Raw genomic sequence first — 108,526 nt, 5'->3', positions numbered from 1 at the left:
CCTGAACTTGTCGGCAAGCTGTGGAAGGGCAAATATCGGGGGCAGCGCCAGCATTGGTTCCTCGCCCGGTTCGAAGGAAGCGATGCCGACATCGACCTGAATGCGCACAAGCCAGCCGAGTTCTGCGACTGGAAATGGGTCGAGGCGGCATTGCTGCCGGACCTCATCGTGCCTTTCAAGAAGCGTGTCTATCGTGCTGTTCTGGAAGAGTTCAAGACGCTGATCTGAGGCTTACGTCGTCCCGGACTTGATCCGGGACCGGTGGCCGTGAACCACCGATCTTGCTGCGCGAGCAACACGCTCACACCTAAAGACGGCCACCGGTCCCGGATCAAGTCCGGGACGACGGCGGCGGCAAACCCGCTCAGGCTGAGCCTGTCGAAGCCCCCGCGCAGATAGCGCCGCGCTTCAGTTTTCCGAAACCGCCGTCTTTGGCGTGACCGCATCGGCAGTGACCATGCGCGGCGTCGGCCCCTTGGCGATCGCGCCCGCCAGCGACTGCGCTTCCGCACAGTCCTTGCCGCACAGCGTCTGGAGCCGCGCGAGATTGCGGTTGGCCTTCTCGGTCGCGCCCTTTTCGGCCAGCGCCATCCCTTCGCCCGCCAGCGCCGTGACGTTGCGCGGATCGCTGGTCAGCGCGACACGGTAGTAATGCAAAGCCTTGCCCTGCATGCCTTGACGGCGCGTGGCGTCGGCCAGCGAGAGCAGCACGGTCACGCTGCCAGGCTCGACCGTCAGCGCCGATTCATAGGCGTCGATCGCCCCGTCAATGTTGCCCGCCGCAGCGGCGGCGCGGCCCTCGCTCAGCAGCATGGTGGCGCGCGGATCGAGTTGCTCGGGCGGTTGCGACAGAAGGACGCTGGAGGACGTGGCGGCTAGCAGGGAAAGGGCAACGGCAACGGGCGTATAACGCATCAGCAGGTCCTTGGCCGAGGTTTTCGTCCTCATCATGACGTGACGCTATCACAGCCTGACGAAGCGCGCGACGAAAAACCCGTCGGTTCCATCGCGCGAGGGAGAGAGACGCAGGCCGGCGCCGCGCGGGGTTCCGGCGGGCAAAACAGGCAGTTCGGCGCGCCAGTCGGGATGGCGGGTCAAGAAACCTTCGGCCTGATCCGCGCCTTCCGCGTCGAGCAGCGAGCAGGTCACGAAGACCAGCCGCCCGCCCGGCTTCACCAGCGTCGCCGCGATGTCGAGCAGGCGTGACTGAATCGCCACGTAGCGTTCAAGCTGCTTGTCGGTCAGGCGCCAGCGCGCTTCCGGGTTGCGGCGCCAGGTGCCGGCACCCGAGCACGGCGCATCGACGAGCACCGCATCGGCCGCGCCGACGAAAGGCTCAAGCGCCTGCATCTCGCGGTTGGCGTCGAGGAGCAAAGTCTCGATCCCGGTCGCCCCGGCCCGCTCGGCGCGGGGCGGCAGGCGTTGCAGGCGCGCGCGGTCGGCGTCGCAGGCGATCAGCCGCCCGGCGTTCTCCATCGCTGCGGCGAGCGCGAGGGTCTTGCCCCCTGCCCCGGCGCACAAGTCGATCACCGTCTCGCCCGGCCGCGCGGCCACGACCTCGCAGGTGAGTTGCGAGCCCGCATCCTGCACCTCAATCGTGCCTTCGAGGTAAGCGGGCGACTGCTCGATCTTCGTCTCGGGCGGGTAGCGCCAGCCGTGCGCGGCGACGGTCTTCTCCCCGCCTTCGGGGAGGTCGAGACTGCCGGACTTAAGCGTGTTGACGCGGATGTCGAGCGGCGCGCGGTCCAGCAGGGCTTCAGGATGTTCGACGCCGCTGTCGGCGAGGCGCTGCATCAGCCATGCCGGAGCGACACCGGCCTCGGCCTTGGGCTCGGCGGCATCGATCGGTGCAGGTGCGTGGCGCGATCCGTCGAACAGAGCCGCAATTTGCGGGTCGATATCCGCGACACGCAGCATGGCGGTGCGGCCGGTCGCGGGGATTTCCCCGCAGGCGCGGATGGCGCGGTAGGCGAGTTCACGAACCGCGCGGCGGTCCCCGCTCCCTGCCCAGCGGCGGGCGCGGAACCACTCGGAAATCAGGCGATCGGCAGGCGCGCCGTTGGACCGCGCGGCCTCGATGACGAGATCGAGCACCTCAATGGCTGCCTGAATGCGGGCTGCGGGGGTCAATTCACCCCTCCCGCCTGCAGGAGAAGCCGAGGGTGGGCGCATGAGAACGCGAGGTCGGCGTCAGTGCCCACCCCGCTGCGACTAAGGGCCTGCGGCCCAAGTCTCGCTACCCCTCCCGCTTGCGGGAGGGGGTTAGCTGCCTCAGCGCGTCGGATAGTTCGGTGCCTCGCGGGTGATCGTCACGTCGTGGACGTGGCTCTCGCGCAGGCCCGCATTGGTGATGCGGATGAACTTGGAGTTCTTGCGCAGGTCCTCGATCGTCGCCGAGCCGGTGTAGCCCATCGCCGCCTTGATGCCGCCCACCAGCTGGTGGATGACGTCCTTGGCGGCGCCCTTGAACGCGACCTGGCCTTCGATGCCCTCGGGCACCAGCTTCATCTGGTCCTTGATGTCGCCCTGGAAGTAGCGGTCCGCCGAGCCGCGGCCCATCGCGCCGACCGAGCCCATGCCGCGGTACGACTTGTAGGCGCGGCCCTGGTACAGGAACGTCTCGCCCGGCGCTTCCTCGGTGCCTGCGAGCATCGAGCCGACCATGATCGTCGAGGCACCGGCGGCCAGCGCCTTGGCGGCGTCACCCGAAGTGCGCAGGCCGCCGTCGGCGATGACCGGCACGCCCGCCTTCTCGGCTTCCTCGGCGGCTTCCATCACAGCGGTGAGCTGCGGCACGCCGACACCCGCGACGATGCGCGTGGTGCAGATCGAGCCCGGACCGATGCCCACCTTCACGCAGTCCGCGCCCGCGTCGATCAGCGCCTTGGCGGCTTCGGCGGTGGCGATGTTGCCGGCGATGACCTGCGCCGAATTCGACAGCTTCTTCACCCGCTCGACCGCCAGAGCAACGTCGCGGTTGTGGCCATGCGCGGTGTCGATGACGACAACGTCGCACTCGGCCGCCAGCAGCGCCTCGGTGCGGGCGAAGCCCTTGTCGCCCACGGTGGTGGCGGCGGCGACGCGCAGGCGGCCTGCTTCGTCCTTGGTCGCCTCGGGGAAAAGGACGGCCTTCTCGATGTCCTTGACGGTGATGAGGCCGACGCAGTGGAAGCCCTCATCGACGACCAGCAGCTTCTCGATGCGGCGGGCGTGCAGCAGGCGGCGCGCCTCGTCCTGATCGACGCCGACCTTCACGGTTGCGAGGTTCTCATGCGTCATCAGTTCGCGCACCGGCTGCGCGGCGTTGGCGGCAAAACGCACGTCGCGGTTGGTGAGGATGCCGACGAGCTTGCCCGACGCCTCGACCACCGGGATGCCGCTGATGCGATTCGCGGTCATCAGCGCCTGCGCCTCGCCCAGCGTGGCATCGGGGCCGATGGTGATGGGATTGACGACCATGCCGCTCTCGAAGCGCTTGACCTGGCGGACGGCGGCAACCTGCTCCTCGATCGACAGGTTACGGTGCAGCACGCCGATCCCGCCCATCTGCGCCATGACGATCGCCATCTGCGCCTCGGTCACGGTGTCCATGGCGGAGGAGATTACAGGGATGTTCAGCCCGATGGTGCGGGTCAGCATGGAGCGGGTATCGGCCTGGGTGGGGACGATGTCGGACTTGGCGGGACGCAGGAGTACGTCGTCGAAAGTGAGTCCGAGCTGGATATCCATGTGCGCCACCAATGCCTTCGAGGGGAGAATCGTGGCGGCCCATGTAATCAAAGGGGGCGGTTTGGGCTAGGGGGCGAATCCCATGTTTTTCGCGTTTCTGGTGTGACAGGTCCGGCTATTTCGCCGAGACCGGCGCCTTTGCCACCATGGGCGTGACCGGCACCTTGCGCGTATCGGCGAACCAGCGGCCCAGCGCAGTCAGCATCTTCACGTCGTCGCTGGCCCCGCCAAGCTCGATCGGGTGGGACAGATCGTCGCTCGGCCGGTGATAGTCGCCGTCGAAGAAGGCACGCATCCGCTCGATGTCGCCATAGGACGTCGTCACCATGACGGCGGGAATGTCGTGCTGCAGCAAGGCCCAGCCATCCTGCCGTTTCACGTATTCATTGGCGTCGTTGTTCTCGCGCAGCTTGAAGCCTTCCGCCTTGGCGACCTTGGCGATGTCCTTGTCGAGCCCGGTCATGCCCCGTCCGACGATGGCGAAGGGCGTCTTGCGCGGCGCGATCGCGATCGAATCAATGTTGAAGGCCGCGACGATCCGCTCCAGCGGCAGCGGCGGGCTCTCGGCAAAGGCGTGCGCGCCCAGCAGCCCGAGTTCCTCCGCCGTGGTGGCGAGGAAATAGACGTCGCGGTCCATCTGCGGGCTGCGCGACAGACGGCGCGCCACTTCGGTCAACGCTGCGACGCCGCTGGCGTTGTCTACTGCTCCGTTGCAGATGACGTCCTCGGCGGGAGGCTCGCCGCATTCTCCGAAATGGTCCCAATGAGCCACGAACAGCACCGCGCCCGCCTGCTTGCTGCGCCCCGGCAGCTTGCCGATCAGGTTATGCGTTCGGATCGTCGTCTCGTCCGTCGCGGCTTCCAGCGAGGCGGTGACGTCCAGCACGATGGGCGCGAAATCGTCCTTGCTTGCCGCCTGCTCCAGATCATCGAAAGTATGAGCGGTGCCCTTGAGCAGGGTTTCCATCGTCGCGCGGCCGATGAACGCCTCAAGATCGCCGCCCAGCGCCTCGTCCGAGAGCGCGTAGCCCGAACGCCGACGCCGGGCCGCGACCTCGTCCAGCGTGCGCTCGCCGTCGAGCACGGTCAGCACGGCCGAGGCGCCCAGAGCCAACAGCTCATTCTGGCGCGCACTGTCGGGGGTATTGCCGTCGAGCACCACGGCGATGCGGCCTGCCAGTTCGTTGCGGGTGAAGTCCTGGCTGCGCGCGCGGCCGACGAACAGCAGCGGCGCATTGCGCACCAGCGAACGCTTGCCAGAGGTGAAGACCAGTACGTCGCTAGGCGCAATGGTGGCGCGGAAGCCCTTGCGCAGGAAGCGGGCGGAACCGCTCGACGGTTCGTGAGCGACGACAGTAACCGGCGCAAACCACTCATTGCCCGGATCATTGGTGCCCGAAACGAGGCCGATGTCGAACCACTGCTTGGCGAGGTAGCGCAGCGTCTTCGCCTCGCCATCGGTACCGGGTTCACGGCCGTCGAAGTCGTCGCTGGCGAGCATCTGGATATGCGCGCGCAGCCGGTCCTCGATCTCGCGGTCGGCGCGGCTGACGCTGGCGGCAACGACGCCGATGGGAACTCCTACGGCGAAAAGCGCGAAGAACGCTGCCGTCCTCCACGCACTTTTCCCTGCTGCACGTCCCACTGCCCGGATGCCCGACTTCATTTCACCGCACCTATACGACACATTTTCGAGCACGGTTGTAAAATTTCCTCCAATCGCGTGCAGTTGCAACATTTCCAGCTTCATCCGGCGATAATGACGCAGCCGCGCAACACTCGGGAGACTTGCGGAACACCCCCGAGTTCTGCGAATTGATCTGCACGCGAGACGCTGCCCGGCAACGGCGAAAAGAGGATACGGCACCCATGCGGCTGGACGATTTCGACCCCGACAACATCAAGGTCACCGAAGGCGGCAGCCGCGGCGGCGGCTTCTCCCTCGGCGGCGGCAAGCTGGGCTGCGGCGGCCTGATCATCGTGCTGATCGGCGCCCTAGTCTTCGGCGTGGACCCGGGACAAATGCTCGGCACGCTGGAGAACGTGCAGCAGCAGACGCCGACCACCACGCAGCAACCGGCGGGCGGCTCGCGCAGCGCGACCGAAATCTGCACGCAGAACGCCTACTCGCGCGAATCGTGCAATGCGCTGTCCTCGCTCGATAAGACCTGGCAGCCGTTGTTCCAGAAGGCCAACGTACCCTTCGAGCAGCCGATGCTGCACTTCTACACCGGCGGCACCCGCAGCGGCTGCGGCGCGGCGAGCAGCGCGATGGGGCCGTTCTACTGCCCCGCCGATCAGGGCATCTATATCGACGTCAGCTTCTACGACCAGATGGACAAGCAACTCGGCGCCCGGGGCGACTTCGCGCGCTATTATGTGATGGCGCATGAGTACGGGCACCATGTCCAGCACCTCACCGGCCTCGACCAGCAGGTGCGCAAGGCGCAGCAGCAGAACCCCCGGCAGGAGAACGCCCTGCAGGTGAAGATGGAACTGCAGGCAGACTGCTACGCGGGCGTATGGGCCGCCAGGAACCGCGACCGCATCGAGCCCGGCGACATGGAGGAAGGCCTGACCGCCGCCAGCGCGATCGGCGACGACACGCTGATGAAGAACGCCGGACAGGCGGTGACGCCGGAGAGTTTCACCCACGGCTCCAGCGCCGAGCGCATGCGCTGGCTCAAGCGCGGCCTCGAAACCGGGAACGAGGACGCGTGTGACACGTTCTCTTCAACAGGATGACATCACAGGCGTGAGCGGACCCGGTGGCGGATCGGCGACCGCGCGCCGGGGACAGGAGAACAGGGACATGAGCCGCAAGTGGCTGGGTGCGATCGTCGTTGCGAGTTTGAGTGCGGGCATTGTGGCCTCGCCAGCGACGGCACGGCAGGAAGACAAGCCGATAACCTCGCGCGATCCCGATGCGATGGACGTGGCTAAGACCCCCGTGAACGACCTCAACGTAGGGCGTGATGGCGAAATCCCCCCGCTCCTCGTCAAGGCCACCGCGCAGCCCTACACGTTGAGCGGCTTGACCAAGTGCCGTCAGATCGCCGGGGCGATCCAGCAGCTCGACGAAGTTCTCGGCCCCGACATCGACCTTCCCGCCGAGGAGCGTGACCGGATCAGCGCCGGGCGCGTGGGCAAGTGGGTGGTCGCCTCGTTCATCCCCTTCCGTGGCCTGATCCGCGAGGTCTCGGGCGCCAACGCGCAGGACCGCAAGGTCAATGCGGCGATCCAGGCGGGCCTGACCCGCCGCGGCTTCCTCAAGGGCGTCGGCTCGGCCAAGGGCTGCCGCTATCCCGCCTCCCCTGCCCCGGCCAGCGTGGTCCAGGCGCGCATGGACGAACTGAAGGCGATGGAGCAGGAAAAGGACGCGAAGAAGAAGGCGAAATCCGAGGCCAAGGCCGACGCGAAGTCCGATCGCGACCTTGCCTTCAAGACCGAACCCGACGCCCGCCAGCCAGTCCCCAAGAACTGACGGCCGCGTGATGCTTCGGGCACTTTGCACGGTCAGTGCACTCGCGTTGATGTTGTCGGCCTGCGGCGGGGGGCCATCCGCGCCAGCGACCAGCGAAGCGCCTTCGTCAGCACCTGTCGCCAGCTTGAACGCCGAGTCTACCGAGGCGCCACCGCACAGCATGCCCGCTTCCGCTGCCGCCGAAGCCGGGCCGATTGCCTGCTCGTCCGAAATCGGCGAAGCGGCGGCGCGCAAGCTCGTCGCGCAGTGTATCGCTGTTTCTCACGCGACGCGCCCGCCATGCAACGCCGCCAACTCCTGCGCGATGATCCGTAGCGAAGTGGCGCGCGGCTGTGCCATTCTCGGTGAAGAGTGGGCTAAGACACCGGAATGCGGCGGTATCGATCCCATCGGCAAGGAGGCTGCCGCCGACATGGTCGATCGCTACTACGCCGCGATCAACGCGCGCGACTATGCCTCTGCATGGACGCTGTGGGGGCCGGATGGCGGCCCTAGCGGCCAGACCTTGCAAGCGTTCAGCGACGGTTACGCCCACACCCGCCGCGTCCACGTCGATATCGGCAAGGTGTCGGACGTCGAGGGCGGCGCCGGGTCGATCTACGTGACCGTTCCGGTGACGGTCGATGCCGAACTCGATAACGGCCGCCGTCAGCGATTTACCGGCACCTATGCGCTACGCCAGATCAATCGCGGCATGGGCATCTCGCAAGGCTGGCACATCACCTCGGCGAAGCTGCGGACGCTCTGAACACTCGTCATTGCGAGCGAAGCGAAGCAATCCAGGGTGGCGTAGTAATGCCCTGGATTGCTTCGCTTCGCTCGCAATGACGAGGTGAGATTGAGCAAGCCGAAGTTAGCTAGCCCATATCAATTCGCATTCGCCTCGCGATGGGCGTCGGCGATCTCTCCGTCGAAGTCGGCGAGGATTTCCGAGCGGACCTTCGCATCCAGCGCACGGTCTGCCGCGATCGAGGCCCGGGCGCTGCGCAGGGCATTCACTGCCGCAAATTTCGCGGCCTTGGGCTCGCCGGTGCAGATGACCACCGATGCACTAGACCCGTTGCCTTCGCGGCTCGCCTCGCGGCGGCGGCTGTCGGCGGGGCAATTCTCGTCGAGCACCATGGTCCGGGCAGAAACGCGCGAGCCGTCCTTCTGCACGATGCGAATGGTATGCCGCTTGCCATCGGCCGAGACCGATTCCTCCACCTTGGGCGCGCGCGTCAAGGCTTCTGCGGCCATGCGCTGTGCTTCCGTCGAACGGCGCTGCGCATTGGCCACGCTGCGCTGGGCATCCGCCGCGCTGCGCAAGCGGTCGTGCATCTGGCGAACATCGTCGGCCGTCATCGTCTTGCGCATCGTGACCCGGGCGTTCGGCATCGGACGAGGCGCCGGTGCGGCGAGAGCGGAGGGGGCGGCAGGGGGAGCCGGAGGTGCGGGAGGAACCGGCGGCACCGGCGCCGCGATGCCTTCCGCCATATCGACATCCGGCATTTCCGGCGGCTCGGGCGCCTCGGGGGGCTCCGGCAGGTCGCCCTCGGCCAGCGCCTCGGGAGCTTCAGGCGGCACAGGCGGCTGCGGGGCGTACGGCATCGCCGAATGATGCGCCTGCGGGGGGGCTTCCGGCACGGGGACCGGATCGGCCTCCGCCTCGTCCATCGCGGCATAGCTGACCGTCGCGGTAGCAGGCACCGCGACGATGGCCAGCGCGAAGAGGCTGCGGGCGAGCAGCCGCCGTGTCGGGCTGACATCGGCAGCCGCCAGTGCCTTGAGGCGCTGGATGATCGGCTTCTCGCCCGAAAGCGGCCCGGCCATCGGCGCGGCCAGACCAAGCCGTGTTCCGCCCGCCATCGAGGCGATCAGGCGGCCATAGCGCGCCCGCTCGGCTCGAGTGCGGCCCGCCATGACGCGCGCGTCACAGAACGCCTCCTGATCGGCCCTCACCGCGCGCCAACCGGCCCAGCCGATCGGATTGAACCAGTGCAGCGCGAACAGCGGCTGCATCACGATCAGCGCCAGCAGGTCGCTGCCCGCGTGGTGCTCCATCTCGTGCGCGATGGCGAAGTCGGAAGTCTCGGAGTCCGCGTCCGCCAGAAAGCCCTGCGGCAGCGCGACGACCTTGTCGAACACCCCGAAGGCAAGCGGCGCGGTGATCGCGGATGTCTCGACAATGCGTACGGTATCGGAATGCGCGACGACGCGCGCACCGTCGAGCAGGTCACGCCGCATCCAGCGATAGGTGATGGTGCGCCAGGCGATGAACAGCACCGCACCGCCGAGCCAGACGGCCAGCCCCAGCGTCATCCACGGCATTTGTGCCAGCAGCCCCGGATCGACCGAGGTGGAGGTAACCACTTCGGCGGCGGGCAGTGCGGCAATGCCTTCAGTGACTGCGGGAACCATGACCGCCTCGACCGGTATGGCGGACTGCACCCCGGCGGCCGACGCGGTGATCGGCTCAACTCCGAAATGCAGGTTGGACAGCAAGCCGTGCTCCATGAAGCGGGGCAGCGCCAGTGGAGGCAGCACCAACCGTATCATCGGCAGCGCCCAGAGCGCATAAGCCGCGCCCGGGCCGAACCAGCGCGCCACGGGGCGGCGGACGAGCAGCACCAGCGCCATCAGCACGCCGGTCGCCAGAAGCGTATCGGTAAGCCACTCGGTCATGACTTCAGCTCCTTCAGCAGGGCTTCGATCTCGGCAATGTCGTCGTCGCTGAGTTGTTCGCTCTGCGCCAGGTGCGCGAAAAGCGGCGCCGCGCGGCCGCCGAACAGGCGGTCCACGAGGCGGCGGCTTTCCGCACCGACATAGACTGTACGCGCGATGCGAGGGGAGTAAAGGAAGCGCTTGCCGTCAGGCTCGGTCTCGACCGCCTGCTTGGCGACGAGGCGCGACAGCAGCGTCTTGACCGTGGCGAGGCTCCAGCCGCGCGGACCGCAGACTTCCTCGCAGACTTCCTGGGCAGTGAGTGGAGAGCGCTGCCACAGCGCCTCCATCACCGCATGCTCGGCTTCGGAAATGCGGTCGGGCTGTTCAGGGGACTCGGACACCCATCTCTCCATCGTCTACACACGTAATCGACTACGTCTGTAAACATGAACGGTGGGTGAATGTCAACTCAGCTGCGCTTGAGCAGCAGGGCCAGCTGGATCAGGAAAACCGCACGCACCGTAAGGCTGATCGCGACGATGATGGCGAGGAAAGCAAGGCCCGTCGCCGGGCTGGCAAACAGCAGGACCAGCCCCAGCACCACGTCGAGCACGCCGAGTAGCAGGCGCCAGCCCTTGTCGTGGCGGGCCTTGAGCGCGAAGGCGATCTGGAACACGCCGGAGACGACCAGCCATAGCCCGATGGCGATGACCAGCGACAGCGCGCCCGCAACCGGGTCTGCCACAGCGAAGATGCCCGCCAGCAGCGCGAGGACGCCGAGCAGGATCTCCGTCCACCGTGCGCGGCTCGACAGCGAGGTCCAGCCCGCCGCGATCGCCGCCACGCCCGCAACGATGAGGATCACACCAAGGATCAGCCCGGTCGCCACGCCCGCCACCAGCGGATTGAGTAGTACGATCAGCGCAGCAAGGATCAGCAGCACGCCGTAGCCCATCACCCAGCCCCAGGTACTACCGGGCGCGCGCTCCATCTCGCGCACGAGCGGGTCGCGGTGCACATTGGGCTCAAACAAGGGATCGACGTCGGTGCGTTGCATGGGGGTTCCTTTCACCCGCTGCAATGCACGGCAGGGCGAAGGGTTGCGCGCCGACGCGCCCACCCCGCTGCGACTAGGGCCTGCGGCCCAAGTCTCGCTCCCCTCCCGCAAGCGGGAGGGGCATTCTCGCACTTTCTCCCCTCCCACTTGCGGGAGGGACTGGGGGTGAAACGAAAAAGGGCGGCGCAGCCTTGCCGCTGCGCCGCCCTCCTCTCGTTTTCAGCCTCAGCCGATATCAGTACACGCGGGCCTTGGGCTTGATGTACTCGACGTCGTCGGTCAGCGTGAATTCGTGCACCGGGCGATAGTCGATGCGAACGTCGCCGCCCTTGCCGCCCCAGCCGTCGAACCAGGTCGCGGTGTGCTTCATCCAGTTCACGTCGTCGCGGTTCGGGAAGTCCTCGTGCGCATGCGCGCCGCGGCTTTCCTTGCGGTTCTGCGCGCCGTGCAGGGTGACGGTCGCCTGCGAGATCAGGTTATCGAGTTCCAGCGTCTCCACCAGGTCCGAGTTCCAGATCAGGCCGCGGTCGGTGACCTTGATGTCGTTCATCTTCTGATAGGTCGCGGCGAGCTTTTCCTTGCCCTCGACCATCAGTTCGTCGGTGCGGAACACCGCCGCGTGAAGCGACATGGTGCGCTGCATCTCGGTGCGGATTTCCGCCGTCGAGGACGAGCCGTTGGCATTGCGGAAGTGGTCGAGGCGGGTGAGCGCCAGATCGGCCGAATCCTTGGGCAGTTCTGCCTGCGTGCCGTTCGGCGTCAGGTTTTCCTTCAGGTACAGGCCGGTCGCGCGGCCGAACACCACGAGGTCGATCAGCGAGTTCGAGCCCAGGCGGTTGGCGCCGTGGACCGAAACGCAGGCCGCCTCGCCCACCGCGAACAGGCCCGGAACCACGGTTTCGGGATCGCCGTCGGGGCCGATGGTCATCACGCGGCCGTTATAGTCGCACGGGATGCCGCCCATGTTGTAGTGCACGGTCGGGACGACCGGCAACGGCTGGCGGGTAAGGTCGACGCCCGCGAAGATCTTGCCGCTCTCGGTGATGCCCGGCAGACGCTCGCCCAGCACCTTGGGATCGATGTGATCGAGGTGCAGGTAGATGTGGTCCTTGTGCGGCCCAACGCCGCGGCCTTCACGGATTTCCATCGCCATCGAGCGCGAGACGACGTCACGGCTGGCGAGATCCTTGGCCGAGGGAGCGTAGCGCTCCATGAAGCGCTCGCCCTCGGAGTTGGTCAGGTAGCCGCCCTCGCCGCGTGCGCCCTCGGTGATGAGAACGCCGGCGCCGTAGATGCCGGTCGGGTGGAACTGCACGAACTCCATGTCCTGCAGGGGCAGGCCCGCGCGCAGCACCATGCCGCCGCCGTCGCCGGTGCAGGTATGGGCCGAAGTCGCGGTGAAGTACGAACGGCCGTAGCCGCCGGTCGCGAGCACGACGGCCTGCGAGCGGAAGCGGTGGATCGTGCCGTCATCCATGCACAGCGCGATCACGCCGACGCACTTGCCGCCGTCCATGATGAGGTCGATCGCGAAGTATTCGATGAAGAAGTCCGCGTCGTACTTCAGAGACTGCTGGTACAGCGCGTGGAGCATGGCGTGGCCGGTACGGTCCGCTGCGGCGCAGGTGCGCTGCACCGGCGGGCCTTCGCCCATGTTCTGCATGTGGCCGCCGAACGGACGCTGGTAGATCGTGCCGTCCGCGTTGCGGCTGAAGGGCACGCCTGCGTGCTCCAGCTCGTACACGGCTGCGGGAGCTTCGCGCACCATGTATTCGATGGCGTCCTGGTCGCCCAGCCAGTCCGACCCCTTGACGGTGTCGTACATGTGCCAGGTCCAGTGGTCCGGCGTGTTGTTCTTGAGCGACGCGGCAATGCCGCCCTGCGCCGCAACGGTGTGGCTTCGTGTGGGGAACACCTTGGTGATGCACGCGGTCTTCAGCCCGGCTTCGGCCGAGCCCATCGTGGCGCGCAGGCCCGAGCCGCCGGCGCCGACGACGACGGTGTCGTAGGTGTGGTCGATGATCTTGTAGGCAGGCGCGGACATCAGGCGTGTGCTCCCAGCGCGATACGGACGATGCAGAACACGCCGAACGCGATCCCGCCGCAAGCGGCAAGGTTCAGCGCGGCGATGGCGGCGAACTTGTTGGCGTGGTCGTGCAGGTAGTCCTCGACCAGCACCTGCAGGCCGAGGCGTGCGTGCCAGAAAGTCGTGACGACCAGCAGGATCATCATCACGGCCGGGACCGGACGTGCGATCCACTCGACGATGGTGCCGTAGGAATAGTCCGGCAGCAGCACCAGCGAGACGATCAGGAACAGCACCGAGATCAGGTTGCCGATCGCGGTGAAGCGCTGCAGCAGCCAGTGGTGGACGCCGCCCTTTGCCGAGCCGAGGCCGCGCACGCGGCCGATGGAGGTTCCGTTACCCATTGTTCGTTACCCTCAGCGAAGCAGCAGGAGCGCCCAGAAGGCGGCGGTGAGAACGACACCCAGGACCGGGCACAGGATCGACCACAGGCGGTTCGCCTGCAGTTCGAAGCCGGCCCCGACGTCGAGGAAGAAGTGGCGAATGCCGCTCGCCATGTGGCTGAAGAAGGCCCACGAGATGCCCACGAGCACCAGATAGCCGATCGGCGTCGTCATCGCCCACGCGAAGGTCGCATAGGAGGCGGGGCCTCCGGCGAGCGCGCCCAGCCACCACAGCAGCACAGCGAGGCCGGCGAATGCCATGCCATCGCCGGTGACGCGGTGGAGGATCGACACGAACATGTGCGGGCCCCACTTCCAGATCTGGAGGTGCGGCGAGAGCGGACGGTTCTTGGTCCCGGCGTTTGCCATGGCGCTTACGAATCCCCTTGCCTGCGGCAGTGTCATGAACTGCCCTATTGCATGCCCCCTTAGACAAATCGCCGCATGGTGCAAGTTCTGCGGCGCAACATCTGCGTGGTGGACTGGTCTATCTGACAGGTGAGCCGTAAAGCATCGCGCATGAGTCGCACCTCCCTGGCTATCGCGCTGGCTGCCCTGACGGCAGCTTCTCCTTTCAACGTCCACGCCGCAGGGCGGGGGGCGATGACGCCAGCGACGCTCGCCAAGGCTTGCGAGGGTAAGGACGAGTGGGCCGATCCCGCTCCCCCTGCGCGCATTTTCGCGAACACCTGGTACGTGGGGACCTGCGGCATTTCCGCGATCCTGGTGACGGGCGACAAGGGACATGTGCTGGTGGACGCGGGCGTGACCAAGGCCGCCCCGCTGGTGCTGGCGAACATCCGGCGCGCCGGGTTCAACCCGAAGGACGTGCGCTGGATTGTTGCCAGTCACGAGCACTTCGACCATGTCGGCGCGCTTGCCGCACTGCAGCAAGCGACGGGTGCAAAAGTTGCAGCCCTTCCCGCGCAGAAAGCGGCTCTCGCCAGCGGCAAGCCGAGCGCCGACGACCCGCAATTCGCCGGTCTCGACCCTATGGCCCCGGTCCGCGTCGATCGCGTGTTGAAGGACGGGGATACCCTAGCCGTAGGCAATCTGCTGCTGACCGCACATGCAACGCCGGTGCACGCTCCGGGCTCGACAAGTTGGACGTGGACCTCCTGCGCGCCCAAGCTGGGCTGCCGCAGGATCGCCTACGCGGACAGCTCCTCGACGATCTCGTCTGACGGCTACCGCTTCACCGATCACCCGCAGCGCATTGCGGCGATCCGAAAGGGCCTGCCGGTGATGGCCGCCCTGCCCTGCGACATCCTGCTCACCCCGCATCCCGGCCAGAGCGAGATGATGGAACGCTTCGCCGGAAATACGCCGCTAGCCGACAACGACGCCTGCCGCGCTTATGCGAAGGCCGCCGAGGGGCGGCTCGCCCAGCGTCTCGCCAAGGAAAATGCTAAGTGAGCTGGAAAGTCACCGTCTTTGCCGCCCGCCCTATCATCGAGGCTGCCCTTGTCGCGCACGAGGACGCATGGGACTGGGATCACGAGATCGTCCTTTCCGGCCGCGAGGTCGCCGAAGACCAGCCGGAGGACTGGGTTCTGGAAGCCTGGCTCGACCGCAAGCCTACCAGGGCGGACAAAACCGCGATCACTGTCCTTTTCGCTGAGACGAAACCCAAGCTGATCGTCGAGGAACTGCCGGAAACCGACTGGCTCGTCGCCAGCCAGGAAGGGCTTGAGCCGATCCGCGCCGGACGCTTCCACGTTCATACGCCCGATCACCCGGCAGTGGACGAGCCCGGCGTCTTCGACTTCGCGATCCCCGCCAGCCAGGCCTTCGGCACCGGCCATCACGCCACGACCGCCGGGTGCCTGGCGATGCTGACGCACATGAAGGCGCAGGGGCTCGTCGTACGCAACTGCGCCGACATCGGCACCGGCACCGGCCTGCTTGCTTTCGCCGCACTCTCGCTCTGGCCGCGCACGCTGGCGATCGCGAGCGACATCGATGCCGTCTGCGTCAACGTGGTCCAAGACAATGCCGAGGCCAACGGCGTGACGATGGGGGGCCGGCGCGGCGAACTGGTGATGACAGTGGCCGACGGCATGACCCATCCGGTGCTGGAGGCCCGCGGGCCTTATGACCTGATCCTCGCCAACATCCTCGCCGGGCCGCTGGTCCACCTCGCCCCCGATTTCGGCAAGGCGCTCGTCCCGGGCGGGCATCTGCTGCTGGCGGGCCTGCTGGAGACGCAGGAAGCCGCCGTGCGCGCTGCGTGCCGCAAGGCAGGCCTGCGCCTCGCCGCGCGCATGGTCAATGGCGACTGGTCGATCCTGTGGATGCGCAAGCGGGGGCGTTAACACACGCCTGCCCCTGAAATCTCACACCGGAAGCAGTTCCAGCCCCTGAACCACGCGACTGCGCCGCAGCATCGCGGCCTGTGCGTCGCGTGAGATCGGCCGGTCGAAGGCGAAACCGACGCGGTCCTTGACCACCCAGCGCACGGTGCCGCGCACCGGCGGATAATCATCCACCACGAAGCTGAAGCACTGGCCTGCAGCGACGCCCGCCCGCTCGATAACGAACTGGCAGCCGTCCGAAGTCACGTGCCGCGCCACGGCGGAAGCATGCGTCGACAGCTTGCGGCGGCTCTGCACGTTTACCTCTCTTGAGCAATGGATCTGGTCAGGAGGTAAAGGTAATTAACACTGGTAAACGGCCGGTAAAGATTTGGCTTCTGTATCGATTGCATTTTTATGAATTTTTCCCCGAGAATATGTAAAACATCGTAAACATCAATTAACCAACCGCGATTGCCTCAAGTTAAGGTTTAATACGCAGAATAGACATCGACAGGGGGTTGGCAGACAGCTTTTACGAGGCCAACCATGGAAGACGTTAAGAACGACCGTCCGACGGTCATCACCGGTCCGCTCGGCGAACCGATGAGCATCGACAGCCTGCCACCGCCCAAGACTTCGCGCTGGGTGGTACGCAGGAAGGCTGAAGTGGTAGCTGCGGTCAACGGCGGACTGCTGACGATCGCGGAAGCCTGCGAACGCTACGACCTTACGCTCGAAGAGCTTGCCTCCTGGCAGCGCTCTATCGAACGCGAGGGGATGGCCGGCCTGCGCGCAACGCGCGTCCAGCATTACCGCCAGGTGCACGAGCGCCGCGGACGTTACAGCTGATTCTATCGCGCTGCGGTATCCCCCTGCACGCCGCGCGTAGCTGAAGCGCATACCGGCCGGCCTTGAGGCCAGCCTCCCAGCCCTCCCGCTCGCGGGAGGGCTTTGCTTTTGCCTTATCCTGCAGCGCGAACGATTTCGGCCCATTCCTCTTCGCTGAGCACCCGGATCCCCAACTCGGCCGCCTTCTTCAATTTCGAGCCCGCCCCCGGTCCTGCGACCAGAATGTCCGTCTTTGGCGATACCGATCCCGCAGCCTTGGCGCCCAGCCGCTCGGCCTGCGCTTTGGCCTCGTCGCGGCTCATCGTCTCCAGCTTGCCGGTGAACACCACGGTCTTGCCCGAGACTTCGCTTTCCTTCGTCTCGACAACGTAGGGCGGCGGCGACACCTCGTTCAACAGGTCGTCCCATACAGTACGGTTGTGCTCTTCGTGGAAGAAGTCGCCCAGCGCCTCGACCACCACCGGGCCGACGCCGTCGATGGAGATCAATTCGGCATAGGCGTCGCTTGCTGCCTTCACTTCGTCCTCGCCCTGCTTGACCTGCGCCTGCTCGGCGAGAGCGCGCAGTTCGGGAAGCGTCGTGAAGCGCTTGAGGAGATCGCGCGCGGTCACGGCCCCGACGTGGCGGATGCCGAGGCCGAACAGGAGCCGGGCGGCGTCGGGGCTGCGCTTGCTTTCCACAGCCGCCAACAGGTTGTCCACAGACTTGTCCTTCCACCCTTCGAGGGCCAGGATCTCCTCGCGGCGCCTGCGGAGACGGAAGATGTCGGCCGGGCTTTCGAGCCAGCCCTGCGCGAAAAATTCGTCGATGGTCTTTTCGCCCAACCCCTCGATGTCGAGTGCGGCGCGGCTGACGAAGTGCTTCAGGCGCTCGGTCCGCTGCGCCGGGCAAATCAGCCCGCCGGTGCAGCGCACGTCGACTTCACCCTCGGCCGCGACCGCCTCGGACTGGCACTGCGGGCAATGATCCGGGAACACGTAAGCGGCGCGCTCCTCCTCGCGAGAGAGGTTGTCCACCACCTGCGGGATGACGTCGCCCGCGCGCTGGAGCACCACCCGGTCACCGGGACGCACGCCGAGGCGGGCAATTTCGTCGCGGTTGTGGAGCGTCACGTTGGTGACCGTCACGCCGCCCACCAGCACCGGCTTGAGGCGTCCCACCGGCGTCAGCTTGCCGGTGCGCCCGACCTGGATATCGATCGATTCGAGCGTGGTCTCCGCTCGCTCCGCGGGGAACTTGTGCGCCATGCCCCAGCGCGGCGCCTTGGCGACGAAGCCCAGCCGCTGCTGCCAGTCGAGCCGGTCCACCTTGTAGACCACCCCGTCGATCTCGAACGGCAGCGCGGCGCGGCCATCACGAATGGCGCGGTAGGCGGCCAGCATCTCTTCGAGCGAGTGACACTGGCGGAATTGCGGCGAGACCGGCAGGCCCCAGCTTTCGATACGACGGATGACTTCATGCTGGCTCGCGCCGGGCACATGGCTGGCTGCACCCCAGCCGTGCGCCCAGAAGCGCAAGGGGCGCTTGGCGGTTACGCTCGCATCCTTCTGGCGCAGCGAGCCGGCAGCCGCATTACGCGGGTTGGCGAACTGGCGGACCTTGCTGTCGTCGAACGCCTCGCCCTTGCTTTCGGCGAGCGCGCGCGCCTCGTCCATCAACTGGGTGTTAAGGGCGAGGAACGCCCCCTTTTCCATGTAGACTTCGCCGCGCACCTCGAAGACCTCGGGAATGTCCTCGCCTTCGAGTTCCTGCACGACGTCGGCAATATGCGCGACGTTGGCGGTAACGTCCTCGCCCACCTGCCCGTCCCCGCGCGTAGCGGCGCGCACCAATTTGCCGTGCTCGTAGCGCAGCGAGCAGGAGAGGCCGTCGATCTTGTCCTCCGCCGTCATCACCAGTGGTTCCTCGGCGGCAAGTGACAGGAACCGCCGCACGCGCGTCAGGAACTCCCCGACTTCCTCGTCGGTGAAGGCATTGTCGAGGCTCATCATGCGAACCTCGTGCGTCACTTTGCCGAGCGGTGAGGCAGCGACTTCGTGACCGACCTTGTTACTGGGCGAATCGGGTCTCGTAAGATGCGGGAACGCTGCTTCCAGCTCCGCATTACGCCGCACCAGCGCGTCGTAATCGGCGTCGGTGATCTCCGGCGCATCCTCGGCGTGGTAGAGGCGGTTGGCGCGGTTGATCTGGCGCGCAAGCCGCATGAGTTCGTTGGCGGCTTCGGCTTCGTTCGGGGAATCGGCAGTCATGATTTGCGCTATGCAACGTTGCGCGGGCCGGGACCAGTCTGCTGCTTACACCCGCACCAGCAACCTGTCCGCCTGCGCGCGCGCCTCGTCGGTCACTTGCGCGCCAGAGAGCATGCGGGCGATCTCTTCCTTGCGCTCGGCGTCAGTCAGCGGTGTTACCGAGGTGCGCGTGACGGTGCCCTGGCTGGACTTGGCGATCATGTAGTGCCGGTCACCGCGCGCCGCGACTTGCGGGGAGTGAGTCACCGCCAACAGCTGGCCGCTGGAGGCGAGGCGCGACAGGCGTTCGCCGATAGCATCGGCTACTGCGCCGCCGACGCCGCGGTCGATCTCGTCGAAGATCACCGTCGCCGCACCGCCCTCTTCGGCCAGCGCCACCTTCAGCGCGAGGATGAAGCGCGACAATTCGCCGCCGCTGGCGATCTTGCCGAGCGGCGCGAAGTCCGAGCCGGGGTTGGTGCTGATGAGGAATTCCACCGCATCCATGCCCGAAGCGCCCCAGCGCTCCTCGGGAAGACGCACCACCGACGTCTGGAACCTCGCGGCATCCAGCTTGAGCGGCGCCAGCTCCGTCGCCACGGCTGCGTCGAGCTTTTTCGCCGCCGCACGCCGCAAATCGTGGAGCGCGCCCGCCTTCTCGCGATAGGCCAGCGCGGCCTTCTGCGCCGCTTTTTCCAGTTCGACGATATGCTCGTTACCGCCTTCGATGTCGTCGAGCGCGGCGCGCATCTCGGTCATCTTCGCGGGCAGGTCATCGACCTGGCAGCCTTGCTTGCGGGCGACGGCGCGCAAGTCGAACAACCGGGTCTCGATGCGGTCGAGTTCGGCCGGGTCGAAGGCCAGCGCTTCGGCCGCCTTGTCGAGCTTGTCCTCGGCCTCGCTCGCCTCGATCACGGCGCGATCGAGCGCGGCCAGCGCTTCTTCCAGCAGTTCGTGCTCTCCGGCGATACGGTCGAGGCGGCGCGAGGCGGTGCGCAATTGCGCCAGCGCCGAATCAGAGCCGGTCCACAAGTGCTGCAGGGCCGAGAGATCGTCGGCCAGCTTTTCGCCCTTCTGCATCTGCGCGCGGGCACCGGCGAGTTCGTCCTCCTCCCCCTCGACAGGGGCGAGCGTGGTCAGTTCGGCGAGATGCGCGAGCAGCAGGTCCTGATCCTCGGCGGCGCGGGCGACGCGTTCGCGTGCAAGTTCCAATGCATCCTGCGCGCCGCGCCAGTCCTTCCACGCCGCCTCGACCCCCGCGACCTCACCGCCCGCGAAACGGTCGAGCAGCGCGCGGTGGCCGCGCGCGTTGACCAGACCACGATCGTCATGCTGGCCGTGAATCTCGACCAGCGCGGGCGCGATCTCGCGAAGCAGGGCGACACCGACGCTCTGGTCGTTGAGGAAAGCCTTCGAGCCGCCGTCGGCCTTGAGCTGGCGCTTTAGGATGAGCGGCTCGCCGGGCTCGATCTCCAGCCCGGCGTCGTCGATCGTCGCCAGCACGGAAGCAGGAATCGCCGAGACATCGAAGCTGGCGGTGACGCTGGCCCGATCCTCTCCCCCGCGCACAAGTCCACTATCCGCCCGATTGCCGAGCACGAGGCCCAGCGCATCAAGCAGGATGGATTTGCCCGCACCGGTCTCACCAGTGAGGACGCCGAGGCCACGGGCGAAATCGAGGTCGAGCGCCTCGATCAGCACGATGTTGCGAATGGAAAGCCGGCTAAGCATGTTCGCGAAGCGTTCTAGCCGATGCGTGACCGCCCGTCACCCCGCTTCGCGCGAAGCAAAGGCGATTACCAGCCCGTACTGCCGTTCAAGTAATGGGCGACGAGCGCGGCCCAGCCCGCGAGGAATATGGCCACGATGGCGGCAAGCTCGGGTCGCCATGTCCGCTTCTGGGCGGATTCGACGCGGATGTCGGGCTCGAACGGGAAATCGTGCTTCATGTTCATTGCTCTTGCGACCTGTCCCAGCCTGTCGGCAGTCTCCGGCTTTTGTCCGGATTCCCTTTATGTAGGCTCACCTTAATTGGTAAAAACCACCATAAGGACGATTTCCATCAAAGAGAAATTACTTAAGGTTCACAGTGCAAACGATTTAAGCGATTTTTCAGATCAGCCCGTCGGAAAAAGTTCCCGGCTTGCCGCAATAAATTTACCCCCGCAGCGCGGATGACGCTGCGGGGGCACAAGCTTCAGGCGGGTTTCAGAAGGCGGACTTGATGGTGAAGCCCCAGGTCCGCGGGTCACCCGGAAGGCCGGCGATCAGGCCGGTATTGCCGGGGCCGACCATCAGCTGCTCGAAATAGTTCTCGTCGAAGGCGTTGCGCACCCAGCCGTAGACGTCGAACCCGCTTTCAGTGCGGAAACCAGCGCGGAAGTTGTGCAGGCTGTAACCGTCGATCCACGTGTAGGCCGAGGGCGACGGATTCGACGAGAAGTTCGAACGCACCGAACCGTCATAGCCGAAGTAAACCTCACCCTCCTTGCCGAGCAGCTTGGCCGGGGCGTTGACCTCGGCACCGAACGAGAACGAGAACTTCGAGACGCCCGGCAGGCGCTGGCCAGAGATGTCGCAGTTTTCGGGGCTGATGCCGCCCGGTGTACCTGCGGGACTGACCGTCGTGGTCGATGTGACGGTGGTGCCGCCGGAAAGCTCCGGCGGGCACGGCGCGTCGGTGAACTTGCGATAGGTCGCGTCGGTGTAGGCGCCGTTGACATAGGCGTTGAACCGTTCGCTCGGACGGACTGAGAAGTCCGCCTCGACACCCTGCGAACGAACCGCGCCTGCGTTGGCGAGATAGCCGCGCAGCACGCCGTACTGGCCGTTGTTCACGTTGGCCTGGTAGTTGGTGATGTCGGTGCGGAAGATCGAGAGGTTGAGGGTGGCCTTGCGGTCCCAGAACTGAGTCTTGATGCCTGCTTCGTAATGGTGGACCGATTCCGGCTTGACCGTCGCGGTCGCCAGGATCGGGTTGTTGCTGCCGTCCACCGGAACGCCGTTCTGGTTGATGCCGCCCGACTTGAACGACTTCGCATAGGTCGCATAGAGCAGCACGTCCTGCGCCACCTTGTAGCTGGCGGTGAAGTCGTAGCTGAAGTTCCAGTCGCTGAACGTCGGCGAGATTTCCTGCGGTGTATAGATCGCCAGCTGCGCGCTCTGCCGCGCGGTGTAGCTGGGCAGGCCGAGCAGAAGTTCGTTGCCCTGCCCGTCGAACACGCGGCGCTGGTAGTAGCCTTCCTTCTTGTCGTAGTTGAGGCGCACGCCGGGCTGCAGGGTCAGTTCGGGCGTGATGTGCCAGCTCAACTGGCCATAGAGTGCGGCGCTGGTGTTCTTCAGGTACTGCGTGTTGTAGGCGACTAGGCCGTCAAGCACCGTCGGATCGCAGGCGAGTTGGTTCGCCGCGCTCGTACCGCAGCCCGAGGAGCCCGGCGGGACGGCGGCGACGCTGCCCGGATTGATGCTCCAGCGGCTCGCGGCCGCGCCTTGCGCCTCGGTGCCCTGCGTGTCGATGCGCTGGTAGAAACCGAAGGCGCCGACGACGAAGTCGATCTTGTCGCTGCTGTAGTTGTAGCGCAGTTCCTGCGTGTACTGGTCCTGCTGCGACGGGTTCTGCGACAACGCGACGATCGGCAGCCCGGTAAAGTCGCGGTCGTTCGAGGGATCCCAGTCCCAGAAGCGCCAGGCAGTGATCGAGGTCAGCGTGCCCTCGCCCAGTTCCCACTTCACGCGCAGCGAAGCGCCGCCGATCTTGTTCTTGGCGCGCAGGTCGGTGTCGAGATCGGTCAGACGGTCGAACGCATTCAGGCTCGGCGGCGCATAGCCCTGAGCAGCGGCGAGAGCCGCGAACTGGCGATTGATGGCTCGCTGGGTGGCGCCGGTGCGGACGTAGACCGAGCCGCAGCAGTTGGCGTCCTGGTTGCTGAAGTCGCCCGCGAGGGTCACGTCGATGGTATCGGTCGGCTTCCACAGCAGCTGGCCGCGCAGACCCAGATTGTCCTGGCTCTGGATGTGCTCGCCAGTGGTGACGTTGTAGATCGTGCCCTTGCGACTGGTCGAGGAGACGGCGATGCGCGCCGCGAGATTATCGGTCAGCGGGCCGGAGATCGCGGCCTTGGCCTGCTTGAAGTTGTAGTTGCCGATCGAGACCTCGGCCTTGCCCTCGAAGTCGAAGGTCGGCTGGTTGGTCGTGATGTTGATCGCGCCTGCCGTGGTGTTCTTGCCGTAGAGCGTACCCTGCGGCCCGCGCAGCACTTCGACCTGTGCCACGTCGAGGAAGTCGAACGTCGCGGAGGCCACGCGCGAGTTGTAGACGTCGTCGACGTAGATGCCGACGCCCTGCTCGATGCCGTCGTTGGTCAGGCCGAACGGAACGCCCAGACCACGGATGTTGACGGCGGTGTTGCGCGGGTTTGACGAGTAATACTGAAGCGTCGGCGTCAGCTGCTGCAGGCGGCCGACGTTGAAGGAACCGGTCGAATCGATGTGCTCCCCTCCAACGACCGAAATCGCGAGCGGCACTTCCTGGCTCGATTCCTGGCGGCGGCGTGCAGTGACGACGATGTCGGCGCCGCGGTCACGCGCACCGGTACCGACCGAAGTTGGATTGTCCTGCTCGTCGGCGGCGGACGCGGTGGCTGCGGCAGCAGGCGCGGCTTCTTCGGCATGTGCCGCAGAGAAGCCGATCGTCGCCGAAGCGAGTACGGTGGTTGCCAGTAATGTCCGGCGGACGAACGAAGTCATTATTCAAATCCTCTGTCAGGGAATTGAATGCAACCGGCGATCCGGTGTGCACCTGGTCGGCCTTCCCCCTTCAGGGCCGGCAGGTATGGCTCGAGGGTCTGCGCGCGGCACTTCGCTGTCGAATGCGCCGCTTGCGGGTTCGGCCGGAAGGGATCATGGAATGCCTGCGGTCGCACCGCGTGGCCCTCATATGACTTTTCCTCCAGGCCGTTTCGCCTCTTGTTGAGCTTTTCTAATCTCAACTTATTTAGTGGACAATAGACTTCAGCTATCAGGCGCTAAAGTGAAACTGCTCGGCGGCAAAGCGAGGGATCGCCGCGGCGTGGCCCACGAGAAAAAGCGGCCGCGCTGGGAAGCGCGGCCGCTCGAGGACAAATGTAAAGCATGATTGGCCCATGTACGGGGCTGTACTCCTCTCCCGAGCAAGCCCGGAAGAGGGCCGGAATATCAGGCCGCGACGTTCTTCGGTGCGCTCTTTTCCATCAGCTTGTAGGCACGGGCGTACCAGTCGCTGTTCGGGTAGTTGTGCTCCAGAACGGCTGCTGCCTTCTGCGCTTCTTCGGGGATACCCATCGAAAGGTAGCCCTCGACAAGGCGGTACAGTGCCTCGGGCGTGTGGCTGGTGGTCTGGAAGTTATCGACCACATTGCGGAAGCGCAGCGTCGCCGCCAGCCACTTGCCGCTACGCTCATAGGAGCGGCCGATGGTCATTTCCTTGCCCGCGAGGTGATCGTTGACGAGGTCGATCTTGAGCTGGGCGTCACGCGCATAAGTCGTGCCGGGATAACGGCGCATCACGTCGGTCAGCGCCTGCTTGGCCTGCTGCGTGGTCTTCTGGTCGCGGGTCACGTCGCTGATCTGTTCATAATAGCAGATCGAGATCAGGTAGTAGGCGTAAGGCGCGTCCTTGTTGCCCGGGTGAATCGACAGGAAGCGCTGCGCCGACTGGACAGCCTTGTTGTAGTCACGCGCTGCATAGTAGCTGAACGCGCTCATCAGCTGCGCGCGGCGCGCCCAGGGCGAATAGGGATGCTGGCGCTCGACCTCGTCGAACAGCGCGGCGGCCTGCTTGGTGCGGCCGGTTTCCAGCCGTTCCTGCGCGGCGGCATAGAGCGTATCGACGTCGCGCGCGACGTAGGCGGTATCGCGATTCTTCGCCCGTCCCCCGCAACCGGCAGTGAGAACGATCGCCCCGGTAGCGGCGGCGAGGATGGCGGTCTTGAGCGACGAGCGTGCGAACATGGACGGGTCTATAACCAGCGCTTCGCTGAACGCCAAGTGAAGTTGCGCAAGAGTGGACAGCGCAATTGTCGCAAGCCGCTACAACCTCTAGGCTTCCCGCATGGCAGGCAGCAGCGATCTCTATTCCCCGATGATGTCCGACGCCCTGGTGATCCTGGGCGCGGCAGGCATCGTCATCCCGGTGTTCAACCGGTTCCGCATCACGCCCGTCATCGGCTTCATCCTCGTCGGCCTGCTGGTCGGTCCGTTCGGGCTCGGCCGCCATGTGTTCGACCATCGCTGGCTGCATTACATCACCATCACCGACCCGGACGGGCTGGATATCTTCGCTGAATTCGGCATCATCCTGCTGCTGTTCTCGATCGGTCTGGAGCTGTCCTTCGCCCGCCTGTGGGAGATGCGGCGCATGGTCTTCGGGCTGGGCTCGCTCGAACTGATCGTCATCGCCGCTTCGCTGACCTTCATCCTCGCGGCGATCGGCCAGAGCTTTTCCGGCGCCATGGCGCTGGGCCTCGCCCTCGCGCTGTCGTCCACTGCACTGGTGCTCAAGATCACCGAGACGACCACGCCGGTCGGCAAGGCCGCACTGGCGATGCTGCTGTTCGAGGACATCGCGCTCGTCCCCATCATCTTCCTGCTCGGCGCGCTCGGCCCGCACACCGGGGACGGTGTCAGCGACCTGCTCAACACCCTGTTGTGGGGCACCGTGGTGGTCGGCGGCCTGCTGATCTTCGGCCGCTACCTGCTGCCGCCGCTGTTCGCGCAGGCCGCCCGCACCAAGAGCCCCGAACTGTTCCTCGCCGCGAGTTTGCTCGTGGTGATCGTCGCCTCGCTGGCGACCGCCGCCGCCGGGCTTTCCCCCATCGTCGGCGCCCTCGTCGCCGGGCTGTTGATCGCCGAGACCGAGTACCATTCCGAGGTCGAGCAGATCACCGAACCGTTCAAGGGCCTCGCCCTCGGCGTCTTCCTGATCACCATCGGCATGAGCATCGACCTCTACGTCGTCTGGGAAAACCTCGCCTCGATCCTGATCGCAACAGTAGTGGTCATCGTGCTCAAATCGGTAGTGACCGGCGTGATGCTGCGGGTGATGGGCGCCCGGCGCGGCACTGCGACCGAAGCGGGCATCCTCATGTCGAGCCCTTCGGAGACCACGCTGATCGTGCTGACCGCGGCCAGCACCGCCCAGTTGATCCAGCCCGGCACGGCGCAGTTCTGGCAGATCGTCACCGCGCTCGGCCTGACGGTGACACCGCTCCTGGCAATGGCCGGTAAGGTCATGGGCAAGCGCGTGGACGGAGCCGAGACGCCGCACCGCCCCGCCGACGACGCCACCCGCCCGCGCACGCTGATCGTCGGATTCGGCCGCGTCGGCCACCTCGTCGCCGACATGCTGACCCGGCACGGGCGGCCCTATCTCGCGATCGACAGCGACGCCGACCTCGTGACCCACGGCCGGCGCCTCGGCTACACCGTCGCCTTCGGTAACGCGGGTCGCGGCGACGCCTTGGTGCGGCTCGGCGCGGCGGAGGCGGCGGCGGTGATCCTCACCATGGACGAGCCTGTCACCGCCCAGCGCATCGTGCGCAAACTACGCCAGCAGTTCCCCGACCTGCCGATTCTCGCCCGCGCCCGCGACGCCGACCATGCCGCCCAGCTCTACCGCGCCGGAGCCAGCTATGCCGTGCCCGAAACACTGGAAAGTTCGCTGCAGCTTTCCGAGGCCGCGCTCGTCGAAACCGGCGTCGCGATGGGACCGATCATCGCCTCGATCCACGAAAAGCGCGACGAATTCCGCGAGATGATCATGGAACGCGGCGGCCTTTCGGAGAAGCCCTCGCTGAAATCCGGCCAGCTGCGTGAGGCGGAAAGAGCTTAGGGAACAACCACGTCCGCACCGCCCTTGACCCGGTCGAGGGCGATCAGCGTGCGGAAGCTAGCCACCCATTCGTGGTCGGAAAACAGCCGCCGCGTCAACACTTCATAGGCGCTCATGTCCGTAGTGACGATCACCAGAACGAAGCTGGTGCCGCCGGTCGTGTAGTAGCATTGCTGCACTTCGGACGTCTCGCGGAACAGCGCCTTGGCGCGATCGATACTGGCGGTGCGCTCGTCGCGCAGGAACACCTCGACGATCGCGGTGACCGTCAGCGAGAGTGCCGCCGGATCGACCAGCGCGACGTTGGCGGCGATCGTGCCCGACTGCTCCATCGCCGCGATTCGCCGCTGCACCGCCGCCGCCGAGAGGTTCACCGCTTCCCCGATCGCGCGCTGCGGCGTCTTGTTGTCACGCTGCAGGATTCGCAGGATTTCACGGTCGAAGGCGTCGAGCGGGGCGGTCTTCTTGGGCATATGCGAGTTTTTGTTGCGTTTCGTGGCCAAATCAAGAGCGCACAACCCGCTGTCCAAGTGATATTTGCTCACGGCACATAACGGCACTCAGCGGCACATAAAGCTACCACACGATGACCACAGGCACGGCAATCCCCACTGACAACCGCCTGACCGGCGTGCTCTGCGGCATCGGCGCGGGGGCCTTGTGGGGCCTCGTGTTCCTAGCGCCCGAACTGGCAAGCAGCTTCTCCCCCCTCCAGCTGAGCATCGGCCGCTACTTGTGCTACGGAGCCGCGTCGGCATTGCTGATCGCGCCGCGCCGCCGCCAGGTCCTCGCCGCGCTGACCCGCCGCGAGTGGTGGAGCCTTGCCTGGCTCGCCCTGCTCGGCAACACCGCCTACTTCGTGTTCCTCGCCAGCGCCGTGCAATCGGGCGGGGTCGCGATGACCTCGCTGGTGATCGGCTTCCTGCCCGTAGCGGTGACCATCGTGGGCAGCCGCGACCATGGTGCCGTACCGCTGCGCCGCCTCGCGCCCTCGCTGCTGCTCTGCGCCGGAGGAGCGGTCTGCATCGGCTGGCAGTCGCTGGCCTCGCCCGCCTCCGGATCGACGACCGCGCAACTGACCGGCCTCGCCTGCGCCATCGGCGCCCTCGCCTCGTGGACCACGTTCGCGATCGGCAATGCCCGCTGCCTCGTGCGCACCAAAGTCTCGGTCCATGAGTGGAACCTGCTGACCGGCCTCGTCACCGGAGCGCAGGCCCTGGTCCTCCTCCCCGTCTCGCTCGTGCTGGAGGACTGGCGCCGCCCGGCCCCCGAATGGCTGACTTTCGCGGCCGTCTGCGTCGCCGTCGCGCTCCTAGCCTCGATTCTCGGCAATGCGCTTTGGAACCGGATGAGCCGCCTGCTGCCACTCACACTCGTCGGCCAGATGATCCTGTTCGAAACGCTGTTCGCGCTGATCTACGGCTTCGCATGGGAAGGTCGCCTGCCGAAGCCGATGGAACTGGCCGCCTTCGCGCTGGTAGTGGCGAGCGTGGTTACCTGCCTTTCGGCGCATCGCCGCCCCTGATTCGTCATTGCGAGCACAGCGAAGCAATCCAGGGCAGCATTACACCGCTCTTGATTGCTTCGCTGCGCTCGCAATGACGTTTGGTGGAAAAACCCCACCTCAAGGACCTATCCCCTCGGCTCGAACACCGACCATCCCGTGCGGTGGACAAGCTGTTCCAGCGCCAGTTGTCCGAGGTGCGAGTTGCCCGCTTCGTTCAGCCCCGGCGACCACACCGCAATGCTGGCGATCCCCGGAGCCACCGACAAGATGCCACCCCCGACCCCCGACTTGCCCGGCAGGCCGATGCGATAGGCGAAGTCGCCCGAATTGTCGTAGTGCCCGCAGGACATCATCAGCGCATTGATGCGCCGCGCCCGCCGGGCAGTGACCACCCGGTGCCCCTCCACACGCCCGTCCCCCATCAGGAAGCGTCCCGCCATTGCCAGCTGCCGACAGCTCATCGCCAGCGCGCAGAAGTGGAAATAGGTGCCCAGCACCAGTTCCACGTCGCCATGGATGTTCCCGAAGGCGCGCATGTAATTGGCCAGCGCCATGTTGCGAAAGCCGGTCTCCTGCTCGGCGCGGGCGACCGTCTCGTCTATGTGGATCGTATCGTCGTCGCCCGCCAGTTCGCGCACGAAACGCAGCATCTGCCCGATCGCCTCGCGCGGCTGCAACCGGCCAAGGAGCACATCGCACACCACGATAGCCCCGGCGTTGATGAAGGGATTGCGCGGGATCCCGTGCTCGGTTTCCAGCTGCACGATGGAGTTGAACGCCGACCCCGAAGGCTCACGCCCCACCCGGTTCCACAACTGGTCCCCCACCGCGCCCAGCGCCAGCGTCAGCGCGAAGACCTTGGAGATCGACTGGATCGAGAACGCCTCGTCCGCATCGCCTGCGGCGTGAACCGTGCCGTCGGCCATGACCACGGCGATGCCGAACTTGTCGGCCGGAACCGACGCGAGCGGCGGAATATAGGAGGCGACGGTGCCGCGCTCGGCAATGCCGCGCATTTCCTCGGCGATATCGGCGACGATTTCAGCAAGGTCGGACGCCATTACAACTCCCGTCGTCCCGGACTTGATCCGGGACCGCTGGCCGTGAACGACCCACCTCGCACCGCGCGCGGCCGCCTCTCACCTAAAGACAGCCACCGGTCCCGGATCAAGTCCGGGACGACGCCTCATTCGCAGCCAGCGGTTACCTCGCCAGCGCCGCCTTCACCGCCGCGATGGCGTCCGCCGCCTTGTCACCGTCGGGCCCGCCGCCCTGCGCCATGTCGGCGCGGCCGCCGCCGCCCTTGCCGCCGAGCGCCTCGACGCCCTTGCGCACGAGTTCCACGGCGCTGACGGTGCCGGTGAGGTCTTCGGTCACGGCAGCGGCGATGCTCGCCTTGCCCTCGTTCACCGCGACGATCGCCGCCACGCCCGAACCCAGGCGCTGCTTGGCCTGATCGAGCAGCCCGCGCAATTCCTTGGGATCGAGACCTTCGAGCACCTGCCCGGAGAACTTCACGCCGCCTACGTCCTCGTCAGCCGCCTCGGCCTTCGCGCCGCCACCGCCGAGGGCAAGCGCCTTCTTCGCCTCGGCCAGTTCGCGCTCCAGCTTGCGGCGTTCGTCGAGCAGCGCGGCGACGCGGGCTTCCACGTCCTCCGGCGTCGTGCGCAGCAGGCTGGCGGCGTTCTTCAGCGCATCCTCGCGGCCGACCAGCCACTGGCGCGCGCCCTCGCCGGTCATCGCCTCGATACGGCGCACACCCGAGGACACCGCGCTTTCCGACACGATGCGGAACACACCGATGTCGCCGGTGGCGCGCACGTGGGTGCCGCCGCAAAGCTCGACCGAATACGTCCGGTCGCCGGAATGGCGGCCCATCGAGAGTACGCGGACTTCGTCGCCGTACTTCTCGCCGAACAGCGCCATGGCGCCCGCCTCGATGGCATCGTCCGGCGTCATCAGGCGGGTGAGCACCTGCTCGTTGGCGCGGACTTCGGCATTCACCTCGGCCTCAATCGCGGCGATGTCCTCTTCGGTCAGCGCCTTGGGGTGCGAGAAGTCGAAGCGCAGACGGTCCGCGGCAACCAGCGAGCCCTTCTGCGTGACGTGATCGCCCAGACGGCCGCGCAGCGCCGCATGCAGCAGGTGTGTGGCCGAGTGGTTAGCGCGCACGGCATCGCGGCGCTCGACATCGACCGCCATGGCGACGGCATCGCCCACCTTGATCGGGCCCGCTTCGACCGTGCCGCTCATCGCGTGCAGGCGGCCGAGCGGCTTGGCGGTGTCGGTCACGGTGATCTTGAGGCCGTTCGCGCCGGAGATCGAGCCGCGATCGCCTTCCTGACCACCCGATTCGCCGTAGAACGGGGTCTGGTTGGTGAGCACGACGACCGCGTCGCCCGCGCTCGCCGACTGAACTTCCTTGCCGTCCTTCACCAGCGCCACGACCTGGCCTTCGCCGGTAGTCGAGGTGTAGCCGGTGAATTCGCTGGCGCCTTCGCGCTCGGCGATGTCGAACCACACTTCGCTGTCAGCAGCCTGGCCCGAACCCTTCCACGCGGCGCGCGCGGCGGCCTTCTGCTGCGCCATGGCGGCGTCGAAGCCCGCCTTGTCGACCGCGATGCCGCGCGAACGCAGGGCGTCTTCGGTCAGGTCATAGGGGAAGCCGAAAGTGTCGTAGAGCTTGAACGCGGTTTCGCCCGGAAGTTCGCCGCCCTCGCCCATGCCTGCGGTCGCCTCGTCGAGCAGCTTGATGCCGTTCGACAGGGTGCGGCGGAACTGTACTTCCTCGCGCTCCAGCGTCTCTTCGATCAGCGGCTGAGCCCGGCCGAGTTCGGGATAGGCCTGCCCCATCTCGGCGACCAGCGCAGGCACCAGACGGTGCATCAGCGGATCGCGCGCGCCCAGCAGGTGCGCATGGCGCATAGCGCGGCGCATGATGCGGCGCAGGACGTAGCCGCGGCCCTCGTTCGAAGGCAGCACGCCATCGGCCAGCAGGAAGCTGGTCGAGCGCAGGTGATCGGCGATCACGCGGTGGCTGGCGCGGCTGTCACCCTCGGCGGCAACGCCGGTCAGGCTTTCCGACGCGGCGATCAGCGCCTTGAAGGTGTCGATGTCGTAGTTGTCGTGCACGCCCTGCATGACGGCGGAGATACGCTCCAGCCCCATGCCGGTGTCGATCGAGGGCTTGGGCAGGTTGCCGACGATCTCGCCCGCAGACTGCTCGAACTGCATGAACACGAGATTCCAGATCTCGATGAAGCGGTCGCCGTCCTCTTCCGGCGATCCCGGAGGGCCGCCCCAGATGTGGTCGCCATGGTCGAAGAAGATTTCCGAGCACGGACCGCACGGGCCTTCGTCGCCCATCGCCCAGAAGTTGTCTTTCGTCGGGATGCGGATGATCTTCTGCTCGGGCAGACCGGCGATCTTCTTCCACAAGTCGAACGCCTCGTCGTCCGTGTGATAGACGGTGACCAGCAGCTTCTCGACCGGCAGGCCCCACTCCTTCGTCAGCAGCGTCCACGCATGGGTGATCGCCTGCTCCTTGAAGTAATCGCCGAACGAGAAATTGCCGAGCATCTCGAAGAACGTGTGGTGCCGCGCGGTGTAGCCGACGTTGTCGAGATCGTTGTGCTTGCCGCCCGCGCGCACGCACTTCTGCGACGAAGTGGCGCGCGGCGTGGCGCGGGTTTCGAGGCCGGTGAACACGTTCTTGAACGGCACCATGCCCGCATTGACGAACATCAGCGTCGGATCGTTGTAGGGAACGAGCGGCGCGGACTGCACGGCCTCATGACCATTGCTGGCGAAGTAGTCGAGGAAGGACCGGCGGATGTCGTTCGTAGTCTGCATGATTTGCGCCGATAATGGACACCGCGCGCGGCGGCAAGCGGGAGTCTGCGGTCAGACTGGTCGGGAATTGCGATGATACGCCGGTTTTTGCACCATAGTGGCGGGCGGGTTACGGAAGAAGAGAAGACAAAGCAGGGGAGCATAGCCTCCCTGCCCCCCGTTACCTGTCGTCGCCGCGCGTGCGGCAGTCTTGGGTACGCATTGCCTTCGTGGATCACGGTGCCGCGGGCTATTTCGACATGGAAGACAGCTTCGCCGCGGAAAGCGCATGACTGTGAACGATTCTCTGCGTGAGCACTGCAAGCGCTTCAGTCGTATATTCAGAGGATGTCCAAGATCGAACAATCCCTCGCCCTGCCCTTGCGGCGCCTGACCAATCCCATCCAACTGAGCATCGGCGCCGCCGTGACAGTAGCCGGTACCATCCTGGCCTTGGCTCACATCTGATTTCTTCCATCGTCCGTCATTGCGAGCGCAGCGAAGCAATCCAGGGCAGCACTACGCCGCCCTGGATTGCTTCGCTGCGCTCGCAATGACGAGGACTTTGCCCGACAGCCCAATGCCGCTGCAAGGCACAAGGCCGACAGTCCCGGGAGCGCGAGGGTGTTAACCCTCGCATTCATACTTCAATCTCTTCCCGAAACAAAAAACCCCGACATTCCTGCCGGGGTTCCTTGTCGGATCAGGCGTCGTCCTCGGAAGGTCCGACCATCATTTCCTCCGCCAGACCGTCGGTCTTGGTGCGGATCGCCTTCTCGAGACGATCGCAGACTTCGGGGTTGGTCTTGAGGTAAGTCTTGGCGTTTTCACGCCCCTGCCCGATGCGGATCGAATCGTAGCTGAACCATGCGCCCGACTTCTCGACGAGGCCGGCCTTGACGCCGAGGTCGAGGATTTCGCCGATCTTGGAGACGCCTTCGCCGTACATGATGTCGAATTCGACCTGCTTGAACGGCGGGGCGACCTTGTTCTTGACGATCTTGACGCGGGTGGCGTTGCCGACGACTTCGTCGCGGTCCTTGATCGCGCCGGTGCGGCGGATGTCGAGGCGGACCGAGGCGTAGAACTTAAGCGCGTTGCCGCCCGTGGTCGTTTCCGGGTTGCCGTACATCACGCCGATCTTCATGCGCAGCTGGTTGATGAAGATCACCATGCAGCGCGAGCGGCTGATCGAACCGGTCAGCTTGCGCAGCGACTGGCTCATCAGGCGGGCCTGCAGACCGACGTGGCTGTCGCCCATCTCGCCTTCGATTTCGGCGCGGGGGACGAGGGCGGCGACCGAGTCGACCACCAGCACGTCGATCGCGTTCGAGCGCACCAGCGTGTCGACGATTTCCAGCGCCTGCTCACCGGTGTCGGGCTGCGAGACGATCAGTTCGTCGATGTTGACGCCCAGCTTCTTGGCATAGACCGGGTCGAGCGCGTGTTCGGCGTCGATGAAGGCCGCGGTGCCGCCGGTCTTCTGCGCTTCGGCGATGCAGTGCAGCGCGAGCGTGGTCTTGCCCGAGCTTTCCGGACCGTAGATCTCGATCACGCGGCCGCGCGGCAGGCCGCCGACGCCGAGTGCGATATCCAGGCCCAGCGAGCCGGTGGAGATCGCTTCGACCTGCATGGTCTCCTTCGAGCCCAGCTTCATCGCGGAGCCCTTGCCGAACGCCTTGTCGATCTGTGCGAGCGCGGCTTCGAGCGCCTTCTGACGGTCCATGGAGTCCTTTTCCTTGCCTTCCTGGATCAGCTTGAGCTGAGCGGCCATATTACTTACCTCCTGCTACCTAGCTGACCGGAAAGGTCAACGTCACGAAGCGACCTGTACTCGCTTCGTTCCACTAGAACAAGACAGGAACTTCGGCAGATTTCCGTTTTTTAACGCGGGAATCAGCCCTTGGCGGTCTGCGCCAGAACTTCCCCGACTTTTTCGGAGAGCTGCTGGACCGAGAACGGCTTGGGCATGAACCAGGCGTTGGGGATGCCGATCTGCTTGCGCAGCTGCTCCTCCGCATAGCCCGACATGAACAGCACCGGCAGGTCGGGCGCGAAGCGGCGAATCTCGCGCGCCATGGCCGGACCGTCGAGCGTGGGCATGACGACGTCGGAGACGACGAGGTCGAACTGGCCGCCCTCCTCCACCAGTTCGAGGCCCTCTTCGCCGTCGCGCGCGCAGGTGACCTGGTAGCCCTGCCGGGTGAGCGCGCGTTCGGCGACGATGCGCACCGGGTCTTCGTCCTCGACCAGCAGGATCGAGCCGCCGCCCGCCCACTGCGTCGGCGGCGGCGTGGGGGCGACGATCGCCTTTTCAGGCAGGCTGCCGGGGGTCGCATGGTGGACCGGGAGATAGACGGTGAAGCGCGTGCCGCCGCCTTTGCCATTTTGGCCCACGTCGGTCTCGGCGAAGATGAAGCCGCCCGACTGCTTGACGATGCCGTAGACCGTCGAGAGGCCGAGGCCGGTGCCCTTGCCCTGCTCCTTGGTGGTGAAGAACGGCTCGAAGATCTTGCCGAGGATTTCGGGCGGGATGCCGCCGCCGGTATCCTCGACGATGAGCGCGGTGTACTCGCCCGCCGGGATGATCTCGGACCGCATCGCGCGCACGTCGGTGGTGGTGATGCGGCGGGTCGCGAGCGTCAGCTTGCCCGCACCGTCGCCGCGCGATTGCATGGCGTCGCGGGCGTTGACGCACAAGTTGACGATGACCTGCTCGAGCTGCGTCGGGTCGGCGCGGACGGGGCCGAGATCGCGGTCGTGAGTGACGGCAAGCTGGATTTTCTCGCCGATCAGGCGGCGCAGCATCTGCGAGACGTCGGCGACGACGTCGGGCACCTGGATTACCTCGGGCCGCAGGGTCTGCTGGCGCGAGAAGGCGAGCAACTGGCGGGTCAGCGAGGCGGCGCGGTTGGAGTTGGCGCGGATCTGCTGGATGTCGTCATAGTCCGAATCGCCCGGCGTATGGCGCATCAGCATGAGGTCGCAGGTGCCGAGAATGGCGGTGAGCACGTTGTTGAAATCGTGCGCAACGCCGCCCGCAAGCTGGCCCACCGCCTGCATCTTGGTGGCCTGTGCGACCTGACGCTTGAGGCGCATTTCCTCAGAGGTATCGGTAAGCCCGAGCAACACGGCGGCATCGCCAAGGCCGCGCACGCCCGCGAGGCTGAGCGAGACGGGATCATCCGGCTGACTGGTCAGACGGATTGCGAGGTCTCCCGCCGCCGCCGGGCCTTGCGCGAAGCGACGGATCGCTTCGGACAGCGCGCGCTTGTCATCCTTGACGACGAGGTCGGTCGGGTAGGTCGGCGGCTCCTGCCCTTCGTGGCCGGCCGCGCGCATGAAGGCGGGGTTGGCGAAGAGGAGGCGTCCGTCGCGGTCGGCCATGGCGAGGCCGAGCGGGAGCTGACTGAGCAGCGCCTCCAGATGCGGCGCGGATCCGGTGCCGCCGCCTCCGGTGCCGATGCCTTGCGAGGCCTCGACCACGAGCATCAGCGACGGGGTCGTGTTGGGATCGGCCTCGTCGGTACGGTCGGGGTCGGTGACGGGGACGTGATAAAGCACCAGCGCGCCGCCGCGCCCGCCATCGCGCGCCCAGCCGATCCGCTCGCCCTCCTCCTGGCCGAGCAGCGCGACGAAGTCGGCGCCGGTCATGTCGGCATGGGCATCACCGGTGGCGCGCAGGGCGAAACCGGCGCTCGCGGCGCGGATGGTGCCGTCGGGATCGACCAGCGCGGCGGCGATGCCTGCCTTGGAAAGGCCGCGTCCCAGCTTGCCATCAAGCTGCGCGACGAGTTCGCCGACCGGGTCGCTGGAGCCGATGGCGCCGATGCGCCAGACGAGGAAGTCGTCGCCCCGGCCGGTGCGGCGCACGTCTGCGCGCCAGTGGACGCCGTCCTCGTTGGCAATCTCGGCCGTGCCGTGACCGTCGCGCCAGGCGCGACGAGTGGCTTCGGCGAGGCGTTCGAGCGAGATCGGCAGAACCGGCAGGCTGGGCGGCGCGGCAGCGGGGCCGAACCAGTTCTCGAAACAGGAATTGGCGCAAGTCAGGCGCCCGGCACGGTCGGTGACGGCGATCGCCATGTCGGCGCGCTCGATCCCGGCGACGGTGACGGACCAGTCGGGCTGGGCGAACTCGACCTCGGCGGCCGGCGCGCGGCGGCGGGCAAGCGCCCATGCGCCTGCACCGAACACGAGGATCGCGGCAAGGAACGTCGCCATCAGCAGCACGTCGCCCGAGACGATCCAGATCAGCACGGCGCTCAGAAGCAGGGCTCCGACGACGACGAGGACGTCAGTGCGCAGTCCGGAGCGCTGTATGCCAGAGTTCATGCAGAGACTTCATTCATGCGGGGGTTTCCGTGGGGGTTTCGATGCGATCCCGTTTCGGCCGCAGGCGGCGAGCGCGGTGCTTGTGGCCGATCCACCAGCGCCAGAACCACAAGGTCAGGAAATAGCTGACGAAAGCGGCGATGACCGACTGGATGAACAGGCCGATCACCACGGCGGGCGCGGTATCGGAAAGCAGCCAGTGCCACCACTGCTGGAAACCCGCGCCTTCGCGCACCATCGCGTTCACCGTGGCGATGTCGGCGTGATAGCCGAAGCTGTTGCCGATCGAGACCGCGAGCGGGAGGATGATCAGCAGCGTCGTGAACGGATTGGAGATGAAGGTCACCGCCGCCGCGAGCGGGATGTTGCCGCGAAACGGCACGCACATCAGCGCCGCGCCGACGATCTGTACGCCCGGAATCAGCGCGAAGATGCCGATGAACATGCCCACCGCCATGCCGCGCGGGACCGAGCGGCGGGTGAAGCGGAACAGTTCCTGCCGCCTTGCGAAAGGCGCGGTGAAGCGATTCCCCTCAAGCTGGGCGTGAGTGGGCATCTGCCGGTGCAGCCACACGGACATGCGGTGGAGGATTGCGCTCATCCCGGCTCAGCCGTGATCGCGCATGATGCGGGCCTGGTCGCGCTTCCAGTCGCGGTCCTTGATCGTCTGGCGCTTGTCGGCGGCGTTCTTGCCCTTGGCGAGCGCCAGTTCGACTTTCGCGCGGCCCCGGCTGTTGAAGTAGATCGACAGCGGCACGAGCGTCATGCCCTTGCGCTCCACCGCGCCCTGCAGACGGGAGATTTCCCGCTCGTGCAGCAGCAGCTTGCGGGGGCGCTTGGGCGTATGGTTGAACCGGTTGCCGTGGCTGAATTCAGGCACGTTGGCGTTGACCAGCCAGCATTCGCCGCCGCGAATCTCGGCGAAGGATTCAGCGATCGAACCCTCGCCGAAACGGAGCGACTTCACTTCGGTGCCGGTGAGCGCGATGCCGGCCTCGAACTTGTCCTCGATATAATAGTCGAACCGTGCCTTGCGGTTTTCCGCAACGGTCTTGAACTTGTCGAATACGGAGTTTTGAGGGCGTGCCATGATCAGCCGCATGTAGGGACAAGACGGCGAAAAGAAAACGCCCCTTTGATCCGGTTCAGCGCGAGAAATCCTCCACGCGCCACGAAGCGGCCGAACCGGATGGACAGCCGCGCCCGCGAATGAACGGCGGTGTTAACGGATTGTCATCGCCTTCCGGATCAACCTTGCGTTGCAAACGCCCGGAATTGCGGGAATATCGCGTACAAATTCGGGGGAATTTCTCATATGCGCACAGTCCTGCGGGCGGCCGTTCCGACCGCCCTTCTCTTCCTGCAAGTGCTGCCGGCAGCTTCGGCGGCGACGGTCGAACCGCCACCGCTCGATGCCTATGGAGAACTGCCCCGCGTGGAGGATGCCGCCCTCTCGCCTGACGGCGGTTCCATCGCCAGCGTCGCCCAGTCCCAGGGCGAACGCCGGATCTTGGTTGTCACCCGGGACGGCAAGGTTCGCTTCAACGCCGCCAGCGGCACCAACAAGATACGGCGGATCGACTGGGCCGATGCCGACACCGTGCTCCTCACCAACAGCGCCACCGTGCCGCTGTTCGGCTTCACCGCCGACAAGGTGGAGATGAACGGCACCGTGCTGATCCCGCTCAAGGCGGGCAACGAGACCGGGCTGGTCTTCGGCAAGAACCGCGCGATCGTGAATGCCACGCGCGGCCGCTATGGCCTGCGCACCATCGGCGGGCGCACGGTAGGTTTCTTCGGCGGCATCGCACTCGACACCACCACCCGTGGCGAGCCGAGTTGGAAGCACGGGCGCACGACGCTCTACGCCGTCGACATCGCCACCAACAAACCGCGCGTGGTCGCTCCTCCAGCCTCGGAAAACCATTATCGCGACTGGCTCGTCGATGCCTTGGGCACGGTCTCGGTCACGCTCGACATCGCGGAGGAAAGCGGCCTGTGGACGATCGACACGCTGCGCGGAAAGGAACTGGTGCGCGGCGTCGACCCGACCGGCGACGTCAGCCTTGTCGCCTTCGGGCGCGGCGGGGCGAGCGTGATCTACCAGATCGAGGACAAGGACGGCGTCCAGCGCTGGTTCGAAGTGCCGCTCGCCGGGGGAACACCTCAGGAGTATCTGCCCGGCATCGCCATCGATCGCCTTTTCGTGGACCGCACCACCGGCATCCTCATCGGCTACCGCACGATGGAGGAAGTGCCGCGCACGGTCATGGACGATCCTGTGCAGCAGCACGCCATCACCCGCATCTTCAAAGCCTTCGCGGGCAGGCAGGTTGACCTGATCGACTGGACGCCGGGCTTCTCCAAGGTCCTGCTGCGCACCAGCGGCAACCAGGACAGCGGCACCTGGTATCTCGTCGACGTCGCGCAGCGCCGGGCCGATCCGGTCGGCGACGAAAGGCCAAGCATCGCTCCCGAGCAGGTCGGACCGATCTCGGCCATCGACTACAAGGCGCAGGACGGGCTGGAGATGGACGGCATCCTCACGCTGCCACCGGGACGCGAGGCCAAGGGCCTGCCGCTCGTCGTGCTGCCCCACGGCGGCCCGGCCGCCTACGACAAGCCTGCGTTCGACTGGTGGGCGCAGGCTTTCGCCTCGCGCGGGTATGCCGTGTTCCAGCCCAACTTCCGGGGCTCGACCGGACGCGGAGACGCCTTTCGCCATGCCGGTGACGGCGAGTGGGGCCGCAAGATGCAGACCGATATTTCAGACGGCCTCGCCGAACTGGCCGGGCGCGGCATCGTCGATCCGAAGCGGGCCTGCATCGTCGGCGCGAGCTACGGCGGCTATGCCGCACTGGCCGGGGTGACGATCCAGCAGGGGCTCTACAAGTGCGCGGTCTCGGTGGCGGGCGTCGCCGACATCAAGCTGATGTACGACACCGATCTTCGCGAAAGCGGGGGATCCAAGATGCTGGGCCGTTCACTGGTCGAGCAACTCGGCGACCGCAAGGGCTTCGACGCCGCATCGCCGCGCCGCTTCGCCGCACGGGCCGATGCGCCTGTGCTGCTGATCCACGGCAAGGACGATACGGTCGTCCCCTATCGCCAGAGCCTGGTCATGGCCGATGCGCTGAAGGATGCCGGTAAGCCCTACGAACTGGTCACGCTGGCAGGCGAGGACCACTGGCTCTCGCGCGAGGAAACCCGCAAGCAGATGCTGGCAGCGGCGATGCGCTTCGTGCAGCAGCATAATCCCGCGGAGTAAGCCGGAAAGGCGCGGCGCCCCGGACTTGTGCCGGGGCGCCGCGGAAGCCTTACACCAGTCCGGCGTGGACCAGCGCTTCGTCCACCGACTTCATCGCCGCTTCGCCGCACGTTACCAGCGGCAGGCGCAGTTCGTTCTCGATCCAGTCGTGGACTTGCGCCAGCGCGTACTTGCACGGCCCCGGCGAGCTGTCCTCGAACATGGCGTAGTGCAGCGGGTAGAGGCGGTCGTTCAACTCGCGCGCCTTCTCGAGGTCGTTGGCGGCGCAGGCGGCCTGGAATTCGGCGCACAAGGCAGGCGCGACGTTGGCGGTCACCGAAATGCAGCCGACGCCGCCCGCCGCATTGAACGGCAGGGCCAGTTCGTCATCGCCGCAAAGCTGCACGAAGTCCTTGCCGATGCCCATGCGGTGGTCGGTCACGCGGCTGAGGTCGCCGCTGGCGTCCTTGATGGCGATGAAGCGGCCGGGGAAGCGGCGGGCGAGTTCGCAGACGGTCTCGGGCAACAGGTCGGTGACGGTGCGGCCGGGCACGTTGTAAAGCACGATCGGCAGATCGTTGTTCTCGGCAAGATAGCTGAAGTGCGCCAGCAGGCCCGCCTGGCTCGGGCGGTTGTAGTAAGGCGCGACCAGCAGCGCGGCGGCCGCGCCGCACTTCTTCGAGAAGTTCATGTGCAGCAGCGCGTTCATCGTGTCGTTGCTGCCGCAGCCGGCGATGATCGGCACGCGGCCCGCCGCCTGCTCGATGCAGACTTCGATGACGCGGTGGTGTTCGGCGTTGGACAGCGTCGAGTTCTCACCCGTGGTGCCGCAGGGGACGAGCGCCGAGGAGCCCGATTCGATCTGCCAGTCGACGAGGCGGCGGAAAGCCTGTTCGTCGAACGCCCCGTCGCGAAACGGTGTGACAAGCGCGGGAATCGAGCCGGAGAACATGGACTTTACCTCTTAGCGATGCTCAATGATCGCTCAGCCGGGGAACAACCCCGCTTGCCGAACGTCACGTTCAGCGCCTGATAAGGAGCCTCTTGAGAAAATGTCCAGCATGTTGCGCGCCCCCCACCTGCTGCTGAGCATTTCTTTCACCGTTTTTGCCGTTCCCGCACTCGCCCAGTCAACGTCGCCCTACGGGACGCCGGACGGCCGCGAATGGGATGCGGCAAGGGCGCAGTCGATGCAGACGCACGACATGAACGTCCACCAGTCGATCGACCAGTGGAAGCTGCTGAGCGCCAACGACCGCATGGGCTTCGCCGCCTATACCTCGTTCCTGCTGACCTATCCGGGCTATCCGCAGCAGGACAAGATCAGGGGCTATGCCGAAAAGGCGCTGCTGACCGAATCGCCCTCGGCCCAGGCGGTGATCGGCTACTTCGACCGCTTCGCCCCGATCGGCAGCCGCGCGGCGGGCCGCTATGCCGTGGCGCTATCGACGATGCGCCGCGCGGATGCCGCGACCAATGCCGTCGCCGCCTGGCGCATGGGGGCGCTGATCGATTCGGACGAGGCCGCCCTCCTCGGGCTTTATCGAGGCCAGTTCACCGCCGCCGATCACGACGCGCGCATGGATGCGCTGCTGTGGCAGGGCGAAACCGCGCAGGCCGAGCGGCAGATTTCCTTCGTCTCCGCCGCGCGCCGCTCCGAGTTCATGGAGCGACTGACGCTGCTGCAAGGCTCGGCCCCGGGCACGCTGGGGATGAGCCTGCCCTCCGGCATCGCGTCCGACCCCGGCTATATCTACAACCGCGCGGTACAGGCGCGCCGTTCGGGCAACAGCGCGGGTGCGGTGAGCCTGCTCGCCAATCGCCCGCCGCTGTCGCGCCCGGTAGCCCAGCCCGAGCAGTGGGTGCGCGAACTGCTCACCGCCGCGAAAGCCGCCGACGCATCGAGCGCGGTGCGCATCGCCGCCTCGATCGACGACGCCTTCGCCCCCGGCACGGACGTCAGCCGCCAGTCCTTCCGCGTGCGCGACGACTACACCACGCTGATGTGGCTGGGCGGCACCAAGGCACTGTGGAGCCTCTCCAGCCCCCGTCAGGCCGCACCGCTGTTCTACCGCTACGGCGCCGCCGCGCAGACGCCGGGCACGCGCTCCAAGGGCTTCTACTGGGCTGGCCGCGCCGCCGCGATGGGCGGCGACACGGCGGGCGCCAACCGCTACTTCGAGATGGCGGCGCAGTATCCGCAGTACTTCTACGGCCAGCTTTCGCTCGAACGGCTGAGCCGCCCGATCCCCAACCTCGACACCCGGCCGAGCGCGGTGCCGAGCATGGCCCAGCGCACCTCGTTCGCCTCGCTGCCGATCACGCGGGCGGTGCGCGACGTCGCCCGCGACGCCGACTGGCGCACCGGCGTGCAGTTCTACCGCGAGATATCCAACCAGGCGCAGACCGCCGAGGATTACGTGCTCGTCGCCGATCTGGCGCGTGAGATCGGCCGCCGCGACCTCGCCGTCATCATGGGCCAGAGCGCGCATGCGGGCGGGTTCGACCAGTTCGGCAAGATTTCGTTCCCGCTGGTGCCCACCCCGCAGGGCACCGACTGGACGATGGTCCACGCCCTCGCCCGGCAGGAGAGCCAGTTCGCCCAGAACGCGCTCAGCCACGCGGGCGCACGCGGGTTGATGCAGCTGATGCCCGGCACCGCGCGCGAGCAGGCGGGCAAGATGGGCCTCGCCTATGACGAAGGCGCGCTGATCAGCGATCCCAGCTACAACATCCTGCTGGGCGACGCCTACTTCCGCCGCGTGAAGGACTACTTCGGCGGCGCCCTGCCGCTGGCCATTGCCGCCTACAACGCCGGTCCCGGCAACGTGAACAAGTGGCTGCGCGCCAACGGCGATCCGCGCACCGGCTCCGTCGAGTGGCTCGACTGGCTGGAGCAGATCCCGATCTACGAGACCAAGAACTACGTCCAGCGCGTGCTGGAGAACGCCGTGGTCTACGAGACGATGTATCCGGAGAAGTCGGACTACAACGGCGCCAACAAGCTCTCGCGGCTAATGCCGGGCAAGCGCGCGCCGGGCTGATCGCCGCGCCCGCCCGGTGATGTACCTCGAACATCTGCTGCTGGCGCTGGCGGTGCAGGTCCTCGTCGCCCGCCTGACCGGCAACTGGTGGACCGGCGCGGCGCTCGCAAGCGCCTATTTCATCGGGCGCGAGGCGGCGCAGGCAGAGTATCGCTGGATCGAGCAGTTCGGCCACGGCCTGCGCACGAACATGCCGTGGTGGGGGCCGTTCGATTTGCGCGTCTGGCCCAAGCTGGACCAGTGGATCGACTGGATCGGCCCGCTCGTCGGCACCTGCGCGCTGGCATGGTTGATGACGCGCAAACGCCGCTTCTAATCGGGCGCCGCTCGCCCTATCAGCGGCGACATGAAACCCGCCGGTCCTCCCATCTCTCCCACTGGCATGGCCGCCTTGCGCGCCCGCTACGACCACCTGCTCGGCAAGGAGCGCCCCGAGATCGTGGAGATCGTATCGTGGGCGGCGGGCAACGGCGACCGCTCCGAGAACGGCGACTATCTCTACGGCCGCAAGCGTATGCGCGAGATCGACCGCGAACTGGCCTTCCTCGCCCGCCGCATGAAGGCGCTGCGCGTCGTCGATCCCGCCGACCAGACCGAGCGCGGCAAGGTGTTCTTCGGCGCCACCGTCGAACTCGCCGACGAGGACGACGAGCGCCTGACCATCACCATCGTCGGCGACGACGAACAGGACGCCTCCACCGGCCGCATCGGCTGGAGCGCCCCGATCGCCCGCGCCCTGCGCGGCGCAGGCGTGGGCGACTTGCGCATCGTGCGCCTCCCGTCCGGCGAGAAGGAGTGGGAGATCATGGCGGTAAGCTACCCATGATGGAGTTGAGCGTCGAAGCGATCGGCTTCCTCATCGCCATCGCCTTTCTTGCGGGCGGGGTCGACGCGCTGGCGGGCGGCGGCGGGCTGCTGACGATCCCGGCGCTGATGGCAGCGGGCATACCGCCCGTCTCTGCGCTGGCGACCAACAAGCTGCAGAGCACCATCGGCACGTCCTCCGCCTTCCTGACCTTCCACCGCGCCGGGCATGTCGACCTCAAGGCCTTCGCCTTTCCGGCGCTCGGCGCCTTCGTCGGCTCGGTAGCGGGCGGAACTGCGGTGCAGTTCGTCGATCCCAAGTTCCTCGCCGCCTTCGTGCCGGTGCTGCTGATCGCGATGGGGCTCTACTTCCTGCTCGCCCCGCCGATGAGCGAGGTCGATCGCCACGCCCGCGTCGGCCGCTTAGGGCTGACGCTAATCACCACCGGCATCGGTTTCTACGACGGCTTCTTCGGCCCCGGCACCGGCTCGTTCCTGACGACGGCGCTGGTGGCGCTGGGCGGGCTTGGCCTCGTGCGCGCGATCGCCAATACCAAGTTCCTGAACCTGTCCACCAACGTCGCCGGGCTGCTGGCGATGATCGCGGGCGGCAAGGTACTGTGGCTGCTGGGGGCGGGCATGGCGGCGGCGAACGTCGCGGGCAACCAGGTCGGTGCGCGCCTCGCGATCCGCTACGGCGGCAAGGGCGTCCGGCCTCTGCTCGTCGTCATGTCCTTCGCGCTGACGGTGAAGCTGCTCTCCGACCCGAAGAACCCGCTGTGGAGCCTGTTCTGAAAGGCATGGCCCGCTCGAAACTCTTGATCGCGCTGGCGGCGCCACTGCTCGCCGTCGGCTGCGATGGCGCACCGGCAGGCACGCCTTCCGACACAGCGGCGGCTGACGTACGGCAACTCGGTGCGCCCATCGTCCAGACGGGGTTCGTCACCGACGCTGCAGGGGTGTTGGACGACGCCGCAGAGCAACGCCTCACCGCCCGCCTGCACGCTCTTGAGCAGGTCACGCATCATCAGATGGTGATCGTCACCACGCCGTCGTTGGGCGGCGAGGATATTCTCTTCTACACTGTCGATCTCGCCCGGCGCTGGGGCATCGGCCGCAAGGGACACAATGACGGCGTAGTCGTGCTGGTTGCACCGAACGAACGCAAGGTACGCATATCCGTAGGCTACGGCCTTGAAAGCACCCTGACGGACCCGCGCTGCAAGGAAATCATCGAGCAGGATATGTTGCCCACCTTCAAGCAAGGCGACTTTGCCGGTGGACTCGAACGGGGCGTGGACAGCCTTGTAGCCCTGCTGCGCTGAGCATGTCGCATGACCCCATTTCATGCGATGAGGCGCGAGTGACATTTCTCCGCATCCTGTCTGCAACGGCAGCCATTACCTGCCTGGCCCTCGCCCCCTCGGCACAGGCCCGTGAAAGCCTCGGCCTCTACGGGACCTGGGGCGCCTTTCGCGATCCGCTCGTCCCGCGCTGCTACGCCATCGCCAAGGCCGAGCCGAGCGCGAAGCGGCGGGACTACGAGCCTTATGCGGCGATCGGCACGTGGCCGAGGCGCGGAGCGCGGGGGCAGGTGCATTTCCGGCTGTCGCGCAAGCTCGCGCAGAATGCGGTGATCACCCTTCGCGTGGGTGACCGGCGCCTGCAACTGACCGGCGGTGGCGGCGACGCATGGCCGCGCAGCGATGCCGACAACGCCGCGATCACCGCCGCCATGCGCTCGGCCCGCTCGATGACCATCGGTTCGCGCGACAACCGGGGGCTGCCTTTCGGCGATACGTATGTCCTGCCAGGGGCCGCTTCCGCCATGGATGCCGCGCTGATCGGCTGCGCCCGACTCAGATAGAAGAAGGGCGGAGCCACGGCCCCGCCCTTCCCTCGCCATGAGGCCGTGAAGCCTTAGAAGCGCACGCCCACGCCCGCCATGACCTGATGACGGTCGAGGTCGAGGCCGAAGCGCTGGCTGTCGGGGATTTCGTTCGTGTAGTCGATCTCGCCCTTGCTGTAGTTCGAATAGCGGTACTCGAGCTTGGCGAAGACGTTGTTCGTCACCGCCTGCTCGACGCCCGCGCCGATGCGCCAGCCGTCGGCATCGATGTCGCGGTTGGTCTCGACCGTGCCGAAGGTGCTGCGCACGTCGAACTTGGCGTTGGTGTAGCCGCCCTTGGCGTAGATCATCGTCTTCGGGCTGATGACGTAGCCGACACGGGCACCGACGTAGAGATCGCGGTTGGTCTTGACGTTGCCGATGCCGAAGCCCTCGAAGTCGCCGTCATCGAACTTGGTCTTGGCGGTCGACCAGGTCACTTCCGCTTCCGGACCAAACACCAGGTTGCCCGAGCGGAAGTCGTAGCCCGCACCGACGCCGTAAGTGAAGCCGTCGATCGACTGGTCGTTGTCCGCGTTGGCGTCGTCGTCGATGCTGCTGCCCGCCTTGGTGATGTCGTAGCCGCCAAGCGCCTCGACGTGGAACTGCGAGAACGGATCGACCGGGGCGACGTCCTGCGCGAAGGCCGGGGCGGCCGAAGCCATCGCGGTTCCTGCGGCGAGGCAAACAAGGATCTTCTTCATAAACGGTACTCCAAAAAACCAACCCGTGAGGCGGGGTATTCCCGCTTGCCCATCGAGGTTCCATCGAGCGGATCGTTCCGCCTTGGACTGGTCAAAAGCGCACCGGCCCTCCCGAGTTTCCTGAACCTAACACAACGAAAACGTTGATGTTTTTTGGTCACACTCCGTCGATGGGCCGGGCCGGAGACGCGATGTGTGACGGGAACCCTACGAAGCGCCCGCCGTTCGCGCGGGCACGCATCTTCCGTTTGCAGGGCAAATGCACTATATGCCCGCCGATCATGTCAGAGCAGCACATCTCCACCGCAGCGGTCTCGACCGCCGCCGGCCTCACGCCGATCCCGGGCAACGTCGACCCGATGACCGTGGCGCGTCCCTCCCTGGTGGACGGCGTGACCCCGCGCGAAGACGGGCGCATCGACCTCATCGGCCTGCCCAAGAAGCGCATCGCCGAATTGTTCGAAGGCGCCGGGCTGGACGTGAAGGCCGCCAAGCTGCGCGCCAAGCAGGTCTACCACTGGCTCTACCACCGCGGCGTGACCGAGTTCGAGGCGATGACCGACATCGCCAAGACCATGCGCCCCTGGCTGGCCGAACGCTTCGTCATCGGCCGCCCGGAGATCGTCGAGGCGCAGCACTCCAGCGACGGCACCCGCAAGTGGCTGCTGCGCACGGCGGACGCGCACGACTTCGAGATGGTGTTCATCCCCGACGCCGATCGCGGGACGCTCTGTGTCTCCTCGCAGGTCGGCTGCACGCTCAACTGCCGCTTCTGCCACACCGGCACCATGCGCCTCGTGCGCAACCTGACCGTGGGCGAGATCGTCGGCCAGGTCATGCTGGCGCGCGATTCGCTCGGTGAATGGCCCAAGAACGCCGAAGACAGCCGCCGCCTCGCCGCATTGATGGACGACATCGGTGACGATGATGACGAGGAAGGCGGCTACCACCCCAGCGGCCGCCTGCTGACCAACATCGTGATGATGGGCATGGGCGAGCCGCTCTACAACTTCGACAACGTGCGCGATGCGCTCAAGCTGGTGATGGACGGTGACGGCCTCGCCCTGTCGAAGCGCCGCATCACCCTCTCCACCTCGGGCGTGATCCCGCAGATGGAACGCTGCGGTGAGGAGATCGGCGTGAACCTTGCCGTCTCGCTTCACGCGGTGACCAAGGAAGTGCGCGACGAGATCGTGCCGGTGAACAAGAAGTACGGCATCGAGCAGCTGCTGCAGGCCTGCGCCGACTATCCGCGCGCCAGCAACGCGCGGCGCATCACCTTCGAATACGTGATGCTCAAGGACAAGAACGACAGCGACGACGACGCGCGCGAACTGGTCCGCCTGCTCAAGCACTACAAGCTGCCCGCCAAGGTGAACCTGATCCCGTTCAACCCCTGGCCCGGCGCCCCTTACGAATGCTCGACGCCCGAGCGCATCCGTTCGTTCTCGGAGATCGTGTTCCAGGGCGGCATTTCCGCTCCGATCCGCACGCCGCGCGGGCGCGACATCGATGCGGCTTGCGGCCAGCTCAAGACGGCGGCGGAAAAGAAGAGCCGCGCCGAGATCGACCGCCTGCTGGCGGAGAAGGAAGCGGCGCTGCTGGGCTGAACGGTCGTGCCCCGCGTGCCGGGGCTTCGACAGGCTCAGCCTGAGCGGAAATCATAACCATTCGTCATTGCGAGCGTAGCGAAGCAATCCAGCGCAGTCTTGAGCCGCCCTGGATTGCTTCGCTACGCTCGCAATGACGAATGGTACTTACCCAAACCCCGCTCGTCCTGAGCTTGTCGAAGGACTGTGCGCGAGGTTGCGGCCGCCCCCTTACCCGGTCAACGCCGCGACCAGTTCCTTGACCTTCTTCTGCCGCCATTGCGGCGTCGGCGCTACCAGCCAGTAGCCCCGGCGGCTCGGCGTCGGCTCGCCCACTTCGGCATCGCGCCCGGCAACGCCCGCCGCCAGCAGTGCTGGAATCCGGGCGCGCCCGACACCCGCCAGCGCGGCGGCGATCGCCTGCCCGGCATCGCTCACCAGAACCGGCGGCTTGGCTTCCTCGCCTTCGCCATCGGGCTCCGGATCTCCGGGCCAGCCGATCCAGTCGCCCGAGCCGACCTCGACCCATTCGGCCGCCCCCAGCGCCACGCCTTCGAGGTCGCCCGGCCCATCCGTCCAGCGCACCGCAAGGTCGAGGTTCGCCTCGGTGAAATCCGTCATCTCGCCATCGACCAGCACGTATCGCACTTGCGGATTCGCAGCGCGAAATGCGGCAAGGCGCGGCGCCAACCAGGCGGCGAAGAACTCGCGCGGGCAGGCGATGGTGTAGACGTGGCTCGACTGCCCCGCCTGCATCGCCTGCACGGCGTCCTCGAAATGGAGGAACCCGCTGCGCAGAGCGGCAAGGCCGGCGCCCGCCTCTTCGGTCAATTCGAGCCCCTTGCTGGTGCGGCGGAACAGCACCACGCCGAGCAGATCCTCGAGCGCGCGGATCTGCTGGCCGACGGCGGCGGGCGTCACCGCCAGTTCGTCGGCGGCGCGGGTGAACGAGAGATGGCGTGCCGCTGCGTCGAAGACGCGCAGGGCGTTGAGGGGCAGGTGCGTACGCTTCATGACGCTTCCCTAAGCGCCACGGTCGCGCGGGGCAATATCAGCCTGCGGTCGCGGGCGCAGCAAGCGGGAAGAAGGGGATGCTGGCGCGGAATTCGGTGCCGTCATCGCGGCGGAAGGTGTAATACCCCTCCATCGAACCCTGCGGCGTCGAAAGCGGGCATCCCGACACGTAGTCGTGACTGCGGCCCGGTTCGAGCAACGGCTGTTCGCCGACGACGCCCTCACCCTCGACCACATCGACTTTGCCGTTGGCATCGGTGATGCGCCAGTGACGGGTCATCAGTTGCAGCGTGTGGTCGGTCTCGTTCTCGATCCGGATGTGATACACCCAGAACCATTTACCCGCCTCGATACGCGATTGCTCGGGCAGGAAATTGACGGCCACACGCACGGTGAGGCCGTCGGTGATCGCGGAGTGCTGGAACAGTTCCTTCATGACACGGGCAACCTAACCACGATTCTTTCAGGCTACAACCGTGTAGAAGTGAGCAGGTTCCGGCAATCTGCTCCGCTATCGGACTTTGGCTCCCCGAGTAGGATTCGAACCTACGGCCATTCGATTAACAGTCGAATGCTCTACCGCTGAGCTATCGGGGAACGGCCTGCCAGCGTCGGGGGCTGGCAGGCTAAACTGGCAGTCGCTCTTCAACGCGACCGCGTCGGCGCTACTTTAAAGACCCACGGCCTTCAAAGCCTGATCCATGTCTTCCTTGAGGTCTTCGATGTCCTCGAGGCCGACATTGATGCGCAGCATGCCTTCGCCGATACCCATCGCCTCGCGGCCTTCCGGCCCCATGTTGTGGTGCGTGGTCGAGGCCGGGTGGCACATCAGCGAACGCGAGTCGCCGATGTTGTTCGAGATGTCGATGAGCTTGAGCGCATCGAGCAACCCGTGTGCCTGTTCGCGGCCGCCGTCGAGCACGAAGGAGAAGATCGGCCCGCAGGCGTCCATCTGCTTCATCGCCAGCGCCTGCGCCGGGTGGCTGTCGAGCCAGGGGTGCAGGATCGTGGGCACGCGATCTTCCATGAACTTGCCGAGAGCCAGCGCGTTCTCGCTCTGCTTCTTGGCGCGCAGGTCCAGCGTCTCGAGGCCCTTGAGCACGACCCAGGCGTTGAAGGGCGAGAGGTTCGGCCCGGTGTTGCGCTGGAACGGCAGCAGCACGTCGTTGATGAACTGTTCCGATCCGCAGACGGCGCCAGCAAGAACACGGCCCTGCCCGTCCATCAGCTTGGTCGCGGAGTAGGCGACGACATCGATGCCGAACTCCAGCGGCCGCTGCAGCGCCGGCGAGCAGAAGGCGTTGTCGACGACCGTAGTGATGCCATGGGCCTTAGCAATCTCAGCGATCGCGGCGAGGTCGGCGACGCCCATGGTCGGGTTCGCCGGGGTCTCGAAGAAAAAGACCTTGGTGTTGGGGCGGATCGCCGCTTCCCACTGCGCGGTGTCACCGGCGTCCACCAGCGTCACGTCCACGCCGAAGCGCGGCAGCAGGTGGTCACCCAGCCAGCGGCACGAACCGAAGGCGGCGCGCGCGCTCACCATGTGGTCGCCCGCCGAAAGCTGGCACAGCAGCGCGGCGGTCATCGCCGCCATGCCGGTGGCCTGGGTGCGGCACGCCTCGGCGCCTTCGAGGAGAGCAATGCGCTCCTCCAGCATCGCCACCGTCGGGTTCTGCAGGCGCGAGTAGGTCATGCCTTCCTCGTCGCCCTGGAAGCGGGCGGCGACCGTGGCGGCATCGTCGTAGCTGTAACCCGAAGTCAGGAACAGCGCTTCGCTGGTCTCGCCCATTTCCGAACGCCAGGTGCCTCCGCGGATGGCGCGGGTTGCGGGGCGCCAGTTCTGGGTCTGGCTGCGGTCCTGTCCGGTGGTGCGTTTCATGGCGCAAGCCTCTAAGGGCGCGCGCGAGTCTGTGCAAGCGCGCTTGCCCAAACCCGTGCCCCTCTTTATCCGCGCATCCGATGCCACTCTCCCGTCAAAATCGCGATCCGCTCGGCTGGTGCCTTCTCATCGTCGCGGCGTTCCAGGCGCTGGTGCTGTGGCGGCTGACGATCCCCTCGCGCTACTACTTCGACGAGGTTCACTACGTCCCCGCCGCGCTCAAGCTGCTGGAGCTGATCCCCGCCAACCGCGAACATCCGCTGTTCGCCAAGGAAGTGATCGCCGGCTTCATCCACCTGCTGGGCGACAAGCCGCTGGCGTGGCGCCTCGGCCCGGCACTATTCGGCGGACTCGGCCTGTTCGCCTTTGCGCGGCTGGTCTGGCACGTGACGCAGCTGCGCCGCGCGGCGGTGCTGGCGACGGCGCTGCTGGCCACCAACTTCATGTGGTTCGTGCAAAGCCGCATCGCCATGCTCGACATGATCGCCGCAGGCATGTGCATGGTGGGCCTGTGGCAGTTCGCCGCCGCCTGGCGGGCGAAGCGCACCGGCATCGCGCGCCTGCACCTGATCCTGAGCGGCCTGGCCCTCGGCCTGTCGCTGGGCGCGAAGTGGAGCGGTGCTCCGGCACTGGCGATGCCCGGCCTTGCCTTCCTGGCCATGCGCATCGCGGATACCGGGCCGGTCTTCATCGGCAAGCGCGGGGCCGGGCCGATCAAGGGCGTGAGCCTGCTCGAAGCCGCGCTGTGGCTCGGCCTGTTTCCGATCGCGGTCTACTGGGCGACGTTCATCCCGGCGATGTTCTACCCGCACCATACCCTCTCGCCCTGGGGCTTCGTCCAACAGCACGAACTGATGGTACGCCTGCAGGATAGCGTGAAGAAGCCGCACCCCTACAAGACGTACTGGTATCAGTGGATCGTCGACTGGCGGGGCATCTGGTATCTGTTCCAGAACGTCGACGGCGCGCACCGCGGCGTGGTGATGATCGGCAATCCGATGGCGATGATCGCGGGCCTCCTCGCGTTCTTCTGGAGTGTGTGGGCCGCCCTCTTCCGCGGCCGCCGGGACGTGCTGTTCTTCGCGGTGCTCTATTTCGTGTGCGTGGGCATGTGGGCGGTGAACGGCAAGCCGGTGCAGTTCTACTACCACTACCTGCTGCCGGGCGCGTTCCTGATGGCGCTGCTGGCGCTCGGCCTCGACGCCTTGTGGGACCGGCGCGACCGTTGGCGGCTGGTGGCGCGGTGGGTCTTCGGCCTGTCGCTGGCGCTGTTCGTGGTGTTCTACCCGATCATCTCGGGCTGGCCGCTGCCGTTCAAGGACGCCTACAACGTGTGGATGTGGCTGCCTAGCTGGCGGTAAGCCGCGTGCGCAGCCGCAGGAACCCTGCCGCCGCCACCGCGCCGATCCCCGCGAGCGCCATGTCCTTTTGCGGGTCCCACGGATCGCCCTGCTGCCCGTTGTAGGCGAGCGCGTCGGGCCCGGCCATGAACACGGTCAACAGCCACTCGAAGATTTCATAGATCGCGCTGCCCGCCAGCACGAACTCGACCGCGATGTAAGTCGCCAGCGAAAGCGAGAGCTTGCGGTGCCGTGCCAGCCAGGCCGAGATGGGATGGACCCAGCAGGCCCCGAAGCTGAAATGGACGAGCCGATCCCACGAATTGCGCTGCAGTCCCAGTGTCACAGTGGGCGACGGCAGACCGACGGCCCTCGCCCAATCCTCATAGGGAACGAAGGAATAGATGTAGCGACCGCCCAGCGTGTGCAGCCACAGGAACAGGCAGGCGCAGGCTACCGCGCTCGTCGGCATCGGCCAGCGCCGCAGCGCCAGCCACAACCCCGCGACGATCACCAGCGTCGGCAGGTTCTGCAGCGGCGCGAGGCTCGGGTACGGCGAATCAATGAGGCTGACGAGCGCCCATAGCGCCGTCAGCCCCAGCAGAACCGCTTGCGTGCGGTTCGGGATCAGTACTTGCCCCAGACGAACTTCGACGAGAGCGCGAAGTTGAACACCGAGGCCAGCAGCACGCCGGTGATCACCGCCAGCACATCGTGGATGCCGATGGTCTTGAGCACGGCGGCCGAACCGATGTTCGTGAGCAGGCCCAGCGAGCAGGTCAGCGCGAACTGTGCCCAGCCGCGCATCAGCGGTGCGAAGCCGCGCAGGCGCTTGTCCGAATAGGTCAGTTCGTTGTTGAGCACGAAGTTGAACGTCATCGCCACCAGCGCGGCGATCGTGTTCGCAATGTTGAAGGTCGTGCTCTCGGACCAGTTGCCGTAGACGAAACGCTCGCCGAAGACGACGTGGAGCATCGTCCACAGCACCGCCAGCTGCACCACCACGCCCATGGCGCCCACGGTGCCGAACAGCGCGAAACGGGTCGGGATGATCCGGCCCAGCCATTTGTCGTAAAGGCCCACGAGGAATTCGAACACGACGGTCTGGTCCAGCTTGCTTTCGCCTTCTGCTCGCGCGGCGAAGTTGAGGGGGAATTCCTTGACGCGCAGCGGGGTGTCCACCGTGGCCAGGATGTCGAGCAGGATCTTGAAGCCGACGCCCGACAAGCGGTGCGCGTCGGCGCGCAGGGTCTGGGTGCGCAGCATGAAGAAGCCGCTCATCGGGTCGGTCAGCTCCACTCCGGTCACCTTGTTGGCGATGCGGTTGGCGAAGCCCGATGCCTTGACGCGGTCGGGGCGGCCCCATGCCTCGGTGCTGGCGCCCTCGGCGAAGCGCGAGGCATAGGCGAGGTCGTACTCGCCCGAGGCGACGGCCTTGAGCATGCCCGGCAGCAGCGCGGGATCGTGCTGGTGGTCGGCGTCCATCACCGCGACGACAGGGGCGGCGGTCGAGCACATCCCCTCGATGGCGGCGCTGGCAAGGCCGCGGCGGCCGATGCGCTGGATGCAGCGCACGCGCGGATCGGACAGCGACAGGCGGCGCGCCTCGTCCGAGGTGCCGTCGGGGCTGTTATCGTCGACGTAGATGGCTTCCCACGCGATTCCGGCGAGCGCCTTGTCGAGTCGCTCGATCATCGTCGCGATGTTCTTGCGCTCGTTGTAGGTCGGCAGGACCACCGCCAGTTCCAGCGGCTTCGCCTGCGGCGAAACTGCGCGAACGGCGGCTTCGGAAGCCTGCGCGAGATCGGTCGTGGAAATGTTCATGCGCCCTGTTTTTAGGTTGTAAACGTCAAGAAACGATTATTGCGTAGCGGCGCAACCTTTACAGGCGCGCAAGCACCGCGTCACCGATTTCCTTCGTGCCGGCCGAGCCGCCGAGGTCGCCGCCCTTGATACCGTCCGCGAGCGCGGCCGCAACGGCGGCTTCGATGCGGGCCGCTTCAGCTTCGAGACCGAAGGAGTGGCGCAGCAGCATGGCGGCGGAAAGGATCGTCGCCATTGGATTAGCCAGGCCCTTGCCCGCGATGTCCGGGGCCGAACCGTGGATCGGCTCGTAGAGGCCGAAGGTGCCTTCCGCGAGACTGGCCGATGCGAGCAGGCCGATCGAGCCGACGCACATGCTGGCCTGATCGCTCAGGATGTCGCCGAACAGGTTGCCGGTGACGATCACATCGAAGGCGCCGGGGTTCTTCACCAGCTGCATCGCCGCGTTGTCGACATACATGTGAGTCAGTTCGACATCCGGGTACTCGGCCGAAACCTCGATCACCACGTCGCGCCACAGCTGAGAGGTTTCCAGCACGTTGGCCTTGTCCACCGAGCACAGCTTCTTCGAGCGACCCTGCGCGGCCTTGAAACCGGCGTGGGCGATGCGTCGCACTTCGTCCTCGGCGTAGGACATCATGTCCCAGCCCTGACGGCGGCCGTCTTCCAGCGTGCGGGTGCCCTTCTCGCCGAAATACACGTCGCCGTTGAGTTCGCGCACGATCAGCAGGTCGATCTTGCCGGCAACTTCCGGGCGCAGGGTGGAGAGGTCCTCGAGGCCCTTGAACACCGTCGCGGGACGCAGGTTGGCGAAGAGGCCCAGTTCCTTGCGCAGGCCCAGCACCGCCTGCTCGGGGCGCAGCGCGCGCTCCAGGTGGTCGAGCGAAAAGTCGCCCACTGCGCCGAACAGGATCGCGTCGGAAGACCGCGCGATCTCCAGCGTCGCGGCGGGCAGCGGGTGGCCGTGCTTGCGATAAGCCGCGCCGCCGACGTCGCCCTCGACCAGCTCAAGACCGTCGATCTGCAGCGCTTCGAGCACGCGGACTGCCTCGGCAGTCACTTCGGGACCGATCCCGTCTCCGGCAAATACAGCGATGCGCATAGTCGTTTCCTCAAGCCTCGATCCGAGCCAGCCGCTCGCGCAGCAGGACGCGCGCCGCCATAACGTCTCTTCTGCGATCGGCAAGCGGGTAGCGGGCCAATTCTCGACCAATGGCGTCGAAGGTGGCCAGCAGCGCGGGCCAATCGTGCTCCGGCGGGCGCGCAATTCGCGCGCCGTAGCCCAGTTCGCGCAATGTCAGCACTTCGTAGCGCAGGAGCCCCAGCGCCCAGCCGCGCGCGGACGGCGCGACGCAGATCGCCTCCAGCACGCCCGACAGCGCCTCGTAGAGAGCGGGAAACGGCTGCCGCTCGGGCAGGACCGAGGCCGCGAGTGCGGTGACCCAGCCGATCGCGGCGGCGGGCAACGGCTCCGTGATCCAGGGCGCGCGGCTCTGGAGCAGTTCAAGGCGGGCGAAGGGAAGCTGGGTGTCGGACTTCGAGCGGACGTCCGCCTCGACGGTGTTGCCGGGAATCAGGACCGGCCGCAGTTCGCGCCCCCTTCCCCCGGCGATGAAGGCCGCGACGAGGCCGTGGTCGGCGGTCAGCAGGCGCGCAATGACGGCGTTCTCGCCGTGCGGCAGGGCGGCGCAGACAAGGGCGGGGGCGCGAAAGTGCATCGCGCCCTTGTCTGCCGGTTCAGTACGTCAGTTGCAAATTTCCTCGACCTCGGCGCGCGCGTTCTCGGCCTGCTTGTCCTTGGTGATGAGGGGGTTTTCCACACGCCCCATCGTCCAGTTGCGGCCGAGGCGGACAGTCTGGTTGGGCGCGCACCAGATCTCGCCCGAACCGTCGAGAGCGGTGACCCAGATCAGATTGTGCTCCTGCCCGTAGTCGATCATGCCGATGGCATAGCCATCGCCCTTGCCGACGACGTGAAGCGGAATGGTAGGATTGAGCTGCGTGAACATCGCGTGCCTTTCATGGGCTATCGCGATGTTCAACCCTGCGTGCGCGAGAAACGTTCCCGGCGCACATAACGCAAGCTGATCAGTTGGCGCCCAGCTTGGCCTCGAGCGCGTCGAGCCGCGCCTTGAGCGATTCCGTCTCTGCACGCGCGGTGGCGGCGAGTTCCTTGACCGCGTCGAATTCCTCGCGGCTGACGAAGTCCATGTCACCCATGAACTCCTTTACGCGCTCACGCGCGGAATCGCGCGCCTCGCGGCCCATGCCCGCAAGAGTGCCGGCGGCGCTGTTCAACATCTTGGCGAAGTCGGCGACGAAGGGGTTTTCGCTTTGCATGGGCCCTAAATGGAGCGCGCGAAGGCAAGGCGCAAGGGGTATCAGATGTCGAACCGCTCCACCGCGCTCGAACGCTGTACGCCGTCCATGCCCGGGTTGGCCTGCAGGAACGCGAAGTTGAGATAAGTCGCGAAGACCAGCCACAATACGTAAGGCAGCAGCAGCGCCGACGCGACAGTGCGCACGCGGGCGAAGAGTATCGTCGTCACCACCGCCGCCAACAGGATCGCCGCGATCAGCACCAGCGCCGCGCTCATCCGGTGCATGCCGAAGAACACCGGCGACCACGCCAGGTTCAGCACGAACTGCACCGCGAAGGCCAGCACCGCGATCCCGCGCCCACGCGCGCCGCGCGCCGCGAGCACCATCGCCAGCGCCACTCCCATCATCACGTAGAGCACCGACCACACGATCGCGAAAGTCACCGGCGGCGGATAGACGGCGGGCTTCACCAATGCGTCGAACCATGAATTGCCCGGCCCGCTTCCCGCCATTTGTCCGGAGAGGAACCCCAGCAGCAGCACGACGGGAACGCATACCAGCAGCCAGCGCATCAGGCTGGCGCGCAACTGGCCGGGGGAAGCTAACAGGTTCATGCGCGCAAAAGGTCCCGAATCAGGAATTTACCCAAGAATGGCGCGGTTTGTGGTACGCGGCGGGCCGCTGCGCAATCGTTAGCGAACAGTCAGTGACCCCGGTGTGCCGAAACGAGAAACTCCACGTTTCCTTCAGGACCCTTGATCGGGCTTTCGACGATGCCCTGGATTTCCCAGCCGTCGCCCTCCAGCCATTCGCGCACTTCCTCACACACGCGGGCGTGGAGAGCCGGGTCGCGGACCACGCCGCCCTTGCCCACTTCGCCGCGCCCGACCTCGAACTGCGGCTTGATCAGCGCGACCACCCGGCAGCGCGGCGCGGCGAGGCGCAGCGGCACTTCGAGCACTTTGGCGAGGCCGATGAAGCTGGCGTCGCACACCACCCAGTCGCACGGCGCGTCGATTTGCTCCGGGGTAAGGATGCGGGCGCTGGTCTGCTCAAGCACGGTCACGCGCGGATCGGTGCGCAGTTTCCACGCGAGCTGGTTGGTGCCCGAATCGACCGCGAACACCCGCTTCGCGCCATTGGTCAGCAAAACGTCGGTAAAGCCGCCGGTCGAACTGCCGATGTCCATGGCGACCGCGCCCTTCGGATCGAGCCCGAAATGTTCGATCGCGTGGGCCAGCTTGATCCCCCCGCGCGAGACCCAGGGATGGTCGCGGCCGCGCACCTCGATGGCTGCGTCGTCCTTCACCGACTGGCCCGGCTTGGCGATCTTGGTCTCGCCCGAGAACACGAGGCCCGCCAGCACCAGCGCCTGCGCGCGGGTACGGCTCTCCGCCAGCCCGCGATCGACGAGCAGCTGGTCGACCCGCACTTTGGCAGGTTTCTTGTCAGGGGAACGGGGGCGAGGCGTGTCGGTCATGGGATGGTATGCACTTGAGATGGGCGGCGCCTCATTCCATACCACGGGCATGAAGGCAAATCCGCGCAGCCGCGCCACCCCTCTTTCCGCCCTGCTTCTTACCGGTCTCGCTGCAACGGCGGCTTTGTCGGGATGCGTACCGCCGCCGCCGAGCACGCCCGCCCCGCGCCCCGGCGCCACGCATGCACCGCAGCCCCGCCCGACGACTCCGACCGCCCCGCCGCCCTCGCCAATGGCCGCCGACTGGCGCGATGCACCGCAGACGCCGGGCAGCTGGAGCTACGCGGGCAACGGCAGCGCCTCGGGCGCGACGTTCGGGAACGGCCAGTTCATCGTCCAGTGCGACACCGCGCGCACCGTCACCCTCCTGCGCGCCGCAGCGCCCCGGGCAGGAGCGGTGGGCATGTCGATCACCAGTTCCACCGGCGCACGCGCGCTGACCGGCACCGCCACGCCGCGCGGCGTGGTCGTCACCCTGCCCGCCCGCGATTCGGCGCTCGACGCCATGGCATTCAGTCGCGGCCGCTTCGCCGTATCAGTGACCGGGGAGCCCACGCTCTACCTGCCGAGCTGGACCGAAATCTCGCGTGTGATCGAGGATTGCCGCTGAGGGAGCGCCTTAACGACGGGGCTTCGACAAGCTCAGCCTGAGCGGGATTGAAAGATCACTTTTGAATCCCGCTCAGGCTGAGCCTGTCGAACGGAGCCAAGCCGCGCGCAACATCAAAAAGGGTGATTTTAGGCCGCACTCCAGAGCCCCCAAAAGCAGCGATTTCAAATCACCGCGCGGCTGGGGATAACTGGCCGGAAGCGAAGATCATGACCTGAAAAAATTAGTTTTCAAGACTTGTTGTGCGCTGCGGAATATACCAGATTTCACTCAAGACAACGGCCTTCGGGATACGCGCCCGGGAGCAGCCGAAGTCCCAGCCGTGAAAGCGGCGCACTATGGCTAAACAGCGCGAAAGGAGGTGATCCGATGTCTCATGGTTCAGCAGAGAGGTCGGCAATTCCCGTCGCGAGGCATTATCGCTGATAAACAAGCGATAAAGGCTTCGCTGGCGGCACTTCCCGGCCGCTGACCATGCGAAGGGCCGTACCGGCAAGCCGGTGCGGCCCTTCTCATTTGTGCGCCCCACCACCGCCGACTGCGTCGGCGGTTCCCCTCCCCATCGCTTCGCGACAGGGAGGATGGGCTTGATCCTCCCTGTCGCGAAGCGATGGGGAGGTGGCAGCGGCGAAGTCGCTGACGGAGGGGTATTCTTCGATGATTTGCCTCTCCGGACCATCGTGCTAAGACTGAATGTCTGAGTAGCAATATTGCTTACGGGTTGCATTCTGCGAAATTTTCGTTCAACGGCGCAATTCTGTTGCAGACTTGAGGATACGTTCGATGGCGACTCTCGCCGATGCCGGCCTGACTTTCACCACCCTTGCCCACCCCGCCCCCGCCAGCGCCGAGACGCGCGCAGCCGTGCTGGCGAACCCTGGCTTCGGCACCAATTTCACCGACCATATGGTGACGATCGAGTGGACTGAAGGTCAGGGCTGGCATGACGCGGTAATCGGCCCTCGCCAGCCGATCCCGCTCGATCCGGCGGCGGCGGTGCTGCACTATGCGCAGGAAATCTTCGAGGGCCTCAAGGCCTACAAGCAGGCCGACGGCGCCATCGCGCTGTTCCGCCCCGAAGCCAACGCCGCGCGCTTCAACCAGTCGGCCGAGCGTCTCGCCATGCCCGCGCTGCCGGAAAGCGTGTTCGTCGAAGCCATCGAGAAGCTGGTGCAGATCGACCGCGCCTGGATTCCCGAGGGCGAAGGCGCGTCGCTCTACCTGCGCCCGTTCATGATCGCCACCGAGGCGTTCCTCGGCGTGCGCCCGGCCAAGCAGTACAAGTTCATCGTCATCGCCAGCCCGGCGGGCAACTACTTCAAGTCGGGCGCGCCTGCCGTCTCGATCTGGGTTTCGGACTATACCCGCGCCGCCCCCGGCGGCACCGGCGCAGCCAAGTGCGGCGGCAACTACGCCGCCAGCCTCGTCCCCCAAGCCGAAGCGATCGCGCGCGGCCATGACCAGGTCGTCTTCCTCGACGCCGCCGAGCACAAGTGGATCGAGGAACTGGGCGGCATGAACCTGTACTTCGCGTTCGACGACGGCACCCTGCTGACTCCTGAACTGACCGGCACCATCCTGCCCGGCATCACCCGTGACAGCCTGCTGCAACTCGCCCGTGAAGAGGGCCTGACGGTGACGGAAGGCCGCTACAGCCTCGACCAGTGGCGCGCGGATGCCGCTTCGGGCAAGCTGATCGAGACGTTCGCCTGCGGCACCGCTGCGGTCGTCACCTCGGTCGGCAAGGTCTCGGGCCGCGATGGAGATTTCACCATCGGCACCGGCGGCCCCGGCCAGCTGACCGGCAAGCTGAAGAACCGCCTCGTGTCGATCCAGCGCGGCGAAGCGCCGGACACTCACGGCTGGATCCGCAAGATCGGCTGAAGCAGGGGATTCGGGGGAGGCTCAGTACTCCCCCTCCTCCACCGTATTGAACTGCGGATGGATGCGTTTCCATTCGTACATCCAGTCCATCCCCTCGCGCGCCCTGACCATGTCGTCTTCGCGCGGAGCAAGCGCCGCCGCCGCCTCCCGTGCGACATCGGGCAGGACGGAGCTGTCCCAGCCCTGCTGCTCAATTTCGTCCGCCAGAACCTCGGTCCCGGCACGGCGCAGCATCACCGGCAGCCGGTGCAGCAAGGCTGCGACCACCCACGGAATCATCGGCCCGTTGACGTCCGGGTCGTAGCCCCACAGCACGTTGTGCCCCTCTGCATTGAGGATGTAGTGATAGTGCAGCACCCGCCCGAAAACATCGAAGCGCAGGTATTCTTCGGTGCGAGCGGCGTTGAAGACGTGGATGCTCGGCCCCCGGACCATGCGCTGCGGCGAATCCCCCAGCGCCCGTGCCTCCACCGCGATCGAGACCGGCCCGGCGTCGAACCATCGGGCATTGCGCTCGATCATCGGGATGAGCATGAACTTGTGATGCTGCCCCCGGATCGTCTCGACGGTGCGGTTACCTGCCGGCCGCATGGCAACGGTGGTGTTCATGGCGCGGTCTCCCCTCGTCTCTTTATCCGATAGGCGGATTGCACGCGCGAAGCTCCCCGCTGTCAACCGTACCGGCTTGATCGAACGTCCGGACGGAGCGCCTTTATTGCCATGTCCCGGCCTTGTCGGCGCCCCCTCGCGAACCTACCTGTGCGCCGTATTCCATCTCCCAAGGAGCGTTCCAGCATGGCCGATCTCACCTACACCCCGCCCAAGGTCTGGACCTGGGACCAGCCTAACGGCGGCGAGTTCGCCGGCATCAACCGCCCGACCGCCGGTGCCCGCTTCGAACGCGAACTGCCGCGCGGGGAGCATCCCTTCCAGCTCCATTCGCTCGGCACCCCGAACGGACAGAAGGTGACGATCATGCTCGAGGAGCTGCTCGCCGCCGGATATGCCGCAGAATACGATGCGTGGCTGATCTCGATCTCGGACAGCGACCAGTTCTCCTCGGGTTTCGTGTCGATCAACCCGAACTCCAAGATCCCCGCCCTGCTCGACCTGTCCGGCCCAGAGCCGGTACGCGTGTTCGAATCCGGTTCGATCCTGTTCCACCTTGCCGAGAAGTTCGGCGCCTTCATGCCCACCTCCGGCCCCGGCCGCACCGAATGCATGAACTGGCTGATGTGGCAGATGGGTAGCGCGCCGATGCTGGGCGGCGGCTTCGGCCACTTCTATGCTTATGCGCCGGAAAAGTACCAGTACCCGATCGACCGCTACGCGATGGAGGCCAAGCGCATCCTCGACGTCGCCGACAAGCGCCTCGGCGAAACCCGCTATCTGGCGGGTGACGAGTACACCATCGCCGACATTGCCGCCTACGGCTGGTTCGGCGGCTTTGTGCGCGGCGACGCCTATGGCGACGCGGCGACGTTCCTCGACGTCCCGAGCTACGAGAACCTCACGCGCTGGGGCGAGGAACTGGGCGCGCGCGGGCCGGTGCGCCGTGGCCGCATCGTTAACCGCAAGGGCGAAGGCTTCGTGCCCGAGCGCCACAGCGCCGCCGACATCGACGCGGTGCTGAACGCCTGAAAATGATGTGCCCGGCGCTGCGGAAAATCTCTTCCCAGCGCCGGGACAACACGCTAAGCGCCCCTCTCCCGATCGGCGGCGCCATGCACGGCCGATCCGCTGGGGCGTCGCCAAGTGGTAAGGCACCGGTTTTTGGTACCGGCATTCGCAGGTTCGAATCCTGCCGCCCCAGCCAGCATTTTTTGCTGAGTCGCACCCTGTCAATGCGACGGAGGCGTTTCGCTTTCAGCACCTGTTTCAGCACTTATTCCCGCCTTCCTGTCGTCGCTCGATGAGCGCGATCAGATCTTGGCACGCGTGATATTTGGCTGAGTGGATCGTGCTGATCACCTGCATTGATTCGCTCTTTTCTATGTTCTCCGGCGTGAAGCCCTTCCCACTCAGGACCGGGTCCAGCAGGATGTTGTCGGTGCACGTCTGGAAATTGACGTCGCCATACTCGCGGATGAGTTCAATCACGTCAGCGATGGACATGCTCACGACTTTTCCTCCCCGAGAGCACGGCGGGCGATGAGGTCGGCAACTCGACCCGACAGAGTCCGCAACTCCCTGTTGTGGATGGCCGCAGTCAAACCGGAAATGATGCGGCGATACGTTAGGCCGGACCCGCCACCGAGGTCGGCGTTTGAGCCTATTACTAGCTCCCTTGCCTCACGCCACGCCCGGTCTTCGACCTCTTGAAGTCGCGCGATTTCCGCATCTTTCCGCTTCTCTCGCTCTGCTATTGCGAGGATGCTGGGGACAGGGAACGGACACCACGAAGGCGGCTGATTGCCGGCAGACCAGTACGCGGTAAGGTTGCGCTTCTCGCCAGCGTTGCACCATGCGCTTGTGTCGCTGTCCCGCTCGCCGTCAGGGTACTCGACCCAATCCTCGGTGGTCAGATGCTTGCAGCCTTCGCAGGTGAACATGATGCGCTGGAGTTGCGGCCCCTCATCCAGCGCGCGCAGCTTGTCGGCGGAAAAGTCAGTCATCGAAACCCCCTCGCAGATAGCGAAGCGCGTAGTATCCGCGCTCCAGCCTGATTTCGTCCTCAAGGCACCCGGCCTTTGCGCTTTCCATACACCGATCAGCATCGCTATCCTCGGGCCACCCGGCCTCTGGATCACCCCACATTGCCAGCTTGAGCAAAGCGCGGCGGATGGGCCGAATGCGGGATTTCCTCATAAGTCCTCCCCTCCCGCACTGCCTTGTTGGGCGCGGAGTTGGGACTGTATCCGGATACCGAAATCGGTCAGCGACCACTCATTTGCATCCTCGGGGCAATGCTTGTGGTCGATCACTGACGGCAGCATCTTCCGCCAAGCTCGTTTAGCTACACTGCGGCTAGGCACTCGCCCCCAGCTTCCGTCAGATGGAAGCGCCAAGACCATAGCCACGCGCGCCTTCGTCAGCCCGTTCGCCATCGCGTCTGGCTTGTCGGCGTCAATCATACTTCCTCCTGCGCAGCTGGCGCCCGGTGCGCCTCGAGCTTCGCCACCGCCGAGTCGCTCTGCGCGGCCGTCATCGCCTGGTATCTCTCCAGCATTTCCATCACGGTCTTCGCGGTCCATCCGAGCATCGATGCGATCTCCGACGGTGTGCATCCCGCATCGGCGAGCATGGTGCAGGTGGTCCCGCGTATATCGTGGAAGTGCAGGCCGTCGAGCCCCGCCGCGAGCGTGGCCGCGCGCCACTGGTGCTGAAACCAGACGGGCTTCGGATCGACCGTCCACGAGACACCCTTGTCGGTCACAAGGATAGGGTCGTTGTCGCCCCGGCGCGGCAACGCGTCGAGCATGGTGCGCAGGGACGAATAGACGGGCATGTTGACCTGACGCTTGCGCTTGCCCTGCACGAGCCGGATGCGCCCTTCCTGATAGGCGCTCCACGGCATGATCAGAACGTCCCTCTGTCGCTGCCCGGTCCAGAGAGCCAGCTCCATGGCCTGCAGAATCTCAGGCGGGGCGACTGCGCGGAACGCCTCGATGTGGTGGGGAAGCCATAGCTTCGTCGAGCGATCGGCCTTGTAGACCTTCTTCGGCCGGGTGGCATGGTTGTGCGCGATCATACCACGGTCCCGCGCCCACTCCAGGATGATGCGCAGGACGCCGAGCGTGGCATCGGCCTGGCGCGGCGAGCGCTTCGCCATCTCGTCGCGCCAGTCCAGCAGCAGCTTGCGGATCTTGGGGCTTTCAATCGCCTCCAGCGGATATGTGGCGAATTCAGGGCCGTTTTTGGTCAACTTGGCGACGGCGATCTTATCGAGGTGACCGAGGTAGTCGGACTTGGTGCGAGCCGCCAACTTCGCATAGGCGCTGCTCTTCATGTACCCGTCGATGATCTGCTGCAGCGTCCCCGTGGTGCGGGCGCGGCGCGGCGCATCGATCAGCGCGTTGTAGGCGCGCATGAAGGCTTCGCTGCCCGGGTAGAACGGCGCATCCTCATCGCCCGAGAGCGGCTTGATCGCGCCGACGTGGCGCAGGTGGTAGTAGGTAACGGAGCGACCGTTCTTCGCGCGCTTGTGTGCCGCGTAGACGCCCTTCAGCTTAATGCGCATGGTTTCCAAGGAACTCGTCGAGAGGATCGCGGCGCGGCTGGCCGGCGGATGGCGCGGCGAGGCCGCTGGCGCGATCGAGGGCAATGTCGTGGGCGCGCACGTCGTAGCGGTTGGTGCCCCGGATCGGGCCGGGCACTAGGCCGCGCGCTTGCCACTTGTCGTAGGTCGCGGCGCTGATGTCGCCCAGGTAGGCGCAGATGCCGGACTTGTCCTGCAGGCGTGGAGTCATACCTCGATCTCCAAAATCGATGCGGGGACCCAGCACGCGTTGCGCACCTTGCCGTGATAGCCGCATTCGTCACAACCGAAGCCGCGGCGGCCGTATCCTTCGGAGCAACCGGAACACGGCTGCGTCCATGAAACGGTGACGCACAGCTTGCCTTCCAAGAAAGCCCAGTTCCTGCGTCGGTCCAAGCGCCGTCCTGCCCGAGTGTCAGCCTCCTCCCATGACAGCGGCTGGTCATCGTGGTGGATGACCCCGCCCGCCTCGATGGTGGTTTCGCCGCGAACGATGGCGCGCCCGGTCACGCCGCCTTCTCCTGCGGCTGGACCTTCGTCGCCGCGGCGTAGGCTTCGAAGGCCTCGCGATCACCGTTGCAGCACGAGTAGTGCGGCTTCTCCGCTTTCCGGTACCGGCTGGCGAGATGACTTTCCCACCGCAGGCTGGCCGGGCCGTACTGCAGCCCGGGGAGCGTAAACTCCACGACCACCTGCCTAACAACGATACGACCCTTATGGGTCGTGGCATATGCATGAGGTCGGAGCATGTCGGGGTCGTCGATTAGCTCGGCATCCGGGAGCCGTCGCAGGATCTTCGCCTTGAATGCCTCTATTGCTCGCGCCTCCTTGGACTTGCATTCAGCGCGATAGGCATCGTGCGCATCTTTGCACTGCTGGTCGCAGAAGACGGCGGAGCGCTGAGTGCCGATCACGCTGTCGCTTGACCACTTCCGATAGCGCCGAGCGATCGCCAGCATTTCGCGGAACGTGTCATCGACGCCGCACCGGTCCTGCCAGTTGTAGAGATCGTCGTCGATCCGGATGCCGCAACCGCAGCACTCGAAATGCCAGCCATGTGCAATCAAGAGGGAAGCCGGAATCGGCTGACCGAGGTAGCTATCGGCCCACGGCGCACGTCTCACGGACATGCCGGTGATCTCGCCGTCGTTGTACTCGTTGGCCCCAAGGCGGCGGGCAACGATGTTCGACTTCGCGAAGACGATGCCGCCGGTGTACTCCATGGGCTCGTTTACGGTGAATGCCTTGAGTTCGGTCATGCCGCCCTCTTCAGTTGATCCCGCAGCACAATGGCGCGCTCGTAGTTCTCGGTTTCGACCGCAGCGGTGAGCGCCTTCTGAAGGCGAGCCTTGCCACGAGGGTGGAGGCGGCGCGGGACTTCGCGAGGATCGCAGAGGAAAAGTTCGCAGCACGAAAGGTGCGTGTGATCGCGCAGGCCGGGGCCGTAGATAACCATCCACATTCCGTTAATCCCGCCATAGACGCGGCCCCGCATTAGGTGGCCGCGATGGGTGCGGAAATACCGCACGGATCCGTGCTCGATCCGGACCTTGTCGCGATCCAGGCGATTACCATGCGATCCGATCACGGTGTCATCAGGCCAGCCGTCAGGCCCGCGCTGAAAGCGATTGGTTCCGTTCCTGCGCTCGTGCTCCATGTTCCATTTCGCGTTGAAGTAGGCCATGGGGTCCGGCACCGGACTCTCGAGCTTCACCTCTTCAGCAAATCCGCGCTCGATCAGATGCGCGCGCATTCGACGCAGCGCGGCCTCGAATGCCTTGCCGATCAGATACGGCATCTTCTGGCGCCGATCGAAGTCGTATTTCCCGCCGTTGCTGTTCACCGTCACGACCTGCTGGAAGAACTCGATCCTGCATCCAGTCGGATACGTCTCAGCGCTGAACCACAGATCGCCCGCAGGCGTGCTGCGCTTGCCTTCGCGGTGATACCTGCCAAGGATCGGCCAGTTCTTTTCGATCTGAGGGTCACGCCCGATCGCAAACCCTGCGTCCGCAAGGACGGAGAGCAGGCGATTGAAGGTCTCATAGTCCGGGCGGTCTCCGACGCGATCGCGCCGGGGTTCGCCCGTACTGGCAGAAACGAGAAGGCTCGTGTCATGGAGCCGGAAGGTGCGCTCGGTCACGCTGATTCTCCGAAAATGTCGTGCTGCTCAGGCCCGCGGGCGGCTGGCGTCGAGTAAAGCGCCGAGAGAAAGCCAAGCTGTACATGCAGCCACCGGGTCCACGCCGTTTCCTGTCGCTCGAAGCCGCTCAACCCGGTGGGCCACCGCATCAACGCCTCGACGAAGATGGGATTGAGCTTCCTCTTCACTGAGGGCTGGTTGGAGTTCGGGGAATCGGTCGAGGACGTCGATCCACCGGCTATCGGTTGGTCCGGGGATGACGGCGGGCGGAAGAACTGCTCGGCTTGATACGAGAGGATGTCCTCCCTTGACTTGCCGTCCGAGCGTATGATGCTGCCCTCGCTGCTGCCCTTGTGGTTCTGTGCGGCTGGCGCCGCCCAGCGAGGGGACTGCGCGATCAGCGCCGCCGTCGCTGGCGGCAGATCGATCGCTGCCATCTCGTCCGGGATGTCCCCAGTGACTATCCGTGCCACCTGCTCCAGCCCCGGCGGGCTGCTCTGCCCCCCGCCAGAGCGACGACCGTTGCTTGACGAGGCCGTCATCGCCCTCGCCGACTTGTTGTTTCCAAGGTCCGGGCCCGGCCATTGAGCTGCCTTCTCCGGGTCCGCTGCCCGCGGACCCGCCCAATGTTCGGCCTGATCCTCCAGATTGACGGAATGCCCTCCGGCCATCCGCTTCTCCGGCGGCTGGCTCCCGCCCCGCTTCGACAAGTCCGAGGGGCCCCGCCACGTTTCCGCCGAACCCTGCAAGGTCAGAACCCTCTTGCCCGTCTTCGGATCGCGCTCCCATCCACCCGTCGCTGTCTTCGCGGACGGCCATGATGAACAGTCGCTCGCGTCGCATGGTGTTGCCAGTGCCGGACGCGCTGAATATTCCTGCCGCAACGCGGTAGCCCATCCCCTCCAGTGGTGGAGCGATGGCGGCGAGCTGTTCGTGCGCGTTCCCCGGGACGTTCTCTCGGAAGACAACATCAGGCCGGCACTCTTCGGCAACGCGGGTGACCTCGGCGGCGAGGAAGCGCTCACCATCGGCCCCGGCGCGCTTTCCGGCGACGGAATTGTCCTGGCAGGGGTCGCCCGAAGCGAGGATATGAACTGCGCCACGCCAAGGTCGAGCGTCGAAGGTTCGCATGTCAGACCAGACAGGCGCCGGATGAAACCACCCTGCTTCCATCGACGCGACCAGGCTTGCGGCGGCTGCAGCTTCCCTCTCCACGTAGCAGACGCCTCGGCCAGCCTCTCCCCGATAGAGGAGTGCGAGCTGGATGCCGAGTTCAAGGCCTCCGACCCCTGCGCACAGGGAGAGGATGTTTCGGGTACGTAGAGCCACACCTCAGGCCTCCACCGCTGCGCGCGGCTGGCCCACCGGCGTGACCGGCGACAGGGCACCATGCTCACCGCATCCGCGACCAACAGCGCCCTCGTTCTCGCGGCTGACGAAGTCCTCCCAGTGCACCCAGCCCTGTTCGCAGGCAAAGCCCCACTCCCGAACCTTCGGCCCGGTCATGAAAAGCGAGATAGCCCGTTCGCCGGGGATCGCCTCAAGGCGGTGCATAGCGTGAGCCGGTCGCTCAATGACGTCGCCAGCGCGCCGGACGAACCGGCCCTCGGGCGTGTGCTCGATGTAGCTGCCGGCGATCAGGAAGCTGACATTCGACCACGGGTGATCGTGCATCGCCCGATCCTCGTCGCTCTTGAGCACGGCGTGAAGATAGACGTTCACCTGCTCGTTGCGCGGGATCACCCACCAGCGCAGCAGCTGCCGGTCGCCGATGACGAAATCCTGCTCACGGCGCATGACGCTCTCAGCCCATGCCTGCATGTCAGGAAGGGATGCGTAACCCAGCCTCACGCGCCGAAGCTCCTGATGCGCGGGCTGTCGGCGGCCGGGCCACCGAAGTGCGCGCGCGGGTCAACCCCGATGGCGGGAAGCGAAATCGCCTTCGCGAGCGGCCGGGGCGCAGGCAGCGGCGTCACAGCGCGACGGGCGCGCATGATCACCTCGGCCGCCTCCTCGCCGCTGATTGCGCGCAGCAGGTTGAGCTGCTCACAGGCCTTATCGTTGTCGCCTGCGTAGATGGCGGCGGCGATTTCGGAGAATATGCCGGTATCGACGTACATACGAACCTCCTTCAGAGAGACATCGGACCGAGGCCGCACATGACACCGTCATCGACGGCGCGGCGCAGCAGGGCGGAAGTGGTGGGGGATGCCTGGTGGATCTCGACGGTGTCACCACCGACGCAGCGCAGAGCCTCGGAAAGCAGGCGTCCGTCGAAGCCGCTGCGATGGCGCGGCTGGCAGCTGGCGGGCACATGCTCGCTGGCCTCACCGGCGCCGTTCCCGGCGGGGCGCACCTCAAGCGCACCCTCCTGCACATCGACCGCGATGCTGCGCGACTTGTCCAGGCCAACGATCTCGATGCGCTTGATCGCCTTACGCAGGGCCTCGGGATCGACGAGCACCGGCTCTTCGGTCGCGAAGTTGTAGGCGTTGCGATAGGCGGGGAACGGGCCGTCGATGAGCTTGCCCGTCAGCTGGGCATCCCCGGCGGTGATGCGGATCTTGGATTTGTCCCAGGCGATCGCGACCTCGTCATGGTCCGCAACCAGACCCTCCATAAGTCGCACGCATTTGCTGGCGATGGTGATCGGCGCGGCACCCTCCGGCCACGGCACGTCCGAGATGACGCTGGCGAAGGTCGCCTTCGTGGCGGTCGTAAAGCGCATGACAGCGCCGTTGGCGGTAGGCTCGGGATCGACGTAGACGCCGCACAGCCACCAGAGCGTTTCCTCTGTGCAGATCGACCAGCCCACCCGCGAGAAGATGCGCGCGAGCGCGGCACCGCCGATGTTTACCGGGGCGGATTGCCCGTCGAACGGAAGTTCCGTGAACCACTGCGATTCAAGCGACGGGAGCACCCAGCGGCTGCGCCCGGCCTGGGCGATCACCCGGCCATCCTCCTGCGTCAGCTTGACCTGCGCACCTTCTGCCGCGTTGGCGATCGCCAGCAGCTTCTGCGCCTCGATCGTCGTGTCGATCTCACCGGGGACGGCCAGCGACACCAACTGCCGGAACTCGACATCAAGGTTGGTGGTGGCGATTTCCACCATGCCGTCAACCGTGCGGAGGCGGACGTTTGCCAGGATCGGCTGCGTCCCGCGCTCCACGACCGTCGCGGCCGACTTCATGGCCCGCGCAAGCTGGCCGGATTCAATCACGATGGGCATGTGCAGGACCTCAGTAGGGAATGTCGGCGTCGTCGATCCGCTCGGCGATGGCCTCACGGGCCTTGCGCAGCGTCAGGTCGACGAGGGTGAAAAGCTGCTCCGGACCGGGCACGTCCGTCAGGCCGGTCGCACCGCGCCACACGCGGCCGAGGTAGGCTGCGACGGCCTCCTCTTCGGCGGGCGTCAGGTGGAGGTTGCCCGCGGCGGCACCAACGCCGCGGGTAGGGTTTACCGCATCCCGGCCATCAACAGGGGGGTTCGGGGCTCGGCCGGTTGGCGCTGCGGTTGGGAGAGAGGTGCAGGGCGCGATCATTCGCCGCGCTCCGGCATGCGACCCGAGCGGCTCGGGATGTGAAGGAGAAGCAGGGCCATGCCGATCGCGGCGGCGACCGAGAGGGCTGCGCCGCCGGCCACGGTGGGCCAGAAGCGATCCGACAGGATGAAGGCGCGTGCCGGACCGTCCTTGGCGGTGATGAGCCGCGACCAGGCTTCGACGCCGATCAGCCCCGCGGTGCCGATGATCAGCGTGATGACGTAGATGGCTAGGCGCTTCACGATCCCGAACCCCACTCGATCAGGCGGACTTCAGCCAGCGCGCGAGCGAGGTTGAACGAAGCGGCCTGCAGATGCGGCGGCGCGTCGATCGCGGAGTTATAGTTGCTGATCAGCGCCTCGACGGCGCGAAGGTCAACGAGCGTTACCTGCTCGGGTCCGCGCGGCGCGTCTCGGATGATGGTGATGGGGGATGCGATGGGCATCGACGGTCTCCAACATGGATCCCGGCAGGTCTGCGCTTGCGGCTCACTGCTGGGTTGTTGGAGGTTTAATGTGCCCTATTTGGGCATATGTCAATCATGAAAATATGCCCATTGCGGGCATATATTTTAGGCTGGCCAACCGTCCGGGTCGCGCCAATTCGGAGACTGGTCGAAGTCGTCTATTGATTCGTCGTCAGCGCCATCGGCGATATCGGGCAATGTCGGCTGCTCGCCATCGAACGCGAGGCGGGCCACAGCGCCGTAGCAGGTGGCCTCCTGGAATATAGCGGTGATAGTATGGCCCTGCCGGATTAGCTGGCCGATCCGGGGCGCTCGCTCGGCAGTGACGTAGCCGATCTGCACGTCTCTCTCGGAATAGACCGCGATGGCGTTTTCGTCGGCAGGGTTCTTCGGCTCCGGCCGCAGTTCGAGAGGATCCCCTGGCGCGCAGAGGGCTATCTCGAACCGGCGACCGGGCATCTTGCCTTTGTTGGGGTAGTCGGCGCCAACAACCGCCAGCGACAAGGCAGGAAGCATGTCCTACTTCTTTTCAAGGAGGCGATCGATTTTCGCTTCGATGCGGTCTAAGCGCCGGTTCGCCTCATCCTGGTTGGATGCAACTTCCCCCGCCTGCCTATTCAGACCAGAGACCGTTTCAACGAGCTTATCGGTACGAGTATTGGCATTACCCGCTAACGTGAGATTGACGGTAATGAGGGCCAAGAAGGCCGTGACCATCAGGCCAGCCAGCCACAGGAAAGCGGTGTGAAGAAAATCTACACGTGGCTTAAGAGCTTCCTCTGACATACCTCCGGATGTGCCACCGCCATCTCCGCCTTTCAAGTCCCCGGAATGACTAGCCGAATCGACCATCCTGCTCGCTACGCGAGAGCCAAAATCCATATGATGGACATTATTCTCCTGCATCAAGAAACTCTTCGAAAGCCGCGTTGAACTTATCAGCATTGTCCGGTGAAATATTTATTATTACCGTAACCAGCCTGCCAACTCTAGTGCCGAAATTCTCTACGTGCTTTAAAAAATCCTCTCTATTTTCATTGATGCTCATTGCGAGGTCCGCGGTCGCGACTTGCGCGCCCAACAATGCTATTCCTAATTTCATAACGTCGTGTTTAGTAGCTGGCGCACGAAGATCGCTATTTACAGAAGTGTCGTCCGCAATTTCATTTAAGACGCGCTTTAGCGGAATGGAGAAATCAAGCATTTTCGATCTCCGCAGCTAAATGCCAACGCATTATATTCCCCTCGCCAACCAAATAGCCCTGCCCTGTATGCGCAGATCAGCGGCATCGACCTCTTGATCTGCCACGTTCGGATTGTCGGAAACGACAAGCACTCGCCCCGGGCCCACAGTGCGGAGGCGCTTGAGCCCTGCAGCTCCATATAGGTCGATCCAGTAGACAGCATCCTGCCGCGCCAGCTGGCGCTCGGTCGTGTCGATCAGGATTACGTCGCCCCAGTTGAGGGTCGGATACATGCTATCGCCGATGCCGGTCACAAGCTTGAGCCGGTCCGATGATGTCCGAGTAACGGTTCGGATGAAATCGAGGCCGAACGGGACAGGCTCGGCCTCCACCCAGTCGTCAATATGGGTACCTGGTCCCATGGAAAGGGATAGGTCGAGCTTCTGGATGTAGACGACCTCGTCAGCCGTCGGCGGCAGCACGGAAACTGCGGCGATGGCCTCCACCGCCACATCAGGCGCGATAAGTTCATGCGGAGCAACGGCTAGAGCGCGTCCGATCTTTTCCAGCCATGACTGATCGAGTGAGCGGTCGCCGCGCTCCAGCTTCCCAAGCATGTTCAGCGTCGTCCCGATCTGCTCAGCCAGCTCGGTCTGCGATAGACCGCGGCGCTTTCGGAAGGCCGCAATGTTGTTGTCTGCCATGCCGCGTATGTGCCCAGAAAGGGCATAACGGGATAGTGGACCAGTTGGGCACATTTTGCGCTTGCTGGATGTGCCCGTATTGGGCATATCAGGGCACATGAAATTGCTCGACTATTTGAAGGCCGAGAAAGTGGCCGTATCCGAGTTCGCCGCCCGCGTCGGCGAGGCGGAGAACACCATTCGTAAGATCGTCTATGGTCAACGTCAGCCCTCGTTGCCGCTAGCTATCAAGATCAGCCAGGCCACCGGCGGCAAAACGGCACCAAGCGATTTGCTCGTCGAGCAAGGTAGAGCCGCATGATCTCGCTCACCCCGCGCCAGCAGGAGCTGCTCGACTTCATCCGCGCCTACGCTGCCGAGCACGGCGGCCTCGCGCCCAGCCTGCGCGTCATGCAGGAGCATATGCGGCTGGCGTCGAAGTCGAGCGTCCACAAGCTGCTGGACCTGCTCGAGCAGCGCGGCCGTATCCGCCGCTGCCCGCTTAGCGGCTGGCAGGTGATCGGCGAGCCCGCCCCGTCCCCAGCCGCCCCCGTGTACATGGGCATCGACATTTCCGGCCCCGGCAGCGACCACACCGCCGTCGTCTACATGCGCGACCGGCAGATCGTCGACCGGGCGGAAGTCGCCACCTGCGCCGTCTGCGGCGAAGCCTTCTGCGATCACAGCGATGTCGCCTTCGCCGGGCTCGTCGGCATTCCAGCCGCGGGGGCGCCGCGATGAGCCACATCCCCTGCCCGCACTGCGGCGGCAATACCGTCACCGGCACGCCCGTCACCCGAGGCAAGTGGTGGATCGGGATGACTGAGGTCCATTACGACCAAGAGCGTATCGCCCTGCCCCGCAACCTCGTGCGCGTGCTCTACGCGATCGCCTGGGCGAACGGCGAGGCCATCACGCACCGGGACCTGCCCGGCACCGGCGAAGGTACCCTCGCCACTCATATCCGCGCCCTGCGCCGCACGTTCGGCGACAAGCTGCCTGTGCGCAACGTGCCTGGCCGGGGATATGCATGGGACACCCGCGCATGAACGATCGAACCCGCGCCGAGATCATCGCCGACGATGACCGCATTTTCGCGATCCTCGTTGACTGCGCCGAAACCGGTAAGCCCTGCCCGAGCAACGAAGTCCTGGCCGCCACTCTCGGTTTCGAAACCGCCTTCGCCGGCACTACGGCCCTGCGTCGCCTCGCAAAGCGCGGGCTGATCCTGATCGAGCGTTACTCCAGAAACCGCATCGTCACCATCGTCGAGACGGGCAAGCGCACCGCTGGCGATGTCGGCAAGCCCCACTGGCGTGACCGCGATCCAGCCGCGTGTGTCGAGCGCAAGGCGAAGGCGAAGCCCGCCCCTGCCCCCGTCGCACCCAAGCCCGAACCCATCCGCGTCGATCGTGAACCGTGCATTCGCTGCGGAACCCGAGCCGACATCGGCTGCAAGCACTCGCGGCGCCCTGCGCCCGCCCTGTTGTTTCCCTCTGTTCATAGGTGAGCATATGACCGCCTCCAGACCCACAGTCCTGACCGCTTCTGCTGCGCTGCACCATAATTCTTACCGCGCTGCAGTGGCTGCTATCATCAATGCCATCAAGACCGAGTTCGGCGAGAGCGACGAAGATGTCGCCGACCGGCTGGGCACGTCGAAGGCCACGATCAACAACGCCAGTAACAAGCGCGGCGACCTGAACGCCGTCACGCTCCTGCGCATCGGGCGCGAGTATGGCCTACACCGCCTCGGGCCGGTGGCGGGCTTGATCGGCGGCAAGGTAGCCGAACTGAGTGCTGTGTGCTCGTCCGACCTTGATCTGCCGGTTGGCGCGGCCCGCGGCCAACTCTTCCTCGCGACGGCCCTTGCCGACAACGCCATCAGTGATGCCGAAGTCCTGGACGGCGGCGAATGCATCGAGGCGGCTTACAAGTCGTTCGCACAGCTCAAGTGGCGGCTGGATGGCCTGCGCACCAAGCGTGAAGGTGCTGCGTAATGGCTGCTCCTCGCGAAGACATGCCGCAGCTGATGGATCGGCTTGCTGAACTGGTCGCCAACGGGGGGGGTGTAAGCGCCTCCGGTCGTGCGCTCGGCCTGACGCCCGGGGAAACCGCCAACGTCTGGGGTCGCATCAAGCGCGGCCTGGGAGCGCAGGCGTCATGAGCGGCTGCAAGACATGTGGCAACCGCCTGGGTGCCGAGAACAAGAGCGGATACTGCAAGCGGCACATATCAGCCGCGCTCGCGCAGGACCCGGTGTGGCGGGAGAAGCAGGCGCGCGCGGCGCGCATGAAATTGCATGCGGACCCGGTGCGGCTGGAACGCATGCGTGATCTTGCGATCAAGATGGGTAAGCTGCCGCAGTCCATCGAGGGCCGCCGCAAGCATTGCATCGAGCGCGAGCTATGGAAGCGCGGCAATGCGGCCCAGCCCAAGGGGTCGATCGCCAGGGTTCGCAGCGGCAAGAGGCAGTCTGCCACCAAGCTGTCGTGGTGCCCGCCCCATCTGCGCGAGGACTACAAGGCGCTCGTGCGTGGGCGCATCCCATCCGATGAAGCACGGCGGATGATCGAGGATCAGCACGCCGTCGAAATGGCGCGGTTCCGTCGGTCGATTGGTGCTCCAGCCGCCGTGGCTGACGATGTGATCATCTCGGCTTTCGACGAGGGCGCGCGCGTCACACTGGCCTGTCTGACGGACGGCCCGCGCGCCAAGGCGCCTGATGGCCCGCTCGATCGGGTTATGGCCGAAGCTCAGAAGATATTCGACGTCCGCGTCGATGACATCCTTTCGTTGAGCCGCTCTCAGCACCTCATGCCCGCGCGCTACGCTATCGCGATCGCCTTGCAGCGCTCAGGTATGTCCACGACCGTGATTGCGCATTCGCTTCACCGGGAAGATCACACCAGCGCGATTCACTGGATCAGGCAAGGCGAGCGCCGCGAACAGCGGGACGCTGCATTTCGCGCCGCGATCGGTGCGCTTGTCGAGGCTTGGGGTGAACCCATTAAGCGGCGGAAAGCGGCATGAGCCGGTCGCAGATGGCGCAGCTGCTGCGCGAGATCCACACGGCCGAGCCCACGCACGCGATGCACGAACAGCTTGTGCAGATGGCGCAGCAGCGCCTTGCGCGCGTCGACGAGAAGATCGCCGCGTATCAGCAGGATCGGCTGGCAGCCGTGGACGCCGTCGAGCGCGCGAAGACGGATCAGGCCGCGTTCCTGCACGCCAACCCGCTGCCGACCGAGCGCACGCAGCAGGCGATCTTCCCATGAAGGCGCGTAACCCCTTCGCAACCAGCCGCAAGCGTGCTGCGCCCGTGCCGGGCAATCCGTTTGCGCCGGAAGAGCCCAAGAACAAGTATGCGGCCAAGAAGACCGCCTGCGCGGCTGGCCACATGCACGACAGCAAGAGCGAGGCGAAGCGCTGCTACGAGTTGACCATGCTCGAGCGAGCCGGGGCCATCGTCGGCCTTGAGCATCAACCCGAGTTCAAGTTCGCCATCGGCGACCGGCCGGTCATGATGGACAACGGGCACCAGGCCCGCCTGCGCGCCGACTTCTCCTACATCGAGAACGGCCGGAAGGTCGTCGAGGACCGCAAGGGCATCATCGTGCGTGACTTCCCGCTGCGCTGGGCGCTGGCGAAGACCCTGTGGCCCGAGATCGACTTCAGGGTGACCACGAAATGAGCGTCCGCGTAATGACAGAGGTCTGGGCGCTCCAGCTTCCCGACAGTCAGAAGATCGTCCTGCTGGCGCTGGCCGACTGCGCCAACGACGAAGGCCATTGCTGGCCGTCGATGCTCGCCCTCGCGCGCAAGTGCAGTAAGGGGCAGCGGACCGTGCAAGGCGTCATCAAGACGCTGGTCGACGCGGGCCATGTCACCCGCCGTGAGGTCGCAGGCCGTGGCTGTGAGTATTGGGTTCACCCCCGCAAGGACTGCACCCCCGCAGAGGATGCACCCCCGCAGCCTTCGCGCCCCGCAGGGACTGCGCCCCGCAACCGTCGCGGGGGACCCCCGCAGCCGTTGCGGGACACCCCCGCAGCGGCTGCGGACAAACCGTCAAAGAACCATCAAGAACCGTCAAAGGATAGTCAGCCTGACGGCGACCCTACCCTTTCGATTTCGGAAATCGTTGAGGCTTGGAACGATCTGGCCAGCCGCTGCCAGCTGGCCACCGCCGTGAAACTCACCGACGAGCGAAAGCGCAAGGCCGCGCTGCAGGCCAAGCGGTTCAGCATCGACGACTGGCTCGCCGTTTTCCGGCGCATCGAGCAATCCCCGTTCCTGCGCGGCACTAACGACCGCGGATGGCGGTGCGACTTCGACTTCATCCTTTCCCCGAGCAACTTCGTGAAGATCCTGGAGGGCAAATATGACCGGCAACAGGCTAATTGACCGCCGCGCCGATGCGCAGGACGGCCCCGGCAAGACCGACCACTGCCCATTCGGCTACGACAACCCGCACGACTGGTGCGCGTGGCGAAACGAAAACGAGCGCCTGCAGAAGCTAGGCCTCGTCTGGATCGTCGGCCAGAGCGGCGTGCCGATGCTCGTCGACGATGAGATTGCGTCGGCCAAGCGCCATGCCGAGCAGCGCCGCGAGCAGGAGGACGAGCGCAGCCGCCACAACTGGCGGATCATGCACCCCGTCACCGAGCAGGACTTCGCGGCGTGATGGGCCCGCAGGACATAATCGAGGCGATGGAGAGCACGGCCAACAGCCGGAAGCGCGAAACATTCACTCGCCCCGCCATCGCAGATGCGGCCGACATGCGGTTGTGGCGCGATCACCTTCTCCGATTCCTTGAGGAGCTGGACCTTGATCTGACTGTCACCGAGATCATCGATGCACTGGAGGACTACTCTTGAACAACTGGTGCATCCTCCGCACGGCGCCCAGCCGCACCTTGCTGCTTGCTGCTGCCCTAACCGCCGCAGGCTATCGGGCTTGGACGCCGCAGGAGCGGCGCTTGATCAGGGTTGGCCCTCAACGAAAACAAAAGGAAATCGTCTCCGCCATGACGCCGACGATTGTCTTCGCTGAGCATGACCGCCTGCCGATTCTCATCGCCGCATCGAGGGCGCTGTCGCCGTCGCTCACTTCATGGTGCGACATGGAGAGCAGGGAGGTGAGCTTCCCGTTACCGAACTTCACGCCGTTCAAGCACAATGACGGATATCCTAGAATTTCCGATCGCGCTTTGGACCCACTCCGCCTGGCCGAACAGCGAGGTAGGCCGAAGGCGCAAGCGCCGGTGTTCAAGATCAACGATAGCGTTAGGTTTGCGGACGCGGGGTTTGAGGGGCTTGTTGGGACAGTGGTAGGCGCGCGGGGCAGGTATGCGGTGGTGTCTTTCACCGGCCTCGATATCCCTGTGCACATTGCTCCACATAATTTGATGGCCGCTTGACCGCATTCACTCTGTTCTTGTATTGATCTCATCTAACGCTGCCGGGAGCAGCTGGCGTTCGCCTTAGTGCCTCGGCACCTACGCCCTCACCAACCGCAGCGTGATCGCTCGGGTGGGCCGCGCGAAGCGTAAGCGGATGAGGTGCAAGTCATTTTGAGTGATGATCTAGGCGCATTCGTGAATGGACTGCCAGCACCAAAGGTAAGCGGCATCTACTTCCTACATAGCGGCACCGATGTCGTTTATGTTGGACAAGCGATCGATATTCGGAAGCGAATAGGGAACCATCTCACCGAAGGTGTTAAGAGTTTTGATCGGTTCTCATGGATTCCAATACCGCAGCATCTATTGGACAAGCGGGAGCGGGAGTACATCGGCCGGTTCGCTCCTCGTTATAATAGATGCAGTCTCGCCAATGATGCGCGGTTGATGGCGCAGGCCGGATGGGGTGAAGCGGGTAAGGTGCTGGCAGTGGCCAATAAGGGCTCCCTGTCGCTTGACGACGCCGCTCGCTTCTTAGGCATCAGTACTGATGCGTTGCTCGCCTTGGGCGAGAGTGGTCCACCATATCGCAACTCCCGATACTCCCGTAGCCGAGTGCGCCGGCGCGTCTATCCTTTGAACGACCTCAGGGAGTACGCTCAAAGAGCTATCGATGCCAAACCGACCGCCCAAGACAGCGAGGGCAAAGGCTCCACTTCTTCGACCTCGCGACAACGCGTACCGACAGAAGACTAAGCCTTGGTACGGCACTGCGTTTTGGAAGCGGCGCCGGCGTGATCAGCTTGCTCGCGAACCTCTATGCTGGATGTGTGATCGTGATGGCCGCGTGACGGCCGCCACCATCGCCGACCATGATCCCCCTCATCGCGGCGATTGGGCCGCGTTCTGCGACGGCCCCCTCAAGTCCCTTTGTAAACCACACCACGACGGCGAAAAGGCTCGATCGGAGGGGGGTGGTCGAAAAGTTGGGCGATGAGGGGGTGTCTGGCGCAGGGGAGGGCAAATTTTTGCGCGTGCGGATTAACACGTTGGGTACAAATTAAATTTTCGGATGCACATTAGATTTTGGAGGTGCCCGTGAAGCGAGGGCCGAAGGCTGAAACGCCGTCCGCCAAGCTGGCTCGCGGCACATTCCAACCCGTCCGCGATGGCGGAAAGACCGAGATCGTCGTCCCCGGCGATCCGCCGATCATGCCGGAATACATGACCGCGCAAGCGCAAGAGGTCTGGATGGAAGTACTCGGCCGCGTGATGGCGGCGGGCGTGACCGAAATCGATAGCGCCCTGTTCGCGCGGTACTGCTCGCTCGAGGCCCTCGTGCGCCAGGCGTTCAACGCCGGCGGCGATCCGCCCCCGGCCGCATACCTGACAGTGTTGCGCCAGCATGAAGAGCTGCTCCGCATCGCGGGGCCGAAGAGCCGCGTCGGCGGTGGCGGAGGTGCAGCGGATGTCACGAAGCCGGGCAACCCGTTCCAGCGCAACGGACACCGGTCACGCTCGTGACTATACCGCTATCGCGCTCGCCTATGCGAAGCGCGCGGCGGCGGACAAGAAGCAAACGGCGCATTGCAAGTGGGTTCGCCTCGCTGCGCAGCGCCACTTGGACGACCTGAAGCGCTCGAAGAAGAAGGACTTCGGCTACTACTTCGACCCGTGGCACGGCAATGACGTGTGCGACTTCGCCGAGAAGCTGCCCCACGTCGAAGGCAACTGGTGTAAATGTCCACGCGCGATAGTGCTGCGTGGCGAACACGGTAACCGCTGCGGTCTGATCGACCTCGAGGACTTCCAGATTTTCATCCTCGTCGTCGTGTTCGGATGGCGGGACAAGGAAACCGGGCTGCGGCGGTTCACCGTCGTCTATGAGGAACTGGCCCGCAAGAACGCGAAGTCGACTCTGACCGCCGTTGTGTCTCTGTACTGCCTCGCGTGCGAGGACGAGCCGGGCCCACAGATCCTGACGGCGGCAACGACGTTCGACCAGGCCAAGAAGGTCTTCCATCCCGCCAAGCGGATGATCGAGAAGACCCCTGCTCTGCAGGAAGCCTTCGGGCTCATCCCTTGGGCCAAGTCGATCACTTGCGCAGAAAACGGCGGTTACATGCAGCCGATCCACAGCAAGTCGAAGTCTCAGGATGGGCACAATCCGCATGTCGTCACTCTCGACGAGTTGCACGCCCACTCGGATCGCGGTCTATACGACGTCATGGTCTCCGCCTTCGGCGCCCGGTTGCAGCCCCTTCTCTGGATCATCACGACGGCGGGCTTCAATACCCTTGGCATTTGCTACGAGCAGCGCACGTTCGGAACGAAGGTGCTGGAGCGCTCGATCATCGCCGAGCACATGTTCGTCATCATCTACACGCTCGACGGCCCGAAGGACTTCACGCCCGAGCGCAAGGAGGGGGATGACCCCTACGACGAGCGCAACTGGATCAAGGCCAACCCACTTGCGGTAGCGGCTCCGTCGCTGCTGAAAGAAATCAGGAAACGCGCCATCGAGGCGAAGGCAAGTCCTTCTGCCGAGGGAAATTTCCTCACAAAGAACCTCAATCGTTGGCTGGGCGCGGCGTCCGCCTGGCTCAATGTCTCGCAGTGGATTGCGTGCGCCGACGATAGCCTGACGCTCGACGATTTCATCGGGCTGGACTGCTATATCGGCGCCGACCTTTCGAACGTGGACGACCTTTCTGCGATCGTGTTGGCGGCAAAGAACGACGACGGCCAATGGCTCATCAAGTGCTGGTTCTTCTGTCCGGAGGCTCGGCTCGATAGCCAGGACAACTCGCTTCGACAGATCACCGACCTCTACAAGCAGTGGGTGGCATCGGGTCACCTCACGGCAACGCCGGGCAACTTCATCGACCACAACGCCATTGAGGCGTTGATCCGTGACCTTGAATCGCAGCTGGCGATCCACCGGGTGACCTTCGACCAGTGGAACAGCGGCCTCGCTATGGCCTCGCGTCTCAACGAGGACTTCGCGGACGGCGGCGAAGATTTCGCCTGCCAGTTGTCGAAGAACGCGAACAACGTCACTGACCCGGCCAAGGAAGTGGAGGCGCGGGTGAAGGCCGGCGCCAACCATCTGCGCCACGACAGCAACCCGGTTATGGCATGGATGATCGGCAACGCCGTCGTCGACCGCCGCGTGAACGGCTCTCTTCTTCCCAAGAAGGAGACGCCGAACAGCCCCAACAAGATCGACGGAGTGGATGCCATGATCAACGCCGTCGTGCCCATGGTGACCCCGCAAGAGGACACCACCAGCGTCTATGAATCGCGCGGTCTCTACGAGATCTCGATCGAGGAACTGTAATGGGGCGCATCGGAAATGCCTGGATGGCACTGACCGGCCAGGACCGATACGGGCCGTCATCGTCCATGGGTGGCGGCGATGGCTGGTTCGTTCGCATGATGGGCGGCGGGAAGACGAACGCAGGCACCTCGATCTCCGAGAGTACGGCGCTGTATCTTCCGATCGTCTATGCGTGCGTGAACCGGATCGCGAACCCGATTGCGAATTTCCCCGTCCAGATCGTGCAGCCGGACGGCAAGGGCGGATGGGCCAGCGTCGATCAGCATCCGATGTCGCAGCGCATCGGCATCAGGCCGAACGACTACATGTCGTCGCGTACGCTGCGCAAGACGACACAGGGACATGCTCTGCTGTGGGGCAACGGGTACCAGGAGATCGAGCGCAACGTGAGGGGTGAGGCCGTGGGCCTGTGGCCCCTCCTTCCCGATCGCACCCGACCCCATCGTGTCGGCGGCGAGTTGAAGTTTCGTACCAACATCGACGGCAAGACATTCGAGCTGGACCACGGCAACGTCGCGCACGTCATGGACCTCAGTCACGACGGCTACATCGGATACTCGCAGGTCGCGATCGCTCGCGAGGCCATGGGGATGGCGAAGGCGCTCGAGGAATTCGGCGGCAAGTTCTTCGCCAACGACATGAAAAGCGGCGGCTTTCTCATGCATCCGGGCAAGCTCAGCGGCAACGCGCGCACGAACATTCGCGGCGCGGACGGCAAGCCCAATCCGGAGCGCCCCGAGGCGTCCATCGAGAAGCAGGGCGGACTGGAAAACGCCCATCGCATCAAAGTCCTCGAAGAGGGCATGAAGTTTATTCAGACCACGATCCCGCCGGATGACGCGCAGTTCCTCGGCACCCGCGAATTCCAGATCGCCGAGATCGCCCGCATGTTCGACGTGCCGCTGATCATGGTGCAGAGCCATGAGAAGTCCACCAGCTGGGGCACGGGCATTGAGCAGCTGATGCTGGGCTTCATCCTCAACACCGTATCGCCATGGGTCCAGGCGACGGAGCAGGAATACAACTACAAGCTGTTCACCGATGTAGAGCGCGCGAAGGGCCTGCGCGTGAAGATGAACATGAACGCCATCCTGCGCGGCGACATGGCCGCTCGCTCCGCCTTCTACAAGACGATGTTCGAGCTGGGTATGACGATGAACCAGATCCTCGCGCTCGAGGATCAGCCGGGCATCGGCGCGCAGGGCGATATCAACTTCGTGTCCAACAACGTCCAGACGCTCGACCGCGCCATTGCGGGCGAACCGGCGACCTCCGCTCCACCCCCCGCCCAGCCACCCGCCGAAGAGGAAGAACCGGCATGAAGTACGCGCATCTCCTCCTCGCCTTCGCCTCGGAAATCTGGGCAATGCAGCCTGAAAAGCTGCTCGCCATCGCGGATTTCCTCGCGATGCAGGCCGATGGCGTGAAGTTCGACGCGGCGGACATCGAGGCGCGCATCGCGCCGCAGACCGCCAATGCGGTCGCGCGTCAGGATGGCGCCGTCGCGATTGTTCCCCTGCGTGGCATCATCTCGCCTCGCGCAAGCCTGGTGCCGACAAGCTCGTCGGGTGGCGGCACCACCGCCGAGGGTTTCACCCAGGCAGTCAATGCTGCAGCGGCGAACGACAGCGTCAAGGCGATCGTCATCGACGCGGACACGCCGGGTGGTAACGTCCTGCTCGTCGACGAGGCCGCAGCTGCCATCTCGGCGGTGCGCGGCGTGAAGCCGATCGTTGTGCAGGTGTCCGGCAGTCTCGCCAGTGCGGGATACTGGACGGGTTCGGCGGCAGACGAAATCATCATGTCGCCCAGCTCGCAGGCGGGTGCAATCGGCGTGCGCATGGCGTACGACGATCTGACTTCAGCGCTCGAAAAGCAGGGCGTCGCTCGCGAGATCATCAGCGCCGGGCGCTACAAGGGTGAGGGGCTGCTCGGCCCGCTGTCCGACGATACCCGTGCCCACATGCAGTCCCGCGTTGATGACTACTACAGCATGTTCGTCGACCGCGTCGCCTCCGGTCGCGGGGTCACCTCCGCATCGGTTCGGGAGGGCTTCGGGGAGGGGCGCATGCTCGGCGCCGCCGCCGCAGTCCGCGCGGGCATGGCCGACCGCATCGCCACTATGGCGGAAACGCTCCAGCGCTTCGGCGTCTCCTCGCCATCCCCGCGCAAGTTTGCTGCGGCCCGCGAGCGCCGCGCCCTCGCCCTTCGCTGATTCACCCGACCCGGGAGAATGACCACGACCGTGCGCCGGCGCGGGCGTGAACACGCACATCCGGCACTCACTACCTGAGGCCTCGACGGCCAGGAGACAACACATGAGGAAAATCGTCCTTCTGTCGGGCCTTGCAATGGCGGCGCTCGGCCCGATGACTGCACTCGAAGCGAGCCGCGGCCGCTTCCTGCGCGATCCGACCGGTCACCCGACCTCCCCGCTCGCAACCCTGCAGGCTCTGCAGACCCGTCGCACCGCCCTGCTCGCAGAGCTTCGCGGCATCATCGATGCAGCCGAAGCCGAAGACCGCGACCTGACCGCCGAAGAACAGACCACGTTCGACGCGCAGCAGGCGGCCCTCACGGCCCTCGACGCCCGCATCGCGCGTTTCACTGGCGTGCAGGCCGCCGAATCGGTGCCCGCCGCTGTGATCCCGGCCGCCGCGCGCGGCAATGGACCCGGCGCACCTCCGGGGCCGGAAGCGCGCCGCGAGTTCGAAAGCCTCGGTGAATTCATGCACGCGGTGCGCTTCAACCAGAACGACCAGCGTCTCAACTATGTCGAGAACGCCGGTGCCAACGGTGAAGGCGGTCAGATCGACGCCGCCATGCGCATGGACAACGACACGCAGGGCGGCTTCATGGTTCCGCCGCAGCTGCGCAGCGAGATCATGCGCGTCGATCCGCAGGATGCGCTTGTGCGCCCCCGCGCCACCGTCATTCCCGCCGGTTCGCCGCCGGATGCCGGTATCACGATCCCCGCGCTCGACCAGAGCGGCGCCAATCCGAAGAACATGTTCGGCGGCGTCGAGTTCAAGTGGATCGGCGAGGGCGAGGAGAAGCCGGAGACCGACGCGAAGCTGAAGTCGATTACGCTGGTTCCGCATGAAATCGCGGGCTTCGTGACCATCACCGACAAACTGCTGCGCAACTGGCAGGCTTCGGGCGCCTTCATCGAGGGCCTGTTCCGCGGCGCGGCCGCATCCGCCGAGGACTTCGCGTTCCTGCGCGGCACCGGTTCGCATCAGCCGCTCGGCGCGATCAACGCTCCGGCCACCAAGTGGGTGAACCGCCTGACCGCAAACCAGGTCAAGTACGAGGATCTCGTGGCGATGGTGTCGCGCATCCTCATGCGCGGGGGATCGCCGGTGTGGTCTATCCCGCAGTCGGTCCTGCCGCAGCTGCTGACGATGACGGACCCGGAAGGCCACTACATCTGGAAGGCCAACTCGGCCGTCGACGCTGCCGTATCGGGCATCGCCGGCACCCTGCTGGGTTACCCGGTGCGCTGGAACAATCGGTCGCCGAACCTCGGCAGCAAGGGCGACCTGCTCCTTGCTGACTGGTCGCAGTACCTCATCAAGGACGGTTCCGGCCCGTTCGTCGCCACCTCCGAGCACGTGAAGTTCACGTCGAACCAGACCGTCATCAAGTTCTTCTGGAACGTCGATGGCGCCCCCTGGCTCAACGCGCCGATCGTCGAGGAGAACGGCTGGGAAGTCTCGCCCTTCGTGGGCCTGGACGTTCCGGCCTGATCGCCCGGAGCCGGGTGACGCCGGCTCCACCACCTCTACCCCGCAACTGGAGTAACCCCCATGCGTGACATGGCAAATCACATCGAGGTGCGCCGCGCGATCGCCCCCGTCGCCCCGACCACCGACAATACCCCCTACGTTTCCTCGATCATCGACGTCGCTGGCTTCGACAACCTCGTCTTCGCGATCCTCCTCGGCGCCCTGGCCGATGCGGATGCGACCTTCGCGGTGCTCATCGAGCACGGCGACGCGGCCAACCTGAGCGACGCCGCCGCCGCCCCGGACGTTGCCCTCACCGGCACCGAGGCATCGGCGGGCTTCACGTTCGCCGACGACAATAAGGTGCGCAAGATCGGGTACGTCGGATCGAAGCGCTACGTGCGCCTCACCATCACCCCCACCAACAACACCGGCGCGGCATCGATCGCCGCCGTCGCGATCCTGTCCGGCAGTCGATACTCGCCCGGCTCCGCGCAGTCGGCCTGACACGGGAGGGCGGGAGTGATCCCGCCCGAACGGTGGCCGGCGCCGCGATGCGCCCGCCACCCTTCGGTCCCCGCTCGAGGAGAGAGCCATGAAGTACGTCGTAAAGGCCGAGTTCGTCGATCGGCACACTGGTACCCGTTATTTCCCCGCCGCCCGCGGGGAAGAGCCCGTCACTTTCGAACCAGCGGACGACGACCAGTTCAAGGCGCTCGTCGCAGCCCGGTGCATCGGCGATGAGCCCATCGGGTTGAGCCTGTTCGATAAGGACGTCGCAGACCTCACCCGGGCTGAGCTGGAGATGCTCGCCCTCGAGTCTGCCAAGGCCGAAATCGGGCGGGTGAGCGACGAGGATCTGCGCGCGGCCATCGAGCGCTATCGCGACCACCTGTCCGCCTCCGAAGAGGATGATATCGAGAAGCTGTCTGTCGAAAAGCTCAAGGCCGTTGCTGCGGAGGAAGGCGTCGACCTCGATGGCGCCACCAAGAAGGCCGACATCATCGCGGCCATCAAGCTGAAGCGCGAAGCCGCCTGAGCTAATGCGCGTCTTCGTCGTCACGCCGCCTGAGCCTGTGATCAGCCTCGCCGAGGCAAAGGATCACTTGCGCGTGGATGGGCTCGACGAAGACGCGCTCATCTCAGGCTACGTAGCGGCGGCATGCGCGCATATCGACGGGCCGGATGGCTGGCTAGGCCGCGCACTCGGCGTGCAAACGCTGGAAATCCGCTACCCGGCCTTCGGCACCTGCGGCTGGCTGCTCCTTCCCTTCCCGCCGGCGATTGAAGCCGTCAGCGTTGAATACGTCGACAGCAACGGCGCGGAGGTTACACTCGATGACGGCCAGTACGAGCTTTCGGGCAACATGTTGCGCCCGGCATGGTCCACCAGCTGGCCCACCGCTGCATGGCGCGGTGCGGCTGGCGAGACGGTCCGCATCCGCTGGAGCGCTGGATACGAAACCCTGCCCGCCCCTATCCGCGCGGCGATACTGCTGATGGTCGGAGATCTTTACGCGCATCGTGAGACGGCTGTGACAGGGATCGGCGCAGCTCGCATCCCTATGTCCATGACCATCGAGAACTTGCTCTCTCCCTTTCGTGTATTCGCATGATAGCTGGAAAGCTCGACCGCCGGATCGTGGTCCAGCGCCAAGGGCCTGCGGCGGACAACGGCTACACGACTGCGCCCGGAGCTTGGGCGACGCACTGCACACGTTGGGCGTCGTGGCGGCCCGCAAATGGCCGGAAGGCTTTCGAGAACCAGGGCAACGAAGCGAAGGCAGGCGGCACTTTCTGGCTCCGCTACGACAGCCATACCAGCACCATCCTGACGACCGACGCGGTGCAGTTCGATGGGCGCCGCTGGCAGATCGTTGGCATCCAGCAGTTGGGTCGCCGCGAGGGTATCGAACTCATCGTCATTGCCGGAGACTGACATGGCCGCCCCGATGTCGATGAAGGTTTCTGGCCTGCAGGAACTCGAGACAGCGCTGATGGGCCTGAAAGATAGGGCGACTTCGCGGCGTGTGGCCGATCGCGCGCTCCGCAAGGGGGCAGAGCCGATCCGCGACCGCGCGAAGGAACTGGCCCCGGATGATCCGGACACGGGCGAGGGCAAGTATCTGGTCGAGGCGATCAAGATCGGCCGCGCGGCTGGCATCCAGCAGAAGCTGGGCAACAGCGGTTCGGTCGTGACGACGTTCGTCGGCATCGACGGCAGCGTGAAGCCCGCCAAGCCGTCGACGAAGCGCTTCACCAAGAAGGGCACGGGCAAGCCGGGTGGCGGTGTCGCCGCGTATTCGATCTTCATGGAGGAGGGTTCGGCGACGCACTCCGCGCAGCCGTACATTCGGCCCGCCTTCGAGGAGAAGAAAGAGGAGGCCGTGGAGAACATGGCCGACATCCTGCGCGAAGAGATCCTTGAGACGCAGGCCCGCGCAGCGCGGAAGGCAGCGCGCAATGCGGGATGACATAAGAGCCGCTGCTATCATCGGTGGCGCCGCGCCCCTTTTCCTGGGGGCATCATATTTGCTCGCTGTTGCAGGCGAGCCGCAATCAGCTTGGTTTTGGCGAGTATTGGGGTTCCTGCGATGACCATGGAAGTCGCGCTGCGCCGTCGCCTGATGGACGCCGCGCCTGTCACGCAGCTGACGGCCACGTGGGAGCAGTTCCCGTGCATATTCTGGTCAGTGCGGCCGGAGGGCAGCCCTTTCCCGGCGATCGTCCTCACGCTGGTCTACGACGACCGCTCGCAGAACTTCGAGGGCTTCAACGTGTTCCGGCCGTCGCGCGTGCAGATCGATTGCTACGCGCTGGATTACCCCACGGTCGCGGCGTTGCGCGAAGCGGTGATCGCCGCCGTTGTGCCCGAGCCAGCAGAATCAATTCAGGGCGTCAGGTTCCTGCGCGCCTTCATCAATACCGTCGTCGATCGCGGTGATCAGACGGATACCGGCTTCGTCCACCGGCAACTCTTGGACGTAACCGTCTGGCATGACGCCTAGCACCAAAGGAAACTGACCATGGCAACCGACGCACAAATCGGCATGGGCGCGGCTGTATCGCTGGACAATGCCAGCGGTTCGCTCACGCTCTTGGGAGAGCCGATCACCATCACCCTCCCGAATCCGCAGGTCGCGGACGTGGAAGCGACGCACTTCGGCTCGCCGAACCGTCGCCGCGAATACATCGCTGGTCTGATCGAGGACGGCGAGGTGACCTTCGGCTTCAACTACGTGCCCGGCGGCCCCGTCGACGTGCTGATCATGGCCGCGATCGAGGATGGCGTAGCCCGCACCATGCAGGTCGATATCCCGCGCAAGGGCACCACCGCCTATCGCTTCTCCTTCGAGGTGATCGTGAAAGGCTGGGAGAAGACGGTCCCGCTCGAAGATCGTCTGACGGCCGTGTTGACGGCACGCGTCACCGGCCCCGTCACCGCTGGTGCGGTTGCCCCCTGATGGTCGCTCCGGTTGACAGCAAGTACGACCTGAAGATTGACGGCGAGACGATCACGCTTCGCCTCAACTTCAGGTCGATCTCGCTCCTCGAAGAGGCTGGACTTGACCTGTTCTCCGAGGAGGGTGTCATCATGACGCTTTCGCGATCGGCGATCATCTGCCGGTGCCTCGCAATTTCCGAGCATCCGGACATGGGCGACGACCAGGCGCTGGCGATCGTGGCGCGCTCCGGCGTCGAGTTCGGCAAGGCGGTCATCGAACTGATCGCGCGCTTCGGCGGCAAGCCGGACGAGGACGAGGAGGGAAACGCGCAGGCGGCGAAGAAGAGGGCGCCGCGCCCACGGCAGAAGACTTCTTCCTCCTCTGGTGCGAAGCGGGCTACGAACCGGACGCCTTCTGGCACCAAACGCCGCGCACCTACCAGCTAGCCATGCGCGCCGCTCGCCGGCGGCTCAAGGCCGAGGGCGAGAACCGCACCACGCAGTCATGGCAGGCTGGCGCATTCACCGGCCTTGCCCAGTCGAAGAGCGGCCTCAAGCCCCTAGATCATTACCTGCGCCGCCCTCCCCGCAAGATGAGCAACGATGAAATGCTTGCCGTCATGCAATCTTTAGCCGGGCGTCAGAACAGCAAGTACGAAGTGAACTAAAGCACAGCATCCGTTCCTTTTTGGGCCGCAGTCTGACCGGCAATACTACCGCATTTACTGTAAATATCATTCAGAGAATTCTTCGCTTTGCGCAGCGACGACTGCTCAATTCGGTCGAATGAATCGGTGATCTCGCCTGTTTTTTCGACGAGCACCCGCACGGCGGCATTGGATTTCAAAAGGCCAACGGCCCCTAAGTATTCTGCTTCAAGACTGCGGCATTCGACATGGGCTTTAACCCGAAGGCCGCCCCAAAGGGCCAGCGCTCCAATCGGAACAGCTGCCGCCAGCAACCACCCTGCTTTCATTCTCACCTCCGAGGTAGCCAATGGCACAAGCGACAGTCCTAGGATCGCTGCTCGTCCAGCTTGGCATGGATTCGGCGCAGTTTGAGCGCGCGAGCCAGCGAGCGCAATCGACTGTCTCGAAGATGGCGGCTGGCATCGGCGTCAGCGCGAAGGATGTCGTTGCGGCATCGAACCGCATGGGCGTCAGCATCACGGCGTTCGCAGGGCAGGTTTCGGCGCTTCAGAACCGGCTCAACCCAGGCAACCAGGCGTTGGCCAACTACCGCCGGGAGATGAACCTCCTCCGCGAAAGCCTGCGTATCGGCGCAATTTCGCAGGCCCAATTTCGGCAGCAGGTGCAGACGTCGCTCGCGACCTATAGGCAAGCGGGTCAGGCAGTCGCGACGAGCAGCGGGGCGATGCAGGCTGGCATGCAGCAGCTGCAGTTCCAGTTGAATGACGTTGTCACGATGTGGGCGCTCGGGGCGCGGCCCATGCAGATCTTTGCCTCGCAGGCCGGTCAGGTCACCCAGGCAATCGGCCTAATGACGAACGGCGCCGGTAAGTTCGGCGCATTCATGGCTGGCCCATGGGGCATGGCAATCACTTCCGGCGTCATAATTCTGTCCAGCCTGATCCCGAAGCTGATGGAAGCAGATAAGGCGATGGAGGACGTAACCCTCGCCTCTAGCGGCCTAGCAGATGCCCAATCTGTCCTTGGCGATATGTTCGACCTAACTACGGGCAAGCTCAAGAAGCAGAACGCCATGTTGCAGCTGAACGCGCAGCTGATGGCGATCAATCTGAGGGCCCAAGCTAGTTCGGAAAAGGCTCAGGCGAAGTCTGCTTTCGGGTTTGCGAATGGCGCTCTCAGTGGCGTGGCCCTTGGCGAATACGCCAAGGTCGGGCTTACTGGAAACCGGGGCGCCCTTTTGGGCGCGGCAGCTAACGCCGGTCGCGTTCGGGCGATTGGAGCTCAGGTAGACGCCGTCGATCTCAACTCGAAGGACGCGGGAGCGATCCTTTCCCGCCTGTCAAAGCAAGCCGAAAAGATCGACTTTAGCGGCCTGAATGTCACTCAGAAAGAATTTCTGGATGCAATCGCGGCGAAGCTCTCGTCGCAACTGAAGACGAAAACGGCTCAAGATATTGAGAAGTCGCTGGCGGATGGCGTTTTGGCGCCCTCTCTGCGTGACGATCCTAAAGATAAGAAGAAGCGCGCAGCGAAGGGCAAGGATCAGGACAAGATCGCTGCCCGCTACGACGAGGATATGAACCGTCTGCAGGCCGAGCGCGCGAACCTTGAAGCCGATTACACGCAGACGATCGAATCCCGCTACCAGGCCAACATCATCGAGATCGACAACGACCTCGCGTCGTTCAAGGCCAACACGCTCGCCAACAAGGACATCGGCAAAGAGCGCCAGCAGGCGCTCATCCTCGAGGCGACGAAGAACGCGGAACTTCGCAAGCAGCTTGCCGAGAACGACCGCGACGACGCGCTGGCAAACAAGGCATCCGAGATCCTTCAGCAAGACCTGCGCTTGCAGATGGATCAGGTGCAGCTGCGCGGCCAGCTGGCGACGACGGTAAAGGAGCAGAAGGCCGCGGCGCTCGAATTGCTCGACCTGCAGGACCGTCTGCGCATCGCCGAGCTTGATCGCATCATGGCTACCGAGGCGGCTGGATCGGCGGCATGGGACAATGCCCGGGTCGAGAAGCAGTCCATCCAGTCGACGCGCGGCCAGCGCGAGGAACTGGTGAACCGCCAGAACATGAGCCCGCTGGAGCGCTACCGCTTCAACCTGCGCTCGTCCGTTTCCGACATCAATTCGGCCATGGAGAATATTCAGGTCGATGCGATGGATGGCCTGACGAACGGCATCGCCAACGCCATTGCCGGCACGCAGAAGCTGGGCGACGTCTTCAAGCAGGTCGCCCAGCAGATCATCGCCGATCTTATCCGCATCCAGATCCAGAAGGCGGTTGTCGGCGGCCTGAGCAATGCCCTGGGCAGTATCGGCGGAATTTTCGGCGGCGGTGCGTCGCTCAGCAGCACGTCTATCGCAGGCGCGGGTAGCTTTGATTTCAGCAGCGTGGCGCTGCCCGATTACATGAACATGTCGATTGCCGGTGCTCGCGCTGCTGGCGGGCCGGTGCGCGCAGGTCTGCCCTACCTCACCGGCGAATTCGGGAAGGAGCTCTTCATCCCGGATCGCAACGGCTCCATCGTGCCGAACCATGAGCTTTCTCAGATGGGCGCGTCGCGGGGCGGCGACACCTATTACATCGGCCCCGGCGCCGAGGAGTTCTGGGGCAAGGTGGACGGCATCGCCTCGGGCAATGCCAACCAGGCTGTGATCACCACCAGGCAGCGCGACACGCGCCGCGCAACGCGGAAGCTCGGCAAGCGATGATCGACCTCACCTCGTTCCGCTGCGCCGGAGCGGACTGGACCATGCTCGACTGGGCGGCGCTGCAGCAGCCGGTGTTCCGGGGCGTGACGCAGCGTGTCGGCCGCGTCGGCACCCGCCATGCTCTCGACTTCTCTACGCCCGCGATGAAGATCGAGGCGGATGGCCGCCGTGCCATTGCGAAACTGAAGCAAGCCCAGCGGTTGGGCGGGTTCGTCCGCGTGCCGCAGGTCGACTTTATCGTCGGCGCCGTGGGCACTCCGCTTGTGAACGGAGCGCATACCGGAGGGACCACTCTCGCGGTCAAGGGCCTGACCCCGCGCTACGGCATCCGCGACGACCAGGCGCTGAACATCACCGTCGCAGGACGCCGTTACCTCTACTTCGCCGCCGAGCCTTCCGTCATGGATGCATCCGGCGCCGGGACGATCCTGCTCAGCACGCCCATGCGGACGCACCTCGCGGGCAATGAGCAGGTCGAACTGGCGCTGCCGGTCATCGAAGGCTGGCTCGACGGGAACGAGCGCAGCTGGACCCTCGACCTCGCCCGCACCGTGGGCCTGCAGTTCACCATCACCGAGCGCGCATGACCGACTTTTCACCGGCGCTCGATGCCGAGCTTGCCAAGGACAACGTGACGATCTTCGGCGCGCTGACGCTCGACGTCGGCGCCCACACGATCCGCCTTCTCGACGGATCTTCCCACCTGCTCGTCAACGGCAACCTCTACACCGGCGAGGATGCCAAGTACGGCACCTGGGGCAGCATGGAGAGTTTCGAGGATGGGGCGGGCGACGAGGCGCCCGGCCTGGCAGTCATGCTCCTCCCGACCGACGACGATGCAGCAGCTGCCCTTTCCGGCCCGAGCATGCAGGGCGAGGCGGTGCAGATCCATATCGGCGCGGTGAACGTCGCGACCGGCGCCGTGATCGGCGAGCCGTTCCTGCTGTTCGACGGCGAGGTCGACGTCACCAAGCATGAGTTCGGCAAGAACATGCTGCAGGTCAGCCTCGAATGCGTGGGCGGGATGGAGCGGCTGTTCTTCGACGACGAGGGCATGCGGCTGGCTCCGGCGTTCCACCAGCAGGTCTGGCCGGGCGAGCAGGGGTTGAACCACGTCACCGGGACGCAGGACACCATCTATTGGGGTTCGAACACGCCGACCCGCCAGACGGGGTACATCACGTCGACGGCGATGTGGATCGCCGCCCGGTGAACCTCGCTGAACGCGCGGAAGTGACCCGCGCCACGCTGGAGAAGTTCGCGGGCAAGCCCTTCGAATTCGGTGTCTGCGACTGCGGCCTGGTCGTGATCTCGCACCTCAAGGCCATGGGCTGGAAAATCCGCACCGGCGGGACGTGGAAGTCGGCCCTGGCGCTCAAGCGCTTCTTGCGTCGCCACGGCGGCACCGGTGCTGCTTGTATCGATGGGTGGGGCCTGTCTCGGATTGCGCCAGCGATGGCGATCGTCGGCGACATCGTCGAGATGCAGGGCGAAACGGAGTTCGGGTCGTTCGGCGTGTGCGTGGGCAACGGGCGCGTCATGGCCTTCCATGAGGACGCCGAGGGCGTGGCGATCATCCAGCCTACCGGACTTCCCATCATTTCCGCGTGGAGGGCATAAGATGGCGAAGGTTCTGCGCATCGCCGCTCTCGTCGTCGCCGTGGCGGCCGCGATCCCCTCGGGCGGCACCTCGCTGCTCGGCGCGGGCCTCGCCGTCAGCGCCTCTACCGCAGCCATGATCGCCACAGCAGTCGGCGTCGCCTCGACTCTGGCGGGTAGCCTGATGGCCAAGCCACCCGCCATCGAGGGCGGGCAGACGCAGTGGCAGAGCGATCCGAACAGCAGTATCCCGATCGTGCTCGGCGATACGCTTGTCAGTCCCTACATCGTCTATCGCAAGACGAGCGGGAAATCGAACAAGTACCAGTTCCTCTGCAACGTGATCTCGGGATGCGGCCCGATCGCGGGCATCGACGCCACCAAGATCGACGACGTGACGACCACGTTTGCCGGTTACAACGCGATCGGCAGCCTGCACGACCGCGTCTACCAGCGCACGCAGCTGGGCGCTTGCCCGGAAGCCGCCGCACTGATCCCGGCCGGGCCGTGGGGCACGCTGCCCAGCTGGGGCGCGGCCAACAAGCTCTCTGGCTACGCGGCGGCGATGACCGCCTACGTCTTCGACGGCAAAGGCAAGAGCACCTTCACGCAGGTGCCTACCACGCAATACCGGGTACGCGGGGTCCTGTGCTACGACCCGAGGCAGGACAGCACGTATCCCGGCGGCTCCGGCACGCAGCGCTGGAATGACCAGACCACGTGGGCGTTCAGCACCAACGGATGGGTGCAGGCGATCACCTTCGCCCTAGGCTGGCATCAGGGGCCGAATGCGATCCGCGTCGGTGGCGTCGGCATGCCCATCACCTCGATCGACCTTCCGGCGTTCGTGGAGGCGGCGAACGTCGCCGATGCCAACAACTGGAAGTCGGGCGGCCGCATTTCGACCGGCGACAACAAATGGGAATCGCTCAAGGCCCTGTGCCAGGCGGGCGGCGGCGAACCGGTGCGGCTGGGCGCGACCCTGTCGTGCATCATCAATACCCCGCGCGTGTCGATCGGCACGATCACCGTCGATGACTTCATCGGCAACGCTTCGGTCACCACCACGCAGACCCGCCGCGACCGCGTCAACGGCATTATCCCGACCTATCGGAGCGAAGATCACAAGTTCGAACAGGTCCCGGCCGGGGTGGTGCGCAATGCCGCATACCTCGCCCAGGATGGCGGCATCGAGCGCACCAAGGAGGTCACGTACCCCATGGTTCAGTGCTACGCCGGGCAGCGCCCCGACCAGGCGGCGCAGCTGGCAGGGTACGACATCGCCAACGCGCGCGAGGCAGGCCCCGCCGTCTTCCCGCTCAAGCTGCGCTGGCTGGGCTACCGTGCGGGCGACTGCCTGACGATCGAGGACACCAAGGAATTCGGATACCTGCGCGGCAAGACGGTGATCGTCCTGCGCCGCCAGCTTGACCCGGAAACGGCGAGCGTGGTGCTGACGCTGCGCGAGGAGACACCGGGCAAGCATGTGTGGGCGCTCGGTCTGACCGGCAGTGCGGCACCGACGACCGATTCTAACCCGGTGCCGGACGCGACTGCTCCAGAGGCCGGAGAATGGACGGCAGCGACGCACGTGGAATTCCTTGGCGGCGTGCCGACTGGAACAATCGAGCTCAACGGCGCCGTAGACGATGACAGCGCCCTTCAGGTCGTCATCGAGTACCGCGAAACCGGGTCGCCAGACTGGATACAGTCCGCGGTGCTGCCGCCCTCTGCCACGCATCACGAGTTGATGGGACTGTCGGTCGATCGCACCTATGACGTAGCCGTCAGCTACTTCACCGACCTGCGGCTGGTATTCACTGGCCTGACATTCACTTACACCGCGCCGCCTGCAGCCCAGGTGACAGAAGTTGACCTCTCGTCCCCCGCCGCTGGCACAGCGACGATCGCGTGGCGCGATCCGACCTCGTCCAACTACTACGCCACCCGGCTCCATCGGAACACGGTCAACAGCTTCGGCACCGCGTCGCAAGTCAATGGCGACATGCTGGGGCAGTTGGCGGGGACGCCGGTTTATGACGACACCGGACTTGCCACGGGCACTTACCACTACTGGCTGGTGACCGTGAACACTGACGGGCTTGCCGGGACGCCGGTCTACACCGGTTCGGTTGCCGTCTGATGGGCCTGCGCAAAATCGTCACCGCCGTGCGCAATGCGGCTGGGGTCCGATCGTTCGGCACGGTCGCAGACGGCAAGGATGGCGCCAACGGGACCAACGGAACGAACGGCGTCAACGGATGGACGCCGATCCTCGCGCCCGAGCAGGACGGCACGCGCACGCTTCTGAAGGTCATGGACTGGGTTGGCGGCTCGGGCACGAAGCCCGCCGCAGGCATGTATCTCAGCACGGCGGGATACGTTGACCTGAAGGCCAACGCCTTCAACTTTAACACCGCCAAGAAGTTCGGGATTTTCAGCGCCGTCAGCAACGCACAGGGAATTGCGACGATCAGCTTCGGCAGCATGTTCGCAGAATCGGCCGCCGTACCGACGATCGCATACTTCGGCATTCCGGCTACGGCTGTCGGAGGGGTCAAGGTGGCTCCGGTTGCTGCCACACTGTCCAAGTCAGGCGTCCAAATAAAAGCAGAGGCCCCGAGCCTGCTGGGCACTGTTCTCACGGTCCTAGTCGGCGCGACCGTCTTCGTGTTCGCCGCCGAACAATAGTCCTCACTCCTATCGGGGTTTTCCATGGCAACAATTTTCGATGATTGGCTACGCGCCTTGGCTGCCACGCAGAAAGGCCCGGTAACTTTTCCCGCTGCGTCGCGAGGCAGGCCGTATTTCACCACGATCAGCCTTCCAGGAGATTTTACGGGAGCGGTTATGACTGTCCAGGCAAGGCTGCGGCCTGACGCGGCAGGCGATCCGATAGCTTCCTTCACGGTTGCCGGGCCAGAGGTGGCGGCGGGGCTTTCAACTTTTGCCCTCTCCATGACCGCCGGCGTTACGGCCGGATTTCCGCCTGATTCGGATCTGGACGGCGTGGAGCAGTTCGCGGTCGATGTTCTGCTGACACCCGCTGGCGGAATGACCGAACTGCTGTTTGGCGGGGTGCTCCCCTTGCTTGGAAGGGTTACCGCATGAGCGAGATCACGGTTCAGTTCGGCGGACAGCCGATTGTTGTCAGCTTCGGCGAAAACACTGCGCTCGCCTTGTCTTACGCCGCGTCTGCAGCGGCAAGCGAGGAGGCCGCACAGGCGGCGCGCGAGGATACCGAAGCACTGCTCGCAACCGCGCAGGATTTCCAGTATGACGCCCCCGCCGCAGTCGGGCTGATGCAGGCGGCCGCTCGCGCCGGTCGCTCCTCTGTAGACCGCGCTGCCATCGCCTACACCAAGGGGCTGTACTTCGACTTCGCTGCGGCAATCTTCGTCCTAGCCGGTGTCAATGCCGCCAACCCGAACCATTTTCCCGCACTGACCGCTACTCGCGCATCGGCGGCATATGCCCTCAACAAAGCGGGGCGTTACTCCAGCTTCACCGCGGACACTCTGCGCACGACTGACCGCGGGGCCCTGATCGAGGGGGCAGCAACCCAGGTTTGCCCGCAGCCGGTCGATTTTTCCAATGCGGCATGGACCCGTAGCAATGTCCAGACTCCGACCGCCATTCCCGCCGGTGCGCCCGATAACGCCAGCGCTTCATACGACCTGATCGAAAACACCAACGCCGCCGCGCAGATCTATCATCAGATCGCCACCGCAAGTCTTACTGCTGGGGTGTGGACCTGTTCCGTGCACCTCCAGCGCCGCGGGCGAAGATATGCTGGAATGCTGCTGACGGTCGCGGCCGGTAGCTCCGCATGGATCGTCGATTTCGACGCTCCCGGCGGCCCTTCGGTTGCCGCTGCGACTGGCGGTACCGGCCCGGTCGCCGTTGCTTTCGGCCTTATTCCGTTGGGCGGTGGTGTGTATCGCCTGTGGGTAGCCATGCCACTCAGCACCGCCGGAACGATCAACATGCGGGTCCAGGGCTTCGGCGGTCCTGCATATGCCGACCGAACCTATACCGGCACCGTCGGCACCATTTTTGCCCGCGCCTCGCTTGCGCAGATCGAGCGCGGGGCTGTCCCGACATCACCCATTCTCGCGAACGGGGCGATCCGGGCCGCAGATGTTACGACGTTGGCGCTGCCGGCAGGGAACAGCAACGATCAGTTTGAAATCGTATGGGAAGGAGGATCGGGAAAGTTCAAGCGCTCCGGGCTGGCAAATCCTAATGTTTTGAACATGGTGACCGACTTCGGCGCGCCATGGGCGGGCTCGTACATCCAGCATATCGCCCTAACCCCGGCGCTCGACGAGCGCCTGCTTGCCGCGAACCCGTCCGGCGGCTTGCCGTGGCTGGTCGCGATGGATGGAACTTTCGCTTTGAACAGCAAAGTTTACGCGAGCGAGGCGGAGATCATGTCCTTTCTTGGCGCATCGGTAACGGGATCGATCGCCAATATCGAAGGGTATGCATCTCCAGACGCGACGAACCTGCTTGCCGGGGTAGACTTCACGATCGACCAGCAGGGATTCACGCTGGTGCAAGATGCCACCGTCAGCAGAAGCGACGGCTATCTTAACATGACGCTTGGCTCTGCTGCTGGCGTTTCTTCCGGGCTTGCCTGCAAGATGGTCGTCGAGCCCGGCAAGGCCTACAGGTTCTCGGCGACACTCAAGGCCTCGGTGTCCGGCGGCGCGCTCTCGCTCGTGCTGGTCAACCGCACTGACTTCGCCGCAGGTCGCTACCTGAGTAAAGTTACCGCCGGAGTGGCGGATACGGCCGTAAGCGTAGTGGGTGCCGGGGGTTTCGGGGATGGCATGTATGTAGGCATGTTCCATCTTCCGGATTCCCCTGCCGGCCTTGTGGGGTCGATGAAGAACGTGTCTCTTGTCGAGACTTCGCCTGGCCCCGGATTTCCGAGCGGGAACGTCTCGGTGGAACTTGTAGGGACAACGCCCGCAGCCCTTCCGAGCGCAGGCCAGATCCAGATTCTCTATCAGATCGATGCTGGCGGCGAAGGCGACCGCTGGCGCGTGGAGTGGCGGAACGATAAGTCCGTTCATGCCACGGCGCAGATTGGCGGCGGTGCTGGGACCCCTGCGCCGACGGCGGATATCACGCTCGGCACTCTCGACATCAGCACCGCTTTCCACCTCGTTGCAGGTATGTCGGCGACTGCTCTGCGCGGCGCGGTCAACGGCGCCGGCGCGCAGGTAGACACCATGCTCCCCGTCGGTGCGGCAGCCCTGCGCATCGGTCGCGACAGCGCCAATGCTTCGCAATTCCTTGGCACGATCACCGGAAAGATCGTCAGCGCCGGGGTCGAGACGCTGGAATGGATGAAGGCGCGGACCAAGCCGGTCATGCAGCAGAGCGGCCCGCTGCCGATTGTAGCGCATGGCGACAGCTATTCCGGGCAGGGCACTGGCTATGCGGCGCCGTTGGCCGAACTTATGGTTCCTGACGGCAGCGGCGGAATGCGGCGCCGCTTCGACGTGATGCGCACTGGCGTCGGCAGCAGCACATTCGAAGACCAATACAATCTGCTGATCGCCAATGCAGCGGCGATCAAGGACAGGACCATCATCTGGTGGGACGGCAGTGAGAACGGCCACGTCAACGGACAGTGGACGACCGAGTTCGCGCAGTTCCAGGCGGTCGTCGCCGCGCTGGGTCACAACCGCATCCTGTATGTGCGCAGCGGTCAGATCCCGGCGGCGGGCATGGGCAGCAATTCGCCGACCACCTCTCGCGCGCAGTCCAGCCTGGACATGGATGGCTTGTACGAGGCGATACGGGGCACTCACGGCCCGAGCCGCGTCTTCGATCCGCTCGACATCACCCGCACCTTCATCAGCGGCACTCCCGGCTCCGACGCACGTATCAAGGATCAGTCCGACATCAACTTCGGCTACGCGCCGCGCAGCATCTTCGTCGATGGCGCCCATTACTTCGTCCAGTACATGCGCGCAGTCGTCGTGGGGCTTCCGGGGCTGCCTGGGCTCGCCGATCGCGCGGCGGCGCTGGCGCGATGACGCCTGCTGATATCGCTCCGGCCGCAGATGCGGTCGTCCAGACGACGCAGGGTGGTTCGATCCGTGCCGGCGTCTGGACCGGCGTGTTTGTTGCCGCGCTCGGCGTCATCACCGTCATCGTCAAGCAATGGGGGCCTTGGCTGACCATCACAGGAAATCAGCGCCGCGCTGACATCGAAGGCATGGGTAAGCGCATCGCCGAACTGGAAGCCCGTCTCGATCGTCAGGCTTCGGAGAGCACTGCAAAGCTCGAACAGGAGCGCGCCCAGCACGCCGCCGAGATCCAGCATATGCGCCACCGCATGAACAATCTGGACACGTCGCTGACGCTGCTTCTTGCACTTATCGAGCAGGATCCGACCAAGGCCAGCGAGGCCGCCGCCCGCGTGCGCCAGAAGCGCGAGCGCCAGGAAGCCAATGAAATCGCGGAGAAGAGCGTGCTCACTGCCGCCCGCCTCGCGCCGACAGCAATCCCGGAGGAATGATCATGGACCCCCGCAAACCAATCTTCGACGCCGCTCGCACCGCCAAGGGGTCCGGCTTCACGCAGATCCACGTCGACGCGATCAATGCCGCGCTCGATCAGGCTGGCGTGCCACGCGAACTCGTACCGGGCCAGCGCGCGGTTGGCACCAAGGGCATTGCCCTCATGCACAAATGGGAAGGCAGCAAGCTGGTCGCCTATCCCGACCCCGGCAGCAAGGATGGCAACCCGTGGACGATCGGGCGCGGAGCAACCGGACCTGGCATCACGAAGGGCACCGTCTGGACGCAGGCACAGGTGGATGCGCGTTTCGCGCAAGACCTCGTCAGCTACGCGGCCGCCGTGTCCAAGTTCATCGGCGACACGCCGACGACGCAGGACCAGTTCGATGCGCTTGTCGCGTTCCACTACAACACCGGCAAGATCGCGGCGTCCACGCTCGGCAAGCTCCACAAGGCGGGCAACTATGCCGGAGCGGCAGCCGAGTTCCCAAAGTGGATCTACAACGACGGCAAGCCCATGGACGGGCTCAAGAATCGCCGCGCTGACGAGCGCAAGCTGTATGAGGGCAAATGGCCATGAAAGCCCGTACCCCCCTGTCCCTGCGCGACTATATCGGCGTCGGTTTGGTCTTTGCTTTCATCTCGGTGCTGGTCGCCCTTCTCTTCAAGAACATCCCGCAGGCGAATGAGCAGCTGATCGTCTACATGCTGGGCCAGCTCTCGGGCTTTGTGAGCACGGTCGTCGCGTTCCATTACGTGCTCAACAAGAGCAGCGAGACGGCAACGGAGAACACCGGCAAGGCGTTCGACGCCCTCAAGGCCGCGGCGGAGAGCACGCCTCCGGAAAAGCAGCCATGATCCGCAAAGCCCTTTCCTGGCTCACCGGAGTGCCTGAGATCGTCTGGCCTGTCCTCGCGCTCGCACTGATCGTTGGAGGGGTGATCCTCTGGGACCGGTACGATGACGCTCAAGTCGTCGAGAAGATCAATCGGGAACGTGCCGCCGCGAGCGCGCAGGCGGGCGTCGAGAGTGCCGAGGACCGCGCCGACCGCGTCCGCATCGACCTCGAGAACAAACAGGCTCGCGAGCTGGCCATCGCTCGCGCCGAAGCATCGGAGGCGGCCAAGGCTCCCGAGGCGCGCTCCACCGTGTCCGCGCAGGACCGCGCCCTGAACTGTGAGCGGCTGCGCCAGGCCGGGCTTACCGGCGGCGCGAAATACAGGGAGCTATGCCAGTGAAGCGACTGCTTGCCGTGATGGGAATCACAGTTGCGCTCGCCGCCTGCGGACCTCGTCCGCAAGTCGGATACCCGCTTCCAAAGGACGTGCAGGCCATGGTGGAGCGCAAACCTGCGCCTACCGAGGATATCCTTACCGATCCGGCCGCGTCTGCCCGTTATAACGCCACCATCGAGGCGTGGGGTGACCGCATCAGTTCAGCCGCTGGCATCGTGTGCCGGAACCTCATTTCTCAGGGTATGGCGGGGGTGAATTGCCCGGCGAAGTGACGGGAACGGGATGCCAATAACGACGTTGTCCCGGTCGGCGTCTGATGAATAGTGGCATCAGGCGCCAGCGACCCGAGGGCTGTGTGGCCCTAGCAACAACTGGCCCGGCCCTTCCCTGGTGCCGGGCCTTTTTGCGTCAACGCCTTATGGTCACTGTTTGATACCAGCGTATTCGAACATGCGCTCCAGGTCGGCTGGATCGCGCATATCGAAAACAGGGATGCTCACGCGCCTGCGATCCTGCTCCACCAGCTTCGCCATGCGATCGAGCAGGGATGGAAAGATGTCGCGCAGCTGGACGTAGTCGGAGAGCTCGGCACCTTCCCTGCCCGCCTGGTCATACCGGTACCGCGCCATGCGCATCAGGTCTTCGTCGCTGAGCGGGAGCGTCAGTTGATCGTCTGCCATCGAAAGGCCCTTTCGCGAATCAGTGAAACCTGCGCATAGCATGTTCCATATTTGTTCTCATATGGAGTTTGCGCGATGGACACCCCCAGCGAGCCGTTCCCGCAGATTTTGACCGCCGATCAAGTGCGCTTCGAGATCGTGCGGGGCGTCCAGCAAATCCCGCGATCGGTGCAGCGCGACATGCTCGTGAAGGACCGGGACAAAGCCCAGCGCGCCCAAGAGGCGGCGGTTGCCGTCATCCAAGCGCGGTTCGACAATCTGCAGGTGCGCGGCCCCGCTGCAGTCGGGAGCATATTCCAGGATCGATCACGATGACCTGCCGCATCTGCACTGCGAATGACGAGGAGGCGCTGATCGAGCAGATGGCCGAGGCGATGTGGTTGACGCAGTCGAGCACCGACCCGGATGACGAATGGCGGCCGTGGGAGCGAGCGGGGCCCTACTGGCAGCGGATCATGCGCGAGTTTGCGACGGCGTCATTGCGGGTGCTGCGGCGCGATTTCGCTGGAAGTTAGTTCGGGGTTTCTCGGCGCAGGTTTGGCCACATGATGGCGTCGCCGGCCTTCTCGCCGAGCATGACGTCGATCATGCGGTTGAAGAATTCGAGCGCCATCGCCTGGTCAGTCAGGGGTAGCGAAACATAGGCTCCGGCGAACGCGCGTTCAACGTCGTCCTCTGATGCCATGCGCAAACGTTCGATGTCGTTCATTCTGCATCCTTCCTCATTTGAGGTGAGAACAATGGTATCGCTCGGAGCCCTTTCAAAACAAGGCTTGGCTTGTTCTCTGCGGTCGCTCTATCTGAGGGCGACTAAGGGGGGTAGAATGGCAGCCGAAATGGGAAAGCACGTCCGCACGACAATCCGTTATGATGGTCCGGCCTTGGCTGGGCATGAAATGGATGCACAGGACCTTGCACCCGCCCTCCTTGCCCTAGCTGATCTGGTGCAAATCGCGAACCGCAGGTTCAACGGCACCGATACTTCGATCAAAGTGCTTGTTAGCGCTGATGTCGAGCAGCGATGCTTCATGATCGATGTGAGCCTAGTGCAGTCGTTCCTGGACCAAGCCAAGGTGTTCCTCGGTACCGACCATGTAAAAACCGTTTGGGATATAGCTCAATGGGTAGGTCTGCTGGGGGGCGGCACCACCGGTCTTTTTCAGCTCCTCAAATTCCTCACAAAGGCGAAGGAGAACGGCGAAAAGATCACCGTCAACTCGCATGGTCTGGATAATGTGATCGTCACCGGCGACGGCAACACCATAATCATACCGCGAGAGGTCTATCTGTTGGCCAATGAGCCGAAAGCGGTAGAAAAAGCAAAGGGCGTCATGCGTCCATTGGCCAAAGAAGGATACGAAACGCTCGCCTTTTTAGAAGGCGACCACGAGATTTTTGAGGTAGATGCGAAAGAGGCGAGCGGGATTGATAGCCTCCCCAATCAACCTCTTTCCGAGGTGCCGACTGAGACGCATGCCCATATCCGCGGGGAGGTCCGGATTAAGTCTGCGCAGTATGAGGGAGCGGCTCAGTGGGGCTTTCTTTGGAACGGTCGCGCCATTAATGCGGAGATGGCCGAAGCTGCTCTGATATGGGTTGCAGCTTTCCAGGCCAATAAAGTCTCCGCGCCACCGAACAGCATCCTCGACGTATCCATGATCGAGACCGTCCAGCTAGATTCGCACGGCATGATAGTCGGCAAGCCGTCTTATAAGGTGGTTGCGGTCCACGGGGTGAAAGAACCACCAAGGCAGTATTCGATCTTTTAGGGTCCGGCGCAAATCTCCCAGCGCCATTTTGCTTCTACGGGGTGGCGATCTGACCGCGGTCGGCTGGGGCAGTCCCATGACCTACCCCGAACAGATTCACGGCGCCGCAACCCTGCGGCACGAAGACTAATACCTAACTCCGTTGCTAGGGTGTAGGTCACCATCCGCTTATGGCCCATCGCAGCAGATGCCCGCCAAGCGGCACGGTACAGCATGCTGCAAGCGTTCCTCGCTCCGTCCGTGCACATGCGCGTCACCTCCGCCGTGAAGCCGTCGTCTAAGCTCCTTGCGACAGGCCTTCCAACGACGGCGACCCCGCGAAGTCGCCCGGTCTCATCTGCCACGCCGATACAGAACTTGCATCCCCGCACCCCAGGGTGATGGCGATGATGTTCTGTCACGAAGGCGTTTGCATCCTTCATCGTGACCGGCACTATTATCAGCTTGGAATACGCCTGGTGGTCGCAGGGATCGAGGGATAGGCCCGCGTGATCCTTGTAGCCAGTGCCGCCGCACAGGCCACATCCAGCCGCCGCGGCGGTCACACGGGCACCCATTCATACGCGCCGATTACCGTCGCCCTTTTGGTCCGGATGGGCGCCCGTGACGACCCCCATTGGCCGCGTTGACCGTCAGCAGTTTCGATGTAAGTCTTTGATATCCGCCTGTGGATAATTCCGAAATTCAGCAGCGAGGCGCGCAGAAAGAACGCACCAAGAACGGTTTTTGGTACCGGCATTCGCAGGTTCGAATCCTGCCGCCCCAGCCAGCACTCCATTCCAGAGCATTCCAGACCGTCTCAGGACGGATTTAAGAATGGCGGAAATCCGCGACTTTTAGGGCTTCCAATGACCCTTGGCGTCCCAGGAGGGAGGCTTGCAGCCCGCCCCCTAGTTGATCAATTCTGGGGTACATTTTCACCATCGTCAGGGTAGATTTCAAGCCATCGGGATTCGAACCTGCGTTTCGTGGGAGGAAGTACCCTGATGCTTACCAACATTGCGATCACGGCCATGAAGCCGCAAGCTAAGCCCTACAAAAGGGCTTCGGCATCTGCTCCCAGAACTCTCGGCGCATCGCAGCAAGTCGCCCTCTATCATCCTCGGGCATAACCGCGAGGAAGTCGTCGAGCAGCCCCCCCCACCGTATCCATCACCCGAAGGCTCGCCATCCTGAACCCTTTGAGCGTCTTGAACATGCCCGGTTCAAGCATGCGGATTCCGGGGTTATCGCGCGCACCATTCCGAATTGATGGCGCGCGGGATTCCGAGGTGATCGCGCGCAGCGTTCCGAGAATTATCCGCGCAGCATTCCGAGATGATCGCGCGCAGTTTGGGATGACGTGAAGCCTGATCGTTGGGACCAGTTCCCTGGCTGAGCAGCCAAGAGGATTGGATGCCGACGAGGAGGGTAATGATGCGCCATGTGCGCGAGATATTGAGGCTGAGCCTGGATGCCAGGCTATCGACGCGCGCTGTAGCCGAACATGTACGCACTGGGGCAACCACGGTGCGCGACACGCTCAGGCGTGTCAATCGGCGCGCAAACGGGGACCGGGATCGGCGTGCAATAGGGGACCAGGGTTTGACGGGTGCTTACGCCGTGGCGGGATGGCGGAGGGCGTAGCCCGGAGGCATCCCGCCACGGCGTAAATCGTCTTCTTTTCCGTGTGGCTGGGCTCAGCTTCGATTTTTGAAGCGCCAGCTGTCGTTGCCAGTCTCGATGATATCGCAATGGTGCGTGAGCCGGTCGAGCAGAGCGGTGGTCATCTTGGCGTCGCCAAAGACGGTGGGCCATTCGCCGAAGGCGAGGTTGGTGGTGACGATGATCGAGGTGCGCTCATAAAGGCGGCTGATGAGGTGGAACAGTAACTGGCCGCCAGTGCGCGCGAACGGCAGATACCCCAGCTCGTCGAGGATCAGAAGGTCGAGCCGCGAGAGATGTTCGGCGAGCTTGCCGGCCCGGCCCTGGTGGGTCTCCAGTTCGAGCAGGTTTACCAGGTCGGTGGTATTGTAGAACCGGACGCGGGCGTCGCTGCGGATGCAGTTGCGGGCAATGGCGATGCTGAGGTGGGTCTTTCCCGACCCCGTGCCGCCGACCAGGACGACATTGCGCTGGCTGGCGAGGAAGGCGCCGGTAGCAAGATCGCGAACCAGCCCTTCGTTGATCGGTGTGCCGGTAAACTCGAAGCCGTCGAGTTCGCGGGCAAGCGGCAGCTTGGATGCGGCCATCTGGTACTTGATGGAGCGGGCGTGCTTCTCGGCGACCTCGGCCTTCAGCAGGTCGCCAACGACGTGCTGAACGGGATGCTGGCGCTTGAGGGCGTCGGCAATGACTTCGTCATAGGCATGACGCATGCCAGCGAGCTTCAACTCGGCCATGAGGCCGATGATCTCATGGCGCTCCAACATCATGCTGCCCTCCGCACGGGCAGCAGCCGATCGTAGCGGCCGGCATCGGCGATGGGCTCGATCTTGAGCTGCAGATGCTCGGGCGTGGCGATGCTGGGCTCCATCGGCGCCGATCGGGACCGGGCCAGGATATTGAGTACGACATCAGCGCTGGTGCCCCTTGGGCCAACGCTTCGGTGGCAGCCGCTTCGAGTGCATCGAGGCCATCGACCGTGGCCGCTGTCAGGATCTTGACCATCTGCCGATCGCCATCGTTGCTGCCCTTCAGCTTGCCACGAAGGCGCTCCAGTGCTGGCGGCAGGGCCAGTTGCTTGAACGGCGCGCCGTTCCTCAGCGCACCTGGCTTCTTCGCCAGAACCGGCACATAGTGCCAGGGATCATAGACGGTCTGCTCGCGACCGAAGCGGCGATCGTGTTCGGCGACGATATCGTCACCCTGGCGGATGACGATGCGGTCGGCATAGCCGTGGACTTCGACCGGACGCCCGAGCGCACGCGCCGCCACCGAGTACTTGTTGTAGTCGAACCGCACGAGCAGCGTCTTCGAGACTGAGGCCGCGACCGCGTGGAAGCCGTCGAACGGGACCGACGGCATACGCATCAAGGCCGCCTTCTCGTCCTCGAACACGCCGGCGATGGTGCGATCGCGCAGCTCGGGATGGCGATGGACATTGACGTGTTCCCGGCAGCGGTCGCGCAGCCAGGCATTCAGCTCGTCATAGCTGGCGAAGCGCAGCCGCGGCGTGAAGAAGCGTTCGCGCACCAAGCCGACCTGGTTCTCGACCTGGCCCTTCTCCCACCCCGCCGCCGGCGTGCAGGCGGTTGGTTCGACCAGGTAATGGTTGCACATCTGCAGGAAGCGGCGGTTGAACTTGCGTTCCTTGCCCAGGAACACCGCATCCACCGCGGTGGTCATGTTGTCGTAAATCCCGCGCGTGCAGACGCCGCCGAAGAAGGCGAACGCCCGTGCATGGGCGTCGAACACCATCTCCTGCGTCTCGCGGGGATAGGCTCGCACGAAGAACATCCGGCTATGGCACAGCCGCATATGGGCGACCTTCACCGTCGTCGTCACGCCGGCCAGCACTACGACATCATGGCTCCAATCGAACTGGTAAGCCTCGCCGGGCTCGAAGCTCAGCGGCACGAACGCGGTCGCCGTGCGGCCCACTTCCTCGCGCTGCCAGCGGCGGGCATGACGGCGAACCGTATCGTAGCCGCCTTCATATCCCTGCGCCCGCAACGCCTCGAACAACCTGATCAGAGTCAGCCGCTCGCGCCGGGGCTTGCGCTCGTTCTCCGCCAGTAACCGCTCGAGCTCGGTGACGTGGGGCCCGAGCTTGGGCTTGGGCTGAACCGTGCGGTCGTAGCTGAACTTGCCGTCCTCGGCCTCGATTGCCTTCCTGACCGTCTTCCTCGAAACATGCAGTCGCCGCGCAATCTCCCGCACCGACTGGCGCTGCACGAAATATGCGCGCCTGATCCGTCCAATCGTCTCCACCGTCGTCATCCTCCGCCTCGTCGTCAGCCCCAAATAGCCAACGAACAGAAATGACCCGGGGGTGGTCCCCGATTAGGCGCCGATCACCGAGTCAGGTGGGCACCACTTGCACGCCGAAACACAGGTGAAGCAGGCGAACGCATCGCTGTCCATGATCGCCTACCATTTTGGCGACACAGAAAGCTTCGTGAACGAGGCTGTCTGGCGTGCCCTGGTACAGGGCATCCCTATTGAGGTGGACCCCAACCGCGCGGACGGCCTGCCGCTATCGGCGATCGACGACTGGACCGAACTTCTGGCCCGGCTCATCCGTCCTCGGCAGGAGCGGGAGTTGCCTGGCTTTTACGTTGGGGTAGCCCGCCTTATCGGGCAGGCCGCGCTATTCGCTAGGCGCCGAAAGGACCTGCTTCCGGTCATTCTCCATCTTCGTAAGATCGAAGGGACCGGAACCTTTCGGGCCAGCCAGACAATCTGGCCGACCGGACTCGCGATCGAAAAGCCTAGCACTCCTGAGATTGCCGTTGAGCTGCCCCTGCCCCCGCCCCCCCCCTGTTCGCCATTCCCGGTGGCGAGCGCTGCGCTCTATAGCCGCCAGTCCGGTGTCCGTCGCACTCGCAGAAATGCAGCCTGACCGGACACGCCCCTTTGCAGACATTTCGCTTAGCGCGGCGCACGATAGTTTTGGACCGATATGAGTGACATCGATCGAGAGGAACGAAGTATTCTGACCCTCTCTTTGCGCGCAATGCTTTGGATTTCACTAATCCCATCTGGGTTATTTGCAATATTTATGTTAGTCGTCGGACTGACATATGGGTTTACCTTGTGGGATGCGAAATATCCTACGACTACGGTGATTTGGATAGACACCTTAATCGCACCTCTCCTCATTGTAATGACGCTCAGGATGCGGAACTCCTCGCCTGCCATACTAATATCGACTTTAGTTTTGGGGTTGGTTTTAGACGCGATGTTGTTCGCTCTTGCTTTTTGGCGCTGAGCCAAACTCGGTTTGAGGTGATAGAGGGCTGCCACATCTCAAGAGAAGCCCAAAAGACACCACTGCTGAAAAAACCGCATACGGCATCTTGAGCACGAACGCTCATGTCCGCAATGGGGCGCTTGTCGCTGGATCGTTTTGCCGATCGATCACGAGCCATTGACAATCCCCCCCTTGAAAGATAGCGCTATCATTCATATTCGGACGTCGATGAAATCCTGTGGCTGCAATGCAGGGTGGGGCTTTGGGCAGACCGGGAAAAGACATACGAAACGCACGGGCAAAGCCCTGACCTGAGGGGATGCAGCAATGATCACCGGCGCCATTCTCATCGGCCGCGAAGAAGCGCAGACGCAGGCGGGCT

Annotated in this window: 127 protein-coding genes, 2 tRNA genes and 2 pseudogenes (1 of these 131 cut by a window edge); 67 read left to right on the top strand and 64 right to left on the bottom strand. The window is 65.0% G+C overall.

Annotation, left to right across the window (positions count from 1 at the left end):
- A protein-coding gene (locus QRN25_RS16635) for an RNA pyrophosphohydrolase (RefSeq protein ID WP_008831310.1) crosses the window boundary here: on the top strand, positions 1-228 show its end. The gene continues 255 nt to the left of window position 1, outside the view; only the last 228 of its 483 coding nucleotides appear in the window; the start codon falls outside the window, past its left edge; its stop codon occupies positions 226-228.
- 180 nt (positions 229-408) lie between these two features.
- Here QRN25_RS16635 and QRN25_RS16630 read toward each other — a convergent pair whose 3' ends face one another.
- The 4 genes from QRN25_RS16630 to QRN25_RS16615 form a co-directional block, all read right to left on the bottom strand.
- A complete protein-coding gene (locus QRN25_RS16630; protein ID WP_285020336.1) occupies positions 409-951 on the bottom strand; it encodes a tetratricopeptide repeat protein in 543 nt (180 codons plus the stop codon).
- Positions 952-963: 12 nt separating this feature from the next.
- The gene (locus tag QRN25_RS16625; protein WP_285020334.1) at positions 964-2,130 is read right to left on the bottom strand and encodes an RsmB/NOP family class I SAM-dependent RNA methyltransferase; all 1,167 of its coding nucleotides are present in this window, start codon (positions 2,128-2,130) and stop codon (positions 964-966) included.
- A gap of 141 nt (positions 2,131-2,271) precedes the next feature.
- Positions 2,272-3,729 carry an IMP dehydrogenase gene (guaB, locus tag QRN25_RS16620; RefSeq protein WP_069708019.1) on the bottom strand — a complete coding sequence of 486 codons (1,458 nt, stop codon included), beginning with the start codon at positions 3,727-3,729 and terminating at the stop codon, positions 2,272-2,274.
- Between the two features lie 115 nt (positions 3,730-3,844).
- Entirely contained in the window at positions 3,845-5,395 is a 1,551-nt protein-coding gene (locus tag QRN25_RS16615; RefSeq protein WP_285020332.1) for a M28 family peptidase, read from the bottom strand.
- Between the two features lie 203 nt (positions 5,396-5,598).
- Between QRN25_RS16615 and ypfJ the strand changes: the two genes are divergently transcribed.
- The 3 genes from ypfJ (at position 5,599) to QRN25_RS16600 (ending at position 7,961) form a co-directional block, all read left to right on the top strand.
- Positions 5,599-6,474 (top strand): KPN_02809 family neutral zinc metallopeptidase, encoded by an 876-nt coding sequence (gene ypfJ, locus QRN25_RS16610; protein ID WP_285020331.1) that lies wholly within the window; start codon positions 5,599-5,601, stop codon positions 6,472-6,474.
- A gap of 67 nt (positions 6,475-6,541) precedes the next feature.
- On the top strand, positions 6,542-7,213 hold the full coding sequence (locus tag QRN25_RS16605) for a hypothetical protein (protein ID WP_271181172.1): 672 nt from the start codon (positions 6,542-6,544) through the stop codon (positions 7,211-7,213).
- Between the two features lie 160 nt (positions 7,214-7,373).
- Positions 7,374-7,961, top strand: coding sequence for a hypothetical protein (locus QRN25_RS16600; protein ID WP_285020330.1), 588 nt, complete (start codon positions 7,374-7,376; stop codon positions 7,959-7,961).
- Between the two features lie 119 nt (positions 7,962-8,080).
- On the opposite strand, the gene QRN25_RS16595 is transcribed toward QRN25_RS16600, so the two are convergent.
- From QRN25_RS16595 to sdhC, 6 genes are all read right to left on the bottom strand, one after another.
- On the bottom strand, positions 8,081-9,877 hold the full coding sequence (locus QRN25_RS16595; protein WP_285020329.1) for a M56 family metallopeptidase: 1,797 nt from the start codon (positions 9,875-9,877) through the stop codon (positions 8,081-8,083).
- Positions 9,874-10,272 carry a BlaI/MecI/CopY family transcriptional regulator gene (locus QRN25_RS16590; protein WP_271181175.1) on the bottom strand — a complete coding sequence of 133 codons (399 nt, stop codon included), beginning with the start codon at positions 10,270-10,272 and terminating at the stop codon, positions 9,874-9,876. The genes QRN25_RS16595 and QRN25_RS16590 overlap by 4 nt, the downstream gene beginning before the upstream one ends.
- A gap of 56 nt (positions 10,273-10,328) precedes the next feature.
- Positions 10,329-10,916 (bottom strand): HdeD family acid-resistance protein, encoded by a 588-nt coding sequence (locus QRN25_RS16585; RefSeq protein WP_285020327.1) that lies wholly within the window; start codon positions 10,914-10,916, stop codon positions 10,329-10,331.
- A 235-nt stretch (positions 10,917-11,151) separates the two neighbouring features.
- Positions 11,152-12,960 carry a succinate dehydrogenase flavoprotein subunit gene (gene sdhA, locus QRN25_RS16580; RefSeq protein WP_036523815.1) on the bottom strand — a complete coding sequence of 603 codons (1,809 nt, stop codon included), beginning with the start codon at positions 12,958-12,960 and terminating at the stop codon, positions 11,152-11,154.
- Positions 12,960-13,346, bottom strand: coding sequence for a succinate dehydrogenase, hydrophobic membrane anchor protein (gene sdhD, locus QRN25_RS16575; protein WP_008831298.1), 387 nt, complete (start codon positions 13,344-13,346; stop codon positions 12,960-12,962). The genes sdhA and sdhD overlap by 1 nt, the downstream gene beginning before the upstream one ends.
- Positions 13,347-13,358: 12 nt before the next feature.
- Entirely contained in the window at positions 13,359-13,754 is a 396-nt protein-coding gene (gene sdhC, locus QRN25_RS16570; protein ID WP_008831297.1) for a succinate dehydrogenase, cytochrome b556 subunit, read from the bottom strand.
- Positions 13,755-13,904: 150 nt separating this feature from the next.
- Between sdhC and bla the strand changes: the two genes are divergently transcribed.
- Positions 13,905-14,801 carry a subclass B3 metallo-beta-lactamase gene (bla, locus tag QRN25_RS16565; RefSeq protein ID WP_285020326.1) on the top strand — a complete coding sequence of 299 codons (897 nt, stop codon included), beginning with the start codon at positions 13,905-13,907 and terminating at the stop codon, positions 14,799-14,801.
- Positions 14,798-15,700, top strand: coding sequence for a 50S ribosomal protein L11 methyltransferase (locus tag QRN25_RS16560; protein ID WP_285020325.1), 903 nt, complete (start codon positions 14,798-14,800; stop codon positions 15,698-15,700). Before bla ends, QRN25_RS16560 begins: the two co-directional genes overlap by 4 nt.
- Positions 15,701-15,721: 21 nt before the next feature.
- Here the strand turns inward: QRN25_RS16560 and QRN25_RS16555 are convergent, their stop codons facing one another.
- Positions 15,722-15,997: a PilZ domain-containing protein gene (locus QRN25_RS16555; RefSeq protein WP_271181179.1), complete on the bottom strand. Its 276-nt coding sequence runs from the start codon at positions 15,995-15,997 to the stop codon at positions 15,722-15,724.
- Between the two features lie 231 nt (positions 15,998-16,228).
- Between QRN25_RS16555 and sciP the strand changes: the two genes are divergently transcribed.
- On the top strand, positions 16,229-16,531 hold the full coding sequence (gene sciP, locus QRN25_RS16550) for a CtrA inhibitor SciP (protein WP_271181180.1): 303 nt from the start codon (positions 16,229-16,231) through the stop codon (positions 16,529-16,531).
- A 113-nt stretch (positions 16,532-16,644) separates the two neighbouring features.
- Here the strand turns inward: sciP and ligA are convergent, their stop codons facing one another.
- The 5 genes from ligA to QRN25_RS16525 all read right to left on the bottom strand — a co-directional run bounded on the left by ligA (position 16,645) and on the right by QRN25_RS16525 (position 24,747).
- Positions 16,645-18,780, bottom strand: coding sequence for an NAD-dependent DNA ligase LigA (gene ligA / locus QRN25_RS16545; RefSeq protein ID WP_285020324.1), 2,136 nt, complete (start codon positions 18,778-18,780; stop codon positions 16,645-16,647).
- A gap of 45 nt (positions 18,781-18,825) precedes the next feature.
- Positions 18,826-20,490, bottom strand: coding sequence for a DNA repair protein RecN (gene recN, locus QRN25_RS16540; protein WP_271181182.1), 1,665 nt, complete (start codon positions 20,488-20,490; stop codon positions 18,826-18,828).
- Between the two features lie 65 nt (positions 20,491-20,555).
- Positions 20,556-20,708: a hypothetical protein gene (locus QRN25_RS16535; protein ID WP_271181183.1), complete on the bottom strand. Its 153-nt coding sequence runs from the start codon at positions 20,706-20,708 to the stop codon at positions 20,556-20,558.
- Between the two features lie 259 nt (positions 20,709-20,967).
- Positions 20,968-23,505 (bottom strand): TonB-dependent receptor, encoded by a 2,538-nt coding sequence (locus QRN25_RS16530; protein ID WP_285020323.1) that lies wholly within the window; start codon positions 23,503-23,505, stop codon positions 20,968-20,970.
- 447 nt (positions 23,506-23,952) lie between these two features.
- Positions 23,953-24,747 (bottom strand): outer membrane protein assembly factor BamD, encoded by a 795-nt coding sequence (locus tag QRN25_RS16525; protein WP_271181185.1) that lies wholly within the window; start codon positions 24,745-24,747, stop codon positions 23,953-23,955.
- A 100-nt stretch (positions 24,748-24,847) separates the two neighbouring features.
- Between QRN25_RS16525 and QRN25_RS16520 the strand changes: the two genes are divergently transcribed.
- Entirely contained in the window at positions 24,848-26,626 is a 1,779-nt protein-coding gene (locus QRN25_RS16520) for a cation:proton antiporter domain-containing protein (RefSeq protein WP_271181186.1), read from the top strand.
- On the opposite strand, the gene QRN25_RS16515 is transcribed toward QRN25_RS16520, so the two are convergent.
- On the bottom strand, positions 26,623-27,099 hold the full coding sequence (locus QRN25_RS16515; RefSeq protein WP_285020320.1) for an Lrp/AsnC family transcriptional regulator: 477 nt from the start codon (positions 27,097-27,099) through the stop codon (positions 26,623-26,625). The genes QRN25_RS16520 and QRN25_RS16515 overlap by 4 nt on opposite strands.
- A gap of 113 nt (positions 27,100-27,212) precedes the next feature.
- Here QRN25_RS16515 and QRN25_RS16510 point away from each other — a divergent pair, with 113 nt between their 5' ends.
- On the top strand, positions 27,213-28,151 hold the full coding sequence (locus QRN25_RS16510; protein ID WP_285020318.1) for a DMT family transporter: 939 nt from the start codon (positions 27,213-27,215) through the stop codon (positions 28,149-28,151).
- 107 nt (positions 28,152-28,258) lie between these two features.
- Here the strand turns inward: QRN25_RS16510 and QRN25_RS16505 are convergent, their stop codons facing one another.
- The 6 genes from QRN25_RS16505 to smpB all read right to left on the bottom strand — a co-directional run bounded on the left by QRN25_RS16505 (position 28,259) and on the right by smpB (position 37,386).
- Positions 28,259-29,194, bottom strand: a complete 936-nt coding sequence (locus tag QRN25_RS16505; protein ID WP_285020317.1) for a glutaminase — start codon at positions 29,192-29,194, stop codon at positions 28,259-28,261.
- A 142-nt stretch (positions 29,195-29,336) separates the two neighbouring features.
- Complete coding sequence (gene alaS, locus QRN25_RS16500; RefSeq protein WP_285020316.1) at positions 29,337-31,985, bottom strand: alanine--tRNA ligase; 2,649 nt, start codon at positions 31,983-31,985, stop codon at positions 29,337-29,339.
- Between the two features lie 682 nt (positions 31,986-32,667).
- On the bottom strand, positions 32,668-33,738 hold the full coding sequence (gene recA / locus QRN25_RS16495; protein ID WP_008831281.1) for a recombinase RecA: 1,071 nt from the start codon (positions 33,736-33,738) through the stop codon (positions 32,668-32,670).
- Positions 33,739-33,860: 122 nt separating this feature from the next.
- Positions 33,861-36,296: a hybrid sensor histidine kinase/response regulator gene (locus QRN25_RS16490; RefSeq protein WP_285020315.1), complete on the bottom strand. Its 2,436-nt coding sequence runs from the start codon at positions 36,294-36,296 to the stop codon at positions 33,861-33,863.
- A gap of 13 nt (positions 36,297-36,309) precedes the next feature.
- Complete coding sequence (locus tag QRN25_RS16485) at positions 36,310-36,897, bottom strand: DUF2062 domain-containing protein (protein WP_008831279.1); 588 nt, start codon at positions 36,895-36,897, stop codon at positions 36,310-36,312.
- A gap of 6 nt (positions 36,898-36,903) precedes the next feature.
- Positions 36,904-37,386, bottom strand: a complete 483-nt coding sequence (gene smpB / locus QRN25_RS16480; protein WP_008831278.1) for an SsrA-binding protein SmpB — start codon at positions 37,384-37,386, stop codon at positions 36,904-36,906.
- A gap of 225 nt (positions 37,387-37,611) precedes the next feature.
- Between smpB and QRN25_RS16475 the strand changes: the two genes are divergently transcribed.
- A complete protein-coding gene (locus tag QRN25_RS16475; RefSeq protein ID WP_285020314.1) occupies positions 37,612-39,564 on the top strand; it encodes an alpha/beta hydrolase family protein in 1,953 nt (650 codons plus the stop codon).
- Positions 39,565-39,613: 49 nt separating this feature from the next.
- On the opposite strand, the gene dapA is transcribed toward QRN25_RS16475, so the two are convergent.
- Positions 39,614-40,495, bottom strand: coding sequence for a 4-hydroxy-tetrahydrodipicolinate synthase (dapA, locus tag QRN25_RS16470; protein WP_008831276.1), 882 nt, complete (start codon positions 40,493-40,495; stop codon positions 39,614-39,616).
- 100 nt (positions 40,496-40,595) lie between these two features.
- On the opposite strand from dapA, the gene QRN25_RS16465 reads away from it, so the two are divergent.
- Genes QRN25_RS16465 through QRN25_RS16440 form a run of 6 tightly spaced genes read left to right on the top strand, consistent with a single transcriptional unit; the run spans position 40,596 to position 45,258 of the window.
- Positions 40,596-42,587 carry a lytic transglycosylase domain-containing protein gene (locus QRN25_RS16465; RefSeq protein WP_285020312.1) on the top strand — a complete coding sequence of 664 codons (1,992 nt, stop codon included), beginning with the start codon at positions 40,596-40,598 and terminating at the stop codon, positions 42,585-42,587.
- A gap of 19 nt (positions 42,588-42,606) precedes the next feature.
- Positions 42,607-42,903: a hypothetical protein gene (locus tag QRN25_RS16460; protein ID WP_285020311.1), complete on the top strand. Its 297-nt coding sequence runs from the start codon at positions 42,607-42,609 to the stop codon at positions 42,901-42,903.
- 30 nt (positions 42,904-42,933) lie between these two features.
- The gene (gene greB, locus QRN25_RS16455; protein ID WP_036523799.1) at positions 42,934-43,413 is read left to right on the top strand and encodes a transcription elongation factor GreB; all 480 of its coding nucleotides are present in this window, start codon (positions 42,934-42,936) and stop codon (positions 43,411-43,413) included.
- Complete coding sequence (locus QRN25_RS16450; RefSeq protein ID WP_248005939.1) at positions 43,410-44,186, top strand: TSUP family transporter; 777 nt, start codon at positions 43,410-43,412, stop codon at positions 44,184-44,186. Before greB ends, QRN25_RS16450 begins: the two co-directional genes overlap by 4 nt.
- Complete coding sequence (locus QRN25_RS16445) at positions 44,171-44,716, top strand: TPM domain-containing protein (protein ID WP_285020310.1); 546 nt, start codon at positions 44,171-44,173, stop codon at positions 44,714-44,716. Before QRN25_RS16450 ends, QRN25_RS16445 begins: the two co-directional genes overlap by 16 nt.
- A 38-nt stretch (positions 44,717-44,754) precedes the next feature.
- Entirely contained in the window at positions 44,755-45,258 is a 504-nt protein-coding gene (locus QRN25_RS16440) for a hypothetical protein (RefSeq protein WP_285020308.1), read from the top strand.
- Between the two features lie 53 nt (positions 45,259-45,311).
- Here QRN25_RS16440 and QRN25_RS16435 read toward each other — a convergent pair whose 3' ends face one another.
- On the bottom strand, positions 45,312-45,983 hold the full coding sequence (locus QRN25_RS16435; protein WP_285020307.1) for an outer membrane protein: 672 nt from the start codon (positions 45,981-45,983) through the stop codon (positions 45,312-45,314).
- Positions 45,984-46,264: 281 nt separating this feature from the next.
- Between QRN25_RS16435 and rlmN the strand changes: the two genes are divergently transcribed.
- Positions 46,265-47,593, top strand: coding sequence for a 23S rRNA (adenine(2503)-C(2))-methyltransferase RlmN (rlmN, locus tag QRN25_RS16430; RefSeq protein ID WP_285020305.1), 1,329 nt, complete (start codon positions 46,265-46,267; stop codon positions 47,591-47,593).
- 210 nt (positions 47,594-47,803) lie between these two features.
- Here the strand turns inward: rlmN and QRN25_RS16425 are convergent, their stop codons facing one another.
- From QRN25_RS16425 to QRN25_RS16410, 4 genes are all read right to left on the bottom strand, one after another.
- Positions 47,804-48,586: a LysR family transcriptional regulator gene (locus QRN25_RS16425; protein ID WP_285020303.1), complete on the bottom strand. Its 783-nt coding sequence runs from the start codon at positions 48,584-48,586 to the stop codon at positions 47,804-47,806.
- Positions 48,587-48,623: 37 nt separating this feature from the next.
- Positions 48,624-49,022 carry a Co2+/Mg2+ efflux facilitator ApaG/CorD gene (gene apaG / locus QRN25_RS16420; RefSeq protein ID WP_008831267.1) on the bottom strand — a complete coding sequence of 133 codons (399 nt, stop codon included), beginning with the start codon at positions 49,020-49,022 and terminating at the stop codon, positions 48,624-48,626.
- 86 nt (positions 49,023-49,108) lie between these two features.
- Positions 49,109-49,183, bottom strand: a tRNA-Asn gene (locus QRN25_RS16415).
- A gap of 73 nt (positions 49,184-49,256) precedes the next feature.
- Entirely contained in the window at positions 49,257-50,465 is a 1,209-nt protein-coding gene (locus QRN25_RS16410) for a trans-sulfuration enzyme family protein (RefSeq protein ID WP_285020300.1), read from the bottom strand.
- Positions 50,466-50,545: 80 nt separating this feature from the next.
- Here QRN25_RS16410 and QRN25_RS16405 point away from each other — a divergent pair, with 80 nt between their 5' ends.
- On the top strand, positions 50,546-51,826 hold the full coding sequence (locus QRN25_RS16405) for a phospholipid carrier-dependent glycosyltransferase (RefSeq protein ID WP_285020299.1): 1,281 nt from the start codon (positions 50,546-50,548) through the stop codon (positions 51,824-51,826).
- Here the strand turns inward: QRN25_RS16405 and QRN25_RS16400 are convergent.
- From QRN25_RS16400 to QRN25_RS16365, 8 genes are all read right to left on the bottom strand, one after another.
- Positions 51,813-52,406: a DUF2238 domain-containing protein gene (locus QRN25_RS16400; RefSeq protein WP_502910473.1), complete on the bottom strand. Its 594-nt coding sequence runs from the start codon at positions 52,404-52,406 to the stop codon at positions 51,813-51,815. The genes QRN25_RS16405 and QRN25_RS16400 overlap by 14 nt on opposite strands.
- 26 nt (positions 52,407-52,432) lie before the next feature.
- Positions 52,433-53,629 (bottom strand): glycosyltransferase, encoded by a 1,197-nt coding sequence (locus tag QRN25_RS16395; RefSeq protein WP_008832550.1) that lies wholly within the window; start codon positions 53,627-53,629, stop codon positions 52,433-52,435.
- Positions 53,630-53,687: 58 nt separating this feature from the next.
- Entirely contained in the window at positions 53,688-54,731 is a 1,044-nt protein-coding gene (leuB, locus tag QRN25_RS16390) for a 3-isopropylmalate dehydrogenase (protein ID WP_285020296.1), read from the bottom strand.
- 10 nt (positions 54,732-54,741) lie between these two features.
- Positions 54,742-55,347 carry a DNA repair protein RecO gene (gene recO, locus QRN25_RS16385; RefSeq protein ID WP_271181207.1) on the bottom strand — a complete coding sequence of 202 codons (606 nt, stop codon included), beginning with the start codon at positions 55,345-55,347 and terminating at the stop codon, positions 54,742-54,744.
- A 27-nt stretch (positions 55,348-55,374) separates the two neighbouring features.
- Complete coding sequence (locus QRN25_RS16380) at positions 55,375-55,638, bottom strand: hypothetical protein (RefSeq protein WP_036523786.1); 264 nt, start codon at positions 55,636-55,638, stop codon at positions 55,375-55,377.
- Positions 55,639-55,717: 79 nt separating this feature from the next.
- Positions 55,718-55,969, bottom strand: coding sequence for an accessory factor UbiK family protein (locus tag QRN25_RS16375; protein WP_008832515.1), 252 nt, complete (start codon positions 55,967-55,969; stop codon positions 55,718-55,720).
- 41 nt (positions 55,970-56,010) lie between these two features.
- Positions 56,011-56,565, bottom strand: coding sequence for a TspO/MBR family protein (locus QRN25_RS16370; protein ID WP_285020294.1), 555 nt, complete (start codon positions 56,563-56,565; stop codon positions 56,011-56,013).
- Between the two features lie 89 nt (positions 56,566-56,654).
- Positions 56,655-57,431 carry a TlyA family RNA methyltransferase gene (locus QRN25_RS16365; RefSeq protein ID WP_285020293.1) on the bottom strand — a complete coding sequence of 259 codons (777 nt, stop codon included), beginning with the start codon at positions 57,429-57,431 and terminating at the stop codon, positions 56,655-56,657.
- Here QRN25_RS16365 and QRN25_RS16360 point away from each other — a divergent pair.
- Positions 57,421-58,041 carry a hypothetical protein gene (locus QRN25_RS16360; protein WP_285020292.1) on the top strand — a complete coding sequence of 207 codons (621 nt, stop codon included), beginning with the start codon at positions 57,421-57,423 and terminating at the stop codon, positions 58,039-58,041. The two genes, QRN25_RS16365 and QRN25_RS16360, sit on opposite strands and share 11 nt — an antisense overlap.
- 783 nt (positions 58,042-58,824) lie before the next feature.
- On the top strand, positions 58,825-59,925 hold the full coding sequence (locus QRN25_RS16355) for a branched-chain amino acid aminotransferase (RefSeq protein ID WP_285020291.1): 1,101 nt from the start codon (positions 58,825-58,827) through the stop codon (positions 59,923-59,925).
- A gap of 21 nt (positions 59,926-59,946) precedes the next feature.
- Here QRN25_RS16355 and QRN25_RS16350 read toward each other — a convergent pair whose 3' ends face one another.
- Entirely contained in the window at positions 59,947-60,534 is a 588-nt protein-coding gene (locus QRN25_RS16350; protein WP_271181213.1) for a DUF7700 domain-containing protein, read from the bottom strand.
- Positions 60,535-60,720: 186 nt separating this feature from the next.
- Between QRN25_RS16350 and yghU the strand changes: the two genes are divergently transcribed.
- Positions 60,721-61,566 (top strand): glutathione-dependent disulfide-bond oxidoreductase, encoded by an 846-nt coding sequence (gene yghU, locus QRN25_RS16345; protein WP_285020290.1) that lies wholly within the window; start codon positions 60,721-60,723, stop codon positions 61,564-61,566.
- Positions 61,567-61,666: 100 nt separating this feature from the next.
- Positions 61,667-61,741, top strand: a tRNA-Gln gene (locus tag QRN25_RS16340).
- 62 nt (positions 61,742-61,803) lie between these two features.
- On the opposite strand, the gene QRN25_RS16335 is transcribed toward QRN25_RS16340, so the two are convergent.
- From QRN25_RS16335 to QRN25_RS16245, 19 genes and pseudogenes are all read right to left on the bottom strand, one after another.
- Positions 61,804-62,046, bottom strand: coding sequence for a hypothetical protein (locus QRN25_RS16335; protein WP_285020289.1), 243 nt, complete (start codon positions 62,044-62,046; stop codon positions 61,804-61,806).
- Complete coding sequence (locus QRN25_RS16330; RefSeq protein ID WP_285020288.1) at positions 62,043-62,540, bottom strand: hypothetical protein; 498 nt, start codon at positions 62,538-62,540, stop codon at positions 62,043-62,045. The genes QRN25_RS16335 and QRN25_RS16330 overlap by 4 nt, the downstream gene beginning before the upstream one ends.
- A gap of 455 nt (positions 62,541-62,995) precedes the next feature.
- A complete protein-coding gene (locus QRN25_RS16325) occupies positions 62,996-64,105 on the bottom strand; it encodes a tyrosine-type recombinase/integrase (protein WP_285020286.1) in 1,110 nt (369 codons plus the stop codon).
- Positions 64,095-64,334 carry a hypothetical protein gene (locus tag QRN25_RS16320; protein WP_285020284.1) on the bottom strand — a complete coding sequence of 80 codons (240 nt, stop codon included), beginning with the start codon at positions 64,332-64,334 and terminating at the stop codon, positions 64,095-64,097. The genes QRN25_RS16325 and QRN25_RS16320 overlap by 11 nt, the downstream gene beginning before the upstream one ends.
- Positions 64,331-64,633, bottom strand: a complete 303-nt coding sequence (locus tag QRN25_RS16315; RefSeq protein WP_285020283.1) for a hypothetical protein — start codon at positions 64,631-64,633, stop codon at positions 64,331-64,333. Before QRN25_RS16315 ends, QRN25_RS16320 begins: the two co-directional genes overlap by 4 nt.
- A complete protein-coding gene (locus tag QRN25_RS16310) occupies positions 64,630-65,382 on the bottom strand; it encodes a hypothetical protein (protein WP_285020282.1) in 753 nt (250 codons plus the stop codon). Before QRN25_RS16310 ends, QRN25_RS16315 begins: the two co-directional genes overlap by 4 nt.
- Positions 65,379-66,266, bottom strand: coding sequence for a UvrB/UvrC motif-containing protein (locus tag QRN25_RS16305; protein ID WP_285020281.1), 888 nt, complete (start codon positions 66,264-66,266; stop codon positions 65,379-65,381). The genes QRN25_RS16310 and QRN25_RS16305 overlap by 4 nt, the downstream gene beginning before the upstream one ends.
- Complete coding sequence (locus tag QRN25_RS16300; protein ID WP_285020280.1) at positions 66,263-66,703, bottom strand: hypothetical protein; 441 nt, start codon at positions 66,701-66,703, stop codon at positions 66,263-66,265. Before QRN25_RS16300 ends, QRN25_RS16305 begins: the two co-directional genes overlap by 4 nt.
- 418 nt (positions 66,704-67,121) lie before the next feature.
- Positions 67,122-67,595, bottom strand: a pseudogene (locus tag QRN25_RS26380) (DNA cytosine methyltransferase); the annotation flags it as partial.
- Between the two features lie 3 nt (positions 67,596-67,598).
- On the bottom strand, positions 67,599-68,117 hold the full coding sequence (locus tag QRN25_RS16290; protein ID WP_285020277.1) for a cupin domain-containing protein: 519 nt from the start codon (positions 68,115-68,117) through the stop codon (positions 67,599-67,601).
- Positions 68,114-68,386 (bottom strand): hypothetical protein, encoded by a 273-nt coding sequence (locus tag QRN25_RS16285; protein WP_285020276.1) that lies wholly within the window; start codon positions 68,384-68,386, stop codon positions 68,114-68,116. Before QRN25_RS16285 ends, QRN25_RS16290 begins: the two co-directional genes overlap by 4 nt.
- A gap of 11 nt (positions 68,387-68,397) precedes the next feature.
- Entirely contained in the window at positions 68,398-69,495 is a 1,098-nt protein-coding gene (locus tag QRN25_RS16280; RefSeq protein WP_285020275.1) for a DNA polymerase III subunit beta, read from the bottom strand.
- Between the two features lie 10 nt (positions 69,496-69,505).
- Positions 69,506-69,808 carry a hypothetical protein gene (locus QRN25_RS16275; RefSeq protein ID WP_285020274.1) on the bottom strand — a complete coding sequence of 101 codons (303 nt, stop codon included), beginning with the start codon at positions 69,806-69,808 and terminating at the stop codon, positions 69,506-69,508.
- Positions 69,805-70,050, bottom strand: coding sequence for a hypothetical protein (locus QRN25_RS16270; protein WP_285020273.1), 246 nt, complete (start codon positions 70,048-70,050; stop codon positions 69,805-69,807). The genes QRN25_RS16275 and QRN25_RS16270 overlap by 4 nt, the downstream gene beginning before the upstream one ends.
- Positions 70,047-70,253, bottom strand: coding sequence for a hypothetical protein (locus QRN25_RS16265; protein ID WP_285020272.1), 207 nt, complete (start codon positions 70,251-70,253; stop codon positions 70,047-70,049). The genes QRN25_RS16270 and QRN25_RS16265 overlap by 4 nt, the downstream gene beginning before the upstream one ends.
- 126 nt (positions 70,254-70,379) lie before the next feature.
- Positions 70,380-70,790 carry an HIRAN domain-containing protein gene (locus QRN25_RS16260; RefSeq protein ID WP_285020270.1) on the bottom strand — a complete coding sequence of 137 codons (411 nt, stop codon included), beginning with the start codon at positions 70,788-70,790 and terminating at the stop codon, positions 70,380-70,382.
- A 3-nt stretch (positions 70,791-70,793) separates the two neighbouring features.
- The gene (locus tag QRN25_RS16255) at positions 70,794-71,180 is read right to left on the bottom strand and encodes a hypothetical protein (RefSeq protein WP_285020269.1); all 387 of its coding nucleotides are present in this window, start codon (positions 71,178-71,180) and stop codon (positions 70,794-70,796) included.
- Complete coding sequence (locus tag QRN25_RS16250) at positions 71,167-71,478, bottom strand: hypothetical protein (RefSeq protein ID WP_285020268.1); 312 nt, start codon at positions 71,476-71,478, stop codon at positions 71,167-71,169. The genes QRN25_RS16255 and QRN25_RS16250 overlap by 14 nt, the downstream gene beginning before the upstream one ends.
- Before the next feature lie 30 nt (positions 71,479-71,508).
- Entirely contained in the window at positions 71,509-72,162 is a 654-nt protein-coding gene (locus QRN25_RS16245; RefSeq protein WP_285020267.1) for an XRE family transcriptional regulator, read from the bottom strand.
- 97 nt (positions 72,163-72,259) lie between these two features.
- On the opposite strand from QRN25_RS16245, the gene QRN25_RS16240 reads away from it, so the two are divergent.
- The 28 genes from QRN25_RS16240 (at position 72,260) to QRN25_RS16105 (ending at position 88,724) form a co-directional block, all read left to right on the top strand.
- Complete coding sequence (locus tag QRN25_RS16240; protein ID WP_285020266.1) at positions 72,260-72,463, top strand: helix-turn-helix domain-containing protein; 204 nt, start codon at positions 72,260-72,262, stop codon at positions 72,461-72,463.
- Positions 72,460-72,882: a LexA family protein gene (locus tag QRN25_RS16235; RefSeq protein ID WP_285020265.1), complete on the top strand. Its 423-nt coding sequence runs from the start codon at positions 72,460-72,462 to the stop codon at positions 72,880-72,882. The genes QRN25_RS16240 and QRN25_RS16235 overlap by 4 nt, the downstream gene beginning before the upstream one ends.
- Complete coding sequence (locus QRN25_RS16230) at positions 72,879-73,190, top strand: winged helix-turn-helix domain-containing protein (RefSeq protein ID WP_285020262.1); 312 nt, start codon at positions 72,879-72,881, stop codon at positions 73,188-73,190. The genes QRN25_RS16235 and QRN25_RS16230 overlap by 4 nt, the downstream gene beginning before the upstream one ends.
- Complete coding sequence (locus QRN25_RS16225; RefSeq protein ID WP_285020260.1) at positions 73,187-73,651, top strand: hypothetical protein; 465 nt, start codon at positions 73,187-73,189, stop codon at positions 73,649-73,651. Before QRN25_RS16230 ends, QRN25_RS16225 begins: the two co-directional genes overlap by 4 nt.
- A gap of 4 nt (positions 73,652-73,655) precedes the next feature.
- Positions 73,656-74,141 (top strand): helix-turn-helix domain-containing protein, encoded by a 486-nt coding sequence (locus tag QRN25_RS16220; protein ID WP_285020259.1) that lies wholly within the window; start codon positions 73,656-73,658, stop codon positions 74,139-74,141.
- Positions 74,141-74,308 carry a hypothetical protein gene (locus QRN25_RS16215; protein ID WP_285020257.1) on the top strand — a complete coding sequence of 56 codons (168 nt, stop codon included), beginning with the start codon at positions 74,141-74,143 and terminating at the stop codon, positions 74,306-74,308. The genes QRN25_RS16220 and QRN25_RS16215 overlap by 1 nt, the downstream gene beginning before the upstream one ends.
- The gene (locus QRN25_RS16210) at positions 74,305-75,174 is read left to right on the top strand and encodes a hypothetical protein (protein WP_285020256.1); all 870 of its coding nucleotides are present in this window, start codon (positions 74,305-74,307) and stop codon (positions 75,172-75,174) included. The genes QRN25_RS16215 and QRN25_RS16210 overlap by 4 nt, the downstream gene beginning before the upstream one ends.
- Positions 75,171-75,419 (top strand): hypothetical protein, encoded by a 249-nt coding sequence (locus tag QRN25_RS16205; RefSeq protein WP_285020255.1) that lies wholly within the window; start codon positions 75,171-75,173, stop codon positions 75,417-75,419. The genes QRN25_RS16210 and QRN25_RS16205 overlap by 4 nt, the downstream gene beginning before the upstream one ends.
- Entirely contained in the window at positions 75,416-75,835 is a 420-nt protein-coding gene (locus QRN25_RS16200; protein ID WP_285020254.1) for a DUF1064 domain-containing protein, read from the top strand. Before QRN25_RS16205 ends, QRN25_RS16200 begins: the two co-directional genes overlap by 4 nt.
- Complete coding sequence (locus QRN25_RS16195; protein WP_285020252.1) at positions 75,832-76,545, top strand: helix-turn-helix domain-containing protein; 714 nt, start codon at positions 75,832-75,834, stop codon at positions 76,543-76,545. Before QRN25_RS16200 ends, QRN25_RS16195 begins: the two co-directional genes overlap by 4 nt.
- Entirely contained in the window at positions 76,523-76,825 is a 303-nt protein-coding gene (locus QRN25_RS16190) for a hypothetical protein (RefSeq protein ID WP_285020251.1), read from the top strand. Before QRN25_RS16195 ends, QRN25_RS16190 begins: the two co-directional genes overlap by 23 nt.
- Positions 76,825-77,019, top strand: coding sequence for a hypothetical protein (locus QRN25_RS16185; protein ID WP_285020250.1), 195 nt, complete (start codon positions 76,825-76,827; stop codon positions 77,017-77,019). Before QRN25_RS16190 ends, QRN25_RS16185 begins: the two co-directional genes overlap by 1 nt.
- Positions 77,016-77,561 carry a hypothetical protein gene (locus QRN25_RS16180; RefSeq protein WP_285020249.1) on the top strand — a complete coding sequence of 182 codons (546 nt, stop codon included), beginning with the start codon at positions 77,016-77,018 and terminating at the stop codon, positions 77,559-77,561. Before QRN25_RS16185 ends, QRN25_RS16180 begins: the two co-directional genes overlap by 4 nt.
- A gap of 141 nt (positions 77,562-77,702) precedes the next feature.
- The gene (locus tag QRN25_RS16175) at positions 77,703-78,299 is read left to right on the top strand and encodes a GIY-YIG nuclease family protein (RefSeq protein WP_285020248.1); all 597 of its coding nucleotides are present in this window, start codon (positions 77,703-77,705) and stop codon (positions 78,297-78,299) included.
- Between the two features lie 342 nt (positions 78,300-78,641).
- A complete protein-coding gene (locus tag QRN25_RS16170) occupies positions 78,642-79,067 on the top strand; it encodes a hypothetical protein (protein WP_285020247.1) in 426 nt (141 codons plus the stop codon).
- A gap of 97 nt (positions 79,068-79,164) precedes the next feature.
- Complete coding sequence (locus tag QRN25_RS16165; RefSeq protein ID WP_285020245.1) at positions 79,165-80,883, top strand: terminase large subunit; 1,719 nt, start codon at positions 79,165-79,167, stop codon at positions 80,881-80,883.
- Positions 80,884-80,906: 23 nt separating this feature from the next.
- Positions 80,907-82,205 (top strand): phage portal protein, encoded by a 1,299-nt coding sequence (locus QRN25_RS16160; RefSeq protein ID WP_285020244.1) that lies wholly within the window; start codon positions 80,907-80,909, stop codon positions 82,203-82,205.
- A complete protein-coding gene (locus QRN25_RS16155; protein WP_285020243.1) occupies positions 82,202-83,098 on the top strand; it encodes a S49 family peptidase in 897 nt (298 codons plus the stop codon). The genes QRN25_RS16160 and QRN25_RS16155 overlap by 4 nt, the downstream gene beginning before the upstream one ends.
- A gap of 103 nt (positions 83,099-83,201) precedes the next feature.
- Positions 83,202-84,632 carry a phage major capsid protein gene (locus QRN25_RS16150; RefSeq protein WP_285020242.1) on the top strand — a complete coding sequence of 477 codons (1,431 nt, stop codon included), beginning with the start codon at positions 83,202-83,204 and terminating at the stop codon, positions 84,630-84,632.
- A gap of 60 nt (positions 84,633-84,692) precedes the next feature.
- Positions 84,693-85,118, top strand: a complete 426-nt coding sequence (locus tag QRN25_RS16145) for a hypothetical protein (RefSeq protein WP_285020240.1) — start codon at positions 84,693-84,695, stop codon at positions 85,116-85,118.
- An 88-nt stretch (positions 85,119-85,206) separates the two neighbouring features.
- Positions 85,207-85,650 (top strand): hypothetical protein, encoded by a 444-nt coding sequence (locus QRN25_RS16140; protein ID WP_285020239.1) that lies wholly within the window; start codon positions 85,207-85,209, stop codon positions 85,648-85,650.
- 4 nt (positions 85,651-85,654) lie between these two features.
- Positions 85,655-86,227, top strand: coding sequence for a head-tail connector protein (locus QRN25_RS16135; protein WP_285020237.1), 573 nt, complete (start codon positions 85,655-85,657; stop codon positions 86,225-86,227).
- Entirely contained in the window at positions 86,224-86,550 is a 327-nt protein-coding gene (locus QRN25_RS16130) for a head-tail adaptor protein (protein ID WP_285020236.1), read from the top strand. The genes QRN25_RS16135 and QRN25_RS16130 overlap by 4 nt, the downstream gene beginning before the upstream one ends.
- A 1-nt stretch (position 86,551) precedes the next feature.
- Positions 86,552-87,085 (top strand): HK97-gp10 family putative phage morphogenesis protein, encoded by a 534-nt coding sequence (locus QRN25_RS16125; RefSeq protein ID WP_285020235.1) that lies wholly within the window; start codon positions 86,552-86,554, stop codon positions 87,083-87,085.
- Between the two features lie 120 nt (positions 87,086-87,205).
- Positions 87,206-87,619: a DUF3168 domain-containing protein gene (locus QRN25_RS16120; protein ID WP_285020234.1), complete on the top strand. Its 414-nt coding sequence runs from the start codon at positions 87,206-87,208 to the stop codon at positions 87,617-87,619.
- Positions 87,620-87,637: 18 nt separating this feature from the next.
- The gene (locus tag QRN25_RS16115; RefSeq protein WP_285020233.1) at positions 87,638-88,075 is read left to right on the top strand and encodes a phage tail tube protein; all 438 of its coding nucleotides are present in this window, start codon (positions 87,638-87,640) and stop codon (positions 88,073-88,075) included.
- Complete coding sequence (locus tag QRN25_RS16110; protein WP_285020232.1) at positions 88,075-88,503, top strand: hypothetical protein; 429 nt, start codon at positions 88,075-88,077, stop codon at positions 88,501-88,503. The genes QRN25_RS16115 and QRN25_RS16110 overlap by 1 nt, the downstream gene beginning before the upstream one ends.
- 2 nt (positions 88,504-88,505) lie before the next feature.
- The gene (locus QRN25_RS16105) at positions 88,506-88,724 is read left to right on the top strand and encodes a hypothetical protein (protein ID WP_285020231.1); all 219 of its coding nucleotides are present in this window, start codon (positions 88,506-88,508) and stop codon (positions 88,722-88,724) included.
- On the opposite strand, the gene QRN25_RS16100 is transcribed toward QRN25_RS16105, so the two are convergent.
- Positions 88,721-89,032, bottom strand: a complete 312-nt coding sequence (locus QRN25_RS16100; protein ID WP_285020229.1) for a hypothetical protein — start codon at positions 89,030-89,032, stop codon at positions 88,721-88,723. The two genes, QRN25_RS16105 and QRN25_RS16100, sit on opposite strands and share 4 nt — an antisense overlap.
- A 20-nt stretch (positions 89,033-89,052) precedes the next feature.
- Between QRN25_RS16100 and QRN25_RS16095 the strand changes: the two genes are divergently transcribed.
- From QRN25_RS16095 to QRN25_RS16035, 13 genes are read left to right on the top strand one after another with little or no spacing between them, the layout of a single operon-like run.
- Positions 89,053-91,428 (top strand): phage tail length tape measure family protein, encoded by a 2,376-nt coding sequence (locus tag QRN25_RS16095; protein WP_285020227.1) that lies wholly within the window; start codon positions 89,053-89,055, stop codon positions 91,426-91,428.
- Positions 91,425-92,015 (top strand): hypothetical protein, encoded by a 591-nt coding sequence (locus tag QRN25_RS16090; protein WP_285020226.1) that lies wholly within the window; start codon positions 91,425-91,427, stop codon positions 92,013-92,015. The genes QRN25_RS16095 and QRN25_RS16090 overlap by 4 nt, the downstream gene beginning before the upstream one ends.
- Complete coding sequence (locus QRN25_RS16085; protein WP_285020225.1) at positions 92,012-92,641, top strand: hypothetical protein; 630 nt, start codon at positions 92,012-92,014, stop codon at positions 92,639-92,641. Before QRN25_RS16090 ends, QRN25_RS16085 begins: the two co-directional genes overlap by 4 nt.
- Positions 92,638-93,048 (top strand): DUF6950 family protein, encoded by a 411-nt coding sequence (locus QRN25_RS16080; RefSeq protein ID WP_285020224.1) that lies wholly within the window; start codon positions 92,638-92,640, stop codon positions 93,046-93,048. The genes QRN25_RS16085 and QRN25_RS16080 overlap by 4 nt, the downstream gene beginning before the upstream one ends.
- A 1-nt stretch (position 93,049) precedes the next feature.
- Positions 93,050-95,170 (top strand): phage tail protein, encoded by a 2,121-nt coding sequence (locus QRN25_RS16075; protein ID WP_285020222.1) that lies wholly within the window; start codon positions 93,050-93,052, stop codon positions 95,168-95,170.
- Positions 95,170-95,718 carry a hypothetical protein gene (locus QRN25_RS16070; protein WP_285020221.1) on the top strand — a complete coding sequence of 183 codons (549 nt, stop codon included), beginning with the start codon at positions 95,170-95,172 and terminating at the stop codon, positions 95,716-95,718. Before QRN25_RS16075 ends, QRN25_RS16070 begins: the two co-directional genes overlap by 1 nt.
- A 24-nt stretch (positions 95,719-95,742) precedes the next feature.
- On the top strand, positions 95,743-96,138 hold the full coding sequence (locus tag QRN25_RS16065; RefSeq protein ID WP_285020220.1) for a hypothetical protein: 396 nt from the start codon (positions 95,743-95,745) through the stop codon (positions 96,136-96,138).
- Positions 96,135-99,080 carry a phage head spike fiber domain-containing protein gene (locus QRN25_RS16060; RefSeq protein ID WP_285020219.1) on the top strand — a complete coding sequence of 982 codons (2,946 nt, stop codon included), beginning with the start codon at positions 96,135-96,137 and terminating at the stop codon, positions 99,078-99,080. The genes QRN25_RS16065 and QRN25_RS16060 overlap by 4 nt, the downstream gene beginning before the upstream one ends.
- Entirely contained in the window at positions 99,077-99,565 is a 489-nt protein-coding gene (locus tag QRN25_RS16055; protein WP_285020218.1) for a hypothetical protein, read from the top strand. The genes QRN25_RS16060 and QRN25_RS16055 overlap by 4 nt, the downstream gene beginning before the upstream one ends.
- Before the next feature lie 2 nt (positions 99,566-99,567).
- Positions 99,568-100,146, top strand: a complete 579-nt coding sequence (locus tag QRN25_RS16050; RefSeq protein ID WP_285020217.1) for a lysozyme — start codon at positions 99,568-99,570, stop codon at positions 100,144-100,146.
- Entirely contained in the window at positions 100,137-100,424 is a 288-nt protein-coding gene (locus QRN25_RS16045) for a hypothetical protein (RefSeq protein ID WP_285020216.1), read from the top strand. The genes QRN25_RS16050 and QRN25_RS16045 overlap by 10 nt, the downstream gene beginning before the upstream one ends.
- The gene (locus QRN25_RS16040; RefSeq protein WP_285020215.1) at positions 100,421-100,804 is read left to right on the top strand and encodes a hypothetical protein; all 384 of its coding nucleotides are present in this window, start codon (positions 100,421-100,423) and stop codon (positions 100,802-100,804) included. Before QRN25_RS16045 ends, QRN25_RS16040 begins: the two co-directional genes overlap by 4 nt.
- Complete coding sequence (locus tag QRN25_RS16035; protein WP_285020214.1) at positions 100,801-101,073, top strand: hypothetical protein; 273 nt, start codon at positions 100,801-100,803, stop codon at positions 101,071-101,073. The genes QRN25_RS16040 and QRN25_RS16035 overlap by 4 nt, the downstream gene beginning before the upstream one ends.
- Positions 101,074-101,223: 150 nt before the next feature.
- Here QRN25_RS16035 and QRN25_RS16030 read toward each other — a convergent pair whose 3' ends face one another.
- A complete protein-coding gene (locus tag QRN25_RS16030) occupies positions 101,224-101,481 on the bottom strand; it encodes a hypothetical protein (RefSeq protein WP_285020213.1) in 258 nt (85 codons plus the stop codon).
- A 75-nt stretch (positions 101,482-101,556) separates the two neighbouring features.
- Here QRN25_RS16030 and QRN25_RS16025 point away from each other — a divergent pair, with 75 nt between their 5' ends.
- A complete protein-coding gene (locus QRN25_RS16025) occupies positions 101,557-101,796 on the top strand; it encodes a hypothetical protein (RefSeq protein ID WP_285020212.1) in 240 nt (79 codons plus the stop codon).
- Complete coding sequence (locus tag QRN25_RS16020) at positions 101,793-101,996, top strand: hypothetical protein (protein ID WP_285020211.1); 204 nt, start codon at positions 101,793-101,795, stop codon at positions 101,994-101,996. Before QRN25_RS16025 ends, QRN25_RS16020 begins: the two co-directional genes overlap by 4 nt.
- On the opposite strand, the gene QRN25_RS16015 is transcribed toward QRN25_RS16020, so the two are convergent.
- Positions 101,993-102,190: a hypothetical protein gene (locus QRN25_RS16015; RefSeq protein ID WP_285020210.1), complete on the bottom strand. Its 198-nt coding sequence runs from the start codon at positions 102,188-102,190 to the stop codon at positions 101,993-101,995. The genes QRN25_RS16020 and QRN25_RS16015 overlap by 4 nt on opposite strands.
- A gap of 115 nt (positions 102,191-102,305) precedes the next feature.
- On the opposite strand from QRN25_RS16015, the gene QRN25_RS16010 reads away from it, so the two are divergent.
- Entirely contained in the window at positions 102,306-103,250 is a 945-nt protein-coding gene (locus tag QRN25_RS16010; protein WP_285020209.1) for an LAPAL motif-containing putative phage structural protein, read from the top strand.
- On the opposite strand, the gene QRN25_RS26375 is transcribed toward QRN25_RS16010, so the two are convergent.
- The 3 genes and pseudogenes from QRN25_RS26375 to istA all read right to left on the bottom strand — a co-directional run bounded on the left by QRN25_RS26375 (position 103,247) and on the right by istA (position 107,171).
- Positions 103,247-103,807, bottom strand: coding sequence for an XF1762 family protein (locus tag QRN25_RS26375; RefSeq protein WP_350224256.1), 561 nt, complete (start codon positions 103,805-103,807; stop codon positions 103,247-103,249). The two genes, QRN25_RS16010 and QRN25_RS26375, sit on opposite strands and share 4 nt — an antisense overlap.
- A gap of 1,122 nt (positions 103,808-104,929) precedes the next feature.
- The gene (gene istB, locus QRN25_RS16005) at positions 104,930-105,661 is read right to left on the bottom strand and encodes an IS21-like element helper ATPase IstB (RefSeq protein ID WP_285020371.1); all 732 of its coding nucleotides are present in this window, start codon (positions 105,659-105,661) and stop codon (positions 104,930-104,932) included.
- Positions 105,661-107,171: pseudogene (gene istA / locus QRN25_RS16000) on the bottom strand (IS21 family transposase). Before istA ends, istB begins: the two are co-directional and overlap by 1 nt.
- A 115-nt stretch (positions 107,172-107,286) precedes the next feature.
- Here istA and QRN25_RS15995 point away from each other — a divergent pair.
- Positions 107,287-107,793, top strand: coding sequence for a hypothetical protein (locus tag QRN25_RS15995; RefSeq protein WP_285020208.1), 507 nt, complete (start codon positions 107,287-107,289; stop codon positions 107,791-107,793).
- A gap of 471 nt (positions 107,794-108,264) precedes the next feature.
- On the opposite strand, the gene QRN25_RS15990 is transcribed toward QRN25_RS15995, so the two are convergent.
- A partial coding sequence (locus QRN25_RS15990) for a hypothetical protein (protein ID WP_285020207.1) occupies positions 108,265-108,526 on the bottom strand: 262 nt, incomplete at its 5' end.

It is taken from the genome of Novosphingobium sp. fls2-241-R2A-195, from assembly GCF_030209485.1.
Classification (GTDB): Bacteria; Pseudomonadota; Alphaproteobacteria; order Sphingomonadales; family Sphingomonadaceae; genus Novosphingobium; species Novosphingobium resinovorum.
Note: the sequence above shows the minus strand (reverse complement) of the source record. Positions and strands in the feature narration are given on the sequence as shown.

Coding starts and splice junctions, on each gene's coding strand:
- QRN25_RS16200 (WP_285020254.1), top strand. CDS start 75,416: ATGAAGGCGCGTAACCCCTTCGCAACCAGCCGCAAGCGTGCTGCGCCC.
- QRN25_RS16025 (WP_285020212.1), top strand. CDS start 101,557: ATGGACACCCCCAGCGAGCCGTTCCCGCAGATTTTGACCGCCGATCAA.
- QRN25_RS16405 (WP_285020299.1), top strand. CDS start 50,546: ATGCCACTCTCCCGTCAAAATCGCGATCCGCTCGGCTGGTGCCTTCTC.
- QRN25_RS16030 (WP_285020213.1), bottom strand. CDS start 101,481: ATGGCAGACGATCAACTGACGCTCCCGCTCAGCGACGAAGACCTGATG.
- QRN25_RS16590 (WP_271181175.1), bottom strand. CDS start 10,272: ATGGAGAGATGGGTGTCCGAGTCCCCTGAACAGCCCGACCGCATTTCC.
- QRN25_RS16100 (WP_285020229.1), bottom strand. CDS start 89,032: ATGAAAGCAGGGTGGTTGCTGGCGGCAGCTGTTCCGATTGGAGCGCTG.
- QRN25_RS16475 (WP_285020314.1), top strand. CDS start 37,612: ATGCGCACAGTCCTGCGGGCGGCCGTTCCGACCGCCCTTCTCTTCCTG.
- QRN25_RS16010 (WP_285020209.1), top strand. CDS start 102,306: ATGGCAGCCGAAATGGGAAAGCACGTCCGCACGACAATCCGTTATGAT.
- QRN25_RS16325 (WP_285020286.1), bottom strand. CDS start 64,105: ATGCGCATTAAGCTGAAGGGCGTCTACGCGGCACACAAGCGCGCGAAG.
- QRN25_RS16310 (WP_285020282.1), bottom strand. CDS start 65,382: ATGACCGAACTCAAGGCATTCACCGTAAACGAGCCCATGGAGTACACC.
- QRN25_RS16250 (WP_285020268.1), bottom strand. CDS start 71,478: ATGCTTGATTTCTCCATTCCGCTAAAGCGCGTCTTAAATGAAATTGCG.
- QRN25_RS16615 (WP_285020332.1), bottom strand. CDS start 5,395: ATGAAGTCGGGCATCCGGGCAGTGGGACGTGCAGCAGGGAAAAGTGCG.
- QRN25_RS16355 (WP_285020291.1), top strand. CDS start 58,825: ATGGCGACTCTCGCCGATGCCGGCCTGACTTTCACCACCCTTGCCCAC.
- QRN25_RS16530 (WP_285020323.1), bottom strand. CDS start 23,505: ATGACTTCGTTCGTCCGCCGGACATTACTGGCAACCACCGTACTCGCT.
- QRN25_RS16110 (WP_285020232.1), top strand. CDS start 88,075: ATGGTCGCTCCGGTTGACAGCAAGTACGACCTGAAGATTGACGGCGAG.
- QRN25_RS16605 (WP_271181172.1), top strand. CDS start 6,542: ATGAGCCGCAAGTGGCTGGGTGCGATCGTCGTTGCGAGTTTGAGTGCG.
- QRN25_RS16190 (WP_285020251.1), top strand. CDS start 76,523: ATGACCGGCAACAGGCTAATTGACCGCCGCGCCGATGCGCAGGACGGC.
- QRN25_RS16510 (WP_285020318.1), top strand. CDS start 27,213: ATGACCACAGGCACGGCAATCCCCACTGACAACCGCCTGACCGGCGTG.
- QRN25_RS16155 (WP_285020243.1), top strand. CDS start 82,202: ATGAAGTACGCGCATCTCCTCCTCGCCTTCGCCTCGGAAATCTGGGCA.
- QRN25_RS16015 (WP_285020210.1), bottom strand. CDS start 102,190: ATGAACGACATCGAACGTTTGCGCATGGCATCAGAGGACGACGTTGAA.
- QRN25_RS16460 (WP_285020311.1), top strand. CDS start 42,607: ATGTACCTCGAACATCTGCTGCTGGCGCTGGCGGTGCAGGTCCTCGTC.
- QRN25_RS16145 (WP_285020240.1), top strand. CDS start 84,693: ATGCGTGACATGGCAAATCACATCGAGGTGCGCCGCGCGATCGCCCCC.
- QRN25_RS16195 (WP_285020252.1), top strand. CDS start 75,832: ATGAGCGTCCGCGTAATGACAGAGGTCTGGGCGCTCCAGCTTCCCGAC.
- QRN25_RS16425 (WP_285020303.1), bottom strand. CDS start 48,586: ATGAAGCGTACGCACCTGCCCCTCAACGCCCTGCGCGTCTTCGACGCA.
- QRN25_RS16490 (WP_285020315.1), bottom strand. CDS start 36,296: ATGAACTCTGGCATACAGCGCTCCGGACTGCGCACTGACGTCCTCGTC.
- sdhA (WP_036523815.1), bottom strand. CDS start 12,960: ATGTCCGCGCCTGCCTACAAGATCATCGACCACACCTACGACACCGTC.
- QRN25_RS16130 (WP_285020236.1), top strand. CDS start 86,224: ATGATAGCTGGAAAGCTCGACCGCCGGATCGTGGTCCAGCGCCAAGGG.
- QRN25_RS16285 (WP_285020276.1), bottom strand. CDS start 68,386: ATGTACGTCGATACCGGCATATTCTCCGAAATCGCCGCCGCCATCTAC.
- QRN25_RS16210 (WP_285020256.1), top strand. CDS start 74,305: ATGAGCGGCTGCAAGACATGTGGCAACCGCCTGGGTGCCGAGAACAAG.
- QRN25_RS16260 (WP_285020270.1), bottom strand. CDS start 70,790: ATGCTTCCTGCCTTGTCGCTGGCGGTTGTTGGCGCCGACTACCCCAAC.
- QRN25_RS16245 (WP_285020267.1), bottom strand. CDS start 72,162: ATGGCAGACAACAACATTGCGGCCTTCCGAAAGCGCCGCGGTCTATCG.
- smpB (WP_008831278.1), bottom strand. CDS start 37,386: ATGGCACGCCCTCAAAACTCCGTATTCGACAAGTTCAAGACCGTTGCG.
- dapA (WP_008831276.1), bottom strand. CDS start 40,495: ATGTTCTCCGGCTCGATTCCCGCGCTTGTCACACCGTTTCGCGACGGG.
- QRN25_RS16515 (WP_285020320.1), bottom strand. CDS start 27,099: ATGCCCAAGAAGACCGCCCCGCTCGACGCCTTCGACCGTGAAATCCTG.
- QRN25_RS16060 (WP_285020219.1), top strand. CDS start 96,135: ATGAGCGAGATCACGGTTCAGTTCGGCGGACAGCCGATTGTTGTCAGC.
- recA (WP_008831281.1), bottom strand. CDS start 33,738: ATGGCCGCTCAGCTCAAGCTGATCCAGGAAGGCAAGGAAAAGGACTCC.
- QRN25_RS16585 (WP_285020327.1), bottom strand. CDS start 10,916: ATGCAACGCACCGACGTCGATCCCTTGTTTGAGCCCAATGTGCACCGC.
- QRN25_RS16065 (WP_285020220.1), top strand. CDS start 95,743: ATGGCAACAATTTTCGATGATTGGCTACGCGCCTTGGCTGCCACGCAG.
- QRN25_RS16375 (WP_008832515.1), bottom strand. CDS start 55,969: ATGCAAAGCGAAAACCCCTTCGTCGCCGACTTCGCCAAGATGTTGAAC.
- QRN25_RS16150 (WP_285020242.1), top strand. CDS start 83,202: ATGAGGAAAATCGTCCTTCTGTCGGGCCTTGCAATGGCGGCGCTCGGC.
- QRN25_RS16205 (WP_285020255.1), top strand. CDS start 75,171: ATGAGCCGGTCGCAGATGGCGCAGCTGCTGCGCGAGATCCACACGGCC.
- QRN25_RS16225 (WP_285020260.1), top strand. CDS start 73,187: ATGAACGATCGAACCCGCGCCGAGATCATCGCCGACGATGACCGCATT.
- QRN25_RS16410 (WP_285020300.1), bottom strand. CDS start 50,465: ATGAAACGCACCACCGGACAGGACCGCAGCCAGACCCAGAACTGGCGC.
- recN (WP_271181182.1), bottom strand. CDS start 20,490: ATGCTTAGCCGGCTTTCCATTCGCAACATCGTGCTGATCGAGGCGCTC.
- bla (WP_285020326.1), top strand. CDS start 13,905: ATGAGTCGCACCTCCCTGGCTATCGCGCTGGCTGCCCTGACGGCAGCT.
- QRN25_RS16075 (WP_285020222.1), top strand. CDS start 93,050: ATGGCGAAGGTTCTGCGCATCGCCGCTCTCGTCGTCGCCGTGGCGGCC.
- QRN25_RS16380 (WP_036523786.1), bottom strand. CDS start 55,638: ATGTTCACGCAGCTCAATCCTACCATTCCGCTTCACGTCGTCGGCAAG.
- QRN25_RS16085 (WP_285020225.1), top strand. CDS start 92,012: ATGACCGACTTTTCACCGGCGCTCGATGCCGAGCTTGCCAAGGACAAC.
- QRN25_RS16160 (WP_285020244.1), top strand. CDS start 80,907: ATGGCACTGACCGGCCAGGACCGATACGGGCCGTCATCGTCCATGGGT.
- ligA (WP_285020324.1), bottom strand. CDS start 18,780: ATGACTGCCGATTCCCCGAACGAAGCCGAAGCCGCCAACGAACTCATG.
- QRN25_RS16370 (WP_285020294.1), bottom strand. CDS start 56,565: ATGAACCTGTTAGCTTCCCCCGGCCAGTTGCGCGCCAGCCTGATGCGC.
- yghU (WP_285020290.1), top strand. CDS start 60,721: ATGGCCGATCTCACCTACACCCCGCCCAAGGTCTGGACCTGGGACCAG.
- QRN25_RS16185 (WP_285020250.1), top strand. CDS start 76,825: ATGGGCCCGCAGGACATAATCGAGGCGATGGAGAGCACGGCCAACAGC.
- QRN25_RS16465 (WP_285020312.1), top strand. CDS start 40,596: ATGTCCAGCATGTTGCGCGCCCCCCACCTGCTGCTGAGCATTTCTTTC.
- QRN25_RS16265 (WP_285020272.1), bottom strand. CDS start 70,253: ATGCCCATCGCATCCCCCATCACCATCATCCGAGACGCGCCGCGCGGA.
- alaS (WP_285020316.1), bottom strand. CDS start 31,985: ATGCAGACTACGAACGACATCCGCCGGTCCTTCCTCGACTACTTCGCC.
- QRN25_RS16070 (WP_285020221.1), top strand. CDS start 95,170: ATGGGCCTGCGCAAAATCGTCACCGCCGTGCGCAATGCGGCTGGGGTC.
- QRN25_RS16135 (WP_285020237.1), top strand. CDS start 85,655: ATGCGCGTCTTCGTCGTCACGCCGCCTGAGCCTGTGATCAGCCTCGCC.
- ypfJ (WP_285020331.1), top strand. CDS start 5,599: ATGCGGCTGGACGATTTCGACCCCGACAACATCAAGGTCACCGAAGGC.
- istB (WP_285020371.1), bottom strand. CDS start 105,661: ATGTTGGAGCGCCATGAGATCATCGGCCTCATGGCCGAGTTGAAGCTC.
- QRN25_RS16220 (WP_285020259.1), top strand. CDS start 73,656: ATGACCGCCTCCAGACCCACAGTCCTGACCGCTTCTGCTGCGCTGCAC.
- apaG (WP_008831267.1), bottom strand. CDS start 49,022: ATGAAGGAACTGTTCCAGCACTCCGCGATCACCGACGGCCTCACCGTG.
- QRN25_RS26375 (WP_350224256.1), bottom strand. CDS start 103,807: ATGGGTGCCCGTGTGACCGCCGCGGCGGCTGGATGTGGCCTGTGCGGC.
- QRN25_RS16395 (WP_008832550.1), bottom strand. CDS start 53,629: ATGAACATTTCCACGACCGATCTCGCGCAGGCTTCCGAAGCCGCCGTT.
- QRN25_RS16105 (WP_285020231.1), top strand. CDS start 88,506: ATGCGCGCCGCTCGCCGGCGGCTCAAGGCCGAGGGCGAGAACCGCACC.
- QRN25_RS16095 (WP_285020227.1), top strand. CDS start 89,053: ATGGCACAAGCGACAGTCCTAGGATCGCTGCTCGTCCAGCTTGGCATG.
- sdhD (WP_008831298.1), bottom strand. CDS start 13,346: ATGGGTAACGGAACCTCCATCGGCCGCGTGCGCGGCCTCGGCTCGGCA.
- leuB (WP_285020296.1), bottom strand. CDS start 54,731: ATGCGCATCGCTGTATTTGCCGGAGACGGGATCGGTCCCGAAGTGACT.
- QRN25_RS16520 (WP_271181186.1), top strand. CDS start 24,848: ATGGCAGGCAGCAGCGATCTCTATTCCCCGATGATGTCCGACGCCCTG.
- greB (WP_036523799.1), top strand. CDS start 42,934: ATGAAACCCGCCGGTCCTCCCATCTCTCCCACTGGCATGGCCGCCTTG.
- QRN25_RS16595 (WP_285020329.1), bottom strand. CDS start 9,877: ATGACCGAGTGGCTTACCGATACGCTTCTGGCGACCGGCGTGCTGATG.
- QRN25_RS16235 (WP_285020265.1), top strand. CDS start 72,460: ATGATCTCGCTCACCCCGCGCCAGCAGGAGCTGCTCGACTTCATCCGC.
- QRN25_RS16020 (WP_285020211.1), top strand. CDS start 101,793: ATGACCTGCCGCATCTGCACTGCGAATGACGAGGAGGCGCTGATCGAG.
- QRN25_RS16055 (WP_285020218.1), top strand. CDS start 99,077: ATGACGCCTGCTGATATCGCTCCGGCCGCAGATGCGGTCGTCCAGACG.
- QRN25_RS16090 (WP_285020226.1), top strand. CDS start 91,425: ATGATCGACCTCACCTCGTTCCGCTGCGCCGGAGCGGACTGGACCATG.
- QRN25_RS16125 (WP_285020235.1), top strand. CDS start 86,552: ATGGCCGCCCCGATGTCGATGAAGGTTTCTGGCCTGCAGGAACTCGAG.
- QRN25_RS16300 (WP_285020280.1), bottom strand. CDS start 66,703: ATGGCAGCGATCGATCTGCCGCCAGCGACGGCGGCGCTGATCGCGCAG.
- QRN25_RS16255 (WP_285020269.1), bottom strand. CDS start 71,180: ATGCAGGAGAATAATGTCCATCATATGGATTTTGGCTCTCGCGTAGCG.
- QRN25_RS16535 (WP_271181183.1), bottom strand. CDS start 20,708: ATGAAGCACGATTTCCCGTTCGAGCCCGACATCCGCGTCGAATCCGCC.
- QRN25_RS16630 (WP_285020336.1), bottom strand. CDS start 951: ATGATGAGGACGAAAACCTCGGCCAAGGACCTGCTGATGCGTTATACG.
- QRN25_RS16450 (WP_248005939.1), top strand. CDS start 43,410: ATGATGGAGTTGAGCGTCGAAGCGATCGGCTTCCTCATCGCCATCGCC.
- QRN25_RS16045 (WP_285020216.1), top strand. CDS start 100,137: ATGGCCATGAAAGCCCGTACCCCCCTGTCCCTGCGCGACTATATCGGC.
- guaB (WP_069708019.1), bottom strand. CDS start 3,729: ATGGATATCCAGCTCGGACTCACTTTCGACGACGTACTCCTGCGTCCC.
- QRN25_RS16215 (WP_285020257.1), top strand. CDS start 74,141: ATGGCTGCTCCTCGCGAAGACATGCCGCAGCTGATGGATCGGCTTGCT.
- QRN25_RS16600 (WP_285020330.1), top strand. CDS start 7,374: ATGCCCGCTTCCGCTGCCGCCGAAGCCGGGCCGATTGCCTGCTCGTCC.
- QRN25_RS16365 (WP_285020293.1), bottom strand. CDS start 57,431: ATGACCGACACGCCTCGCCCCCGTTCCCCTGACAAGAAACCTGCCAAA.
- rlmN (WP_285020305.1), top strand. CDS start 46,265: ATGTCAGAGCAGCACATCTCCACCGCAGCGGTCTCGACCGCCGCCGGC.
- QRN25_RS16275 (WP_285020274.1), bottom strand. CDS start 69,808: ATGATCGCGCCCTGCACCTCTCTCCCAACCGCAGCGCCAACCGGCCGA.
- QRN25_RS16350 (WP_271181213.1), bottom strand. CDS start 60,534: ATGAACACCACCGTTGCCATGCGGCCGGCAGGTAACCGCACCGTCGAG.
- QRN25_RS16505 (WP_285020317.1), bottom strand. CDS start 29,194: ATGGCGTCCGACCTTGCTGAAATCGTCGCCGATATCGCCGAGGAAATG.
- QRN25_RS16120 (WP_285020234.1), top strand. CDS start 87,206: ATGACCATGGAAGTCGCGCTGCGCCGTCGCCTGATGGACGCCGCGCCT.
- QRN25_RS16040 (WP_285020215.1), top strand. CDS start 100,421: ATGATCCGCAAAGCCCTTTCCTGGCTCACCGGAGTGCCTGAGATCGTC.
- QRN25_RS16230 (WP_285020262.1), top strand. CDS start 72,879: ATGAGCCACATCCCCTGCCCGCACTGCGGCGGCAATACCGTCACCGGC.
- QRN25_RS16435 (WP_285020307.1), bottom strand. CDS start 45,983: ATGAAGAAGATCCTTGTTTGCCTCGCCGCAGGAACCGCGATGGCTTCG.
- QRN25_RS16115 (WP_285020233.1), top strand. CDS start 87,638: ATGGCAACCGACGCACAAATCGGCATGGGCGCGGCTGTATCGCTGGAC.
- QRN25_RS16485 (WP_008831279.1), bottom strand. CDS start 36,897: ATGAGCGCAATCCTCCACCGCATGTCCGTGTGGCTGCACCGGCAGATG.
- recO (WP_271181207.1), bottom strand. CDS start 55,347: ATGCACTTTCGCGCCCCCGCCCTTGTCTGCGCCGCCCTGCCGCACGGC.
- QRN25_RS16320 (WP_285020284.1), bottom strand. CDS start 64,334: ATGACTCCACGCCTGCAGGACAAGTCCGGCATCTGCGCCTACCTGGGC.
- QRN25_RS16280 (WP_285020275.1), bottom strand. CDS start 69,495: ATGCCCATCGTGATTGAATCCGGCCAGCTTGCGCGGGCCATGAAGTCG.
- QRN25_RS16330 (WP_285020288.1), bottom strand. CDS start 62,540: ATGACTGACTTTTCCGCCGACAAGCTGCGCGCGCTGGATGAGGGGCCG.
- sdhC (WP_008831297.1), bottom strand. CDS start 13,754: ATGGCAAACGCCGGGACCAAGAACCGTCCGCTCTCGCCGCACCTCCAG.
- QRN25_RS16140 (WP_285020239.1), top strand. CDS start 85,207: ATGAAGTACGTCGTAAAGGCCGAGTTCGTCGATCGGCACACTGGTACC.
- QRN25_RS16525 (WP_271181185.1), bottom strand. CDS start 24,747: ATGTTCGCACGCTCGTCGCTCAAGACCGCCATCCTCGCCGCCGCTACC.
- sciP (WP_271181180.1), top strand. CDS start 16,229: ATGGAAGACGTTAAGAACGACCGTCCGACGGTCATCACCGGTCCGCTC.
- QRN25_RS16240 (WP_285020266.1), top strand. CDS start 72,260: ATGAAATTGCTCGACTATTTGAAGGCCGAGAAAGTGGCCGTATCCGAG.
- QRN25_RS16050 (WP_285020217.1), top strand. CDS start 99,568: ATGGACCCCCGCAAACCAATCTTCGACGCCGCTCGCACCGCCAAGGGG.